The sequence below is a fragment of the Stenotrophomonas africana genome, from assembly GCF_013004645.1.
Classification (GTDB): Bacteria; Pseudomonadota; Gammaproteobacteria; order Xanthomonadales; family Xanthomonadaceae; genus Stenotrophomonas; species Stenotrophomonas africana.
Window position 1 is genome coordinate 112,644 of the sequence record NZ_JABEME010000005.1, and the last position, 111,768, is coordinate 224,411.

107 protein-coding genes and 1 tRNA gene (1 of these 108 cut by a window edge) are annotated in these 111,768 nt (G+C 66.3%); 66 read left to right on the forward strand and 42 right to left on the reverse strand.

Annotation, left to right across the window (positions count from 1 at the left end; translation table 11 throughout):
• The 3 genes from HLA98_RS10895 to HLA98_RS10905 form a co-directional block, all read right to left on the reverse strand.
• On the reverse strand, window positions 1-338 hold the 5' portion of the coding sequence (locus tag HLA98_RS10895) for a DUF494 family protein (protein ID WP_005411195.1). It extends 136 nt beyond the left edge of the window; the window shows 338 of its 474 coding nt (coding positions 1-338); the start codon lies at window positions 336-338; its stop codon lies off the left edge, out of view.
• 43 nt (window positions 339-381) lie between these two features.
• Window positions 382-1,509 carry a DNA-processing protein DprA gene (dprA, locus tag HLA98_RS10900; protein WP_057502025.1) on the reverse strand — a complete coding sequence of 376 codons (1,128 nt, stop codon included), beginning with the start codon at window positions 1,507-1,509 and terminating at the stop codon, window positions 382-384.
• Between the two features lie 139 nt (window positions 1,510-1,648).
• The gene (locus HLA98_RS10905; RefSeq protein ID WP_049449042.1) at window positions 1,649-2,782 is read right to left on the reverse strand and encodes a LysM peptidoglycan-binding domain-containing protein; all 1,134 of its coding nucleotides are present in this window, start codon (window positions 2,780-2,782) and stop codon (window positions 1,649-1,651) included.
• A 126-nt stretch (window positions 2,783-2,908) separates the two neighbouring features.
• On the opposite strand from HLA98_RS10905, the gene def reads away from it, so the two are divergent.
• The 5 genes from def (at window position 2,909) to HLA98_RS10930 (ending at window position 8,952) form a co-directional block, all read left to right on the forward strand.
• Window positions 2,909-3,421: a peptide deformylase gene (gene def, locus HLA98_RS10910; protein ID WP_057501611.1), complete on the forward strand. Its 513-nt coding sequence runs from the start codon at window positions 2,909-2,911 to the stop codon at window positions 3,419-3,421.
• A gap of 120 nt (window positions 3,422-3,541) precedes the next feature.
• Entirely contained in the window at window positions 3,542-4,465 is a 924-nt protein-coding gene (gene fmt / locus HLA98_RS10915) for a methionyl-tRNA formyltransferase (protein ID WP_057501612.1), read from the forward strand.
• A gap of 3 nt (window positions 4,466-4,468) precedes the next feature.
• The gene (gene rsmB, locus HLA98_RS10920) at window positions 4,469-5,800 is read left to right on the forward strand and encodes a 16S rRNA (cytosine(967)-C(5))-methyltransferase RsmB (RefSeq protein ID WP_057501613.1); all 1,332 of its coding nucleotides are present in this window, start codon (window positions 4,469-4,471) and stop codon (window positions 5,798-5,800) included.
• Between the two features lie 23 nt (window positions 5,801-5,823).
• Entirely contained in the window at window positions 5,824-7,545 is a 1,722-nt protein-coding gene (locus HLA98_RS10925; protein WP_057501614.1) for an ArnT family glycosyltransferase, read from the forward strand.
• Window positions 7,546-7,662: 117 nt separating this feature from the next.
• Entirely contained in the window at window positions 7,663-8,952 is a 1,290-nt protein-coding gene (locus tag HLA98_RS10930; protein WP_057501615.1) for an O-antigen ligase family protein, read from the forward strand.
• Here the strand turns inward: HLA98_RS10930 and HLA98_RS10935 are convergent.
• Together HLA98_RS10935 and HLA98_RS10940 are read right to left on the reverse strand one after the other, a co-directional pair.
• Entirely contained in the window at window positions 8,925-10,046 is a 1,122-nt protein-coding gene (locus tag HLA98_RS10935) for a glycosyltransferase family 4 protein (protein WP_057501616.1), read from the reverse strand. The two genes, HLA98_RS10930 and HLA98_RS10935, sit on opposite strands and share 28 nt — an antisense overlap.
• A gap of 43 nt (window positions 10,047-10,089) precedes the next feature.
• Window positions 10,090-10,908, reverse strand: a complete 819-nt coding sequence (locus tag HLA98_RS10940; RefSeq protein WP_057501617.1) for a glycosyltransferase family 2 protein — start codon at window positions 10,906-10,908, stop codon at window positions 10,090-10,092.
• Between HLA98_RS10940 and HLA98_RS10945 the strand changes: the two genes are divergently transcribed.
• On the forward strand, window positions 10,907-11,965 hold the full coding sequence (locus HLA98_RS10945) for a CDP-glycerol glycerophosphotransferase family protein (protein ID WP_057501635.1): 1,059 nt from the start codon (window positions 10,907-10,909) through the stop codon (window positions 11,963-11,965). The genes HLA98_RS10940 and HLA98_RS10945 overlap by 2 nt on opposite strands.
• Window positions 11,966-12,075: 110 nt before the next feature.
• On the opposite strand, the gene HLA98_RS10950 is transcribed toward HLA98_RS10945, so the two are convergent.
• The 4 genes from HLA98_RS10950 to HLA98_RS10965 form a co-directional block, all read right to left on the reverse strand.
• A complete protein-coding gene (locus HLA98_RS10950; RefSeq protein ID WP_057501618.1) occupies window positions 12,076-13,614 on the reverse strand; it encodes a PH domain-containing protein in 1,539 nt (512 codons plus the stop codon).
• Window positions 13,611-14,111 (reverse strand): PH domain-containing protein, encoded by a 501-nt coding sequence (locus HLA98_RS10955; RefSeq protein WP_057501619.1) that lies wholly within the window; start codon window positions 14,109-14,111, stop codon window positions 13,611-13,613. Before HLA98_RS10955 ends, HLA98_RS10950 begins: the two co-directional genes overlap by 4 nt.
• Window positions 14,112-14,186: 75 nt before the next feature.
• Window positions 14,187-15,323, reverse strand: coding sequence for a GTP cyclohydrolase II RibA (gene ribA, locus HLA98_RS10960; RefSeq protein WP_049449058.1), 1,137 nt, complete (start codon window positions 15,321-15,323; stop codon window positions 14,187-14,189).
• A 72-nt stretch (window positions 15,324-15,395) separates the two neighbouring features.
• Window positions 15,396-16,316, reverse strand: coding sequence for a lauroyl acyltransferase (locus HLA98_RS10965; protein ID WP_057501620.1), 921 nt, complete (start codon window positions 16,314-16,316; stop codon window positions 15,396-15,398).
• A 61-nt stretch (window positions 16,317-16,377) separates the two neighbouring features.
• Between HLA98_RS10965 and dtd the strand changes: the two genes are divergently transcribed.
• The 4 genes from dtd (at window position 16,378) to HLA98_RS10985 (ending at window position 19,697) form a co-directional block, all read left to right on the forward strand.
• The gene (gene dtd, locus HLA98_RS10970) at window positions 16,378-16,818 is read left to right on the forward strand and encodes a D-aminoacyl-tRNA deacylase (protein WP_057501621.1); all 441 of its coding nucleotides are present in this window, start codon (window positions 16,378-16,380) and stop codon (window positions 16,816-16,818) included.
• Between the two features lie 90 nt (window positions 16,819-16,908).
• Window positions 16,909-18,762 (forward strand): RNA polymerase sigma factor RpoD, encoded by a 1,854-nt coding sequence (gene rpoD, locus HLA98_RS10975; protein ID WP_049449065.1) that lies wholly within the window; start codon window positions 16,909-16,911, stop codon window positions 18,760-18,762.
• A 138-nt stretch (window positions 18,763-18,900) separates the two neighbouring features.
• Window positions 18,901-19,569, forward strand: coding sequence for a hypothetical protein (locus HLA98_RS10980; RefSeq protein ID WP_057501622.1), 669 nt, complete (start codon window positions 18,901-18,903; stop codon window positions 19,567-19,569).
• Between the two features lie 52 nt (window positions 19,570-19,621).
• Window positions 19,622-19,697: transfer RNA gene (locus HLA98_RS10985), tRNA-Ile, on the forward strand.
• 109 nt (window positions 19,698-19,806) lie between these two features.
• Here the strand turns inward: HLA98_RS10985 and HLA98_RS10990 are convergent.
• Together HLA98_RS10990 and HLA98_RS10995 are read right to left on the reverse strand one after the other, a co-directional pair.
• A complete protein-coding gene (locus HLA98_RS10990) occupies window positions 19,807-20,322 on the reverse strand; it encodes a hypothetical protein (RefSeq protein WP_065428149.1) in 516 nt (171 codons plus the stop codon).
• Complete coding sequence (locus HLA98_RS10995; RefSeq protein ID WP_049451464.1) at window positions 20,319-20,882, reverse strand: hypothetical protein; 564 nt, start codon at window positions 20,880-20,882, stop codon at window positions 20,319-20,321. The genes HLA98_RS10990 and HLA98_RS10995 overlap by 4 nt, the downstream gene beginning before the upstream one ends.
• 647 nt (window positions 20,883-21,529) lie before the next feature.
• Here HLA98_RS10995 and HLA98_RS11000 point away from each other — a divergent pair.
• Window positions 21,530-23,305 (forward strand): serine hydrolase domain-containing protein, encoded by a 1,776-nt coding sequence (locus tag HLA98_RS11000; protein WP_232015495.1) that lies wholly within the window; start codon window positions 21,530-21,532, stop codon window positions 23,303-23,305.
• Between the two features lie 18 nt (window positions 23,306-23,323).
• Here HLA98_RS11000 and HLA98_RS11005 read toward each other — a convergent pair whose 3' ends face one another.
• On the reverse strand, window positions 23,324-23,716 hold the full coding sequence (locus HLA98_RS11005) for a DoxX family protein (protein WP_057501623.1): 393 nt from the start codon (window positions 23,714-23,716) through the stop codon (window positions 23,324-23,326).
• 118 nt (window positions 23,717-23,834) lie between these two features.
• Between HLA98_RS11005 and HLA98_RS11010 the strand changes: the two genes are divergently transcribed.
• Both HLA98_RS11010 and HLA98_RS11015 read left to right on the forward strand, forming a co-directional pair.
• Entirely contained in the window at window positions 23,835-24,254 is a 420-nt protein-coding gene (locus HLA98_RS11010) for an H-NS histone family protein (RefSeq protein ID WP_057501624.1), read from the forward strand.
• Window positions 24,255-24,302: 48 nt separating this feature from the next.
• On the forward strand, window positions 24,303-24,710 hold the full coding sequence (locus HLA98_RS11015; RefSeq protein WP_057501625.1) for a hypothetical protein: 408 nt from the start codon (window positions 24,303-24,305) through the stop codon (window positions 24,708-24,710).
• Between the two features lie 24 nt (window positions 24,711-24,734).
• On the opposite strand, the gene HLA98_RS11020 is transcribed toward HLA98_RS11015, so the two are convergent.
• A complete protein-coding gene (locus tag HLA98_RS11020) occupies window positions 24,735-25,376 on the reverse strand; it encodes a glutathione S-transferase family protein (protein ID WP_057501626.1) in 642 nt (213 codons plus the stop codon).
• A gap of 465 nt (window positions 25,377-25,841) precedes the next feature.
• On the opposite strand from HLA98_RS11020, the gene HLA98_RS11025 reads away from it, so the two are divergent.
• Window positions 25,842-26,294: a PA2169 family four-helix-bundle protein gene (locus tag HLA98_RS11025; RefSeq protein WP_005419568.1), complete on the forward strand. Its 453-nt coding sequence runs from the start codon at window positions 25,842-25,844 to the stop codon at window positions 26,292-26,294.
• 220 nt (window positions 26,295-26,514) lie between these two features.
• On the forward strand, window positions 26,515-26,676 hold the full coding sequence (locus HLA98_RS11030) for a hypothetical protein (protein ID WP_232015496.1): 162 nt from the start codon (window positions 26,515-26,517) through the stop codon (window positions 26,674-26,676).
• Window positions 26,677-26,747: 71 nt separating this feature from the next.
• Here HLA98_RS11030 and HLA98_RS11035 read toward each other — a convergent pair whose 3' ends face one another.
• Window positions 26,748-30,134 (reverse strand): autotransporter domain-containing protein, encoded by a 3,387-nt coding sequence (locus HLA98_RS11035; protein WP_057501627.1) that lies wholly within the window; start codon window positions 30,132-30,134, stop codon window positions 26,748-26,750.
• 188 nt (window positions 30,135-30,322) lie between these two features.
• On the opposite strand from HLA98_RS11035, the gene HLA98_RS11040 reads away from it, so the two are divergent.
• Both HLA98_RS11040 and HLA98_RS11045 read left to right on the forward strand, forming a co-directional pair.
• A complete protein-coding gene (locus tag HLA98_RS11040; protein WP_049449083.1) occupies window positions 30,323-30,523 on the forward strand; it encodes a hypothetical protein in 201 nt (66 codons plus the stop codon).
• Window positions 30,524-30,645: 122 nt separating this feature from the next.
• Window positions 30,646-30,996 carry a VOC family protein gene (locus HLA98_RS11045; protein ID WP_057501628.1) on the forward strand — a complete coding sequence of 117 codons (351 nt, stop codon included), beginning with the start codon at window positions 30,646-30,648 and terminating at the stop codon, window positions 30,994-30,996.
• A gap of 15 nt (window positions 30,997-31,011) precedes the next feature.
• On the opposite strand, the gene HLA98_RS11050 is transcribed toward HLA98_RS11045, so the two are convergent.
• Window positions 31,012-31,632: a TetR/AcrR family transcriptional regulator gene (locus HLA98_RS11050; protein WP_057501629.1), complete on the reverse strand. Its 621-nt coding sequence runs from the start codon at window positions 31,630-31,632 to the stop codon at window positions 31,012-31,014.
• Between the two features lie 126 nt (window positions 31,633-31,758).
• On the opposite strand from HLA98_RS11050, the gene HLA98_RS11055 reads away from it, so the two are divergent.
• Window positions 31,759-33,231, forward strand: a complete 1,473-nt coding sequence (locus HLA98_RS11055) for an MFS transporter (protein WP_057501630.1) — start codon at window positions 31,759-31,761, stop codon at window positions 33,229-33,231.
• Window positions 33,232-33,241: 10 nt separating this feature from the next.
• Here HLA98_RS11055 and HLA98_RS11060 read toward each other — a convergent pair whose 3' ends face one another.
• Window positions 33,242-33,547, reverse strand: a complete 306-nt coding sequence (locus tag HLA98_RS11060; protein ID WP_049449091.1) for a KGG domain-containing protein — start codon at window positions 33,545-33,547, stop codon at window positions 33,242-33,244.
• Between the two features lie 244 nt (window positions 33,548-33,791).
• Between HLA98_RS11060 and HLA98_RS11065 the strand changes: the two genes are divergently transcribed.
• The gene (locus HLA98_RS11065; protein WP_057501631.1) at window positions 33,792-35,276 is read left to right on the forward strand and encodes a DUF4434 domain-containing protein; all 1,485 of its coding nucleotides are present in this window, start codon (window positions 33,792-33,794) and stop codon (window positions 35,274-35,276) included.
• A gap of 4 nt (window positions 35,277-35,280) precedes the next feature.
• On the opposite strand, the gene HLA98_RS11070 is transcribed toward HLA98_RS11065, so the two are convergent.
• Window positions 35,281-35,745, reverse strand: coding sequence for a MarR family winged helix-turn-helix transcriptional regulator (locus HLA98_RS11070; RefSeq protein ID WP_057501632.1), 465 nt, complete (start codon window positions 35,743-35,745; stop codon window positions 35,281-35,283).
• Between the two features lie 49 nt (window positions 35,746-35,794).
• On the opposite strand from HLA98_RS11070, the gene HLA98_RS11075 reads away from it, so the two are divergent.
• The 3 genes from HLA98_RS11075 to HLA98_RS21370 all read left to right on the forward strand — a co-directional run bounded on the left by HLA98_RS11075 (window position 35,795) and on the right by HLA98_RS21370 (window position 40,440).
• Window positions 35,795-36,706: a S41 family peptidase gene (locus HLA98_RS11075; RefSeq protein WP_057501633.1), complete on the forward strand. Its 912-nt coding sequence runs from the start codon at window positions 35,795-35,797 to the stop codon at window positions 36,704-36,706.
• Window positions 36,707-36,804: 98 nt separating this feature from the next.
• The gene (locus HLA98_RS11080) at window positions 36,805-37,698 is read left to right on the forward strand and encodes an NAD-dependent epimerase/dehydratase family protein (RefSeq protein WP_049449098.1); all 894 of its coding nucleotides are present in this window, start codon (window positions 36,805-36,807) and stop codon (window positions 37,696-37,698) included.
• 210 nt (window positions 37,699-37,908) lie between these two features.
• Complete coding sequence (locus HLA98_RS21370) at window positions 37,909-40,440, forward strand: methyl-accepting chemotaxis protein (protein WP_129550632.1); 2,532 nt, start codon at window positions 37,909-37,911, stop codon at window positions 40,438-40,440.
• Window positions 40,441-40,518: 78 nt separating this feature from the next.
• Here the strand turns inward: HLA98_RS21370 and HLA98_RS11090 are convergent, their stop codons facing one another.
• Entirely contained in the window at window positions 40,519-40,905 is a 387-nt protein-coding gene (locus HLA98_RS11090) for a DUF2628 domain-containing protein (protein WP_057499678.1), read from the reverse strand.
• Window positions 40,906-41,118: 213 nt separating this feature from the next.
• Between HLA98_RS11090 and HLA98_RS11095 the strand changes: the two genes are divergently transcribed.
• On the forward strand, window positions 41,119-41,289 hold the full coding sequence (locus HLA98_RS11095) for a hypothetical protein (RefSeq protein WP_162838397.1): 171 nt from the start codon (window positions 41,119-41,121) through the stop codon (window positions 41,287-41,289).
• 60 nt (window positions 41,290-41,349) lie between these two features.
• Here HLA98_RS11095 and HLA98_RS11100 read toward each other — a convergent pair whose 3' ends face one another.
• A complete protein-coding gene (locus HLA98_RS11100; RefSeq protein ID WP_057499679.1) occupies window positions 41,350-43,395 on the reverse strand; it encodes a TonB-dependent receptor domain-containing protein in 2,046 nt (681 codons plus the stop codon).
• 490 nt (window positions 43,396-43,885) lie between these two features.
• Between HLA98_RS11100 and mdoH the strand changes: the two genes are divergently transcribed.
• The 6 genes from mdoH to hemC all read left to right on the forward strand — a co-directional run bounded on the left by mdoH (window position 43,886) and on the right by hemC (window position 49,671).
• On the forward strand, window positions 43,886-45,811 hold the full coding sequence (gene mdoH / locus HLA98_RS11105) for a glucans biosynthesis glucosyltransferase MdoH (protein WP_057499680.1): 1,926 nt from the start codon (window positions 43,886-43,888) through the stop codon (window positions 45,809-45,811).
• Between the two features lie 50 nt (window positions 45,812-45,861).
• Entirely contained in the window at window positions 45,862-46,521 is a 660-nt protein-coding gene (locus tag HLA98_RS11110) for an alpha/beta hydrolase (protein WP_080392828.1), read from the forward strand.
• Between the two features lie 3 nt (window positions 46,522-46,524).
• Complete coding sequence (locus tag HLA98_RS11115) at window positions 46,525-47,568, forward strand: sensor histidine kinase (RefSeq protein ID WP_170272471.1); 1,044 nt, start codon at window positions 46,525-46,527, stop codon at window positions 47,566-47,568.
• 10 nt (window positions 47,569-47,578) lie between these two features.
• Complete coding sequence (locus HLA98_RS11120; protein ID WP_057499682.1) at window positions 47,579-48,310, forward strand: LytR/AlgR family response regulator transcription factor; 732 nt, start codon at window positions 47,579-47,581, stop codon at window positions 48,308-48,310.
• Window positions 48,307-48,450: a hypothetical protein gene (locus HLA98_RS11125; RefSeq protein WP_160320742.1), complete on the forward strand. Its 144-nt coding sequence runs from the start codon at window positions 48,307-48,309 to the stop codon at window positions 48,448-48,450. Before HLA98_RS11120 ends, HLA98_RS11125 begins: the two co-directional genes overlap by 4 nt.
• Window positions 48,451-48,759: 309 nt before the next feature.
• Complete coding sequence (hemC, locus tag HLA98_RS11130) at window positions 48,760-49,671, forward strand: hydroxymethylbilane synthase (protein WP_057500502.1); 912 nt, start codon at window positions 48,760-48,762, stop codon at window positions 49,669-49,671.
• A 128-nt stretch (window positions 49,672-49,799) separates the two neighbouring features.
• Here the strand turns inward: hemC and HLA98_RS11135 are convergent, their stop codons facing one another.
• Complete coding sequence (locus HLA98_RS11135) at window positions 49,800-50,576, reverse strand: DUF481 domain-containing protein (RefSeq protein WP_057500503.1); 777 nt, start codon at window positions 50,574-50,576, stop codon at window positions 49,800-49,802.
• Window positions 50,577-50,682: 106 nt separating this feature from the next.
• Window positions 50,683-51,285, reverse strand: coding sequence for a LolA-like protein (locus HLA98_RS11140; RefSeq protein WP_057500504.1), 603 nt, complete (start codon window positions 51,283-51,285; stop codon window positions 50,683-50,685).
• A gap of 81 nt (window positions 51,286-51,366) precedes the next feature.
• Between HLA98_RS11140 and HLA98_RS11145 the strand changes: the two genes are divergently transcribed.
• Entirely contained in the window at window positions 51,367-52,338 is a 972-nt protein-coding gene (locus HLA98_RS11145; RefSeq protein ID WP_057500505.1) for a helix-turn-helix transcriptional regulator, read from the forward strand.
• Window positions 52,339-52,364: 26 nt separating this feature from the next.
• Complete coding sequence (locus HLA98_RS11150; protein WP_057500506.1) at window positions 52,365-53,159, forward strand: MetQ/NlpA family ABC transporter substrate-binding protein; 795 nt, start codon at window positions 52,365-52,367, stop codon at window positions 53,157-53,159.
• A gap of 135 nt (window positions 53,160-53,294) precedes the next feature.
• Here HLA98_RS11150 and glpK read toward each other — a convergent pair whose 3' ends face one another.
• The 3 genes from glpK to HLA98_RS11165 all read right to left on the reverse strand — a co-directional run bounded on the left by glpK (window position 53,295) and on the right by HLA98_RS11165 (window position 57,145).
• Window positions 53,295-54,794, reverse strand: coding sequence for a glycerol kinase GlpK (gene glpK / locus HLA98_RS11155; RefSeq protein ID WP_049447996.1), 1,500 nt, complete (start codon window positions 54,792-54,794; stop codon window positions 53,295-53,297).
• Between the two features lie 79 nt (window positions 54,795-54,873).
• On the reverse strand, window positions 54,874-56,352 hold the full coding sequence (glpD, locus tag HLA98_RS11160) for a glycerol-3-phosphate dehydrogenase (RefSeq protein ID WP_057500507.1): 1,479 nt from the start codon (window positions 56,350-56,352) through the stop codon (window positions 54,874-54,876).
• Between the two features lie 157 nt (window positions 56,353-56,509).
• Window positions 56,510-57,145, reverse strand: coding sequence for an OmpW/AlkL family protein (locus tag HLA98_RS11165; protein WP_057500508.1), 636 nt, complete (start codon window positions 57,143-57,145; stop codon window positions 56,510-56,512).
• Window positions 57,146-57,331: 186 nt separating this feature from the next.
• On the opposite strand from HLA98_RS11165, the gene HLA98_RS11170 reads away from it, so the two are divergent.
• From HLA98_RS11170 to lpdA, 3 genes are all read left to right on the forward strand, one after another.
• Window positions 57,332-57,847 carry a DNA-deoxyinosine glycosylase gene (locus tag HLA98_RS11170; RefSeq protein WP_080354816.1) on the forward strand — a complete coding sequence of 172 codons (516 nt, stop codon included), beginning with the start codon at window positions 57,332-57,334 and terminating at the stop codon, window positions 57,845-57,847.
• Window positions 57,848-58,014: 167 nt separating this feature from the next.
• Entirely contained in the window at window positions 58,015-59,727 is a 1,713-nt protein-coding gene (gene aceF, locus HLA98_RS11175; RefSeq protein WP_057500509.1) for a dihydrolipoyllysine-residue acetyltransferase, read from the forward strand.
• A gap of 107 nt (window positions 59,728-59,834) precedes the next feature.
• Window positions 59,835-61,643, forward strand: coding sequence for a dihydrolipoyl dehydrogenase (lpdA, locus tag HLA98_RS11180; RefSeq protein WP_057500510.1), 1,809 nt, complete (start codon window positions 59,835-59,837; stop codon window positions 61,641-61,643).
• Window positions 61,644-62,100: 457 nt separating this feature from the next.
• On the opposite strand, the gene HLA98_RS11185 is transcribed toward lpdA, so the two are convergent.
• Entirely contained in the window at window positions 62,101-62,919 is an 819-nt protein-coding gene (locus tag HLA98_RS11185) for a hypothetical protein (RefSeq protein WP_049445053.1), read from the reverse strand.
• 458 nt (window positions 62,920-63,377) lie between these two features.
• Here HLA98_RS11185 and HLA98_RS11190 point away from each other — a divergent pair, with 458 nt between their 5' ends.
• The 9 genes from HLA98_RS11190 to HLA98_RS11230 all read left to right on the forward strand — a co-directional run bounded on the left by HLA98_RS11190 (window position 63,378) and on the right by HLA98_RS11230 (window position 70,594).
• Complete coding sequence (locus HLA98_RS11190) at window positions 63,378-63,743, forward strand: hypothetical protein (RefSeq protein WP_006394654.1); 366 nt, start codon at window positions 63,378-63,380, stop codon at window positions 63,741-63,743.
• A 30-nt stretch (window positions 63,744-63,773) separates the two neighbouring features.
• Entirely contained in the window at window positions 63,774-64,574 is an 801-nt protein-coding gene (atpB, locus tag HLA98_RS11195) for a F0F1 ATP synthase subunit A (protein ID WP_057500511.1), read from the forward strand.
• Window positions 64,575-64,647: 73 nt separating this feature from the next.
• Window positions 64,648-64,953 carry a F0F1 ATP synthase subunit C gene (gene atpE, locus HLA98_RS11200; protein WP_005411133.1) on the forward strand — a complete coding sequence of 102 codons (306 nt, stop codon included), beginning with the start codon at window positions 64,648-64,650 and terminating at the stop codon, window positions 64,951-64,953.
• A gap of 106 nt (window positions 64,954-65,059) precedes the next feature.
• Window positions 65,060-65,530, forward strand: a complete 471-nt coding sequence (locus HLA98_RS11205) for a F0F1 ATP synthase subunit B (RefSeq protein WP_005419512.1) — start codon at window positions 65,060-65,062, stop codon at window positions 65,528-65,530.
• Window positions 65,531-65,532: 2 nt separating this feature from the next.
• Window positions 65,533-66,060, forward strand: a complete 528-nt coding sequence (locus tag HLA98_RS11210; protein WP_049445057.1) for a F0F1 ATP synthase subunit delta — start codon at window positions 65,533-65,535, stop codon at window positions 66,058-66,060.
• Between the two features lie 44 nt (window positions 66,061-66,104).
• A complete protein-coding gene (gene atpA / locus HLA98_RS11215) occupies window positions 66,105-67,652 on the forward strand; it encodes a F0F1 ATP synthase subunit alpha (RefSeq protein ID WP_014038567.1) in 1,548 nt (515 codons plus the stop codon).
• Between the two features lie 97 nt (window positions 67,653-67,749).
• Window positions 67,750-68,613: a F0F1 ATP synthase subunit gamma gene (gene atpG / locus HLA98_RS11220; RefSeq protein WP_049445058.1), complete on the forward strand. Its 864-nt coding sequence runs from the start codon at window positions 67,750-67,752 to the stop codon at window positions 68,611-68,613.
• Between the two features lie 38 nt (window positions 68,614-68,651).
• Window positions 68,652-70,058: a F0F1 ATP synthase subunit beta gene (gene atpD, locus HLA98_RS11225; RefSeq protein WP_010481327.1), complete on the forward strand. Its 1,407-nt coding sequence runs from the start codon at window positions 68,652-68,654 to the stop codon at window positions 70,056-70,058.
• Window positions 70,059-70,171: 113 nt separating this feature from the next.
• Window positions 70,172-70,594, forward strand: coding sequence for a F0F1 ATP synthase subunit epsilon (locus tag HLA98_RS11230; RefSeq protein WP_005419509.1), 423 nt, complete (start codon window positions 70,172-70,174; stop codon window positions 70,592-70,594).
• A 211-nt stretch (window positions 70,595-70,805) separates the two neighbouring features.
• Here HLA98_RS11230 and HLA98_RS11235 read toward each other — a convergent pair whose 3' ends face one another.
• On the reverse strand, window positions 70,806-71,189 hold the full coding sequence (locus HLA98_RS11235) for a GtrA family protein (RefSeq protein ID WP_049445060.1): 384 nt from the start codon (window positions 71,187-71,189) through the stop codon (window positions 70,806-70,808).
• A gap of 83 nt (window positions 71,190-71,272) precedes the next feature.
• Between HLA98_RS11235 and glmU the strand changes: the two genes are divergently transcribed.
• The gene (gene glmU, locus HLA98_RS11240) at window positions 71,273-72,640 is read left to right on the forward strand and encodes a bifunctional UDP-N-acetylglucosamine diphosphorylase/glucosamine-1-phosphate N-acetyltransferase GlmU (protein ID WP_049445062.1); all 1,368 of its coding nucleotides are present in this window, start codon (window positions 71,273-71,275) and stop codon (window positions 72,638-72,640) included.
• A complete protein-coding gene (locus tag HLA98_RS11245) occupies window positions 72,609-73,142 on the forward strand; it encodes a GNAT family N-acetyltransferase (protein ID WP_057500512.1) in 534 nt (177 codons plus the stop codon). Before glmU ends, HLA98_RS11245 begins: the two co-directional genes overlap by 32 nt.
• Before the next feature lie 56 nt (window positions 73,143-73,198).
• Here HLA98_RS11245 and HLA98_RS11250 read toward each other — a convergent pair whose 3' ends face one another.
• The 7 genes from HLA98_RS11250 to HLA98_RS11280 all read right to left on the reverse strand — a co-directional run bounded on the left by HLA98_RS11250 (window position 73,199) and on the right by HLA98_RS11280 (window position 80,968).
• Complete coding sequence (locus tag HLA98_RS11250) at window positions 73,199-74,551, reverse strand: sensor histidine kinase (RefSeq protein WP_049445065.1); 1,353 nt, start codon at window positions 74,549-74,551, stop codon at window positions 73,199-73,201.
• A complete protein-coding gene (locus tag HLA98_RS11255) occupies window positions 74,548-75,894 on the reverse strand; it encodes a sigma-54-dependent transcriptional regulator (protein ID WP_057500521.1) in 1,347 nt (448 codons plus the stop codon). Before HLA98_RS11255 ends, HLA98_RS11250 begins: the two co-directional genes overlap by 4 nt.
• A gap of 123 nt (window positions 75,895-76,017) precedes the next feature.
• Window positions 76,018-76,389: a PDZ domain-containing protein gene (locus HLA98_RS11260; RefSeq protein WP_057500513.1), complete on the reverse strand. Its 372-nt coding sequence runs from the start codon at window positions 76,387-76,389 to the stop codon at window positions 76,018-76,020.
• 1 nt (window position 76,390) lies between these two features.
• Window positions 76,391-77,593: an ABC transporter permease gene (locus HLA98_RS11265; protein WP_057495084.1), complete on the reverse strand. Its 1,203-nt coding sequence runs from the start codon at window positions 77,591-77,593 to the stop codon at window positions 76,391-76,393.
• 21 nt (window positions 77,594-77,614) lie between these two features.
• Window positions 77,615-78,919 carry an ABC transporter permease gene (locus HLA98_RS11270; protein ID WP_049443921.1) on the reverse strand — a complete coding sequence of 435 codons (1,305 nt, stop codon included), beginning with the start codon at window positions 78,917-78,919 and terminating at the stop codon, window positions 77,615-77,617.
• Window positions 78,920-78,929: 10 nt separating this feature from the next.
• Window positions 78,930-79,655: an ABC transporter ATP-binding protein gene (locus HLA98_RS11275; RefSeq protein WP_032129038.1), complete on the reverse strand. Its 726-nt coding sequence runs from the start codon at window positions 79,653-79,655 to the stop codon at window positions 78,930-78,932.
• A gap of 35 nt (window positions 79,656-79,690) precedes the next feature.
• The gene (locus HLA98_RS11280) at window positions 79,691-80,968 is read right to left on the reverse strand and encodes an efflux RND transporter periplasmic adaptor subunit (protein WP_049443924.1); all 1,278 of its coding nucleotides are present in this window, start codon (window positions 80,966-80,968) and stop codon (window positions 79,691-79,693) included.
• A gap of 203 nt (window positions 80,969-81,171) precedes the next feature.
• Between HLA98_RS11280 and glmS the strand changes: the two genes are divergently transcribed.
• A complete protein-coding gene (gene glmS / locus HLA98_RS11285) occupies window positions 81,172-83,010 on the forward strand; it encodes a glutamine--fructose-6-phosphate transaminase (isomerizing) (protein ID WP_057500514.1) in 1,839 nt (612 codons plus the stop codon).
• A 148-nt stretch (window positions 83,011-83,158) separates the two neighbouring features.
• Here glmS and HLA98_RS11290 read toward each other — a convergent pair whose 3' ends face one another.
• Window positions 83,159-83,854, reverse strand: a complete 696-nt coding sequence (locus tag HLA98_RS11290; protein ID WP_129550633.1) for a lysozyme inhibitor LprI family protein — start codon at window positions 83,852-83,854, stop codon at window positions 83,159-83,161.
• A 1,346-nt stretch (window positions 83,855-85,200) separates the two neighbouring features.
• On the opposite strand from HLA98_RS11290, the gene HLA98_RS11295 reads away from it, so the two are divergent.
• Window positions 85,201-85,632, forward strand: a complete 432-nt coding sequence (locus tag HLA98_RS11295) for a CBS domain-containing protein (RefSeq protein ID WP_010481344.1) — start codon at window positions 85,201-85,203, stop codon at window positions 85,630-85,632.
• Between the two features lie 67 nt (window positions 85,633-85,699).
• Here HLA98_RS11295 and HLA98_RS11300 read toward each other — a convergent pair whose 3' ends face one another.
• Both HLA98_RS11300 and gloA read right to left on the reverse strand, forming a co-directional pair.
• Complete coding sequence (locus HLA98_RS11300; protein ID WP_057500516.1) at window positions 85,700-86,128, reverse strand: VOC family protein; 429 nt, start codon at window positions 86,126-86,128, stop codon at window positions 85,700-85,702.
• Window positions 86,129-86,218: 90 nt separating this feature from the next.
• The gene (gloA, locus tag HLA98_RS11305) at window positions 86,219-86,734 is read right to left on the reverse strand and encodes a lactoylglutathione lyase (protein WP_057500517.1); all 516 of its coding nucleotides are present in this window, start codon (window positions 86,732-86,734) and stop codon (window positions 86,219-86,221) included.
• Between the two features lie 122 nt (window positions 86,735-86,856).
• Between gloA and HLA98_RS11310 the strand changes: the two genes are divergently transcribed.
• Window positions 86,857-87,969: a PLP-dependent cysteine synthase family protein gene (locus HLA98_RS11310; protein WP_057500518.1), complete on the forward strand. Its 1,113-nt coding sequence runs from the start codon at window positions 86,857-86,859 to the stop codon at window positions 87,967-87,969.
• 138 nt (window positions 87,970-88,107) lie between these two features.
• Here HLA98_RS11310 and HLA98_RS11315 read toward each other — a convergent pair whose 3' ends face one another.
• A complete protein-coding gene (locus HLA98_RS11315) occupies window positions 88,108-88,512 on the reverse strand; it encodes a hypothetical protein (RefSeq protein WP_057500519.1) in 405 nt (134 codons plus the stop codon).
• Window positions 88,513-88,682: 170 nt separating this feature from the next.
• Between HLA98_RS11315 and HLA98_RS11320 the strand changes: the two genes are divergently transcribed.
• Complete coding sequence (locus HLA98_RS11320; RefSeq protein ID WP_057500520.1) at window positions 88,683-90,713, forward strand: M3 family metallopeptidase; 2,031 nt, start codon at window positions 88,683-88,685, stop codon at window positions 90,711-90,713.
• 482 nt (window positions 90,714-91,195) lie between these two features.
• On the opposite strand, the gene HLA98_RS11325 is transcribed toward HLA98_RS11320, so the two are convergent.
• Together HLA98_RS11325 and HLA98_RS11330 are read right to left on the reverse strand one after the other, a co-directional pair.
• A complete protein-coding gene (locus HLA98_RS11325) occupies window positions 91,196-91,999 on the reverse strand; it encodes an SDR family oxidoreductase (RefSeq protein ID WP_057501091.1) in 804 nt (267 codons plus the stop codon).
• The gene (locus tag HLA98_RS11330; RefSeq protein ID WP_057501090.1) at window positions 91,996-92,562 is read right to left on the reverse strand and encodes a DUF1415 domain-containing protein; all 567 of its coding nucleotides are present in this window, start codon (window positions 92,560-92,562) and stop codon (window positions 91,996-91,998) included. Before HLA98_RS11330 ends, HLA98_RS11325 begins: the two co-directional genes overlap by 4 nt.
• Before the next feature lie 193 nt (window positions 92,563-92,755).
• On the opposite strand from HLA98_RS11330, the gene HLA98_RS11335 reads away from it, so the two are divergent.
• The 3 genes from HLA98_RS11335 to HLA98_RS11345 all read left to right on the forward strand — a co-directional run bounded on the left by HLA98_RS11335 (window position 92,756) and on the right by HLA98_RS11345 (window position 96,625).
• A complete protein-coding gene (locus HLA98_RS11335; protein WP_057501089.1) occupies window positions 92,756-94,222 on the forward strand; it encodes a benzaldehyde dehydrogenase in 1,467 nt (488 codons plus the stop codon).
• A gap of 17 nt (window positions 94,223-94,239) precedes the next feature.
• Window positions 94,240-95,367, forward strand: a complete 1,128-nt coding sequence (locus HLA98_RS11340; RefSeq protein ID WP_057501088.1) for an NAD(P)-dependent alcohol dehydrogenase — start codon at window positions 94,240-94,242, stop codon at window positions 95,365-95,367.
• Between the two features lie 163 nt (window positions 95,368-95,530).
• Window positions 95,531-96,625 (forward strand): helix-turn-helix domain-containing protein, encoded by a 1,095-nt coding sequence (locus HLA98_RS11345; RefSeq protein WP_236495810.1) that lies wholly within the window; start codon window positions 95,531-95,533, stop codon window positions 96,623-96,625.
• Window positions 96,626-96,661: 36 nt separating this feature from the next.
• On the opposite strand, the gene HLA98_RS11350 is transcribed toward HLA98_RS11345, so the two are convergent.
• Complete coding sequence (locus HLA98_RS11350) at window positions 96,662-97,144, reverse strand: YajQ family cyclic di-GMP-binding protein (RefSeq protein WP_006471121.1); 483 nt, start codon at window positions 97,142-97,144, stop codon at window positions 96,662-96,664.
• A gap of 119 nt (window positions 97,145-97,263) precedes the next feature.
• Here HLA98_RS11350 and HLA98_RS11355 point away from each other — a divergent pair, with 119 nt between their 5' ends.
• From HLA98_RS11355 to HLA98_RS11375, 5 genes are all read left to right on the forward strand, one after another.
• Entirely contained in the window at window positions 97,264-98,160 is an 897-nt protein-coding gene (locus HLA98_RS11355) for a DMT family transporter (protein WP_049443945.1), read from the forward strand.
• Window positions 98,161-98,359: 199 nt separating this feature from the next.
• Window positions 98,360-99,367 (forward strand): methionine ABC transporter ATP-binding protein, encoded by a 1,008-nt coding sequence (locus tag HLA98_RS11360; RefSeq protein ID WP_057501086.1) that lies wholly within the window; start codon window positions 98,360-98,362, stop codon window positions 99,365-99,367.
• Window positions 99,364-100,053: a methionine ABC transporter permease gene (locus HLA98_RS11365; protein ID WP_057501085.1), complete on the forward strand. Its 690-nt coding sequence runs from the start codon at window positions 99,364-99,366 to the stop codon at window positions 100,051-100,053. Before HLA98_RS11360 ends, HLA98_RS11365 begins: the two co-directional genes overlap by 4 nt.
• 236 nt (window positions 100,054-100,289) lie before the next feature.
• Window positions 100,290-100,568 carry a type II toxin-antitoxin system RelE/ParE family toxin gene (locus HLA98_RS11370; RefSeq protein ID WP_080354792.1) on the forward strand — a complete coding sequence of 93 codons (279 nt, stop codon included), beginning with the start codon at window positions 100,290-100,292 and terminating at the stop codon, window positions 100,566-100,568.
• Window positions 100,569-100,577: 9 nt separating this feature from the next.
• Window positions 100,578-100,877, forward strand: coding sequence for a HigA family addiction module antitoxin (locus HLA98_RS11375; protein ID WP_049443949.1), 300 nt, complete (start codon window positions 100,578-100,580; stop codon window positions 100,875-100,877).
• Between the two features lie 40 nt (window positions 100,878-100,917).
• On the opposite strand, the gene HLA98_RS11380 is transcribed toward HLA98_RS11375, so the two are convergent.
• A complete protein-coding gene (locus HLA98_RS11380) occupies window positions 100,918-101,520 on the reverse strand; it encodes a lipocalin family protein (protein WP_049443951.1) in 603 nt (200 codons plus the stop codon).
• A 128-nt stretch (window positions 101,521-101,648) separates the two neighbouring features.
• Between HLA98_RS11380 and HLA98_RS11385 the strand changes: the two genes are divergently transcribed.
• Window positions 101,649-101,975 (forward strand): hypothetical protein, encoded by a 327-nt coding sequence (locus HLA98_RS11385; RefSeq protein ID WP_057501084.1) that lies wholly within the window; start codon window positions 101,649-101,651, stop codon window positions 101,973-101,975.
• A gap of 69 nt (window positions 101,976-102,044) precedes the next feature.
• Entirely contained in the window at window positions 102,045-104,141 is a 2,097-nt protein-coding gene (locus HLA98_RS11390) for a prolyl oligopeptidase family serine peptidase (RefSeq protein WP_057501083.1), read from the forward strand.
• A 166-nt stretch (window positions 104,142-104,307) separates the two neighbouring features.
• Here the strand turns inward: HLA98_RS11390 and HLA98_RS11395 are convergent, their stop codons facing one another.
• Window positions 104,308-105,495 carry a pyridoxal phosphate-dependent aminotransferase gene (locus HLA98_RS11395; RefSeq protein WP_057501082.1) on the reverse strand — a complete coding sequence of 396 codons (1,188 nt, stop codon included), beginning with the start codon at window positions 105,493-105,495 and terminating at the stop codon, window positions 104,308-104,310.
• 144 nt (window positions 105,496-105,639) lie between these two features.
• Between HLA98_RS11395 and HLA98_RS11400 the strand changes: the two genes are divergently transcribed.
• The 7 genes from HLA98_RS11400 (at window position 105,640) to hslV (ending at window position 111,714) form a co-directional block, all read left to right on the forward strand.
• The gene (locus tag HLA98_RS11400) at window positions 105,640-107,751 is read left to right on the forward strand and encodes a S9 family peptidase (protein WP_057501081.1); all 2,112 of its coding nucleotides are present in this window, start codon (window positions 105,640-105,642) and stop codon (window positions 107,749-107,751) included.
• Between the two features lie 54 nt (window positions 107,752-107,805).
• On the forward strand, window positions 107,806-108,231 hold the full coding sequence (locus HLA98_RS11405) for a YbaN family protein (protein ID WP_049443960.1): 426 nt from the start codon (window positions 107,806-107,808) through the stop codon (window positions 108,229-108,231).
• 148 nt (window positions 108,232-108,379) lie between these two features.
• On the forward strand, window positions 108,380-108,652 hold the full coding sequence (gene lptM / locus HLA98_RS11410) for an LPS translocon maturation chaperone LptM (RefSeq protein ID WP_057501080.1): 273 nt from the start codon (window positions 108,380-108,382) through the stop codon (window positions 108,650-108,652).
• Window positions 108,645-109,496 carry a diaminopimelate epimerase gene (gene dapF / locus HLA98_RS11415; RefSeq protein WP_057501079.1) on the forward strand — a complete coding sequence of 284 codons (852 nt, stop codon included), beginning with the start codon at window positions 108,645-108,647 and terminating at the stop codon, window positions 109,494-109,496. Before lptM ends, dapF begins: the two co-directional genes overlap by 8 nt.
• Window positions 109,493-110,167, forward strand: a complete 675-nt coding sequence (locus tag HLA98_RS11420) for a DUF484 family protein (protein WP_049443965.1) — start codon at window positions 109,493-109,495, stop codon at window positions 110,165-110,167. The genes dapF and HLA98_RS11420 overlap by 4 nt, the downstream gene beginning before the upstream one ends.
• Window positions 110,168-110,180: 13 nt before the next feature.
• A complete protein-coding gene (xerC, locus tag HLA98_RS11425; RefSeq protein WP_057501078.1) occupies window positions 110,181-111,077 on the forward strand; it encodes a tyrosine recombinase XerC in 897 nt (298 codons plus the stop codon).
• A gap of 85 nt (window positions 111,078-111,162) precedes the next feature.
• Window positions 111,163-111,714: an ATP-dependent protease subunit HslV gene (gene hslV, locus HLA98_RS11430; protein WP_005411093.1), complete on the forward strand. Its 552-nt coding sequence runs from the start codon at window positions 111,163-111,165 to the stop codon at window positions 111,712-111,714.
• Window positions 111,715-111,768: the final 54 nt, after the last annotated feature.

Genomic DNA, 111,768 nt, shown 5'->3' on the forward strand with positions numbered 1-111,768 from the left:
AGGGCCATTGCCCGGTCCAGCACCAGCTCACGCTGGTCGGCGTCGAGGATGCCGTGCTGTTCCAGGTACAGCAGGAAACCGCGGCATTCCACGTCCAGCTTGTCCAGCTCGGGGCCGTGGTAGACGCGCACGGGGCCATCGACCCGCGCCTGGGCCACGCTCGGCCGCTGCGCGGCCAGGGCATCGAGCCAGTCGAATGCCTTGTTGATCTCGGTTGGGCTGAAACCGGCCTGGATCAGGCCGTTCTGGAGCGAATCGCGGTCACGGATCAGGTCCGCATCTTCGCTGAAATAGTGTTCAAACAGGTACAGCAGTACATCCAGGATGCTCTCTTTCATTGCCCCTCGGCCTGCGTCGCGCGACGCTGTGGAGGTGAAGAAACTAGGGAGTTCGACAGTAGCGGCCGTGTACGCACACCACGATTCCCGCCAGTTCCATGGCCAGCAGCATGGAGGACACCTGGGGCGCCGTCAATCCACAGCGCGTGATCAGTGAATCCATACCGCTTGGGTTGTGGTCCAGGGCCCGCCACAAGCACTGGTAGTCAGGGTCGTCGGCCCAGCGCGCCGGCAGGAGTACCGGCGGTGCCTGTTCAGTGGGGGTGGCCAACCGTGATTGCAAGCCCGGCAGCTGCTGGCGAAGGGCGGGGGCCAGCAGTTCAAGGACCTCCTCCGGGCGCTCGACCAGTGCGGCACCCTCACGGATCAGCCGATGGCAGCCCGCCGCGCGTGGATTGAGTACCGAGCCGGGCAGGGCGCAGACCTCGCGGCCGGCCTCGGCAGCCAGGCGTGCGGTGATCAGGGCACCCGAGCGCTGGGCGGCCTCGACCACCACCGTCGCCAGCGCCAACCCGGCCACCAGCCGGTTGCGGGCGGGGAAGTGGCCGGGGCGTGCCGGCGTTCCGGGCAGGTACTCGCTGAGCACCGCGCCATCGGTGGCGATCCGGGCCTGCAGCCGTGCGTGGCCGTCCGGGTAGGCACGGTCCGGGCCGGTGCCGATGACCGCCACGGTGCAGCCACCGGCGTCCAGCGCGGCCTGATGCGCGGCCGCGTCGATGCCCGCCGCCAGGCCACTGGTCACCGCCAGCCCGGCTTCGACGAAGCAGCCGGCAAACCGGACTGCCAACGCGCGTCCGCCCGGTGTCGGCGAGCGGCTGCCGACCAGCGCCACCGACGGGCGCCAGGCCAGGCTGGGGTCGCCGGCGATGAACAGCGCCAGGGGTGGGTTGGGGACATCCTGCAGGGGCGGAGGGAATGCCGGATCGTTGAAGGCCAGCAGGTGATGGTTGTCGTCTTCCAGCCAGCGCCGTGCCACCGCCCAGGCCCGGGCATCCGGGCGTTCCAGTGCGGCGCACTGCTCTGGCGTACAGCCGTGCGCGCGCCAGTTCGCGGCGCCCTGCGCGATGGCGATCTCCGCGCTGCCTGCGGCCTGCAGCAGGGCCCGCCGGGGCGCCAGCGCGCCGCTTGCCATCAACAGGCGCAGCAGCGCCTCGTCAGCTTGGTTGGTCATCCCCCCACTATCGGGCGCATACAACAAAGGCGCCCTAGGGCGCCTTCGCATGCGGCTGTCAGACTTTGCCGGAGATGCCTGCCGGCCAGCGGCCGGCACGACCTGCGGTGGCCGGGGCAGCCCGGCAACCCGGCAACCGTTACTTCGCGTCCGGATGCAGTGCGTTGTAACCCACGCGCACCGGCTTCACGCCCTGCATCACCAGTGCGTAGCTGACGTTGTCGAAGGTACGGAACACCATCGCGTGCGCGGCGTACTCATCCGGCAGCGCAACCCGGCCCACGTTGCCGCTGAGGGCATCGTCCATGCGCGACGAGGTCGGGTACTTCATGCGGTCCGTCACATGGCGGCCCGGCCGCCACAGCGAGAACACGGTGCCGTTGTCCACGCCCTGGGTGCGCCCTGCCGAGATCGCGATCACGTCGCGCGGGCCACCGGCAGTGAACATGTCGGTCACCGCCAGCACGCGCACGTCGACGCCCTCGACGCTGGCCGCCGGTACATGCGGCACGAACTGCAGGTCGTACGGACGGGCCTCGACAGGCACCAGGCGGTCGCCGGCACGCACTTCACGGCCGCCCAGGTCCTTGTCCAGCGCCAGCGTGGAGGCCTCGACCTTGCCGCCAGCGACCCGGGTGATGGTGCCTGTGGCGACCTGGGCCAGCTCGTAGCCGAGCACGCCGCGGCGCGCGTTGGGCGCGTTGTAGGCTTTCCAGAGGTTGCCACTGCCCGGCGTGACATCGCCGTTGGCGGTCAGGTCTTCGGTCGGCTTGGGCTGGGCATAGCGCACGGTCGGGCGCACCACGGCCCAGCGCTGGCCCAGCTGGGCATCGGCCAGGCGCACATAGGCGGTGTTGCCGCCGGTAACGCGCAGGCGTTCCTCTTCCAGGCCGACAACGGCGGGCAGCTGCTCGATGCTGTCGACCACACTCAGCTGCTTCAGGAACGGCTCGACCTGGGCCAGCGGAATGGCGTCGATCGGGGCCTCCTGGCGCGGGCCGGGCTGGGCCGCCACGGTGACCCGGTCCAGATAGGCCAGGCTGAGCACGTCACCGGGATAGATCAGGTGCGGATTGGCGATCTGCGGATTGGCCTGCCAGATCTCCGGCCACAGCCACGGCTTCTGCAGGAAACGTGCGGCGATATCCCACAACGTATCCCCTTTTCGGACCACATAGGTGTCCGGGTGCCCGCCATTCACTTCCACGGCGGTAGCATAGGCAGCCACGGTCAGCATCGCCGCGGCGACGACCGTACGAAAACGAAGCAACATAGGTGTGAAGCCCTGATTCCCCAACAGGTCCGCGCACTATAGTCCAGAAACCGGGGCGCAAGGCAAGCGTTGGAGCTAGAATCTGCGACGTATGCCGGCGTGCCGGCCCCCTATCCGGAAACAGCCATGGCCCTTCTCCCCATTCTCGAGTTCCCCGATCCGCGCCTGCGTACCAAGGCTGCGTTGATCGAAGCTGCCGAAGTCACCACGCCGGCCTTCCAGGAACTGATCGACAACATGTTCCAGACCATGTACGACGCCCCGGGCATCGGCCTGGCCGCCACCCAGGTGGACGTGCACAAGCGCTTCATGGTCATCGACGTCAGCGAAGAAAAGAATGAACCGCATGTGTTCATCAACCCGGAAATCGTCGCCAGGGACGGGGGCCGGGTGTACCAGGAAGGCTGCCTGTCGGTTCCGGGCATCTTCGCCGACGTGACCCGCGCCGATACCATCACCGTGAAGTACCTGGACCGCAATGGCCAGGAACAGCAGCTGGAAGCCGGCGAAGTGCTGGCCACCTGCATCCAGCACGAGATGGATCACCTGGACGGCAAGCTGTTCATCGACTATCTGTCGCCGCTCAAGCGCGAGATGGTGCGCAAGAAGCTGGCCAAGCAGCGCAAGCACGTGGCGTGATCGCCAATCCGGGCCGCCCTTCGGGTGGCCCGCGCCTGCGCGGCACGCGCGGGCTGTACGGCGCCGGCCGACGGCGCCGTTTTCTTTCCTGCACGAATCCATCCTGCAAGTGGGGTAGCCATGAGGATTGTCTTTGCCGGTACGCCGGAATTCGCGGTGTCATCGCTGCGCGCGGCTGCGCGCCATCATGAGGTCGTGGCCGTCTACACCCAGCCTGATCGTCCGGCCGGGCGTGGCCGTGGCCTGGCGCCGTCGCCGGTCAAGCTGGAAGCGGTGGCCCGTGGCATTCCGGTCTACCAGCCCGAGTCGCTGAAGGACGAGGCGGCCCAGCAGCAGCTTCGCGACCTGCAGCCGGACCTGATGGTGGTGGTGGCCTACGGCCTGATCCTGCCCAAGGCGGTGCTGGCCATTCCGACCCATGGCTGCTGGAACGTGCATGCCTCGCTGCTGCCGCGCTGGCGCGGTGCCGCGCCGATCCAGCGTGCGATCCAGGCCGGCGATGCGAAGACCGGCGTCTGCCTCATGCAGATGGAGGCCGGCCTGGACACCGGCCCGGTGCTGCTGCACCAGGAACTGCCGATCGCTGCCACCGATACCGGTGGCCAGCTGCACGACAAGCTGGCGGAACTGGGCGCGCAGGTGCTGTCCGATGGTCTGGGCCTGCTGCGGGCCGGCATCAAGCCGATCGCGCGGCCGCAGCCGGAACAGGGCGTGACCTACGCGCACAAGCTGGACAAGGCCGAAGCGAAGCTGGACTGGGCGCAGGACGCGGGCGTGCTGGCGCGCACCGTGCGCGCGTTCAATCCGTGGCCGATCGCCGAGGCGACGCTGGCCGGCGAACGCGTGCGCATCCATGGCGCGGTGGCGCTGGAGGCGGACCACGGCCAGGCACCGGGTACGGTGCTGGCCGCCAGCCGCGATGGCATCGACATCGCCTGTGGCCAAGGCGCATTGCGCCTGCGCGTGCTGCAGCGTGAAGGCGGCAAGGCGATCACCGCCGCCGATTACCTCAACGCTCGCCGCGACCTGCGCGTGGGAGCGTAAGCGGTGTCGAAGCAGAACGATTTCTCCGTCGCCAAGGCGGCACCGGGCGCGGCCACACGCATGCTGGCCGCACGTGTACTGGCACAGGTGTTCACCCGTGGCCGTTCGTTGAAGGCTGAACTGGCCTGGGCGCTGCCGAAGCTGGCCGACAGCCGCGACCGCGCGCTGCTGGAAGCCCTGTGTTTTGCCGTCCTGCGCCGTCGCAGCACCTACGACGCCGCGTTGCAGTCGTGGATGCAGAAGCCGTTGTCGGCGCGTGACGCCGATCTGCGCACGCTGCTGATGGTCGGCTTCGCGCAGCTGGACGTGCTGGAGCTGCCGGCGCATGCGGCGTTGTCGGCCACGGTCGATGCGGCGCGCGCGCTGGGTCGTGAGCGCCAGGCAGGCCTGGTCAACGCGATCCTGCGCCGTGCGCAGCGCGAAGGTTTCCCCGAGCAGCCCGCACGCGACGCCTTCCCGGAATGGCTGGCCGATGCGATTGAGCGCGATTGGCCGGCGCAGGCCGAGGCGATCTTCAACGCCAGCCTTCAGCCGGCACCGTTGTGGCTGCGTGCGAACCGCCAGCACGGTGGCCGCGACAAGGCACTGGCCGCGCTGGCCGAGGCGGGCATTGCCGCCGAAGCCAGTGCGCTCTGCGCCGATGCGTTGCGCCTGGCGGCTCCCGTTGCCGTGAACCAGCTGCCCGGCTTTGCCGACGGTGCGCTGTCGGTGCAGGACCTCTCGGCGCAATGCGCGGCCGATGCGCTGGCACCGGTGGCCGGTGCACGCGTGCTGGATGCCTGTGCGGCACCTGGCGGCAAGTCGGCGCACCTGCTTGAGCGTGACCCCAGCCTGCGTTTGCTGGCGCTGGATATCGACGCGCGACGGCTGGCCCGTGCACGCGACACCTACACGCGTACCGGGGTGGGGGAGCATGCACAGACGCTGGTTGCTGATGCCAGTGACCCCGGGTCATGGTGGGATGGCGTGCCGTTCGACGCGATCCTGCTGGATGCACCTTGTTCAGCCACCGGTGTGATCCGTCGTCAGCCGGATGTGATGTTCCACCGCCGTGCCGAAGACATCGATGCGCTGGTCGGTGTGCAGGCGCGCCTGCTGGAAGCCTGCTGGTCGATGCTGCGCCCAGGCGGCGTGCTGCTGTATGCGACCTGCTCGATCCTGCGTGCCGAGAACATCGATCAGGTGCGCGCGTTCCTGAAGTGGCATCCGGACGCCGTGGCGCAGCCGTTGGGCGACGCATTCGGCGTGGATTGCGAAGGTGTGGCACGCCAGCGACTGCCGGGCGACAACGATGCTGACGGTTTCTTCTATGCGCGTCTGATAAAAGCAGCCTGACCCCTGCTGCCGTTTCGAGTCCCATGCTGAAAACCCACGCGTCGCGCCAGACGTGGTTGTTCGTGGTGATGGCCCTGCTGGTGCTGGGGGCCGGTCTGGGCCTCCGTGATCCATGGCCTTCGGACGAGCCGCGTTTCGCGCTGGTGGCCAAGCAGATGGTCGACAGCGGTTACTGGTTGTTCCCGCATCGCGGCACCGAGCTGTATTCGGACAAGCCGCCGATGCTGATGTGGTGGCAGGCCACGCTGTACGGCGTGATCGGCCACTGGCGGGTGGCCTTCCTGCTGCCGTCGCTGCTGGCGGCGCTGGGTACGCTGTGGTGCGTGGTCGATCTCGGCCGCCGGTTGTGGACGCGGCAGGTAGGGCTGTACGCGGGATGGGCGCTGCTGTTCGCGTTGCAGTTCACTTTCCAGGCGAAGAAGGCGCAGATCGACCCGCTGCTGGTGCTGTTCATCACCCTGGCCAACTATGGCCTGCTGCGCCACCTGCTGCTTGGGCCAGCCTGGCGCTGGTGGTGGCTGGGTTGGTTCTTCGCCGGAATCGGGGTGATCACCAAGGGTGTGGGCATGCTCGCCCTGCTGATGATCGTGCCGGCGGCCATCGCCTCGGCCCTGCACTGGCCGCGTGTGTCCCTGCATGCGCGCGATGGGCGTTTCTGGCTGGCGCCACTGGCGTTCCTGCTGGCGGTATCGTTGTGGCTGGTACCGATGCTGCTGGCCGGACTGGGCACCGGCTCGGACGAGTACCGTGCCTACATCAGCGACATCCTGTTCCGGCAGACGGCGCGCCGCTATACGCATTCCTGGGATCATCACCAGCCGTGGTGGTACTTCTTCGGCGTAATGCCGTCGATGTGGATCCCGGCGTTCCTGGCCTTGCCGTGGGCTATTCCAGCTTGGCGCAGGCGCCTGCGCCGACGTGACCCACGCTACCTGCTGCCGCTGGCCTGGTGTTTGCTGCTCGTGCTGTTCTTCTCCGTTCCCGATGGCAAGCGCGACGTCTACATCCTGCCAGCGTTGCCGATGTTCTGCCTGGCACTGGCGCCCCTGTTGCCCGGATTGATGAAGCGGCGCGACGTGCAGGGCCTGCTGTGGGGTTTCACCGCGGTGCTGGCGTCGGCCCTGACCCTGATCGGGGCGCTTGCGCTGCTGGGTGATCCGCACTTCGAAGTGAATCTCACCCGTGGTCGTGGATTGCCACCTGGCGCGACCGACGCGCTGGCCTGGGCGATCCTGGCGATGGGACTCTGGGGTGGGCTGGGCCTGATGGTGGCAGGACGCTGTCGCAGCCACCTGGCGTTGGTCTCGACCCTGACCGCAGCCTGGGTGTTGTACGGCCTGGTCGGCTACCCGCTGCTGAATGATTCAAGCTCCGCGCGTGGATTGATGCGCGACGTCGGCGCACGCCTCGCGCCGGATGCGGAGCTGGGGCTGGTGGCCTGGAAGGAGCAGAACCTGCTGATGGCCGACAGGCCGGCGGCCACGTTTGGATTCGAGAACCGCTGGCATGAGCAGCTGCAGGCGGCCGTGCGCTGGCAGCGGCTGGACCCCGGACGGCGTTGGCTGCTGGTGAACAACGATGCCATGCAGGGCTGCATTGATCGTTCACGGGCGGAGATGGCAGGCATTTCCAACCGGCGGCGCTGGTGGCTGGTTCCTGCGGCGGTCGTAAGGGGCACCTGCGCGCCCACGGTGGCGGAACTGGAACGCGAGTACCTGCTGCAGGGGCCACCGGATGAGGACTGAACGAATGAGCGACGAACATGACGGCGCTGCGACAATCGAAGGCTCGCTCTGCCCTAGAATGAGCGCCGCTCCCGGCACCGTGCCGGTCTCCCGCCACCGACCCGCCGACCGCACCACGTGATCCCGCTTTCTCCGTCTACTTCCCGCACGTCGGGCTTCCTGGCCGGCGCCTATACGGTGGCGCTGGGGGCATTGCCGACGCTGTTGATGCTCACCATGGAAGGCGGCAGCGCGGGCTTCTATCTGGTGATCCTGTTGTCGCTGATCCTGCTGCTGATGCCCTCGGCATCGCCGGCCCTGCTGCCGGGCGCCGTTCGTCGCTATGCGTGGATGGGCATCGGCATGGGCGTGATGCTGGTGGGTGTTCTGGTCAGCCTTGGTGTGCATGGCATCTGGAAAGGGTCGGAGGTCGAAAAAGCGGCGCGCCTGCTGTCGATGCTGTTGATCCTGTTCGCGGCGCTGCGGGTGCCACGCAGGATCCTTGGGCGCGCCCTGTTGGGAACCCTGCCCGCAGTGTGGTCGGCAGCGGTGGTCATTGGCTGGCTGGCGCTGGAAACCGGCGCGCGGCCTGCCACCCAGCAGTTCAACGCGGTGACCTACGGTGACCTGACCCTGTTGTTTGGTGTGTTGAGCCTGGTGTCACTGGGTCTGCCGGTGACCCGCTTTACCCGCATCGAGGCGACGCTGAAGCTGCTGACCGGCATCCTGGGCCTGGTTGCCTTCCTGTGGACGCAGACCCGCGGTGGCCTGCTGGCGATTCCCTGTTTCCTGCTGATCGGCCTGCTGGTGATGGGGCGTCGGCTTGGCCGCATGAAGATCCTGCTGGGCCTGGTACTTGCAGCGGGCGTAGGCATTGTCGCCACCCATGATGGCGCGCTGCGCGACCGCATCGATGCCGGCGTGAACGAGTATGGTGATTGCAGTGCCGACCATCTGGCCGATACGTCGGTCTGCATCCGCCTGCAGTTGTGGAGCGCGGCGGGCTACATGATCCGTGAGCAACCCGTGTTCGGCGTCGGCGGCGGCAACCGCTTCCGCCAGGAACTGGAAGGGCTTGCCGAACAGGGCAAGGTCTCGACGATGGTCGCGCGTGATTTCGGCGAGACCCACAACGACCTGCTGTACTTCCTGGCCACCTACGGTGTGCTGGGCGGGCTGGGGCTGGTGCTGGTGTACCTGGCGCCCGCGCTGGTGTTCCTGCCACGCCTGTGGCGTGGCGACGAGCGATCGCGGTTGCATGCCGCTGCAGGGTTGAGCATCTGCGTGGCCTTCGCCGTCTTCGGCGTTACCGAAATGATGCTGCGTGACATGCGCACCGCGTCGTTCTATGCCGCCTGGGTCGCGCTGCTGCTGGCGCTGTCCGAGCCTCGCCGCCCTGATCAGCGCGAGCCCAGCGCCGCTTCGTAGCTGGCCAGGGTCGCATCGGCGAAGGTCTGCAGGCCGAACGCGGCTTCTGCATGGCGGCGGGCGGCCATGCCCATTGCCGCCAGGCCCTGGCGCTGTTCGTACATCACCTGCAACTGCGCCGCGATGGCGGCCACGTCACGGGTGGGTACGACCCAGCCGTCGACGCCCTGCTGGATGTTCTCCGGAAGACCGGCATAGTCGCTGACCAGCATCGGCCTGGCGCTGGCCATCATTTCGCGGCAGGCGAAGGAGATCGTTTCAACGTCGTTGGACAGCACGAAGCCGACGTCGCCGGCGGCGATCAGCAGGCGCGTATCGGCCAGCAGGCCGGTGAAGTGCACCTGCGCTGCGACCTCGCCGAGCGCCTGCACCCGTTCGCGCTGCTGTGCGTTGGGCAGGTGGCCGGCCACCGCCATGTGCACGTGTGGGCGGATGGCATCGGGCAGCAGGGCGATGGCCTGCGCCAGGTCGATCCAGCCCTTGTAGTCGTCAGTGCCGGCATTGCTGACCAGCACCAGGTCATCCGGATCCTGGGTCCATTGCTGCCGCATGGCCTGCCCCGCGTCGGCGGCCATCGGTGCAAAACGGGCCAGGTCGACGCCGTTGCGGACCACGTCGATCGGACAGCGGCGGTATGGGCCCTGCTCCAGCAGCCGCCCGGTATGGGCCGATACCGCGATCACGCGATCGGTGGCCCAGCGCGCACGGAAGGCATTGCCCAGGGTGTTGGTCGGCTTGCTGTTGTGCTTGGTGAGGATGATCGGCGGCCGGCGCATGCCGAGCAGGCTCTGCATCACGAAGCGGTGATCGCGTGCGCCGTTGACGTGGACCAGGTCGATGCCCTCGTCCCGCACCAGGCGGCGCAACGCGCGCTGTTCGGCCAGCTGCTGCGGCAAGGTCGGCAGGCCACTGCCGAAGGCCATCGGCAGGGCGGTCGCGATGCCCTCTTCGGCAACGGTGCGCAGCAGGCGGCTGTCGGCGGGGGCAGCGACATGGAGCGTGTGCTGGCCATGCAGGGCCCGCGCCAGGGACACGATGTACGTGGTGTGGCCGCCACCGTCGCCGTAGTGGAAGTTGGTGTACAGGATTTTCATGGGGGATCTTCGGGCAACGCGTGGTCAGTGTGACACAGCCGGCTCAGGACCGTTCCGCAGGTGCGACCGGGTCGGCCACTGCCTGGCCGTTGCCCAGCATCCACAGCATGATGGTCTTCTGCCGCACGTAGTTGGCGCGCACATAGGCGTAGACCAGGCCGTGCCAGCCATCGCGGAAGCCGCCGCGGAACAGGAAGCCGCGCCAGAACCGCCAGGCCGGGGCCAGCACCAGCTTGCCCAGCGTGGCCCGCTTGCCGCGCGCGAACTCGTGCTCGGCCATCATCCGCGCGTACTTCTCGGTCTTGGCCAGCTGCTGCTGCAATGACCGGTACGGGTAATGGATCAGGTCGCCGCGCAGGGTGCCCACACTGCCGTCGACACTGGCCGCCTCGTGGATCTCGCGCTTGCCGCGCCAGCCGCCCTGGCGGCGGTCGAACAGGCGCATTACCCGGTCCGGGTAGGCATTGCCGTGGCGCAGGAACCTGCCGAAATACTCCGACAGGCGGGCGAAGCGGAAGCCAGCGTGGCCGCTGAAGCCGCCGTCACGGGCCTGTTCGATGGCCGTGCGCAGCTCCGGGCTGATGCGCTCGTCGGCATCCAGGCACAGCACCCAATCGTGGCTGGCCTGCTCGACGCAGAATGCCTTCTGGCTGCGGAAACCCTCGAACGCGCGCTGGAGCACCCGGGCGCCGGCGGACTCGGCGATGGCCACCGTGGCATCGGTGGAATACGAGTCCACCACCACGATCTCATCGCAGAAAGCCAGCGAGGCCAGGCAGTCGCCGATGCGCCCAGCCTCGTTGAACGCGATAATGCACGCCGAGATGCGAGGCCGTTCGATGGGAGCGGTCGTGGAGGACATGATGGCCGGGTACCTGTTGTTTGCGACGGAGCGCTATGCGCTGCCTATTCTCGCCCCGTTGGCGCAGGCCTTGCACGCCTCCGGGCAGGTCGTCGCTGCCTGGTTCGAGGATGGCGCGGCCGGCAGCAGCCTGCCGGGGGTGCCCAACGTCGGCCTGAAGCAGGCCCTGGCGATGCGCCCGCGGGCCGTGTTCAGCGCCGCCAACTGGGTGCCGACCTTCCTGTCCGGGGCCAAGGTGCAGCTGTTCCATGGCTTCAACGTGGAGAAGCGGGACAGTGCGCGCGGCCACTTCCGGGTGCGTGGCATGTTCGACCTGTACTGCACGCAGGGGCCGGCCACGACCGCACCATTCCGCGAGATCGCTGCCCTGCAGGGCCATTTCGCGGTGGCCGAGACCGGCTGGCCGAAGCTGGACCCGCTGTTCCGCGACGATGGCGGCGAGAGCGCCGCGCTGCGAGCGGCGGCAGGTGGGCGTCCGGTGATCCTGTTTGGCTCGACCTTCACCGAGCGGCTCAGCGCCGCTCCGCACCTGCATGCGCAGATCGCCGCCGATATCGCCGCAGGTGGCCACTACTGGCTGCTGACCCTGCACCCCAAGTGCCCGCCCGAACTGTTCGAGCGCTACCGCGCGCTGGCCGGTGCCAATGCCCGTTTCATCGAGCCGGAACAGGTCATGGCCGCGCAGCGTGCCGCCGACGTGCTGGTCTCGGATACCTCATCGATCGTCTCGGAGTTCATCGTCCAGCACAAGCCGGTGGTGACCTTCCGCAACCGCGTGCCGAAGGCGCACATGATCGACTTCGACGACCCGGCGCAGCTGCCGGCGATGCTGCAGCGCGCGTTGCATCTGGACGCCGCGCTGCAGGCGGAGATCGTGCGCTATGCCGATGCCATCCATCCGTATCGCGATGGCCGTTCCAGCGAACGGGTGATCGCCGCGACCGAGGATTTCCTGTCCGGTGAAATGGGCGCGCTGCGGCGCAAGCCGTTCGGCAGCTGGGTGCGCGATCTGCAGATCCGCAAGGACCTGGGCTACTGGGGGCCGTCGCAGCGGTGACGTAGGTCCTGTAGAGCCGAGCCCATGCTCGGCTGCGGCAAGCCGAGCATGGGCTCGGCTCTACGGTAGATCCACGCCATGCGTGGATGGCGGTTCAATGATCGGCCGCGCTACCAGCGCAGCGTGCGCCGTGCCAGCGCTGCGGCCAGCTGCTCCATCACCTGCTGGGCCTGTGCCTGCGGCAGATGGTGCAGGGTCAGTGCCACATCGCCATGCGCGCCTGCGGTATCCAGCTGCAGGCTGCTGGTGCCGAGCAGCTTGTCCAGCGGTGAGCGCTGCAGGCGCAGGCCCTGCACCTTGTCCAGCTCGGCCCAGCGCCACCAACGCTTCCACCAGCCGCCGCGCACCGCCACGTAGTGGTCGTCCAGGTACCAGCCCATGCGTGCCATCTGCCGGCGCGCGACCAGCAACGCTACCGGCAACCAGGCCAATACCACCAACCCCCACGTTCCCCAGCGCCAGTACGCGGCTGCCGCCAACAGCGGTACCACCACCAGCGCGCCCAGGCACAGCCGCCACCAGCCGCGCTGCGGAATGGACTGCCACTGCGCCGGTGGCCATTGCAACTGTGGCAGCAGGTGCCGCACCAGCTGCTCGCAACGCGTACTTGACGCCAGGGGTGCCAGTTCGCGCAGGGCACGGTCCTCATCGCGCGAGGGCCCGCCAGCGGCACTGTCGATGCGGAGCTGGCGCAGCCCGAACCAGCGCTGCAAAGTACCTTCGCGCAGCGTCCAGGCCTGGATGCGGCGGCGCGCCACGCTGCTGCGGGTGCGGCTGAGCAGACCGGCCGACACGGTCAGGCGACGATCCTGCTCGCTGAGGGTGAAGCCGTGGTAGCGCAGCAGGGTCAGCACCACCGACAGCATGCGCAGTGCCAGCCAGCCCAGCAGCAGTGCGGCAGCCAGCAGCAGGAAGGCGCCGGCCATGCCGGGGTGCAGATGGCTGGCGTAGCCGAAGGCTTCTCGGCCACCACGCTGGATGGCATCGTCCATCACCGGCCGTGGCACGGTCTGGAACAGCACGCCGAATGCGGCCACCGCCAGCGCCCAACCGCGGTTGGAGAGCAGGCCCATGCGCACCACATCCCAACCGGACAGGCGCAGCAGCACGCGTTCGCGGTCGGCGTTGGCAATGGGCAGCGCATCAACGGCGTCGGCGGCCTGTGGCGCCTGCCCGCGCTGGCGCACCAGCCGCTCCAGCGCCAGCGCCTGGTCCAGCTTCAGCACGCGCATCTCGGCTTCCGGACGCACGCCGCCGGCCGATTCCAGGCGCAGCTCGGCCACGCCGAACAGGCGGTGCAGCGGGTTCTGCCGTACTTCCACGTTGTGGATGCGGGCGAACGGGATCTCGCGGCGGTTGCGTGCCAGCAGGCCACTGCGCACGGTGATCGCATCGCTGCCGATGCGGTAGCGGTAGCTGAGGTACTGCAGCACCGATACCAGTACCAGTGCTGCGATCGCCGACAGTGGGATCAGCTGCGCCCACATCGGGTCGCGGTCGCCACGCTGGCCGAACACCAGCAGCGCAACCAGCGGCAGGAAGTAGTGGCGCAGCTGCATCAGCAGCACGAACAGCCATGACCAGGGGTGCAGGCGGTGATCCTCGCCACCGGCGGGCAGCGATGCGGGCAGGGGCGGCGGCAGGCTCACAGGGCGTCGGCGTCCTGATCGAGCTGATGGGACAGGGTGTCGCGCAGGCGCTCGGCATCGGCCTCGTCCAGGCCACTCACGGTCACCGCGCTCATGCGGGTACCGGCGGTGTGCACGATCAGTGTGGCCAGGCCAGCGCGGCGCTCCAGCGGCCCCCGGCGCAGGTCCAGGTGCTGCACTCGCGAAATCGGAATGCGCGTTTCCAGTTGCCACATCAGGTCGCGGCGCAGGCCAAGGCCCTGTGCGTCCAGCCGCCAGCGGGTGCGGGTCAGGCGCCGGCGGCCCAGCCACACACCGAAAACGATGCCGATCAGCAGCCCAAGGGCGGCAGTCCACAGGCCGCCGGGCAGATCGAAGAACCATGCGGCCGCGGCCAGTGGCAGCCCCGGCACGAACAGACCACCGAAAGCGCCTTCCAGTGCAGCGAGACGGGCGGCGCGTTGCGGCAGCGGCTGCCAGGCATCGGTGGGCGGGGAGGTCAGGGAAACGTCGGTCACGCGGGCTCCGTCAGGCGGCAGGGCAGGCGATGGCGGCCGTGACCGCACCGCGCAGACGGTAGCAGGTCGGCTGCGCTACTGGGCAGCCTGGATCAGCGCGTCCACATCCAGCATGTGGCCTGCGCGATCAGCCTTGGTGCGCAGGTAGTGTTCGTTCTCGGCGGTGATCTCGCCGGTGACCGGAATGCAGTCCAGTACCTCGATGCCGGCATTGCGCAGGCGCTGTGCCTTGGTCGGGTTGTTGCTGAGCAGGGCCACGCGCGAAATGCCCAGGCCATGCAGCATCGCCACCGCGCTGCCGTAGCGGCGCTCGTCGGCGCCGAAGCCCAGCTGTGCGTCGGCGTCGATGGTGTCCAGGCCGTCATGCTGATAGCCATAGGCGCGCATCTTTGCGGCAATGCCGGTGCCGCGGCCTTCCTGGTCCAGGTACAGCAGCACGCCGCCGCCCAGTTCCTTCAGCTTGCGCAGGCCACGCCGCAGCTGGTCGCCGCAGTCGCACTTGAGCGAGCCGAACAGGTCACCGGTCAGGCACGAGGAGTGCACGCGCACCGGCACCACGGCCGACAGGTCCGGCTCACCGACGATGATCGCCACCTGGTCGCGCTGGGCCACGCCACCGCGGAACACCGCGAAGGTGGTCATGCCGACATCGCGCAGCGGTACCGGCGAACGTGCCACCAGTTCGTAATCGTGGGCTGCATGGGCCGCGCCTTCGGCGAGGTCGCACAGGGCCACTTCGGCAGCACCGTCGAAGGTGCGGTCATCGGCGTCCAGGCGCACCGCCACCATGGCCGGCAGCAACAGGCCGAGGCGTGCCAGTTCCACGGCGCCGGCATCGAAGGCGTCACCGGCGCTCCAGCCGTCCGGCATCGGGCCGGGCTCGCGCAGGTAGCCCAGCGAGGGCAGGGCATCGAAGGCAACGCCGGCCAGCGGCAGGCGCGCGCCCTCAGGTGCCTCCACGCCGAGTACGCGGGCGCGGGTGGCGGTCAGGAACAGGTAGTGGCGTTCGCACGCGGCGCTGGCGAAGGCGGCGAAGCTGCTGGCGGTGGCGCTGTCCAGCGCGATTACCGCCAGGCGCTGGCCCTGGCCATCGTGGAGCAGGACCGGGCGACCGGCGCGCAGTTCGGCAACCGCGCGTTCGCAGCGGATCGCGGCCGGATCGCCGAACAGGGAAGAAGCAGCAGGCATGGCAGGACCGGGGGAGGCGGACATCGCAGTCTCTATGGGGGCGCCGGCGTCGTATTCAACGTGCTGCGGCCGCCGGTCGCAGGGACCCGGCGGGCGTCAGTGCGGGTGTTCCTCAGTCGCGTATGGGTCTTCCTCGCCGCTGCCCGGTGGCCGCAGCGTATAGCGCTTGTAGGTCCACTGGTACTGCGCCGGATCACGGCGGGCGATGCGCTCGATGCCGGCATTGAGGGCGGTGGCGGCTACCTGCGGGTCCGGGTCGGCCACGGCCGGGTCGGTCGGCTCGATGTGCAGGGCGAATTCCATGTCCGGCCCGATGCGCTCGCACCAGCCATACAGCACGGTGGCGCCGGTGCGCTCGGCCAGCCGGTTGACCAGGGTCATGGTCAGCGCCTGCACGCCGAAGAACGGCACGAACACGCCGTCGCCGGCCTTGGGCTGCTGGTCGGGCAGGATGCCGGTGGCACCGCCGTCCTTGAGCACCTTGAACAGCTGGCGCACGGCCGGACCTTCGGCGCGCACCTGCTGCACGTTCTGGCCGCCCCGCACCAGCTGCAGGAAGGCATCGCTGGCCTCGTCCTCCGGCGGTTTGTAGACGATGGCGATCTGCCCGCGCGAGGCCAGCCACTGGTTCAGCAGCTCCCAGTTGCCGAAATGCGGCGCGGCCACGATCACGCCCTTGCCGCTGGCCAGGGCTGCGTCGTACAGGGCCTCGCCGTGGCGCTGCTTCAGATGCAGGCGCAGGTTGTCGGCCGGCCTCTGGCTCCACAGGCGCAGGGTCTCGATGGCCTGCAACGCGGTGGAGCGCAGCAGATCGCGGTGCAGGCGGTCGCGTGCAGCGCCGTCCAGCTCTGGGTAGGCCAGTTCCAGGTTGCGCCGGGTGACGCGGCTCTCACGGGCGTTGAGATTGATCCACGCCCACGCCAGGGTGCGCGCGAACCCCCGCAGCAGTGGCCAGGGCAGGCGAGCGAACAGGGTGGTGGCGCGATAGACCAGCCGGGCTTTGCGTTGCGGATTCATCGGCGCCAGTTTAGCCAAGGGCGCTGCTATCGTGGCCGGCCCCGTTCATTGGAAGCCCACGATGCTCGTCCTGATCCAGCGTGTCAGCCAGGCTGCCGTCCATGTCGATGACGAGGCGGTAGGGCAGATCGGCCCGGGCCTGCTGGCGCTGGTGGGCATGGAGCCGGGCGATACCGAGGCCCAGCTGCGCCGCATGGCCGAGCGCCTGCTGGGCTACCGGGTGTTCGCCGACCAGGCCGGAAAAATGAACCGGTCGCTGCGCGACACCGGCGGTGGGCTGCTGCTGGTCAGCCAGTTCACCCTGGCGGCCGACACCCGATCGGGCATGCGGCCCAGCTTCACCAGCGCCGCGCCGCCGGACGAGGCTGAACGCGGGTTCAATCGTTTTGTCGAGATCTGTCGTGAAAATCACGCGCCAGGGGTGGAAACGGGTCGATTTGGTGCCCATATGGTCGTCAGCCTGGTCAATGACGGTCCCGTGACCTTCCTTCTCAGGCCCTAGGCCGCCGGGACCACCGCCCGGCAGGCCGGGCCCCGGGCTGGTATAATGCTACGTTCCCTATTTCTCCCTAGCCGGTGGCGCGAGCACTACATGGCCAACGAACGTCCTGCCCAATCCGAAATCAAGCAACTGATCAGCAAGGGCCTGGAACAGGGCTACCTGACCTACGCCGAAGTCAATGACCATCTGCCGGACGACATGGTCGACCCGGAACAGATCGAAGACATCATCGGCATGATCAACGGCATGGGCATTGATGTCCATGAAGTTGCGCCGGATGTGGAAACCCTGCTTCTCAACGACGGCAACACCGGTAACCGCGAAGTCGATGACACCGCGGCCGAAGAAGCCGCCGCCGCGCTGAGCGCGCTCGACACCGAAGGTGGCCGTACCACCGACCCGGTGCGCATGTACATGCGCGAAATGGGCACCGTCGAGCTGCTGACCCGCGAAGGCGAAATCGCCATCGCCAAGCGCATCGAGGAAGGCCTTTCGCAGGTCCAGGCTGCCCTGGGCCAGTTCCCGGTCTCGGTCGAGTCGCTGCTGACCGACTACGAAGCCCACAAGGAAGGCAAGAAGCGCCTGGCCGAAGTGATCGTCGGCTTCAACGACCTGGCCGACGAAGTGCCTGCGCCCGCCGCTGTCGTTTCCGATGATGGCGATGATGCCGACGCCGAAGCCGACGAGGACGAGGACGATGATGTCGAGGGTGGCGAGGAAGAAGCCGCACCGACCGGTCCGGACCCGGAGGAAGTCGCTGCGCGCATGCAGGCGCTGAGCGATGCCTTCAATGCCTTCAAGAAGGCGGCGACCAAGGGCGACAAGAAGAACCTGCCGCGCCTGCGCGAAGAGATGTCGGCGGTGTTCGTCACCCTGAAGCTGCCGCTGCCGCTGACCGATGTGCTGACCAAGCAGCTGCGCGACACCATGGCGTCGATCAAGGCCCATGAGCGCCGCGTGCTGAACCTGGCCACCGTCACTGCCCGCATGCCGCGCAAGGACTTCATCCGTTCCTGGGAAGGCAACCAGACCAACCTGGAGTGGGTGGAAGACGCGCTGAAGCGCAAGCAGAAGTGGTCTTCGGCCCTGCGCGAAGTGAAGGACCAGATCATCGCCGAACAGCAGGCGACGATCGACATCGAAAAGCTGACCCAGCTGGACCTGGAAGAGCTGAAGGAAATCAGCCGTGCCATGGCCTACGGTGAAGCCAAGGCGCGCAAGGCCAAGAAGGAAATGGTCGAGGCCAACCTGCGCCTGGTGATCTCGATCGCCAAGAAGTACACCAACCGCGGCCTGCAGTTCCTCGACCTGATCCAGGAAGGCAACATCGGCCTGATGAAGGCCGTGGACAAGTTCGAGTACCGCCGCGGTTACAAGTTCTCGACCTACGCCACCTGGTGGATCCGCCAGGCGATCACCCGCTCGATTGCCGACCAGGCACGCACCATCCGTATTCCGGTGCACATGATCGAGACGATCAACAAGTTGAACCGCATTTCCCGCCAGATGCTCCAGCAGTACGGCCGCGAGGCTACGCCGGAGGAGCTGGCCAAGGAAATGGACATGCCGGAAGACAAGATCCGCAAGGTGATGAAGATCGCCAAGGAGCCGATCTCGATGGAAACCCCGATCGGCGACGACGAGGATTCCCATCTGGGCGACTTCATCGAGGACACCAACGTGGAGTCCCCGATCGAGAACACCACCAACATCAACTTGTCTGAAACCGTGCGCGACGTGCTGGCCGGCCTCACCCCGAGGGAGGCCAAGGTGCTGCGCATGCGCTTCGGCATCGACATGAACACCGACCACACGCTGGAAGAGGTCGGCAAGCAGTTCGACGTGACCCGCGAGCGCATCCGCCAGATCGAAGCGAAGGCCCTGCGCAAGCTGCGTCACCCGAGCCGCTCGGAGCAGCTGCGCAGCTTCCTGGATATCGATTGACGGGTATCCGCCGCATATGAAGCATCCGACAGACCCCGTGGAAGCGGGGTCTGTTTTTTTTTGCCTGCGGTCTCGTCCGCGTTGCGCGCGACGGGATAGGATGCGTGTCCTGTTTTCGCACTGGTCAATGGAATGCCGATGAAACTGCCGATCTTGCTGCTCTCGCTGTCACCGCTGGTTGCCTGGGCGGATACTCCACAACCACCGGCATGCAATGCCGAGAGTTTCTTCAGCAGCCAGTTCGACTATGCCGTGGGTCGCGTGGTCGACGCCGGGCAGGTGCTGCTGTTGGGCGAGGCAGAAGGCTGCCTGGACGAGGAACGGGAGGGGTGCCGCAGTGGCGAGGAGATGGAACCGGGGACCGGCCTGGTGATCGGCGACAGCTGGAACAACTACTACTGCGTGAAAGCACGTTCGCCGAGCAAGGAAGTGGTGGGCTGGGCGCCGGAGTCGCGCGTGATGGAAACGAGCAACTACTACGAGACCAGCTTGACCAGCTGGGTCGCCCATTGGGAACGCAGTGACGGAAATGCCATCGACATCGCGGCCAAGGGGGACGCATTCGAGCTGAGCACGCAGGAGGGCGGCGAGGGGGCGGCACCGCGGGTCCTGGGCCGCGCTGCACCGGAGGAGGACGAAGACGTACTGCATCTGCGCCAGGGTGACTGCACGACACGCGTACTGCTGCGCGGCGCCGACCTGGTGGTGGCTGACAACGGACAGTGTGGCGAGCACGAGCGCCGCCTGCGCGGTGAGTACCACAACCGTGCGCCGTTGGATCGGTTGATGCAGCGCCTGGGGCAGTAGTGGCGCGCAGTGGAAACCCTTTGCCGGCCTCACTACACTGTGAGGCTGCGCCGGGCCTATAGCTCAACGGTTAGAGCAGGGGACTCATAATCCCTTGGTTTCAGGTTCGAATCCTGATGGGCCCACCACATCGCTGTCCAACGAAGTCCAGTGACGAAGCCCCGGTGGCGTCTGGCTGGTGCATCAGGGGGCGCCAGGGGCAGCACCTTGCGGCGATGCCCCTTCATTGAAGGGCCCTCAGGATCGCGGCAGATTCTCGATGGGACCAACGCGACCGGGCGGGGGCGGCTGACAGTTGCCGAAGCACCCGCCACCACCGGGGAACCAGCCGCCGATCCCGCCACCACCGCCAGTGCCACCTCCGCCACCGCCACCGCCAGACGGCGGTGTCGAGGCGAAGCTGTCTTCAGTGCCGCCTGACTCTTCTGCCGACTTCCCGCACGGCTTGCTGACGGTGATCATGCTTGAGCCGGTCATCATCATGATTTTCGTCTTGTACATGACGTTGCCGACGAAGGACGTGTTGCGCCATGCATCGGCACCGAAGGTCCTTTCAGCGGTCTCATCCAGTTTCTTCAGGAATGCCCGGTTGGGTGCCTCTGCGGACGAGGCACCGGCTTGCTTGGCCGCCGCAATATCCTTCAGGTCGACCGATATCGAGAACGGGAGCATTGGAAGAACGGTGCAGGCCAGAGCAACACCGGTAATGGTGAAAGCTGCGGTGGCCAGGGCGAATTTACTTACAGGTTTCATTGCCATCCTTGCGAGTTGTCAACGGGGAACGGGCGGTAATCGGGAACGAACGGGTTGCCCGTTCTTCCCTGGTAGAGCTGGTTGAAGGTAGCGTTCAGGCGAAGCGCTTCGGCCTCCCCCTGCATCCGCTCCTCGATGGTGAGTGGCGCAGAGAACATGATTTCCCTGCCAAGCGCAGCGGAAGGGTCTGCGCGCATCTCCAGGACACGCGAAACCGCGTATGCGTTGATGTTTCCCGCTCGACCGGTGGATGCGAAATGTGTCGCAAGCAACTGCAACGCAAAGTAGTTGCCGTCCACGGCGGACGACATCATCTGGTCCAGGGCCGCTCGATCGGGGAGCCTTCTCGAGTCCAGGATCGTGCGGGCAAGCTTGTCGCCGTTATTGGCGGCCTGTTCCAGCAACGCGTCGGGCGCGCTGGAGTAGGAAGCCCACTGCGCGGTGTTCGGATAGCCGTGTTCGTCCAGCCAGCGTTGCTCCTCGCGGCTACGCCCATCAAAGGGATCATCGTCCTTGGGCTCCATGGCATCGCGATTCTGCGGAACACCGGGAAACAGCATGCTCGTGCTGTTGGCAGGCCGTAACGCGGGTGACGCCGCCGAAGGTGTCGGCGCGGCGGGATTCTCGCGCGGTCCTCCCGCCTGTCCAACCTTCGGTGCTGCTTGCGAGGCCTGTGGCGTGGGGCGAAGGAGGAGAAAGGCGGCTACTGCTCCCGTGGCGAGTACGGCAACGATGAGTGCTGCAGCGAATTTCTGCGATGAACTTCTGTATTCCATGAGGGTGGTGCAGTTTCCTTGCGATGAACACTGAGTCTGGTACGCGACGCAACAACGTTGGAGTTGCTCGCGCAACTGAAACGGAGTGCACGCAGGCCGCCGGTGATGGACTCGATCCCGTATGCACATCTGCATCGCCCGTATAGAACGGAAAAGTGGTGCGGCCTCCCCCAGCCCTCTGTGGTCTGTATTCAGTTCTTGTTTACGTTCTGGTCCGGCACACGCTTCGGTCCCGGTGCCGGGCGACCCGTTGCACATCAACGACTACGGGTCACGAACAGTGCTTCGGGAACCGCCACAAGCCTATTGGAGGGAGTCCCGCGCCTTTGTATCGGCGCAGGGAATCCGCTTGCTGGAACCTCCCGGCTGAGGCCCGCTCAGCCGCAGGCAGCGCAACACCATCGATCGCCGCCCCCTGTGTCGAATGACACATGCCCGACCATTTCTGCTGGCGGGAAGATGACGGCATCCCGAAGTGGAGTGATCTGATGCCTGGTACGCTCAGTCGTCGCACCTTCCTGGCCAGTGCCGCTGCCGTTCCAGCGGCCGCGCTCATGCCGGCGGGCATTGCTGCCGGGAAGACGTATGCAGTCCTCACTGAGAGCTTGATCGAGACGGAACGGGATGCAATCCGCTCCGCCATGAAAGGCAGCGACATCGGTGCCGCTGCCGTCTGCCTGGTCGAAGACGGGCAGGTGCGCTGGGCCGAGGGCTTCGGGTACGCATCGGGCGACGGTAGTGCAGCAGTAGACGCCAGTACGATGTTCAGCATCCAGTCCACCTCGAAGAATTTCGCGGCGGTGGCGGTGCTGTTGGCCGTGCAGGACGGCATCCTTGAGCTGGACGCGCCCATTACCCACCATCTGCCGTCGTTCACGGTGCGCAGCCGCTTTGAGCATTCACCGCAGGAGCACATCACGCTGCGCCTGCTGCTCGCCAACCGTGCTGGATTCACGCACGAGGCGCCGCTGGGCAACAACTACGAACCGGCGTCACCGGGCTTTGATGCGCATGTCCGCAGCATCTCCCAGACATGGTTGCGCTTTCCGGTAGGTACGCGCTACCGCTATTCCAACCTGGGCTTCGACCTTGCAGGCCATGTCCTTGAACAGGCCGCGGGTGTCGATTACCCGCAGTGGCTGCGGCGTCGGATCTTCGAGCCGCTGGGAATGCACGACAGTACGGCGGATGCGTCGGTCTATCTGGCAAGCAAGGGCCGCGCATTGGGAACCCAGGAAGGCTTCGTGCAGGTACCGCCGGTGACGCCACTGGTGGTGTCCGGTGGCGTCTGGACCAGTGCTGCCGACATGGCGAAGTATCTTGGCTTCATGCTTGCTGGCGGTAAGGCAGGCACGCAGCAACTGCTCGCACCTCATCTCTGGGACGAGATGCATGGCTTCGGCCTGGGTGGCGACTACGGGCTAGGTGTGATGCGCAGCGAGCGCCGCTACGGCAGCACACCGGTACGGCTGCTGCACCACCGCGGTGGCGGCTTCGGATTCGGTTGCGTTTTCACGTACTGCCCGCAGGCGCAGGTGGGTTTCGCTGCAATGTTCAACCGTGCGACGTCCGCAGGGTACGGCTTCGGCGAGCGTCTGCTCGATCAACTGTTGTCGGCGCGTTTCGGACCACGGCAGCCCCGCGTGCCGGTATCGTCGCTGGCGCCGATCCGATTGAACCAGAGCCAGCTGCAGCGGATGGCGGGAAACTGGATTGGTCGCAGCGCCAAAGCGAAGATTGTGGCTGCCGAAAATGGTGAATTGCTGCTGCGTCGAGAGGCCAGTGAAGCGGGTACCCGGCTTGCGGCCATCGACGGCGATCAACTGTTTACCGAAGGCGCCGATGGAGAGGTTGCGACGTACCGTTACCATGCGGCAGCGGACATGCTGCCTGCGCATCTGGAATGTACGAACGGGGAAGATGGCCTGGACCAGAACGACACCATGGAGATGCCTGCCGGGCCGAATACCCTCCATTGGCACCCCTGGTTGGGTCGCTATCGCATCGACCAATGGGGCAAGCCGTCAATGTCCGTTGAGCTGGAGCAACGACAGGGCTGGCTGTACATCGATGGCATCCGCCTGGTTGCTGAGGTGGAGCCTGGCCTGTTGTTCACCAGCGATGGCGAAGCCGTGGACTTCCGTGGTCCCCAGCCGACGTGGCGCAACCTGCGCTTGCAGCGCGTCCGCAATGCGGACGCTGGCTGATGCCTGCGTGGCGTTGGGTCAGGCGCGCCGCCCCCGGCCGTCAATGCTGTAGCGCCCGGCGCCTGTGCAGGCCAGCAGCAGGAAGCCACCGGCCAGCCCAAGGTTCTTCAGGAACATGATCTGCTGGGTCTGGTCGGCGAAGTTGTGGTGGAAGATGAAGGCGGTGACCAGGCTGAAACCCACCAGCACGACCGACACCAGCCGGGTCTGGAAGCCGAGCAGGATGCACAGTCCGCTGCCGATCTCGAAGGCGATGGTGGGCCAGAGCAGGAGGCCGGGCACGCCCATGGCTTCCATGTAGCCCTGGGTGCCGCTGAGATCACCGAGCTTGCCCAGGCCGGAGACCAGGAACAGCGCCATCAGCAGGATGCGTGCAAGCAGGTAAGCGAGCGAGTGGGAAGCGTGGCTCACGTCGGTGTCCTCGGAGATGGCCGTCGAGGGTGATCGGAGCCCACCGGCGGTGAAGCCTGTGTCTACGCGAGGCGCAAGGCGCCTTGACAGCTGGCGGTTCGCAGGAGACCTTTCTCCCATGACGATTGATATTGAATCGCTCAGCCTTCGGGAGCTGGGCGCCTTGGTGGTTGCCGCTGAACAGCGGAAACACCTCATTTCCAGCCGCCGTCCGGCCAGTGCGGTGCGACGGATGCTGAAAGCCGCCGCGGCCGAAGCCGGCTACACCCTCGAAGAACTCTTCGGTGGCGAAGCCTCGGAAACACCTGCGCCCGCCCGCAAATCCGCCCGCCGTAAATCCGGCAAAGTCGCGCCCAAGTATCGCGACCCGGAATACAAGCGCCTGACCTGGACCGGTCGCGGGCGCATGCCGCGCTGGTTGGCGTCCAAGGTGTCGATGGGCCACAAGGCCACCGATTTCCTGATTCCTGGCTTGGCCAGGCCGACCGCTGGCAAGACCAGCACCATCGGCAAGCGGACCGTCATCAAGAAGGGATGAGGCTGCGGCACTGCTACCCTGCCGGGTCTTTCAACCGAGGAGCACGGGATGGCACACGAGGGTGGCATGACGATCACGCTGAAAGTCCTGTACACAGCCGCAGGCGCGGCCGTGCTGGTCAGCCTGCTGGCCTGGGCGGTGGAATGGAGCGGAATGGCCTATGTCTGCCCATACTGCCGCGTGCAGCGCACGGTCATCGGCGTGCTGGGTGTGCTGACGCTGTTCGCGCGACCGGGCGGGCTCATCGTGCCGTGGTTGTCGTACACCGCGGGCGGCTTCGCGTTCGTGGTCGCGGCAATGCAGCACTTCAACGGCTGGAAGCGTATTTCCGCCGGAGATTTCAGCTTCAACGCGCAGTGGTACATCGATCCATGGCTGCTGTCAGGCTGCGCGATGCTGATCCTGGTGGCACAGCTGATGCTGGTGCAGGCTGCGTGTCGGCGCAGTCTGCGCTGATGCCTCTGCCCACGGGGCGTAGCCTCAGGCGTTCTGGAATACCGCCAGCTGCGCGGCGAACGCGCGCTGGTACGCCGGTCGTTGCGTTGCGCGTGCCACATAGGCGACCACCTGCGGGTGCTCGTCGAGGAGGCCGCTGCTTTTCAGGCGTAGCAGCACCGAGACCATCATCAGGTCGCCGGCGCTGAATTCGCCCTCCAGCCACGACGACGAGCCCAACCAGGCGGACAGTTGTGACAACCGCGTACGCACGCGCTCTTCAAGCATCGGCAGACGCTGCGCATACCAGGGCTGCTCGCGCTCCAGCACCCAGGCCATGGAACGTTCGACGATGGGCGGCTCCACCGTGTTCAGCGCGGCAAACATCCACATGATCGCGCGCATGCGTGCAGCCGGATCGGCTGGCAGCAGGCCGGGGTGTTGCTCGGCCAGGTGCAGCACGATCGCGCCGGATTCGAACAGGAGCCGGTCGCCGTCCTGCCAGGTGGGAATCTGCCCGAAGGGATTGCGCGCCAGGTGCGCGGGCTGCTTCATCTCGGTGAAGCTGAGCAGCTGCACGTCATAGGGCACAGCCAGTTCCTCCAGCGCCCAGCGTACGCGCATGTCGCGGGCCAGGCCTTGGCCACGGTCGGGGGAGGCGGCGAAGGCGGTGAGGATGGGAGGCATGGGAACAGTCCGCGCGGTCAAGGAAGGTTTGATGATCTGACGAGCGAGTGTGCCGAAAATCGACAGGGGCGGTGCCCTGCACGTCGCCTGCACGTGATCTGCACGCAGGCACTGTCCTGGATCCATCAGTCTGCCGGGGTCATCCGCAGAGACAGGTAGCAGGAATGAATACCCCCGGAAAACCGAAGCCTAGTTGGCGCCAGAGAAACGTGCTGATGGGAGTGCTCGCCGCAGTCCTGGTGATCGTGGTGATCATCCTCTTCATACCTTGGTGAGTTGCCCAGGATCGCTCGATGTGATCCACGCGCCACTGTGACGTGAAGCAGTCAGTGCGGGTTGGGTGAAGTGATGTGCGTATCAATCGTTGCTCACCTGCGAACTACACGAGCATGTCCAGAGTGGATCCGCAGGCAGCGCAGTCGAGGCTGCTTTTCTCCCCCGAAACGACGATACAGGAGCAACGCCATGAGCACCCAGTCCACCATCGAACATCGCCTCAACGACCTGATCGAGATCGCCCGTGACGGCAAGTCGTTCTATGAAGAAGCCGCGACCAAGGTGAAGGACGCCGAGCTTTCGGCCCTGTTCACTCGCATTGCCGGCGTCAAGGGCCGCATCGTGGCCGCATTGAGTGGCTCGGTTGCAGCCAGCGGTGGCAAGCCTGCCGAGCACGGCACCGTGGTCGGCTCGATGCAGCAGTTCTACGGCAAGGTGCGCGCCGCGTTCGGCGATACCAACTACGGCTATGTGGCCGAGTTGGAGGAATCCGAAGATCGCCTGCTGGGTGCGTTCAAGGACGTGCTGAAGGACAACGAGCTGCCGCCGGCGGTGCGCCAGGAAGTGACCCAGCTGCTGCCGGAAGTGCAGGAATGCCACAACGTGATGCGCGCGCGCAAGCATGCGATGAAGGCGGCTTGATGATCATCGGCGGCCCATTCCCCGGGGTCGCCGCGGCCGGGGCGGCATCGCTGCCCGGTCACCCTGAACCGGTCGCTGCTACACGCTGACCGGTTCCGCACGGCCAACGATGGACACCGTGAACAACGGGAACGGTCCGCAGACAGTTCGCTGAGCCGCAACAACGACGCAGACGTACCATGGCGCGTCGCGTGATTTCGCCGACGCGTCGGGTACGGCGGTGGCGCTTTACTACGCCGTACAGAGCGTGATCGTGGCCGGCTTCGGGACACTGGCTACCGTGTTGTTGCCGGGGGACACGATGTGGCCGCTGGTGGCCTATGGCCTGCTGTTGTCCCTGGCCAGCCTGATCGCTGTGGTGGCGTTGCGGTGCCGCACATAGCCTTGGGCAGTGAATAAAAATGGGGCGGCCAAAAGGCCGCCCCAACCCGTCAATCGATCATGTGCGTGGCGTTAGAAGCGCACCGACCAGCGCACGTTCGCACTGTGGTCGCGGCTCTCGCTGCCGTACTGGCCGCTGTAGCCCAGCTCCAGCTGCTGACGCGGTGTCAGCCACGCGGACAGGCCCAGTTCGGCCACCACGGCGTTGTCGGCAATCGGAGCACCCTCGACCACGAAGGTGGTGTTGCTGTTGGCGAAGGCCAGGTTGGCCACCTGGTTGCGATCACCCGAGGCACGGCGGTAGCCGACACCGCCACGCAGGTGCAACCAGCTGTCCTGCTGGAACGATGCCTTCAGGCCCTTGTCGAAGCGCAGGCCAGCGGTGGCGACCGTGGTGCCGGTGTCGTCCACCTCGCCGTGCAGGGCCGCCGCACCGCCGCGCTCGTTGATCTGCTTCAGATCCACCTCCACGCGGGCGACCTGCAGGTACGGCTCCAGCCCGGCTTCCGGGCCACCGAAACGGTAGCCGGCTTCGATGAAGGCCTGGCGGGTGCGGGCGTCGTAGCGTGCGCTCAGGCTGTCGCTGAAGCCCGCGAAGGCCACATCGCGTGTGCTCTTCACCTCGTGCTTGCTCCAGGCCACGCCGCCGCGCAGGCCGAAGCCGCCCCAGGTGTGGCTGGCGTAGGCGCCGAAGTGCGTGTTGTCGATCTTCGACTTGGCGCGGCGGTCCTGCTGCTTCACGTCGGTACGGCCGGTGCCGGCCAGCACGCCAACCTGCCAGCCGGAGAACTCGCGGTCGATGCCGACCAGCAGGCCGTTGCTGTTGGCTTCGGTGCGGGCGGTGTTGGCGTTGCCATCCAGCTTGCTGTTGCCGCCCAGGGCCTGCACCCATGCGCCCGTGGCGTCGCCCGCATCGGCACCGGGTGCGGTGGCACCGGCACGACGTGACAGTGCGGCATCGCGCACATAGCGGCTGCCCTCGACCAGGGCCAATGCCGTGGCCGGATGCAGCTCGCCGCTGAGGCCATCGAGCACGCCACCGACCTGTTGCGGGAACAGCTGCGTCAGCGGCTTGGGCAGGCCCTGGTTGATCGCCAGCACGTCAGCGGCGCCGGCCACCGCGCGTTGATTCGGCGTGATGGCGGCACTGGCCAGCGAGGCGCCGCGGGCCACGTCGATACGGGTGCCATTGGCACCGTAGGCGAGGCTGAACTGCAGGAACGGCGAGAACGCACTGAAGTCGGTTTTGGCGAACTGGCCGCTGACGCCGCCATCGGCGCGGATGAAATTGAACTGCTCGCCGAGGTAGTAGGTGCCCGGCTCCGGCAGTGCGACCAGAGTGCCGCCGAGGGTGGCGGTGCCGGTCACGTGCAGCTGGTCACTGCGCCCGCCCGGAGCGAGTTCGGCCGCGTAGACACCGGTTGCGCCCTGCACGTAGTCGCCATTGATGGTCAATGTGCCGATGGAGTTGCCGGGCGCGATGATGCCGTCCACGCGGGTGTTGCCCAGCGTACCGACACCCTTCAGCAGGCCGTTGGCACCGACCGTGGTGGTGCCGCCGGTCTGCGTGCCGTTGAAGGACACCACGCCACCGTTGACGGTCAGGTTGCCGTCCTTCAGCAGGCCGCTTGCGCTGACCGTGCTCACGCCCCCGGTGGTGTTCAGCGCGGTGGAGACCAGGCTGCCGTTGAGCAGGAACTGGCCACCCTGGACCTCGACCGCAGACGTGAGCGTGTTGGCACCGTTCAATTCCAGCGTGCCGTCCTGCAATACCGCGCCGTTGAAGGTGTTGTCGCCGCTCAGGCGCAGCCAGCCGATGCCGGACTTGGTCAGCTTGCCGGGGCCACCGATGTCGTTGGTCCAGTCATCCCAGGCATCGCCCTCCCACACCTTCAGGCCGCCGGCCTTCTGGTTCATCACCACGTTGGTATCCACGCGCAGCGAGCCATAGCCTTCGATGGCCTTGCGCAGGTCCATCAGGCCCCAGCCGTAGATCTCGTCGATGCCCGGTGCGCCCAGATCGCGCGCGGTGGTCAGCAGCACGTCGCGGACCTGTGCGCTGTCCAGATAGGGGAAGCGTTCGAACAACAGTCCCAGCGCACCGGTGACGTGCGGTGCGGCCATCGAGGTGCCGCTGAGCAACCCATAGCCGTAGGTGGGCACACGCTGGGTGACGTCAAGCGACAGATTGCCGTTGGCATCCACGCCCAGCGCCGCCGCCACTGCGGAATCATCGCCATAGACTGTGGAGTTGATGCCTGAGCCGGGAGCGGCCAGGCACCAGTTGGCGCTGAGGCCGCACTTGTTGGAGGTCAGGCTGAGCGTGAAATCCTGGCCGACGTTGACGACACTGAGCCAGTACTTCTCGATGTCAGCGAAGGCACGCGGCAGGGTGGCATACATGCCGGCGATCGGGCTGGCCGATACGGGAGCCGCAACATCGCGTGCAGGCGAATTTCCCGCTGCCCAAACCTGGATCATGCCATTGGCGCGGGATCCGTCGGCATAGGTTGCGAGGTAATCGCGATCATCCGGATCGTTGTAGATCTGATCCATCAGTACCGCATTGGGCTCATTACTCAGACCCCAGCTATGGTTGACCGCGCGCACGCCCTGGGCGTTCATCTGGGCGTACATGTCGACCACGGCGGACGAATCGGGGCCAACGCTACCCAGTGAGACCACCGAATAGCCGGTTGCCGTACGCTGCCATTCGCTGGCGCTGTTGAAGAAGAGGCGGGCGACGCTGAGATCCGCCCCGAAGGCGACCCCATGCATACCATTGCCGTCGCGGTTGGCGGCGATGGTGCCGGCCACATGGGTGCCGTGTACTTCAAAGCCGATGCCGGGCTGAACATAGGGACCCGCCATGATCAGGTCGCGAATGTTCTGTGGGACGTTGGCGTTGAAGCCGACGTAGCTTACCTGCACGTCGTCGCCATCGCTGGAGAAGCAGGCGCCGGGACCCGTGAGCTGTGTGGTGTTGGTGCAGTGCGAACCGTCGGCCAGCAAGTCGGCAATGTGGATGCTGCGATGGTTCTTCCCGGCGAACTCTGGATGGTCCAGGCCGGTGCCGCTGTCGAACACACCCAGGCGGATGCCGGTACCGGTCAGGCCCCGCGCATAGGCGTGGTCTGCGTTGGTCGCGGCCAGGCCCCAGTCGGCGTTGAATTCGTTCGTGCGCCAGCTGGCCGGATCACCTGGCTTACCGGGAATCGACGTGGCGCTGGCTGCTGCTACGGGTGTTGTGGCCGACAGGTTCGCGTCGGTCGATGAACTCGCCAGCGGTGTGGGCTGCGCCCACGCGGCCTGCAGTTGGCGCTGCTGCTGCCAGGCATCGAATGATTCGCTGGCCATGGCCGGGAGTGCGGTGGCCAGCAACAGCGAGCTGGCGACGGCAAGCGCCAGCGGGCGATGTGAGAGGGAGCGGGACGAACGGCCGTACAGCGGGTGATTCATCAGACAACTTCCTTGATTGACGGACATCAAAGGCCGTTAACCCCGCAGCGCGCCGATCACCCCCAGTGGCGTGAAGAAAATTTAATGAACAGGTTAAGATTGGGTGACATCGGCTTTCACTTCGTCTCCCTGCGGTCCCGCTACCGTGACCCAGCCTGGGCTCACCAGGCCTATCAGGGAGTGATGCAATGCGAGTTTTCAGGAAAGTGATCGCAGGGGCTGTGTTCGCGCTGGCATGTACTGGTTCGGTGGCGGTGGCAGGGCCGGTCGAGCCCTGCGACAAGCCGTGCTGGCGGGCTTACCAGATGTGCCTGGCCAGTGGCGCCGATGCCGGTGAATGCCAGCAGGCGTACAACACCTGCGTGGTCGACCTGTGCATGGGCGTGTGAGTCGCGCCGTTTGAGCGTTGCGTTCTATGGAGCCCCGTCATCGACGGGGCTCTTCTGTTTCAATCGAGGATGCCGGCATCGATACGGTAGTCTCGGCATGTCTTCATGGGCAGAGGAGTGCCATGGCCGTCAAACGTGTCGTCGCCAACATCGCCACGCCTGACCCTGCGCGTGCCGCAGCGTTCTATGGCGAACTGCTGGGCATGCCGGTGGTGATGGACCACGGTTGGATCGTCACCCATGGCGGTGAGGGCAGCGCGCTGGCGCAGATCAGCTTTGCCAGTGAAGGGGGTTCCGGCACCGCAGTGCCGGACCTGTCGATCGAAGTGGACAATCTGCAGCAGGTACTGGAACGGATACGCGCGGCCGACATCCCGCTGGAATATGGCCCGGCCGATGAACCCTGGGGCGTGCGCCGCTTCTTCGTCCGTGACCCCTTCGGGCGATTGTTGAACATCCTCGCCCACACCTGAGCGACAGACGGTTCGTCAGCGCCGCTTGGCACCGGCCGGTGGCACGCCGACCAGGCGCAGGCAATCGGCCTGCACGGCTTCGATGAACGCGTCGGCATCCTGTGCCGGTGTGGCGATCAGGTCGTCGGTAGCGCCGTGCACGCCGGCATAGATCAACGAGGCAGTAACCTGCGGCGCTGGAAGCTGCCATAGACCGGCGGCGTTACCCGCTTCGAGTATGCCCAGCAGGTGCTGCTGGATTGTGTTGCGTTCGGCGTTGCCGCGCTGATGGTGGTGATGGTTGGCGTACACCACGTCGTGCAGCGCGCAGGTGCGCACGTAGAGCTCGATGTTGGTGCGGATCCAGGCACGCAGGCGTGCTACGCCATCGCCGGCGGGGTGTTGCTGCACGGCCTGGTCGACCGCTTCCATGAACTGCCGCGTGTAGCGTTGTGCCAGCGCCTGCAGGATCTCGGTGCGCGAGGCGAAGTAGGTATAGAAGGTGCCCTTGGCCACATCAGCCGCGGCGACGATGTCGCTGATGGTGGTGGCGTCTACCCCCTTTGACAGGAACAGTGCCTGCGCGGCGTCCATCAGTTCTTCCTGACGGGTTTCCGCGGGCTTGGTGCGAGGCCTGGCGACAGCTGGGGTCTGCATGGTGGGCAAGGTTCGGGTGCGACGGTAGCCATTCTAGCCGTCCTTCAACATTGACTGACCGCCGGTCATTGACCGACGGTCAGTCAGTGGCTACGATGCGCGCACGTCCTCCCCCGGGATCCACACATGCAACGTTTCCAACGTCCGGCGCTGGTGTTGGCCGCCTACCTCGGCACGTTTCTCGCCTCGCTGGACATCAGCATCGTCAACGTCGCGCTACCCACCCTGCAGCAGGCGTTGAGCACTGACATGGCCGGGCTGCAATGGGTGATCAATGCGTATGCGATCGCGTTGTCGGCGCTGATGCTGTCGGCAGGGCCGCTCGGGGACCGTTACGGTCATCGGCGGATGTGGTTGATCAGCGTCGCCACCTTCACTCTTGGTTCGTTGCTCTGCGCCTGTGCCAACACTCTTGCGACCCTGGTGGCTGGACGCGCAGTGCAGGGCATCGCGGGCGCATTGTTGATTCCCAGCGCCATGCCGATCCTCAGCCACGCCTTCCCAGACGCGCGACTACGCGCACGCGCGATCGGCGGCTGGTCGGCGTTCAGTGCGTTGGCCCTGGTGCTGGGCCCGCTGCTGGGCGGCGTGCTGGTGCAGCGCGCCGGATGGCCCAGCATCTTCCTGATCAACCTGCCGCTGGGCCTGCTCGCGTTGGCACTGGGCGCCTGGGGAATTCCGGAACGGCGGCATCCGCAGCACGCTGCACTGGACCCTGCCGGGCAGCTGCTTAGCATCGTCGCGCTGGGTGCGCTGAGTTACGGGCTGATCGCGATCGGCGCGCATGGCCTGCTGGCCCCGGTGACGCTGCTGGCGTTGGGCGTCGCAGCCGCTGGACTGATCCTGTTCGGCATCGTCGAACGCCGCGTGGCACGCCCACTGCTGGCGCTGGACCTGTTTGCCGACCGCCGCTTCGGCATGTTCAACCTGGCATCGTTCGTGCTGGGCTTCACTGCCTATGCCAGCCTGTTCTTCCTGTCGCTGTTCTTCCAGCAGGCGCAGGGGCACAGCGCTGCGCAGGCCGGCGCCCAGTTGGCGCCGCAGTTCCTGTTGATGGGTGTCGTCTCGCTGTTGTTCGGTCGTCTGGTCGCTTACCTCGGGCTGCATGCCGCGCTGGCGCTGGGCTACGCCCTGGCCGGGACAGCGCTGTGCGCGATGGCTACGTTTGAACCGGCTACTTCACGTGCCTATGCCAGTGCTGTACTGGTGCTGCTTGGCGTTGGAATGGGGCTGGCAGTGCCGGCGACCGGCATGGCCGTCATGGCCAGCGCGCCGGTCGAGCGCGCGGGTATCGCTTCAGCCACGATGAACGCATTGCGCCAGGCAGGCATGAGCCTGGGCATCGCGCTGCTGGGCAGCCTGATGGGCCAGCGCGCCGTACAACAGTTCGCTACTTCCGCACAGGCGGCCGGGCAGCGGGGGCTGGTGGCACAGGCGCGCGAAATGATCCTGCAACCGAGCTCGATGCACGCCACGCCGCAGATGCTGGCGTGGTATCGCAGTGCGATGGCCAGTGGTTTCGGCTGGGCGATGGCGGTGGCCGGTGCGCTGGCCCTGCTTGTGGCGCTGGGTCTGTATCGGCAGCGCGCACCGGCCTGACGCGCGGCATTCAGCCCTGCTGGCGTTGCGGGCCCTCTGTCGTGCGTTCGGTCTCCTGTTGCTGCTGTTGCTGCTGGCGCGCATTGGCGTGGCGAGCGTGTCCACCTTCACGACCGATCGCGGCCATGTGCTGGCGGTTGCGGCTGATCGCCTCGCCGCCCTTGCGGCCTGCGACACGTGCTTCGGCCGGACTGAATTCGTGCGCGTTGCCGGAGGCGTGCGCGGCCCGCCCGCCCTTGGCAGCGATCGCGCGCTGCTTGTCCTGGTCCATTGATGCGAAGCCCCGGTTGGAGCTGCGCGGGTTCTGCTCAGTCATGTGAAATCTCCTGCAGTGTGGACGCCGCCTTCGTAGACGACAGCATCCATGCTTGGCCATCGCACGCTAAGTCCAGGTCGCCATCTTCGCCACAGCTTTCACGCGACCTGCGCACGGGGCTGATGGCGCAGCCATTCAGGCGGGTGGCGCAACCCGTAAGCGCTTTCGCTCAACCGAGGTCACCGCCGCTGTTGATAGCATGCGCAACAACGCCACTCGGCTGGCCACGACAGGGACGTAGAACATGAACAGGATTGGAGTGATCGTATTGCTGGCCTGTGCCGCCCCCGTCCATGCAGCCAGCCCCCTGTTGTCCGGCAGCTTTGTCCACGTCGGCTATTCGGCCACCGACGAACAACTGCCGGCATCGCAGTTGCCGCTGTTCCTGGATGAGCTGCAGGACCTGGGCAACGACACGATCATCCTCGGTCAGCTGCGTGCCACCCGTGCTGGCGTGGGATGCGCCAGCGGCGTGCAGGATTTCGAATGGATTGCCGGCTTTCCCGGCAAGCTCGGCACTGTGCTCGACGCGGCAGCCGCGCGCGGCATGAAGGTCGTGGTCGGCACCACCTACAGCTCGGGGCAGTGCGCCACCTTCTGGCAAGGCCAGAACGCAACGGCCGTGGCACAGGATGCGGCGCAGTCGCTGGCCCAGCTTGGCCAGCAGTACGGATCGCATCCGGCGTTCGCAGGCTGGTACATCACCGACGAACCGGCACAGGTGCCGGCTGATCGCGCGCCGTTCTACCGCGCGATCGTGGCGGCGCTCAAAGGCAGTACACCTTCGCGGCCGGTGATGGCGGCACCCTACCTTGCGTCATCCAGCGTTGATCCGGCCAGCGTGGGCCGGGCTGCTGTGCAGTTCCGTACGGCCACCGGCGTGGATGTGCAGATCTGGCAGGATGGCATCGGTGCCGCCTCGCATGCCCGATTGTTCCAGTGGGATCACGCCGGCCATTCCACCGAGGCGTATTACGAGGCGCTGTCGGCGGCGCTGGGTGCCAGCGGCCTGTGGGCCGACATCGAACTGTTCAACCATGGCAGTCCCTTGTTCCTGGACACCGGCAATGGACTGTCCGGCGCCTATCGTCCGGCCTCGGTACAGCGCATCAACCAGCAGTTGTGGAGTGCGCGCTCGGCCGGCAAGCGCGTTGCCTGGCTCAACCAGTACCACATGTCCGAGGTGGTCGACCCCGGCCAGGGCTATGGCGAATCGCCGCGGCTGATGAACACCTATCGCGGGTTGTATGGCCTCGGTGCGTCCTACAGTGTCGATCCGGTGCAGACCACCTACAGCTACAGCGTGGCGCCAGATGCGAACTATCCCGACAGCAGCGGCCACGAGCTGTTTGATCGCCGCGTGGGAGATCCGCGCAATCCGATGGATGCCGGCTGGGTGGGCGTGCATGGCAACGTCAGCATCACCATCGACCTGGGCCAACGCAGGCGGGTGGACTGGATCGGCCTGCATACGATGACCCGCCCGGCGTGGGGCATCGTCACGCCGACGTCGGTGGAGGTGATGTGTGCTGAGCCGGGAACTGCCGCAACCCGCATCGGCGTGCTGTCGGCACCATTCACCCAGGCCGGGCTGAGCGGTTCGACCGAAGAGGAATACGTGCTGGGCAATGCCGCGCCGCTGGCCGCGCAGTGCCGCACGCTTGAGCTGCGGTTGGCCAATGGCAGCTGGACCTTCCTCAGTGAAATCGAGATGGCAGCCGAGCAGTAGCGCCTCAGCGCTGGGGTGTGTCGCGCAGTCGCTGCGCGAACGGCCGCTGCTCAAGCGCCTGCAGTGCGTCGCGCAGCACCTGCTCCAACGGCTGTCCAAGATCGGCATCGAGGCTGCGCGCCGCGCGCGCCGTGGCTTGCCATTGCGCCTGCAGCGCCGGCAACGCCTGCAGCGCGCGCGGGCTCAACTGCAGGATGCGCTCGCGGCTGTCTTCACCGACCGCAGCGTGCAGCCAACCGTCGCGCACCATCGCTGAAACCGTCTGGCTGAGCGCCGAATGGCTGAGTCCGCAGGCCAGTGCCAGGTCCTTGATGCGGCAGGGGCCCTGCGCCATCAGCGTGCGCAGCACCGGGGTGTAGCGCGGCCGGTAGTCCAGCTTCAGGTCGCGGTAGGCCTGCTCGACCGCCGGGTCGAGCTGGTCGAGCAGGGCCCGCAGCAGCGTTCCCAAGGTGGCGTGTTGGAGATCCATGGTGGCGATGATATATAAGCACTTACATATCATCAACGGGGGTGCGGTCATGGCGGTTTCGTGGATGCTGGGCGCGCTGCTGGCGGCGTCCTGCCCGGCCCAGGACGCGGTGCTGCAGGCGGCGGCCACGGCGATACAGGCGCAGTACCTGGACGTGGCCGAGGGCGCGCGCATTGCCGAGGCGGTGCGCGGCTGGTCCAGCCAGCAGCGCTATGTGGACAGCTGCGCGGACCCGAAGGCGTTCAGCGCACGCCTGAACCAGGATCTGGACGTGTTCGATGGCCACTTCCATGTCGAGCGGGTGGATGTCAGCGGCGGCCAGGACGACTGGCTGATGGCCTGGCGCGCGGATGCGCGCAGCACGGGTGCGGGCGTGCGCGAGGTGCGGGTGCTGGAGGGCAATATCGGTTACCTGCGCCTGAGCACCTTCTATCCGCTCGATCTGGCCCGGCCGAAGCTGGCCGCAGCTTTCACCCTGCTGGCCGACACCGATGGCCTGGTGCTGGACCTGCGCCAGAACGGGGGGGGCGATGAAGGCAGTGCGGACCTGCTGGTGCGTACCCTGCTGGAGTTGGATGTCACCGCAGTGCAGGTGCTGGAGCAACGTGGACGGCGTACCCCCGCGCCACTGCCGCCAGCGAGCCTTTCGCCGTACCTGAAGCCGTTGGTGATCCTGACCGACCGCCGCACCGGATCGGCTGCTGAATTTGTCGCGTACTCGCTGCAGGCGCAGGGGCGGGCACGTGTCGTTGGTAGTCGGAGCGGGGGCGCGGCACATATGTTCGATGATCCTGTGCTGCTGCCGGATGGCTATCAGATCAGCATTCCCGACCGGCAGCCGATCAACCTGCGTACCGGTACCAACTGGGAACGTACTGGTGTCACGCCCGATGCAGCAGGCGGTGACGATCCGCTGTTCGTCGCGCGGCAGTTGCTGGCCCGATCCGCATTGCAGAAATGAACGCACAATTGCAACCGCGCCCTATCGCAGACGACATGCTGCATGCCTAGAATCGAAGCATCCCGGTAGTTCCCGGGCGCTTCGAGTGAATGGACTCAATGAAGATTCTGTTGACCGGCAGTTCCGGGCGGATCGGGCGTGCGATCTTCGGCGCGTTGGCGGCGGCCCATGAAGTGGTGGGGTTGGATCGCAGTCCGTTCGCCACTACGCGCATCATCGCCGATGTCACCGACCGTCATGCGGTCACGCGGGCGGTGCAGGGCGTCGACGCGGTCATCCATGCTGCGGCGCTGCACGCCCCGCACGTCGGGCTGGTGCCGGATGCGGTGTTCCAGCAGATCAATGTGGACGCCACCGCGCACCTGCTGCAGGCGGCACGCGAGGCCGGTGCACGGCGCTTCGTGCTGACCAGCACCACCGCGCTCTATGGTCACGCGGTGGTGGCCGGCGGCTGCCGCTGGATCGACGAGGACACCGAACCCCTGCCGCGCACCATCTACCATCGCAGCAAGCTGCAGGCAGAGGCGTTGGCTGAAGCTGCCGCCGCGCCGGGCTTCAGCGTGCGCGTGCTGCGCATGGCCCGCTGCTTCCCCGAGCCACCGGAGCGGATGGCGATGTTCCGCCTGCACCGTGGCATCGACGCGCGCGACGTGGCCAGCGCGCACGCCGCGCTGCTGCACGATGAGGGCGCGGCCTTCGCGCGCTACATTGCCTGCGCACCGACGCCGTTCCAGCGCGAGGACTGCCTGGAACTGGCGACCCAGCCGCGCAACGTGCTGGCCCGTCGCGCGCCACAGCTGCTGGCCGAGTTCGAGCGCCGCCGCTGGCCGTTGCCGCTCAGCATCGATCGCGTCTACGACAGCGCCCGTATGCGCAGGACGTTGGGCTGGCAGCCGCGCTTTGGCCCGGACGATGTCCTGCAGCAGTACGCCGCTGGCAGCATCGAAGTTCTGCCGCGGGCGCAATGGATCAAGGACCGCGTGGCCGAATAGGGCGGCAACGGGGCGGGTTCCTGACCCGACCCTGAGCAGGTTCAGGAATGTGCAGGCCCGCCGCCTCAACCTCGTTGGCAGGCGGCCGCTAACCCGGTGCGCTTCCAGTGCCGGGCACGACCCGGCGGCCGGTGGCCTGCGCGATGGATCGCGCGCCTGCGCGGTGCCTTCGCGGCGCCGGTCGTCCTGAACTGCCTTGCGGACCTTTCCATGCCTCCTTCCCGCTCCGCCGCTGCCCGCCGCCCGGGCAGCATTGCCCACAAGCTGATGCTGGGCACCGCTGTGATCGCACTGCTGTGCTTCGGCCTGACCGCATTCCTGATCTACCGACAGGCCAGCGCCAGTCTGATCAGCGCCTCGCGCCAGACCATGACCAGCGAGGCCAACGCCGAAGCGCGCCAGGTCTCGGCCGACCTGGGCACCGCCTTCGCCAGCAACGATGCCATGGTCGAGACCGTGCTCGCCCAGCGCGCGCGCGGTGACGTGCCCGATCGCGCCAGCCTGGCGGCAGTGCTTGGCGAACAGCTGCGTACCCACCCGGAGTGGCTGGGCAAGAGCACCATGTGGGAGGCCGATGCCTTCGACGGCAAGGATGCAGAGTTCGTCAACACCGAAGCGCACGATGCTACCGGTCGTTACATGAGCTACTGGGCCTGGCACGACGGCAAGCCGCAGCAGTCGACGATGACCGACTACACCGAGACCGCCAGCGGTTCGGGTGACTGGTACATGGTGCCCAGCCGCGACAAGCTGCCGAAGGTCAGCGAACCCTATGCCTATGACATCGCCGGGCAGCAGGTGCTGATGAGTACGCTGAGCACGCCGATCATCGAGAACGGCAGGTTCCTTGGCGTGTTCACCGTGGACTTTTCGCTGGCAGCGCTGCAGAAGCACCTGGCCACGTTGAAGCCGATGGGGGCCGGCCGCGTCGAACTACTGTCGCCGAAGGGCGTGGTGCTGGCTTCGGCCAATGCCGCCGAGATCGGCAAGCCGCGCAACGATGCATTGACCCGCAGCATGCTGGCCGACATCGCCGCCGATCGTCCGTTCGAGGCCTTCAGCCCCGATGCGGCCGGCAATGTGCGCGTGTATGTGCCGCTGCGCGTGGGCGACGCCCCTCAGCGCTTCGCGCTGGGCGTGGTGATGCCGCATGCGGTGATCGTGGCCGAGGCGCGCCAGCTTCTGTGGCTGACCCTGCTGGTTGGCGTGGTGGCCGCGCTGACGCTGAGTGCCGGTGTCTATGTGCTGCTGCGCCGGTTGGCGATCCGCCCGTTGGCCGAAGCCGTGCGTGTGGCCGGCGATGTCGCCGCGGGCAAGCTGGACAGCACCCTGCCGGCACGCAGCGACGATGAAGTGGGGCGTTTGCTGGAAGCGATGCAGGGCATGCGCGGCCAGCTGCAGGCGGTGATGGCTGCGCAGGCGGAGATGGCGCGCCGCCACGATGCCGGAGAGCTCAGCTACCGCATGGATGCCTCAGCGTTCCCCGGCGAATACGGTCGCATGGTGGCCGACAGCAACCAGTTGGTGGCGTCCAGCAATGCAGTCACCCAGCGCTTGGTTGAAGTGATGCAGCGCTACGCCGTGGGCGACCTCAGCGTGGACATGGAAGCGCTGCCGGGCGAGAAGGCGGTCTTCACCGCTGCAATGGCCACCACCAAGAGCAACCTGGCCGCGATCAATGAGCAGATCCAGCAGTTGGCCGCAGCCGCCGCCGCCGGTGATTTCGCGGTGCGCGGCGACACGCTGCGCTTCGACTACGACTTCCGCCGCATGGTGGAAACCCTCAACACCATGATGCAGGTCAGCGACCATAACCTGGCCGAGCTGTCGACGCTGCTGCGCGCGATCGCCGCAGGCGACCTCAGCGCGCGCATGCAGGGCGACTTCCACGGCGTGTTCGCGGTGATGCGCGACGACGCCAACAGCACCGTGCAGCAGCTGACCCAGATCGTCGGACAGATCCAGCAGTCGGCGGCCAGCATCCGGCTGGCGGCGGGTGAGATTGCCGCGGGCAACAGTGACCTGTCGCGCCGCACCGAGCAGCAGGCGGCAAACCTGGAAGAGACCGCGGCCTCGATGGAGGAGCTGACCTCCACGGTGCGCCAGAATGCAGACCATGCGCTGCAGGCCAATACCCTGGCCGGTTCCGCGGCCGGAGTGGCCAGCGAAGGCGGCCAAGTGGTCAGCCAGGTGGTGCAGACCATGGAGCAGATCGAAGCCTCTTCGCAGCGCATTGCCGAGATCATTTCGGTGATCGATGGCATCGCGTTCCAGACCAACATCCTGGCGTTGAACGCGGCGGTGGAAGCGGCGCGTGCCGGTGAGCAGGGCCGTGGCTTCGCCGTGGTCGCCAGCGAAGTGCGCGCGCTGGCACAGCGCTCGGCGGGCGCTGCGAAGGAAATCAAGGCGCTGATCGACGCCTCGGTGGCGCAGGTCGGTGCCGGTGCGCAGCTGGTGCACGGCGCGGGCCGCACCATGCAGGAGATCGTGGGTCAGGTCGGTCGGGTCAACGAGATCATGGCCGAGATCTCGGCCGCATCACGCGAGCAGTCGGCCGGCATCGAGCAGGTCAACCAGACCGTGGTGCAGATGGACGAAACCACCCAGCAGAACGCCGCGCTGGTGGAGGAAGCCAGTGCCGCCGCGCGGGCGATGGAAGAACAGGCCGAGCAGCTGGCGGTGGCGGTCTCGCGCTTCCGTCTGCACGCCGAACCGGCAGCCGTGGCACGCCGCGCGGCCTGACCCCGCAAACGAAGACGCCCGGCGGGAGCCGGGCGTCGATTGCATCCTTGCCGCGCATCCCTGCGCAGTTCTGAGGGCTCAGAACATGCCTTCAAACGGGTTCCAGCTGGCGCGTCCTTCCACCTTCTCCAGGTAATAGCTGTAGTTGGTGCTGGAGGCGACCAGCAGGTTCATGGCGATGAACAGCATCCGCCCCACGACGTCCGGAAGGAACATGGAGACGATGGCCAGCACGATGTTGATGCCGATCAGCACCAGTGCCTTGCGCCACATGCCCAGGATAAACAGGTAGATGGCGCCGAAGAACAACGCAAAGAAGTTCAGGTTGATCTTCAGGCGGTCACCGAAGGACAGCGCCTTCCAGGCCTGCTTGAAGCCGGGATTCTTGGGGGCGCCGTGCTGGCGGAAGAAGTTGAAGCGGAACTGCCACTTCGGGCTGAACTGGGACAGGTCAGTGGTATTCATGGGAAACATCCCTGTTGGAAAACGTTTTCATGATAGGGCAAGTCCTATTCAGGATCCAAGCTTCGGCGTCAAAAATGTGACGCCTGCCGTGTTCCACGTGGTGTGGTGGGGCGCCGCACCGTCACCCATCCGCCTTGTTTTTAGGATAGGGTGCGCAGTTCCGCCGCCGCCCCTGCTGGATCTGGGTGGCAGCGGGATGTCCATGGAGGTTGCATGACCACACCTGCTACACCGGAAAACGCACCGGGACCGGTGCTCCTGCCGACACCTGAAGTGGTGCAGGCACAACAACTGCTCGCTCGCCAGCAACTGGCGGTGGCGATGGACCGTGCGCGCACGGCCGCCACGCAGGATGCGGCACCGGCCGCGCTGCAAAGCGAGTAATCCACAACACGGCCGATCGCGCTGGCCAGCCGCCAGCGCGATCGCGGCGCGCGCCGGCGGTCAGAACCGCGCGGTCATGCTCAGGAAATAGCTGCGTCCGGCCACGAAGTAGTCGGTGGAGCCTTCGGCATACAGCTTCTTGTCGGCCAGGTTGCTGACGCCGCCGCGCAGGGTCAGCACCTCGTTGACGTTCCATGCCGCGGTCAGGTCATACAGGGTGTAGGCCTTGAGGAACGTCGTGGCGGTGCCGGTCTGCTTGCCGGTGTACTGCGCCGACAGGCTGCTGGAAAACACCGTGTTGGGCGCCCAGTCCAGCGACGAGTAGCCGGAGAATTCCGGCGTATCGATCAGATTCCTGCCGGTGGTCAGGTTCTTGGCCTCCTTCATCCAGGTGGCCGAAGTGCGCCAGCGCCAGTGCTCGCCGAAACGGAAGTTGAGGTTGCCTTCCATGCCGCTGGTACGGGCGCGCTGCACGTTGCTCATGCGCGTCCACCAGATGCCGTTGAACCGGCCCAGCGGCGCGTACTCGATCTTGTTCCTGAAGTCGGTATGGAAGTAGGTCAGGCCCGCATCGACCAGGTCGTTGTCGAAGCTGATGCCGATCTCGCGGTTGGTGCTGGTTTCCGGGTCAAGGTCCGGGTTGCCGGCCATGTAGCAGCCGCCGCGGGTATAGCCGAACGGGATCAGCGAAGTGCAGCCGCGGCCGCCGGACTGGGTGGCCGCGCTGGGCGAATTCTCGGTCAGGCTGGGCGCGCGGAAGCCTTTGGAAACGCCACCGCGGATCGTCCACTGCTCGGCCGGATGCCAGACCAGGTAGGCTCGCGGGCTGACGTGGCCGCCGAACGTCTCATGGTGGTCCAGGCGTGCGCCCAGCGTCAGCGCCAGGGTGCGGTGCAGCTTCAGTTCGTCCTCGACGAACAGCGCCCAGGTATCGACCTCCAGGTCCGAGCCACTGACCGCGTTGCCGGCGTAGTCGATCGGCGCGCGGCCGATGGTGTCGGTGTTGGTCAGCTCCTGACGCTTCCACTGGCCGCCCACGGCGAACTGGTGTTCAACGCCAAGGGTGAAGGGCGTGGTCAGGCTGCCTTCGATGATCGTATCGGTGGCCTCGGAACGGCCGGTGGCACCGATGTCGTTCCTGTACTCGGTCCAGTAGGCGCTGAGCTTCGAGTTGCCGAAACGCCACTTGCCATCGTGGCTGAGTGCCAGCGAGCTGCGCTTGAGTTCACTGGCACCCCAGGCGCCTTCGTCCTGCCTCTCCAGCGATGCATCGATGAAGGCCTGCTGCACGCCGTGGCCGGCTTCCAGCGACAGTCCCTGCGCATCGCTGAGCTTCCACTGCAGCAGCGCGTCGACATTGCGGTCCTTCTCGCCGGCGTAGGCGTTGCCGTAGACACCGCCGTTGGAGCGGTCCGAGTCGCGGCGCATGCTGTTGGCGCCGATGCGCAGCCCGAAGCGCTCGCCGAGCGGGCCGGAGAACGTCGCGCCGACCTGCTGGGTATCCCCGCGCTTGCCGTCGCCCGGGCGGGTGTAGCTGTGGGTGGCGCTGCCGTTCCAGTCATCGCCAATGCGCTTGGTGATGATGTTGATCACGCCGCCCATCGCGTCAGAGCCATACAGCGACGACATCGGGCCGCGCACCACCTCGATGCGTTCGATCTGGTCGGGAGAGATCCAGTTCAGGTCCTGGCGGCCCAGGTCGGGACGGTAGTTGGTGGAGGCAGAACTGCCCATGCGCTTGCCGTCCACCAGCACCAGCGTGTAATTGGAGGGCATGCCGCGCAGCTTGATCTTGGACTGTTCGCCTGCGGCGCTGAGGCCGCCGGTCACGCCCGGCACGCGGCTGAGCAGAGTGGCCAGGTCGTGCACCGGTTGGCGCTCGATGTCCTCGCGGCTGATCACGCTGATGCTGGCCGGCGCATCCTTGATCCATTGCTGGGTGCCCGAGGCGGTGACCACCACGGTATCCAGATCCTTGGTGGAGGCATCGGCGCTGGCCTCAGCGGCAGCCAGGCCGGGCAGGGCCAGCAGGCAGGCAGCGGCCAGGGCAGTGGCCAGGCGGGTACGCGGCAGGCGCGCGGAGCGGAGAGGGTACGGCAGGGACATGACGGCTTCCATGGGAGAGAGAAGGGACCCGGTGGAAGCAGCAGGTGCAGCGGACAGCAGGCAGCCCCTTCCCTGGGTCGTCGGCGCGCGGTGTGTACGGCGCAGCTGGGTGGGTCTGTGCCGTGCGGAAGACGGTGACCTGCCTGGTTAATGAAATGATAACCGTTCGCGTTTGTTACGATCCAGTACCCCCGGTGACGAAGTGACAACCTCCTGCGCCGCCACGGCACGCCTGCTGTTTGCTGAATGGGGATAAATCCCGGCGTAGACCTTCGCACGCGGCTTACATCCGGCGCCCTAGACTGGGCCGCATTTTCGATTCCGCCCCGTTGGAGATCGTGTGGGTTCCGGTAGTGACAGACATCGACTGTGTGGCCCAGCGCCGACACAGCCAGGACAAGTGCGGGCGCCGGGAAGGCGCGCCGGGAACCTTCGTGCATGCAGCCCGGCCGGGACGGCCGGCCGTGCCGATCGTGGGGAGTAAGCGGTGATGGGGGGGCAAACCATCCACGCAGGCGCGGAGGCACCCGGGCTCGACGCCGGGTGGGCGCTGTTGCCTGCCGAGTCGCCGCTGCAGATGCCCGAGCAGACCCTGCGCGCAGGCGAACTGAAGGTCCGCCGTCACCGCACCTCGCCGCGGCTGATCGGCCTGCGCCGGTTCTATATCTTCGGCGGCACGCTGGCGATGACCGCCATCGCCACCCGGATGATGTGGCGGGTGCTGTCGGCCAATGGCATCAGCGTGCTCGAAGCCTGCCTGCTGGTCCTGTTTGTCGGCCTGTTCGCCTGGATCGCGCTGTCTTTCGCCAGCGCCCTGGCCGGCTTCCTGACCGCCGTGTTCGATCGTGGCTACCGCCTCGGCATCGACCCGGACAAGCCGCTGCCAACCGTGCACAGCCGCACCGCGCTGCTGATGCCGACCTACAACGAAGACCCGCGTCGCCTGTTGGCCGGCCTGCAGGCCATCTACGAATCAGTGGCCGCCACCGGCCAGCTGGAGCGCTTCGACTTCTTCGTGCTCAGCGACACCCGCCGCGAGGACATCGCGCGCGCCGAGGAACAGGTGTTCGCCGAGCTGCGCGATCGCGTACCGGACGGCCGGGCGCGGCTGTTCTATCGCCGCCGTGGCGACAACAGCGGGCGCAAGGCCGGCAACATCGCCGACTGGGTCCGCCGCTTCGGTGGGGCCTACCCGCAGATGCTGATCCTCGACGCCGACAGCCTGATGACCGGCGACAGCATCGTGCGCCTGGTGGCCGGCATGGAACACAACGCCGATGTCGGCCTGATCCAGACGCTGCCGTCGGTGATTGGTGGCCGCACCCTGTTCGCCCGCATGCAGCAGTTCGGCGGCCGCGTGTACGGCCCGGTGATCGCCCGTGGCGTGGCCTGGTGGCATGGCGCCGAGAGCAACTACTGGGGCCACAACGCGATCATCCGCACCCGTGCCTTTGCCGACCACGCCGGCCTGCCGGCGCTGCCGGGGCGCAAGCCGTTCGGCGGCCACGTGCTCAGCCATGATTTCGTCGAAGCGGCACTGATGCGCCGCGGCGGCTGGGCCGCGCACATGGTGCCGTACCTCGGCGGCAGCTACGAGGAAGGGCCGCCGACCTTGACCGATCTGCTGGTGCGCGACCGCCGCTGGTGCCAGGGCAACCTGCAGCATGGCAAGGTGGTCGGCAGCCGTGGCCTGCACTGGATCAGCCGCACCCACATGCTGATCGGCATCGGCCATTACTTCACCGCGCCGATGTGGGCGATGCTGATGTTGATCGGCATCGCCATTCCGCTGTTCCAGGAGGGCATCGATTTCAATGCCCTGCTGCACCTGTCACCGAGCGTGTACTGGCGCGCCCAGGATGAGGAGCAGGTGGTGCGCCTGTTCGCGGCGACCATGGCGGTGCTGCTGCTGCCCAAGGTGCTGGGCTACCTGGCGATGCTGCTGGACCCGGTCGACCGTCGTGGCTGCGGTGGTGCGATCCGCGCGTTCGTCTCGATGCTGGTGGAAACCGTACTGGCCGCGCTGATGGCACCGGTGGTGATGTACGTGCAGTCGCGGGGTGTCGCAGAAGTATTGTCCGGCCGCGATTCCGGCTGGGATGCGCAGCAGCGTGACGACGGCGGCATTTCGTGGATGGCACTGATCCGTGGCTACGGCGGTCTGGGCGTGTTCGGTGCCTTCATGGGCGTGCTGGCCTGGGCGGTGTCGCCGTCGCTGGCAGCCTGGATGGCGCCGGTGGTGATCGGCATGGTGCTGGCGGTGCCGGTGGTGGCGCTGACCTCCTCGCGCGGTCCGGGTGCCTTCCTGCACCGTCTTGGGCTGCTCGATATCCCCGAGGAGAACATCCCGCCGCCGGTGCTGGTGCGTGCGGCACAACTGCGCCGGGAAGCCGCCGAGCAACCGCCGCTGTACTGATCCGCCTGCGCCAGCGGCATAATGCGGCTCGAACTTGAAGGAGCCGCATCATGCTGCAAACGGTGGAACAGGAAACCGGCGCCTCGCCGCAGTGGTCGGTGCTCTGGCTGCACGGCCTCGGTGCCGACGGCCATGACTTCGCGCCGATCGTGCCGGAACTGGTGCGCCCGCACTGGCCGGCGCTGCGCTTCGTGTTCCCGCATGCACCGGTGCGGCCGATCACGATCAACAACGGCGTGCCGATGCGTGGCTGGTACGACATCGTCGGCATGGATTTCCGTTCGCGTGCCGACATGGCCGGCGTGCAGGAGTCGGTGGTGCAGCTGGATGCACTGATCGCCCGCGAGATCGAGCGTGGCATCGCGCCGGAAAGGATCTTCCTGGCAGGTTTTTCGCAGGGCGGCGCGATCATCCTGACCGCCGCGCTGTCGCGCACTGCGCCGCTGGCCGGTCTGATTGCGTTGTCCACCTACCTGCCCGAAGCTGAAGGCGCCAAGCGCGTTGACGGTGCCGTGCAGGTGCCGGTATTCATGGCCCATGGCAGCAGCGACCCGGTGATTCCACAGGCGGTGGCCGTACACAGCGCGCAGGCGTTGCAGGCGCTGGGCCTGGATGTGGAATGGCACAGCTACCCGATGGCCCACCAGGTCTGCGCCGAAGAGATCCAGGCGCTGGGTGACTGGCTGCAGGAACGGCTGGGCGTCGCCTGAGCCATGCCCCCGGGCAGCACACCGCCGTGGATGCCGGAACTGTGCCGCCTGCCGCGGCTGGCGGCGATGCTCGGCCTGGCCGAGCTGGTGGTGGTAGTGCTGGCGCTGGCGCCCGATGGCAGCCGTCACTGGACCTTCGGCGAACTGTTGTCGGCCAGTGGCTTCGCGTTGTGGCTTGCGCTGGCAGTGACCGCCAGCCTGTGCCTGCTGCGGCAGGCGCTGTCGAGGCTGCCGCAGCTGCTGGGGGCCGTCACGGCGATCACGCTGGCGACCCTGATCGCGGTGATCTGCGCCGGCATCGTGCATGCGCTGTACGCGGTGCTGGGGGACAACTTTGCTCGGGGAATCAGCTTCTGGCGCTTCACGCTCGGCAGCGCGGCCACCACCGCGCTGATCACCGCGCTGGCCCTGCGCTATTTCTACGTGAGCGACCGCTGGGCCGCGCAGGTGCAGGCCAATGCCCGTGCCCAAGCCGACGCGCTGCAGGCGCGGATCCGTCCGCATTTCCTGTTCAACAGCATGAACCTGATCGCCAGTCTGCTGCATCGCGACCCGGCTGTGGCCGAACGTGCGGTGCTCGATCTGTCCGATCTGTTCCGTGCCGCGCTGGGTGCCGGCGAGGGCGATTCCACCCTGCGCGACGAATGCGAGCTGGCCGAGCGCTACCTGTCGATCGAATCGCTGCGCCTGGGCGAGCGCCTGCAGGTGCGCTGGCAGCGCGACGAGCCGCTGCCGTGGGACCTGCCATTGCCGCGGCTGGTGCTGCAGCCGCTGGTGGAGAACGCCGTGCTGCACGGCATCTCGCGCCTGCCCGAAGGCGGCACCATCGAGCTGCAGCTGGCGCGCGAGGGCAATGAGCTGCAGATCCGCGTGCGCAATCCGGCGCCAGACCCGCAGGCACCCGGGCTGGCCCTGGCGCGCGGTGCCGGCCATGCCCAGCACAGCATCGGCCATCGGCTGGCCTGGCGCTTCGGCAGCGCCGCCCGGATGACGGCTGGCTGGAGCGAGGGCTACTATGCCTGCCAGGTGACAGTGCCGATCCAGTGAGGGGACGATCGTGAGGGTAGTCATCGCCGATGACGAACCGCTGGCGCGTGAGCGCCTGCGCAGCCTGTTGGCCGCGCAGGACGGCGTGGATGTGGTGGCCGAGGCCGGCAATGGCGAGCAGGCCCTGCACGCGTGCGCGGAGCTGCAGCCGGACCTGGTCCTGCTGGATATCGCCATGCCTGGGCTGGATGGCCTGGAAGCCGCCCGTCACCTGGCCAGCTTCGAACCGCGCCCGGCGGTGGTGTTCTGCACTGCCTACGACGCGCATGCACTGTCGGCGTTCGAGGCCGCAGCGATCGACTACCTGATGAAGCCGGTGCGCGCCGAACGCCTGGCAGCGGCGATTGCGCGTGCACGCACGTTCCTGGCCGGCCGCGACGGCCACCCGCAGGAACACAGCGGGCAGCAGGCCCGCAGCATGCTGTGCGCGCGCCTGCGTGGCAGCCTGCGGCTGATTCCGCTGGACGACATCCATTACCTGCAGGCCGAAGAGAAGTACGTGGTAGTACACCACGCGCGCGGCGAGGACCTGATCGAGGAATCGCTGAAGTCGCTGGAAGAAGAGTTCGCCAGCCGCTTCATCCGCATCCATCGCAACTGTCTGGTGGCACGCCATGAGCTGGTGGAGCTGCGTCGTGGCACGGGCGGCCAGGTGCAGGCGATGCTGCGTCATGGCAAGCAACCGCTGGAAGTCAGCCGCCGCTGCGTGGCGACGCTGAAGCAGGAACTGCGGCATCTGTGAGTGTTCCGCGCGGCCTGCGGCCGCGACTGCTTGCGAGCAACATCGAAAGCAACAGCAACAGCAACAGCAACAGCGGGTTGGTCGGCTCTGTATTGCTGCGCGGATGGCGCAACGGTGTGGACATGCAGGGGACGCCGTGAACCCATCCATGGGGGCTTGGTCGCCGCATCCATGCGGCTCACACCCCTGCATGTCCACACCGTTCCGCCTTCGACAGATTTCAGCGTCGGACAGCAAAGGCATTGGTGTTATCGGAGGGGTAGAGAAATGTAGAGCCGAGCCACGCTCGGCTCCGAGCGAAGCGACCCGCTTCTGCTCTTTTCTTTTGATCTTCCGTGGCTGACGCACACGGAAACTGTCAGGGGCCGGGCTGTTGCTTGCACGACCACACCAGCCACGAGGGGCTCCGCCGTTGGCCGTATCCGCGCCGAAGGCGCGATAATGACCGGATGGAAACCGTCCGCATCGCCACCCGCAAGAGCCCGCTCGCCCTCTGGCAGAGCGAACACGTCGCCGACCGCCTGCGCCAGGCCCATCCCGGCCTGCATGTGGAACTGGTGCCGATGAGCACCCGCGGTGACGAGGTGCTCGACCGTTCGCTGGCCGCCATCGGTGGCAAGGGCCTGTTCCTGAAGGAACTGGAGCTGGCCATGCTGCGTGGCGAGGCCGACTGCGCCGTGCATTCGCTCAAGGACGTGCCGATGGAACTGGATACACCGTTCGCGTTGCCGGCCATGCTGACCCGCCACGATCCCGCCGATGGCTTCGTTTCCAATCTGTACGCCTCGCTGGACGCGCTGCCGATCGGCGCGCGGGTCGGGACCTCGTCGCTGCGTCGCCAGGCCCAGCTGCGCGCGCTGCGCCCGGACCTGGAGCTGCTGGACCTGCGCGGCAACGTCAACACCCGCCTGGCCAAGCTCGACAACGGCGGCTACGACGCCATCGTGCTGGCCGTGGCCGGCCTGGAGCGTCTGGGCCTGGGCGGGCGCATCGTCGCGCGCCTGCAGCCGCCGCAGTGGCTGCCGGCCCCGGCGCAGGGCGCGGTGGCAGTGGAGTGCGATGGCGGCAATGCGCGCCTGATGGCGTTGTTCGCCCCGCTTGATGACACGGCCACGCGTGCCTGCGTGGAAGCCGAGCGGGCGATGAACCGTGCGTTGCATGGCAGTTGCCATGTACCGGTTGCGGCCATCGCGCAGTGGCAGGGCGACGACCTGCACCTGCAGGGGCTGGTTGGCAGCGCCAGCGATGGCCGTGCGGTGCGTGCCGAGGCGGTGGGCCCGGCCAATGCCCCGGAAGCGCTGGGCCAGCGCGTGGCGAAGCTGCTGCTGGACGATGGCGCCGGCGAACTGCTGAACGCCTGAGCCCCGATGTCTGTAGAGCCGAGCCATGCTCGGCTGCTCTTCGCCGGGAAAATCCCGGGCTTCGCGCTCAAGTCGAGCATGGCTCGACTCTACAAAAACGAAACGGGCGCCCTCGGCGCCCGTTCTGCTTATTTGAACTTGTAGACCACGTTCATCGTGGTCAGCGTATCGGTCTTGCGCTTGTCCTCGGCCACGTCACTGTTGTAACGCGCCTGCCAGCCTGCCTTCAGCGCCAGATGCTCGTTCATGCTCACCGAAACCCCGAAGTCGTTCTGGCCGAAGGTGTTGTAGGAACCCGATTCGACCAGCAGGGTGTTGACCAGGTCGGTGTTGTCGGTCAGCGAGTACTTCATGTCGAACAGGCCGCGGCCGATCATGCCGGTGCGGGTGCGGTCGTCCTCGGCGCTGTGGGTGCGGCGCACACCAGGGCCGATCTGTGCGTCGAACGAGAAACGCTCGGTATTCCACAGGCGGGTGCCGTAACCCAGACCGAACGAGCTCTGGCGGTCGTAGGTGGCGAAGTCATCGCGCTCGGTACGCACCGTGGCCGTCAGCTGGCGGTGCTCGCCCAGCTGCAGCGCGCTGCCGGCACTGCCGGTGTAGCGGTTGGCGGTGGTGTTGTTGCGGCGGCTGGTGGAGCCGTCGTCGCGGGTCTCGATCACCTTGGAGCTGGAACGCAGGCCGGCCAGGTCCATGCTGTGCACCCAGTCGCCATCGGTGTAGCGCAGGCGCAGGCGGCCGTTGAAGCTCTCGGTGCTGCTGTTGCCGCGTGCCGAAGCGAAGCCGAGCTCGCCGCCACTGCCGCTCCACGGCGAGGACATCGCCGCCAGTTCGGAGGCATCCTGCGCATACGCAAGCGGTGCGCACAGCAGCAGGGGGATCAGCAGGGACACGCGCAGGGACATCGGGGCTTCTCCGAAGCGGTTGACAGCCGGTGATGATACTGGAAGCGTGATGGCGGTCCGAATCGATCCAATGCGCGCTTCAGCGAACGTTGCCGCGATCGCCTATTCAGGGCAGATCGACGCGCAATGCCGGGTCGTTGAAGCGCGAATAGCGCAGGCGCAGCTGGAAGCTGCGGCCATTGCTGCTGCCGCTGCGCACGATCTGCCGTGGCAGGCCCTGGGCATCCACCCAGTATTCCAGGCGTTCGCCGGGCTGGGCGCCACGCAGCCGGTAGTGACGGGTTTCGACGCCATCCAGCGACTGGCTTCCCAGGTCTTCGGCCTGCAGGTCGGCGGGCAGGGCATCGGCCGGCAGCGGATTGCGCCACTGCTCCAGCAGGCCCGGCGGGGTTGGCACCTGGCGGACCGCACCCTCGGCCTGCAGGAACATGGTGTCGCCGATGATGGTCTGCGGCCCGGCCGGGGTCTGCACCCGGAAACGGTCGGGGGCGACGAAGTCCATGGCGCTGCGCACCGGCTGCGGCGCACCCAACACCTCCAGTTCGGCGTGGAAGCTGCGCAGGGCCGAGAAGCGCTGGCTGGCGCCCAGCACTGCCTGCGCCGGCTCCGCAGCCGGCACGGGCGCTTCGGTGCTGGCCGGCGCGGGCGCGCGATCACAGGCGGCCAGCAGCAGGCAGGCCAGCAGGGACAGGGCAGGCAACCGGCGCATCGGGTGTTCCAGAGGGGTGGGGGCGACCACGATAGCCCAAACGTCCCACACAAGACCCGCGACTCGGACATAATCGGGGGTATGGACCGATACGAACGCATCACCGCCCTGCATCGTCTGCTCAAGTCCGCACGCTATCCGGTGACGGTGGCGACCCTGCAGGACAAGCTCGGTTGTTCCCGTGCCACCGTCTACCGCGACCTGGCCTTCCTGCGCGATGCGCTGATGGCACCGATCGAAGGCGACGGCGAGGCGGGCTTCCGCTACCAGGCCGACGAGAGCGACCGCTTCGAGCTGCCCGGCCTGTGGCTGAGCTCGGAGGAACTGCATGCCCTGCTGGCCTCGCAGCATCTGCTGGCGCGGACCGGCGGCGGTGTGCTGTCCTCGGTGCTGGCACCGCTGCAGCAGCGCATCGAGAGCCTGCTGGCCGCCCAGGCCGGCGTCTCCAGCTGGCCGGTGGACCGTGTGCGGGTGATTCCGCACCGCGGTCGCAAGTTCGATGAAGGCAGCTTCCGCAGCGTGGCTTCAGCCGTGCTGGAGCGCCGCCAGCTGGCGTTCGAGTACCGCGCCCGTTCCACCGACGAGCCGACCAAGCGCACCGTTTCGCCGCAGCGCCTGACCCACTATCGCGACAACTGGTACCTGGATGCCTGGGACCATGACCGCGAGGCGCTGCGCAGCTTTGCCGTGGATCGCATCCACAAGGCGCGGGTGATCGACAGCACCGCCCGCGATGTGGCCGACAGCGAGCTGGACGAGCAGCTGGGGGCCAGCTACGGCATCTTCTCCGGCGCGCCGAAGGGCTGGGCGACCATTCTGTTCAGCGCCAAGGCCGCGCGCTGGGTGGCCGACGAGCACTGGCATTCCAAGCAGCAGGGCCGCTTCCTGGCCGATGGCCGCTATGAACTGAAGGTGCCGTACAGCGTCTCGCGCGAGCTGCTGATGGACGTGCTGCACTACGGCTCGGATGCCGAGATCGTCGAGCCGGTGGTGCTGCGCGAGCAGGCCAAGGCGCTGCTTGAGCTCGCCCTGAGCAATTACGACAACTCCTGACCTCCCCCCCGAGAAGCCTTCCGCCCATGAAGAAGACCCTGTTGCTGCCCCTGCTTGCCGCTGCGCTGGCCCTGACTGCCTGCGGCAAGTCCGGCGAACCCTCGCAGAAGCTGGTGGTGGCCGCCACGGCCGTGCCGCATGCCGAGATCCTTGAAGTGGTCAAGCCGATCCTCAAGCAGGAAGGCGTGGACCTGGACGTGCGCGTGTTCAACGACTACGTGCAGCCCAACGATCAGCTGGTGCAGAAGCAGGTGGACGCCAACTACTTCCAGACCGAGCCGTACCTGGACGCCTACAACCGCGATCGCAAGACCGATCTGGTGAAGGTGATCGGTGTGCATATCGAACCGTTCGGTGCGTACTCGCGCAAGATCAAGTCGCTGGCCGAGCTGCGCGAAGGGGCCGACGTGGTGATCCCGAACGATCCGAGCAACAACAGCCGCGCGCTGATCCTGCTGCACAAGGCCGGCGTGATCGAGCTGAAGGATCCGACCAACGCGCTGTCGACCCTGCGTGACATCACCGCCAATGCGAAGAACCTGAAGTTCCGCGAGCTGGACTCGGCGATGCTGCCGCGCGTGCTGGACCAGGTCGACCTGGCCCTGATCAACACCAACTACGCGCTGGACGCCGGCCTCAACCCGACCAAGGATGCCTTGGCGATCGAGAGCAAGGACTCGCCGTATGTGAACTTCCTGGTCGCACGCCCGGACAACAAGGACGACGCCCGCGTGCAGAAGCTGGCCAAGGCGCTGACCAGCCCGCAGGTGAAGGCCTTCATCGAGACCAAGTACAAGGGCGCGGTGCTGCCGGCGTTCTGACGCCAGCGCCCATTCCCCTGTAGAGCCGAGCCTATGCTCGGCTCTGCTTTTTGCGGTATCCCGCCAGCGGCAGCCGAGCATGGCTCGGCTCTACAGTGTCACTCCACGTGCTGCAGCCGGGCGGGCATTGAAGTTTCAATCGACGTGGAAGGCGAGGGTGGCCGCCACGGCCTGCTGCCATCCTGCATACAGTTTTTCGCGCCGGGCCACGTCCATCTGTGGCTCGAAGCGCCGGTCCAGGCCCCACTGCGCGGCGATCTGTTCGCGGCTGGACCAGAACCCCACTGCCAGGCCGGCCAGGTAGGCCGCACCCAGCGCGGTGGTCTCGGTCAGTCGCGGCCGCAGCAGCGGCACACCGAGGATGTCGGCCTGGAACCCGGCCAGGAAGTCGTTGCCGATCGCACCGCCGTCGGCGCGCAGTTCGGTCAGCGCGATACCGGCATCGGACTGCATTGCATCGAGTACGTCGCGGGTCTGGTAGGCCATTGCTTCCAGCGCGGCGCGCACGAAGTGCGCCTTGCGCGTGCCACGGGTCAATCCGAACATCGCGCCACGCACATCACTGCGCCAATAGGGTGCACCGAGGCCGACAAACGCCGGCACCAGGTAAGCGCCGCCGCTGTCGGGCACCTGCGCGGCCAGTGCCTGGCTGTCGCTGGCGCGCTCGATCATGCGCAGCCCATCGCGCAGCCACTGCACCACCGAGCCGGCGATGAAGATCGAGCCTTCGAGTGCATATTCCACGCGCCCGTCCAGGCCCCAGGCGATGGTGGTCAGCAGTCCGTTGCGCGAACGCACCGCCTGCGTACCGGTGTGCATCAGCATGAAGCAGCCGGTGCCATAGGTGTTCTTGACCATGCCCGGCTGGAAGCAGGCCTGGCCGAACAGCGCCGCCTGCTGGTCACCGGCGATGCCGGCGATCGGGATCGGATGATCGAAGAAGAACTGCGGCCGCGTGTGTGCGTACACCGCGCTGGAGTCGCGCACCTGCGGCAGCATCGCGCGCGGGATGTCCAGCAGCGCCAGCAGGTCGTCATCCCAGTCCAGCGTGTGGATGTTGAACAGCAGTGTGCGCGCGGCGTTGCTGTAGTCGGTCACGTGCGCCTGGCCACCACTGAGGTTCCACACCAGCCAGCTGTCGATGGTGCCGAACAGCAGTTCGCCGCGCTCGGCGCGCTGCTGCGCGCCCTCCACGTGGTCAAGAATCCAGCGCACCTTGGTGGCGGAGAAATAGGCGTCGATCAGTAGACCGGTGCGCTCGCGGACCAGCGCCTCGTGCCCTTCGGATTTCAGCCGCTCACAGATGGCGTGGCTCTGCCGCGACTGCCAGACGATGGCATTGTGGATCGGCTGGCCGGTGGCACGGTCCCAGACCACGGTGGTTTCGCGCTGGTTGGTGATGCCCAGTGCGGCGATGTGGCGCGGGTCGACCTGGGCACGGCTGAACAGTTCGGTCAGCGTGGCATAGACGCTCGTGAGGATCTCGCGCGGGTCATGCTCGACCCAGCCGGGCTGCGGGAAGATCTGCGCGAACTCGCGCTGCGCACTGCCAACGATGTCGCCGGCACGGTCGAACAGGATCGCGCGCGAACTGGTGGTGCCCTGGTCGATGGCCAGCACGTAGCGGGGCGTCATGCAGCGTCTCCGGTGGCGATGGTGTTGGTAGAGTCGAGCTTGCTCGACTGCTTTTCATGTCAGTCGAGCAAGCTCAACTCTACCGTCTATCCATCCACGCCTGCAGCCGGGCCACCTGCGCAGCATCCAGCCGCAACCCCAGTTTGCTCCGCCGCCACAGCACGTCCCCGGCGTCCCAGGCCCATTCGTGGTCGCGCAGGAAAGCCACTTCGCGCGCATGCAGGCCGCCGCCAAAGTCCTCGCCAAGATCGCTCAGACCCTGCAGGCCATGCAGCAGCTCCGCACTACGGCTGCCGTAGGCGCCCGCCCAGCGTCGTGCCATATCCGCAGGGAGCCACGGTGCCAGTGCTCGCAGGCGAGCGCATGCCTGTGCAGCGTCACCCCAGTCGCTGCCAGGCAGGGGGTGTCCGCGTGCTGTCCAGGCCGGGCCCATCTGCGGCAGGGCCGGTCGCAGCAGGTCCAGCGCTTCCTCGGCCAGCACGCGGTAGGTGGTCAGCTTGCCGCCCAGCACATGCAGCGCCGGCGCCGGATCGGACTGCAGCTGAAGGCGGTAGTCGCGGCTCAGCTTCGCCGCACGTGGGTCCGGGTCGGCCAGTAGGGGACGTACACCGGCGAACTGCCAGACCACGTCCTGCGGAGTGATCGGCTCGCGCAGATAGCGGTTGGCGGATGCGCACAGGTAGCTCACCTCGGAAGGCAGTACGCTGCAGCGCGCCGGGTCACCGCGGTAGTCGGTGTCGGTGGTGCCGACCAGCAGGTGATCGTGGGCGAACGGGAGCAGGAACACCACGCGGCCATCGGGCTGCTGCAGCAGGCAGGCACTGTCATCGGGCCAGGAACGGCGCAGCACGATGTGGCTGCCCTGCACCAGCCGCAGCGCGGGGCCGCCGCTGCGTGCCTCCATCTGCTCCAGCAGGCCGCCGGCCCATGGGCCCGCCGCATTGGCGATGGCGCGCGCGGTCACATGCCGCTGGCCGTCGGTGGAATCCAGCACGGCCTGCCAACGGCCCTGCACAGAGCGCAGTTCGATGCAGCGGCTGCGCACGTGGATCTGCGCGCCGCGCTGCGCGGCGTCCAATGCGTTGAGCACTACCAGGCGCGCATCATCGACCTGCGCATCGGCGTAGCTGAAGGCCTGCCGCAGATCCGGGGCGAGCCAGGGGCCGAGCGGATCACGCTGAAGGTCCAGAGCGCGCGATGCGGGAAACGCCGGGCTGCGCTGGCCCAGGTGGTCGTACAGCCACAGTCCCACGCGCAGCATCCAGCGCGGGCGCAGGTGCGGTTCCCACGGCAGTACGAAGCGCAATGGATGGACCAGATGGGGCGCCTGCCGGCGGACCACCTCGCGTTCGCCCAGCGCCTTGCGCACCAGGCCCAGCTCGCCCTGTTCCAGGTAGCGCAGGCCGCCGTGGATCAGTTTGCTGCTCGCACTGGAGGTGTGCGCGGCCAGATCGTGCTGCTCGCACAGCAGCACGCGCAGCCCGCGGCCGCTGGCGTCACGGGCGATGCCAGCGCCGTTGATGCCGCCCCCGATCACCAGCAGGTCGACGTCGTACATCGTGCCTCCGCATCCTGTGTGTGCGTAGAGTCGACTGACAGTCGACTGCTCTTGCAAAAGTCGAGCAAGCTCGACTCTACAGAACGCGGGTGACGGAAACGACGACGGGCCCCGAAGGGCCCGTCGCGTTACATCAGTGAAGCAGGTGCAGCCTGGATCAGAAGCGGGCGCCGATGCCGAAGCCGACGGTCCACGGATCCATCTTGGCTTCGCCGATCTTCTCGCCGCCGACCTTGATGTCCGGGCGGGCGCGCATGTAGCGGGCGTCGGCACGGGCGAACCAGGTGGAGTTGATGTTCATGTCGACGCCGACGGTGCCGATAACGCCCTTGGCATCCTTGAAGCGGATGTCGGTGTCAGCGCCGTTGCCCAGCTTCTCGTTGCTGAAGGTCGACTGGTAGTAGCCCACGCCCACGAACGGACGGAACACGTTGTCGGCCTGGCCGAAGTGGTACTGGCCGCTCAGGGCGACCGGCTGCTGCTCGACCGAGCCAACGCGGGCGTTGTTCGGGCCCTTGAAGGTGTTGTCGAACTTGTCGGCAGCGCCCCACAGTTCAACGGCCCAGTTGTCGTTGATGTAGTAGCTGAAGCTGACGGTCGGCGCCGGGCCGCCATCGGTCTTCTTCACGCCGGTGATCGGGTCGTTCTTCGGTTCCAGCAGCGAGATGCCGCCAACAACGGCAAAATGCTTGCCCGAAGCGGTGTCGGTGCTGCTGCTGTCCTGGGCGAAAGCGGCCGGCGCGAAGGCGGCGGAGGTCAGCAGGGCGAGACTCAGGATACGGATGGAGCGCATGGGGGTATCTCCTAATGTTTCTTGTTTTGGGCCCCCGGTTGCGGGGCGAGCACACCGTAGTCGCCCCAACATGAATCGAATCCGACGCGCGTTAAAAAATAGTTGTCCTTGTTCAGCGATCAGCGCGAAAAGCCTGTATTGATGGGGTTTCCGGTCATCGGCGGCATTCATTCAGTTGGAGAAGATGTGAGCGCGGCAACGATGTGCATTGGCCTGCAAGCGCAGGTGAACGTGGATTGCAGGGTGCTGCTGCTGGGCTCGATGCCCGGCGTGGCGTCGCTGCAGGAGCAGCGTTACTACGCGCATCCGCGCAATCGTTTCTGGCCGCTGCTGGCGGATATCTGCGGATTCGACGCGGGTCTGCCCCATGCGCAGCGACTGCAGGCACTACAGGCGGCAGGTGTTGGCCTGTGGGACGTGATCGGCCGGTGCGAGCGGCGCGGCAGCCTCGATGCGGATATCGTGCGCGGCACGGAAGTGCCCAATGCGCTGCCGGCATTGATCGCTTCGCTTCCTGAGCTGGAGCTGATCGGCTGCAACGGCGCCGCATCGCTGAAGGCATTCCAGCGTTGGGTGCTGCCCTGCCTGGAGGCCCCGCCAAGGCTGCTGGCACTGCCGTCCACCAGCCCGGCCAATGCGGCCTGGTCGCTGCCACGGCTGCGCCAGGCCTGGCAGCCGGTAGCCGACGTACTGGCGACATGAAGCGGACATCGTCCGGACAATACGCTACCGACTGGATGCAGCCACAACCCATGGACAACAGCGTGTCCCGGCTGCGTGCGTACTGAAAACACCTGTAACGGTTGGCGCTGGCCCCCGCTGGCCGCACAATAGACGTTTCCCTACACCAGATTGCCGGAGTTATCCCCATGGCCGAAATCAAGGAAGCACTTGTCCCCGATATCGGTGACTACAGCGATATCCCGGTAATCGAGGTGCTTGTCGCCGTCGGCGACACGGTCAAGAAGGACCAGGGCCTGGTGACGCTGGAAAGCGACAAGGCGACCATGGAAGTGCCGTCTTCGGTGGCTGGCGTGGTCAAGGAACTCAAGGTCAAGGTGGGCGACAGCCTGTCCGAAGGCAAGGTCGTGGCCCTGATCGAAGTGGCCGAGGGCGAAGCCGCCAAGCCGGCGGCTGCTGCGCCGGCACCGGCCAAGGCCGCTGCCCCGGCTGCCGCCACCCAGAGCGCGCCGGCCCCGGCCGCAACTGCGCCGGCCGCTCCGGCTGCCAGCGGTGGTGCGGTGGAAGCGCTGGTGCCGGATATCGGCGACTACGCCGGCATTCCGGTCATCGAAGTGCTGGTCGCCGTCGGCGACACGGTCAAGAAGGACCAGGGCCTGGTCACGCTGGAAAGCGACAAGGCCACCATGGAAGTGCCGTCGTCGGTGGCCGGCGTGGTCAAGGAGATCAAGGTCAAGGTCGGCGACACGCTGTCTCAGGGCAATGTGGTCGCCATCATCGAAGCCGAGGGCGCTGCCGCGCCGGCGCCGACCAAGGCTGCCGCTGCGGCCGCTCCGGCTGCCGCCGAGACCGCCACCAAGGTCGAGCCGGTCGCTGTGCCGGCGCAGCCGGACAAGCTGGCGGCGCGCGAGATCGCCTCGGCCGGCACCCCGTCCAGCCCGCCGGTGCAGTTCAACGCCGATGGCGTGCTGCCGGCCAAGGTACCGTACGCCACCCCGGCGGTGCGCGTGTTCGCCCGCGAGCTGGGCGTGGACCTGCTGCAGATCAACGGCACCGAGAAGGGTGGCCGCATCACCAAGGGTGACGTGCAGAAATTCGTCAAGGCCGCACTCAGCAGTGGTGTGCCGGCGGCTGCCGGCGGCGCCGTGGCTGGCGGTGGTGGCCTGAACCTGCTGCCGTGGCCGAAGGTTGATTTCAGCAAGTTCGGCGAGACCGAAGTCCAGCCGCTGTCGCGCATCAAGAAGATCTCGGGTGCGAACCTGGCCCGCAACTGGGCCATGATCCCGCACGTCACCCAGTTCGAACAGGCCGACATCACCGACCTGGAAGGCCTGCGCGTGGCGCTGAACAAGGAGAACGAGAAGGCCGGCATCAAGCTGACCATGCTCGCCTTCCTGATCAAGGCCAGCGCCGCAGCGCTGAAGAAGTTCCCGGAATTCAACGCCTCGCTCGATGCCAGCGGTGAAAACCTGACCCTGAAGAAGTACTTCCACATCGGCTTCGCCGCCGACACGCCGAACGGTCTGGTCGTGCCGGTCATCCGCGACGTGGACAAGAAGGGCGTGGTGCAGATCGCGCAGGAAACCGGCGAACTGGCCAAGAAGGCGCGCGACGGCAAGCTGGGTCCGGCCGACATGAGCGGCGGCTGCTTCTCGATCAGCTCGCTGGGCGGCATCGGCGGCACCGCGTTCACCCCGATCGTCAATGCACCGGAAGTGGCCATCCTCGGCGTCTCCAAGTCGTCCATCCAGCCGGTCTGGAACGGCAAGGAATTCGCACCGAAGCTGATGCTGCCGCTGTCGCTGAGCTACGACCACCGCGTCATCGACGGCGCCCTGGCCGCACGCTTCACCACGTACCTGTCGCAGGTACTGGCCGACATGCGCCGCGTGCTGCTGTAAGGCACCGCTTCGCCCCCACCGTGCGGCCGCAGCCCTTGGCGCGGCCGCGTGAACAGATGCAGTGACAGCCCACCGGCCATGCCGGGCGGGCACAAGGAAAACCCACCATGGCCACGATTGAAGTCAAGGTTCCCGACATCGGCGATTACAGCGATGTGCCGGTGATCGAAGTGTTGGTCGCCGTCGGCGACACGGTGAAGAAGGACCAGGGCCTGGTGACCCTGGAGTCGGACAAGGCCACCCTGGAAGTGCCGTCCTCGGCTGCCGGCGTGGTCAAGGAAATCAAGGTCAAGCTGGGCGACACCCTGTCCGAAGGCGCCGTGGTCGTGGTGCTGGACGCCGAAGGCGCCGCCGAAGCCCCGGCCAAGGCCGCCGCGCCGGCCGCGGCTGCGGCCGCCCCGGCCAGCAAGCCGCCGGTGACCCCGTCGCACCGTGCCCCGGCTGAACCGGCCGCGCCGAAGCCGGCGCTGTCCAGCGGCAAGCCGGCCGACATCGAATGCGAAATGGTCGTGCTGGGCTCGGGCCCGGGCGGCTACACCGCCGCCTTCCGCGCTGCCGACGTCGGCCTGGATACGGTGCTGGTCGAGCGCTACGCCAGCCTCGGCGGCGTCTGCCTCAACGTCGGCTGCATTCCGTCCAAGGCGCTGCTGCACGCCGCAGCGGTCATCGACGAAGTGGCCCACGCCGGTGATTTCGGCGTCGAGTTCGGCAAGCCGACCATCACCCTGGACAAGCTGCGCCAGTACAAGGAAAAGGTCGTCAACCAGCTGACCAAGGGCCTGGCTGGCATGGCCAAGCAGCGCAAGGTCCGCAGCGTGCAGGGCGTCGGCAAATTCGTTTCGGCCAACGAGCTGGAGATCACTGCCGCTGACGGCAGCACCCAGCTGCTGCGCTTCCAGAAGTGCATCATCGCCGCCGGTTCGCAGGCAGTGAAGCTGCCGAACTTCCCGTGGGACGACAAGCGCGTGATGGATTCCACCGACGCGCTGGAGCTGGCCGAAGTGCCGGGCTCGCTGCTGGTCGTCGGCGGCGGCATCATCGGCCTGGAAATGGCCACCGTGTACAGCGCGCTGGGCAGCAAGGTCACCGTGGTCGAGTTCATGGACCAGCTGATGCCGGGCGCCGACAAGGACCTGGTCAAACCGCTGGCCGACCGCCTGAAGAAGCAGGGCATCGAAGTGCACCTGAAGACCAAGGCCTCGGGCGTCACCGCCGACGCCAAGGGCGTCACCGTGACCTTCGAAGCGGCCGAGGAAGGCCAGGCGCCTGCGCTGGCGCAGGGCACCTTCGACCGGGTGCTGGTGGCCGTGGGCCGCTCGCCGAACGGCAAGAAGATCGATGCCGAAAAGGCTGGCGTGCAGGTCACCGAGCGTGGTTTCATCCCGGTTGATCGCCAGATGCGCACCAACGTGCCGCACATCTTTGCCATCGGCGACATCGTCGGCAACCCGATGCTGGCGCACAAGGCCACGCACGAAGGCAAGCTGGCTGCTGAAGTGGCCGCTGGCCACAAGAAGGAGTGGGTGGCCCGCGTGATTCCGTCGGTGGCCTACACCAACCCGGAAATCGCCTGGGTCGGCGTCACCGAGACCGAAGCCAAGGCCAAGGGTCTGAAGGTCGGCGTGGCCAAGTTCCCGTGGGCCGCCAGTGGCCGCGCGATCGGCATCGGCCGTACCGAGGGCTTCACCAAGCTGATCTTCGACGAAGAGACCCACCGCATCATCGGTGGCGCCATCGTTGGCGTGCATGCCGGTGATCTGCTGGCCGAGATCGGCCTGGCGATCGAGATGGGTGCCGAAGCCGAAGACATCGGCCACACCATCCACGCCCACCCGACGCTGAGCGAATCGGTGGCGATGGCCTCGGAAATCTACGACGGCACGATCACCGATCTGTACATGCCGAAGAAGAAGTAAGGCGCCCGCGCCGCTCCGAACGAAAAACCCCGGCATTTGCCGGGGTTTTTTTGTTGAGCTTCGATCACTCTCGTTGCGAGCGTTCGGGCCGCTGCGCGGGTGGCAGGCGTTTGGACAAATGTCCCTCGTCGCCCGCCTGCGGCGGTCGCCTCCTCCTTTACTTTGTCCAAACGCCTGCCACCCGCACAGCGGCTCGGCTTGCGGACGGTCGAGCTGCAGAGCCACTGCAACAGGCGCATGGATGCCTGACACGCGGAGGGAGCGGGGGCTGTGTGCGAAGTAAAGGAGGAGGCGTCGGCCTCAGGCCGGCGCCGGGGGACATTCGCACACAGCCCCCGCTCCCTCGAGCGCTCGACCAACCCGCTTCTGCTCTTCTGACAGGAACCCACAAAAAAGCGCGGCCCCGATGTTCCGGAGGCCGCGCCAGGAGAGAGAGTGCCGTGGAAGGGGCAGGGGTTCAGAACACGAAGCTGATACCGGCCACCGGGCCCTTGAATTCCTGCTTCAGGCCGACAGTACCGTCGCTGCCCTTCTTGTCCACGTCCAGCTTGAACCAGTCGTAGCCGGCGAACACACCGAAGTTCTTGGTGAAGCGGTAATCGACGATGGCATTGGCGCGGCTCAGGTCGCCCTTGTAGTCATCGAAGCTGCCCCAGCGCGTGTTCAGGTACTGGCCCTGCAGCGTGATCATCCAGCGCTCGGACGGAGTGAAGGTCATGCGCGCACCCACCACAGGTGCCACGCCATCGGCCTTCTCGTTGAGGAACTGGCCTTCGTACACCGTGCCCAGGTCGGCATAGCCCTTGGTGCTGACCTTGGCGTACTCGCCACCGATCTGCAGACCCAGGTCAAAGGTGTCGGTATCGACGACCGAGTAGTCGTAGACCAGGCTGGCCACCTGATACTTCAGCTCGCCCTTCACGAAGCTGCCGGCCGGCACGTTCTCACCGCCGAAGGAAATGCCCTGGTCGAGCGTCTCGCGACGGTCCTTGTCGTACTTGAAGTAGTTGAACAGCAGGCGCTGACGGTTGCTGATGCGGAACATGCCGTCAATGCGCGGCTCCCATTCCTTGCCACCCAGCTTGAAGTCCTGGTTCAGGGAGATGTCCTGGCCGGCCACAGTGGTGCTGCCGCGGAGGGTGTTGTCCGAATCGATGTTCATCGCACCCAGACGGATGGCAAAGCGGTCGTCGCCTTCGGCGGCGTGGGCGGCATTGGCGAACGAGGCGCCGGCAGCGAGCAGGGAAAGGGCGAGCAGGGTGGGTACGGGGCGCATCGAAGAGTCCTTGCAGTGGTTCATCAGAATGAAGACCACTGTGCCGGACGCCGCCGTCCACCATCCGTGAACGTATGGTCCACGGAGTGTGCACGGTTCAGCGCTGTCGTGACGACGCAAAAAGATGGCCCCGGAGCCGGGCTTCGGGGCCATCGTGGGACCTGCGGGGCGGAGCGTCGACGAGGTTGCTGCAGGCAGGTCGAAAGATCGGACCGGCGCATTCGGCGAAAGTTCCGCGCCTGCGACCAAAGTTCAATACTGCGGTGCAGCATCACGCGGACGTCATTGTCCCCCGGGTGGCACGCAAAAATGTAACCGTTACCGCAACTTGCGGCTTCCAGGGATGAACAGGGAGCGGTTGTCTCGCAAATTGTCCCATTGCTATAATTTGGCGGCTCGATGAGGCCCCCCTGCTGTAGCCGCCTCAGCCCTCCACTTGCAACCACGCGGGACGTCCTGTGCTGAACTCCGTTGATGCGGGTCGGCGACTGATGCTGCGCGCCGCGGTCTACCCGCTGGCCGCGGTGGCTGTCCTGGCCCTGGCCTTCCTGCTGGTAGGTCCGAAGTATGCCCTCGGCGCGCTGGCGTCCGGTGTGGCCATTTCGGCCGGTGGCTGGGTGGCGGCGCGGATGGCACTGGGCGGTGGGGCACTGGCCGCAGGATCGGCGATGGCTCGCCTGATCATTGCGATCGTGGCCAAGTGGGTCGTGGTTTTCGGCGTCCTGCTGGTGGGGTTCCTGGTCTTCAAGCTGCCTGCGTTGGCGCTGTTGGCCGGTATCGCCGTCGGCTTGATGTTCCAGGTCCTGGCCATGGCCAGGCGTTGACAGAATTCAATTAACTAAGGTTCCGGACACATGGCGGGCGAGGCTCTAACCCCTACCAGCTACATCCAGCATCACTTGCAGAACCTGACCGCTCCGGTCGGCAAGGGCGAGGGTATGTTCTGGCATATCCACGTCGATACCTTCCTCACCGCGGTCCTGATGGGCCTGGTGATCGTGGTCGCCTTCTGGCTGGGCACCCGCAAGGCCACCGCCGGTGTGCCGGGCAAGTGGCAGGCCTTCGTGGAAATCTGCCTGGAGTTCGTTGACCGCCAGGCCAAGGACACCTACCACGGCAAGAGCAAGCTGGTCACGCCGATCGCCATCACCATCTTCTTCTGGATTCTGTTGATGAATCTGCTGAAGATGATCCCGGCCGATTTCATCGCCAAGCCGCTGGAATGGGCGGGCGTGCACTACTGGAAGCCGGTGCCTACCGCTGACGTCAATGCCACCCTGGGCATGGCCATCAGCGTGTTCTTCCTGATGCTGTTCTTCGCGCTCAAGTCCAAGGGCCTGGGCGGCTTCATCAAGGAATTCCTGACGGCGCCGTTCGGCAAGTGGATGATGCCGTTCAACCTGATCCTCAACATCGTCGAGTGGCTGAGCAAGCCGATCTCGCTGGCGATGCGACTGTTCGGCAACATGTTCGGCGGCGAAATCGTGTTCCTGCTGATCTGGGTGCTGGGTGGTGCCGGTTTCTTCGGTGCCATTGCCGGTGGTGTGTTCGGCCTCGGCTGGATGCTGTTCCACCTGCTGGTGATCCCGCTGCAGGCCTTCATCTTCATGATGCTGTCGATCGTGTACCTGAGCCTGTCGGAAGACGCTCACTGAGTTTCAAGCTTCAACGCGTTTCAACCTTCATCCGTTTCATCACCCTTAGCAACTTAAGTTCCTGGAGATAACCATGTACTTCGCCGTCCTGACCAACTTCGCGCAGATTCAGAGCTCCACCGCCCTTGCCGTCGGCATCATGATCGGCCTGGCCGCGCTGGGCGCCGGTCTGGGTCTGGCCATCATGGCTGGTAAGTTCCTGGAGTCGGCCGCCCGCCAGCCGGAACTGATCCCGGTCCTGCAGGTCCGCATGTTCATCACCGCCGGCCTGATCGACGCCGCGTTCATCATCTCGGTCGCTGTCGGCCTGCTGCTGGCCTTCGCCAACCCGCTGTCGGCTGCCTTTGCTGGCGCCGTCACCAAGGCTCTGGCCGGCTGATACAGCGGTTTGAGACGACCGGGTGCTGATGCACCCGGTTTCGGATGAAGGCCGGATGTGCCGCTTCGGCGGCACGTCCACCCCGAAACCAGCGATCGAGCTAACCATGAATATCAATTTCACCCTTCTTGCGCAGGCGCTCGCCTTCGCTGGTCTGATCTGGATCATCGCGACCAAGATCTGGCCGCCGCTGATGAACGCGATCGAAGAGCGCCAGCAGAAGATTGCTGAAGGCCTCGCTGCTGCCGACCGCAGCCAGAAAGATCTGGCCCAGGCGCAGGAGAAGGTCAACGAAGCGTTGAAGGAAGCACGCACCAAGGCCAACGAGATCATCGATCAGGCCCACGCGCGTGCCAACCAGATCGTCGATGCTGCACGCAACGAAGCGATCACCGAAGCCACCCGTCAGAAGGAACTGGCCCAGGCTGAAATCGACGCCGCCGCCAACCGTGCCCGTGAAGATCTGCGCAAGCAGGTGTCCGCGCTGGCCGTAACCGGTGCCGAAAAGCTGCTCAAGCGCGAAATCGACGCCAACGCCCACAAGGCGCTGCTCGACGAGCTGGCCTCGGAGATCTAAGGATGAGCCAGGCCCTCACGCTTGCCCGCCCGTACGCCCGCGCCGCGTTCGCGACCGCGCGCGACGAAGGCGCGTTCGCGCCGTGGTCGGACGCCCTGGCGTTCTCCGCCCACGTCGCCGCCGATCCGCGCGTGGCGGCCCTGCTCGCCAACCCGGAGCTGGGCCGTGACGACGCCGTCGCCCTGCTGGCGCCGGTGTCCCACGGCGAGACCTACTCGCGCTTCCTGGCCATCCTGGCCGAATCGCATCGTCTGCCGCTGCTGCCGGAAATCTCCGGCATGTTCGACGCCCTGCGCGCCGAAGCCGAGCACGTGGTCAAGGCCACGGTGACCTCGGCTTCCGAGTTGTCGGCCGGAGAGCTGGACGCGATCAAGGTTGCGCTTCGCAAGCGCTTCAACCGCGAGGTCGAAGTGACCACCGCGGTCGATGCTTCGCTGATCGGCGGCGCCGTGATCGACGCCGGCGACGTGGTCATCGATGGTTCGCTGAAGGGCAAGCTGGCCCGTCTGCAGACCGCGCTCGCTAACTGAATTCATTTAACGTCCGGCCCCGCTGCCGGCACTAGGACTTGACGATGGCAACCACGCTCAACCCCTCCGAAATCAGCGAACTGATCAAGAACCGCATCGAGAAGGTCAAGCTGGCCGCGGAATCGCGCAACGAAGGCACCGTGACCAGCGTGTCCGACGGCATCGTGCGCATCTTCGGTCTGGCCGACGTGATGCAGGGCGAAATGATCGAACTGCCGAACAACACCTTCGCCCTGGCCCTGAACCTGGAGCGCGACTCGGTCGGCGCCGTGGTCCTGGGTGACTACGAGAACCTGCGCGAAGGCGACGTCGCCAAGACCACCGGCCGCATCCTGGAAGTGCCGGTCGGTCCGGAACTGCTGGGCCGCGTCGTGAACGCACTGGGCGAGCCGATCGACGGCAAGGGCCCGCTGGGTACCGACCTGACCGCTCCGGTGGAGCGCGTTGCTCCGGGCGTGATCTGGCGCAAGTCGGTCGACCAGCCGGTGCAGACCGGTTACAAGTCGGTCGACTCGATGATCCCGATCGGCCGTGGCCAGCGCGAGCTGATCATCGGTGACCGCCAGACCGGCAAGACCGCGATGGCGATCGATGCGGTGATCAACCAGAAGGGCACCGGCATCAAGTGCGTGTACGTTGCGATCGGCCAGAAGGCTTCGACCATCGCCAACATCGTGCGCAAGCTGGAAGAGAACGGCGCGCTGGCCCACACCATCGTGGTGGCCGCGACCGCTTCCGAATCGGCTGCCATGCAGTACATCAGCGCCTACTCGGGCTGCACCATGGGTGAGTACTTCATGGACCGCGGCGAAGACGCGCTGATCGTGTACGACGATCTGTCCAAGCAGGCCGTTGCCTACCGCCAGATCTCGCTGCTGCTGAAGCGCCCGCCGGGCCGTGAAGCCTACCCGGGTGACGTGTTCTACCTGCACTCCCGTCTGCTCGAGCGCGCTGCCCGCGTGTCCGAGGAATACGTCGAGAAGTTCACCGAAGGCAAGGTCACCGGCAAGACCGGTTCGCTGACCGCGCTGCCGATCATCGAAACCCAGGCCGGCGACGTGTCCGCCTTCGTTCCGACCAACGTGATCTCGATCACCGACGGCCAGATCTTCCTGGAAACCGACCTGTTCAACGCCGGCATCCGCCCGGCCGTCAACGCCGGTATCTCGGTGTCGCGCGTCGGTGGCTCGGCCCAGACCAAGATCATCAAGAAGCTGTCGGGCGGCATCCGTATCTCGCTGGCCCAGTACCGCGAGCTGGCTGCGTTCGCGCAGTTCGCCTCGGACCTGGACGAAGCGACCCGCAAGCAGCTGGAGCGTGGCCAGCGCGTCACCGAGCTGATGAAGCAGAAGCAGTACGCGCCGATGTCGATCGCCAACCAGGCGCTGTCGATCTACGCCGTCAACGAGGGTTACCTCGACGACGTGCCGGTCAACAAGCTGCTGGCGTTCGAAGAAGGCCTGCACGCCCACTTCGCCAACACCCAGGGCGAGCTGATCAGCAAGGTCAACGCCACTGGCGGTTGGGACAACGACATCGAAGGTGCCTTCAAGAAGGGCATCGCCGAGTTCAAGACCACCGGCAGCTGGTAATCGCGGTCCTGTAGAGCGGAGCCGCTGGCTCCGCTGGACCAGATGACAAACGGTTGAACAACGCGGGGCATCAGCCCCGCGCCACGGGAAACAAGAGATGGCAAGCGGACGCGAAATCAAAACCAAGATCAAGAGCGTGCAGAACACCCGCAAGGTGACGCGCGCCCTGGAAATGGTCTCGGCCTCCAAGATCCGCAAGGCGCAGGATCGGATGAAGACCTCGCGTCCGTACGCGCAGGCGATGAAGCAGGTGATCGGTCACCTGGCCCAGGCCAGCACCGACTACCAGCATCCGTTCCTGGTCGAGCGTGAGCAGGTCAAGCGGGTCGGCTTCATCGTGATCTCCTCCGATCGCGGCCTGGCCGGCGGCCTGAACAACAACCTGTTCCGTCGGATGCTGGGCGAAGCCAAGACATGGCAGGACAAGGGTGCGGAAGTGGACCTGGTGACCATCGGCCAGAAGGCATCGACCTTCTTCCGCCGCGTGAAGGTCAACATGGTCGGCAGCGTGACCCACATCGGCGATGTGCCGAAGCTGGAATCGCTGATCGGTGTGATCAAGGTCATGCTCGACGCCTTCACCGAAGGCAAGGTCGACCGCGTGTACCTGGTCTACAACCGCTTCGTGAACACCATGACGCAGAAGGCCAGCTTCGATCAGCTGCTGCCGCTGCCGCCGGCTGAGAAGCAGGTCGCTCACCACGACTGGGATTACCTGTACGAACCCGATGCCGCGACCGTGCTCGAGCACGTGATGACGCGTTACATCGAGTCGCTGGTGTACCAGGCACTGTTGGAAAACGTCGCCTCCGAGCATGCCGCACGCATGGTCGCGATGAAGGCGGCGAGCGACAACGCCAACAAGCTGATCGGCGAACTGCAGCTCGTCTACAACAAGGCGCGCCAGGCAGCGATCACCCAGGAAATCTCCGAAATCGTCGGCGGCGCGGCAGCAGTCTGACCGCGTTCGTTCAAAGCACACATTTAGAGGATGCAGCAATGAGTCAGGGCAAGATCGTTCAGATCATCGGCGCGGTCGTCGACGTCGAATTCCCGCGTGAGTCGGTGCCGAAGGTGTACGACGCACTGAAGGTCGACAACACCGAAATCACCCTCGAAGTCCAGCAGCAGCTGGGTGACGGCGTGGTGCGTACCATCGCCCTCGGTTCCACCGACGGCCTGAAGCGCAACCTGGTTGCCACCAACACCAACCGCGGCATCTCCGTGCCGGTCGGCGCTGGCACCCTGGGCCGCATCATGGACGTGCTCGGCCGTCCGATCGACGAAGCCGGTCCGGTGGCCGCCAGCGACAGCTGGGAAATCCACCGTGCGGCCCCGTCGTACGAAGACCAGTCCCCGGCCACCGAGCTGCTGGAAACCGGCATCAAGGTCATCGACCTGATGTGCCCGTTCGCCAAGGGCGGCAAGGTCGGCCTGTTCGGCGGCGCCGGCGTCGGCAAGACCGTCAACATGATGGAACTGATCAACAACATCGCCAAGGCGCACAGCGGTCTGTCCGTGTTCGCCGGCGTGGGTGAGCGTACCCGTGAGGGCAACGACTTCTACCACGAAATGAAGGACTCCAACGTCCTCGACAAGGTGGCGATGGTGTACGGCCAGATGAACGAGCCGCCGGGCAACCGTCTGCGCGTCGCCCTGACCGGCCTGACCATGGCCGAGTACTTCCGCGACGAGAAGGACGAAAACGGCAAGGGTAAGGACGTCCTGCTGTTCGTCGACAACATCTACCGCTACACCCTGGCCGGTACCGAAGTGTCGGCACTGCTGGGCCGTATGCCGTCCGCCGTGGGTTACCAGCCGACCCTGGCCGAGGAAATGGGCGTCCTGCAGGAGCGCATCACCTCGACCAAGAACGGTTCGATCACCTCGATCCAGGCCGTCTACGTTCCCGCGGACGACCTGACCGACCCGTCGCCGGCGACCACCTTCGCCCACCTGGACTCGACCGTCACCCTGTCGCGTTCGATCGCCTCGCTGGGTATCTACCCGGCCGTCGACCCGCTGGACTCCACCAGCCGCCAGATGGACCCGCTGGTCATCGGCCACGAGCACTACGACACCGCCCAGCGCGTCCAGCAGACCCTGCAGAAGTACAAGGAACTGAAGGACATCATCGCGATCCTGGGCATGGACGAGCTGTCCGAAGAGGACAAGCAGGCCGTGTCGCGCGCCCGTAAGATCGAGCGCTTCTTCAGCCAGCCGTTCCACGTGGCTGAAGTGTTCACCGGTTCGCCGGGCAAGTACGTGCCGCTGAAGGACACCATCCGTGGCTTCAAGGCCATCGTCGATGGCGAGTACGACCACCTGCCGGAGCAGGCGTTCTACATGGTCGGCGGCATCGAAGAAGCGGTCGAGAAGGCCAAGAAGATGGCCGAGAAGGCCTGATCCGGGACGGGCGGGAGCGATCCTGCCCGACCTGACGCCGGTGCCGGGCAACTGCCCGCGCCGGTGGACTCCCACGGTGGCATTGCGCCGCCGCGAACAGCGAAGAGATTTGCATGAGCACGATCCGTTGCGACATCGTCAGCGCCGAGCAGGAAATCTTCCGTGGCGAAGCGACCCTGGTCGTGGCCACCGGTGAGCTGGGCGAACTGGGCATCGCGCCCAAGCACGCGCCGCTGATCACCCGCCTGAAGCCGGGCAAGGTGGTGGTGACCACGCCGAACGGCGAGCAGCTGGATTTCGCCATTTCCGGCGGCATCCTGGAAGTGCAGCCGCAGGTGGTGACCGTGCTGGCCGACACCGCGATCCGCGCGCAGGACATCGACGAAGCCTCGGTCCGCAAGGCCAAGGAAGAAGCCGAGCGCATCCTGGCCAACCGCGGCGAAGCGATGGAAGTGGCCGAAGCCCAGCAGAAGCTGGCCGAAGCCGTCGTCCAGCTGCAGGCGCTGGAGCGCCTGCGCAAGAACCTCAAGCACTGAGGTTCGCGCTGCACCCACGAGAACGCCGGCCCCGTGCCGGCGTTTTTGTTTGGATGGCTGGGTAGAGTCGACCGGGTAGAGTCGACTGTGTAGAGTCGACTGTTAGTCGACTAACGCGCGCAGCGCGGGATTTTCGCGGCCTGATGGAAGAGCAGTCGACTGACAGTCGACTCTACCGATCCCAATCCCCAATCCCGATCCTGGTGCCGTGTCAGCGATACACCACGTAGCGCATCAACAGGAACGACACGCAGGCCAGCCCGCCCTCCACCAGCGGCTTGGCCAGCCACGTGTACTGCAGGCCCAGCGCCTGGTCGACCAGACTGACCAGCAGCGTGCTCGCCGCGGTCAGCAGCAGCCACAGCCCGAAGAAGCGTGCAAAGCGCTTCCATCCCAGCTTGCGGGTGCCGGCCTCGGCAAAGGTGTAACGGCCGTTGAGCCAGAAGCCCAGCAGCATGCCGGCCAGGCGACCGGCGATGTTGGCCGGCGCTACCGGCATACCCAGCGCGGTGGCGACCACGAACACCAGCCAATCGACCAGCAGCTGCACGAGCCCGATCACGAGGTAGGCGCTTCCCTGGCGGACGAGGCTCATCGGCATGGTGAAAGAAGAGGGATGCCCATGTTAACGGCCCACACTCTAGAATCATCGGCAACGAACCACGGACTGCCGTTCCCATGACCCAAGCCCTGCACGTCATCATCCTCGCCGCCGGCGCTGGCAAGCGCATGAAGTCGGTGCTGCCGAAGGTGATGCAGCCGATTGCCGGCCAACCGATGCTCGCGCACGTGATCGATACGGCCCGCGAGCTGCAGCCGGCTGCTATCCACGTGGTCTACGGCCATGGTGGCGAGGTGGTGCGTCAGTACTTCGCCGACCAGCCCGATCTGCAATGGGCTGAACAGGCGCAGCAGCTCGGTACCGGCCATGCGGTGGCCCAGGCGATGCCGCAGGTGCCGGATGCCGCACAGGTACTGGTGCTGTACGGCGATGTGCCGCTGATCCGCGCGCAGACCCTGCGCGACCTGCTGGCGCAGCCGGGACGGTTGGCGGTGTTGGTCGCCGACGTCGATGACCCGACCGGCTACGGCCGCGTACTGCGCGATGCAGAGGGCAGGGTGGGTTCGATCGTCGAGCAGAAGGACGCCACCGACGACCAGCTGCGCGTGCGCACGATCAACACCGGCATCATCGCCGCCGAGTCGACCGCGCTGCGGCGCTGGCTGTCGCAGCTGTCCAACAGCAATGCACAGGGCGAGTACTACCTGACCGACGTGTTCGCGTTTGCCGCGCATGAGTACACTCCGGCCGAAATGGCGCTGGTGGCCGATGCGCAGGAGGCCGAGGGAGCGAATGATCCGTGGCAGCTGTCGCAGCTGGAGCGTGCCTGGCAGCGCCGGGCGGTGCGTGCGCTGTGCGCACAGGGCGCGCGCGTGCGCGACCCGGCACGGCTGGACATCCGCGGCATTGTCACCGTGGGCAGCGACGTGCTGATCGACGTCGACGTGGTGCTGGAAGGCAACGTCGTGCTGGGCGATGGCGTCACCGTAGGCCCATTCAACCGCCTGAAGGACGTCAATCTTGGTCCTGGCACCGAAGTGCGCGCGCACTGCGATCTGGAAGGCGTGGTCACCGAAGGCGCGGCGCAGATCGGCCCGTTCGCGCGGCTGCGCCCAGGTACCGTGCTCGCCGATGGCGTGCATGTCGGCAACTTCGTCGAAACCAAGAAGGTGACGCTGGGCGTGGGCAGCAAGGCCAATCACCTGACCTATCTCGGCGATGCCGTGATCGGCAGCAAGGTGAACATCGGTGCCGGCACCATTACCTGCAACTACGACGGTGTGAACAAGTCGACCACCACCATCGGCGACAACGCGTTCATCGGCTCCAACAGTTCGCTGGTTGCGCCGCTGACGATCGGCGAAGGTGCGACCATCGCCGCCGGCTCGGTCATCACCCGAACCGCACCGGACGGCAAGTTGACACTGGCTCGTGCACGACAGGAAACCATCGATGGCTGGAAGCGCCCGGTCAAGAAGTCCTGAGCCCCGTCTCCCGCGCGCCGACGAGCTCGGCGTGCTGCAGGCGGTCGAACAGCGTGCCGGTGAGCTGCTGAAGGGCCACGAAGCCTGCCCGGTGTTTGCCGGCCATGGCCTGGACCTGCCGACGCTGCAGGACGGCCTTCAGCGTGGCCAGTTGTGGGTGGTGGATGCGGCTGACGGTGGCATCGCCGGCTATCTGCTTGCCGGCGAACTGGCAGGTGAGTTCCACGTGCTGCAGATGGACGTGGATCCTGCACACGCGCGGCAAGGTCATGGGCGCACGTTGTTGCGCCATGCATTGGTACAGGCCCGGGCGGAAGGCTATCGCTCGGCTGTGCTGACCACGCTGTCCGACGTACCGTGGAATGCGGCCTTCTACGCCAGTGAAGGGTTCGAGGTAGTGCCCGAGGCACAGTGGAGCGATGGCCTGCGCGCGGTGATGGCCGAAGAGGCCGCGCTGGGATTTCCAATGCATCTGCGCGTGGCGATGCGGCAGGTTTGGTAGGTGCCGACCTTGGTCGGCACATCCACGCATGGCGTGGATCTATTCGCTGGGCCGGCTCAACCCACCGGCAGCAGGATCGACACGCACAATCCGCCATCGCCGCGGTTCTGCAACGACACCCGCCCACCGTGCGCTTCCACGATCTCGCGGGTCAGCGCCAAACCCAATCCAGTTCCATTGCGCTTGGTCGAATAGAACGGCATCAGTGCGTTCTGCAGCACCTGCTCGTTCATGCCCTTGCCGCGGTCAAGTACGTCCAGGCGCAGCCACTGCGGCAGCCGCGTGAGGTGCACCTGTACGTCATCGTTGGGCGGATCAGCGTCGGCGCAGGCTTCATGCGCATTCTTCAGAAGATTCAACAGCGCCTGCCCGAACTGCGCGATGTCGATGCGGCTGCTCAGCTCCTCGTCCGGTTCGCGATCCATGGTGAACGGAATCTGCTGGCGCAGGCTGGACAGGAACGGTGCCCAGTGCACGGTCTGCAGCTGCGGCTGCGGCAGCTTGGCAAAGCGCGCATAGCCGCGGATGAAGCCTTCCAGATGGCGCGCGCGGTCTTCAATGGTGGTGAATATCTCCGGCAGCCTGTCGAAGCGCTCGCGCTGCACCAGCACGCCACCGGAATGCGCCAGTGATGCGATCGGTGCCAGCGAATTGTTGAGCTCGTGGCTGATCACCCGGATCACCTTCTTCCAGGTCTGCACTTCCTGGCGGCGCAGTTCGGCGGTCAGCAGGCGCACCAGCAGCAGGTCGTGCGGGCGGCCATTGAGCTGGAACGCGCGGCGCGACAGGTGGTAGACCTGCTCGTCATCCTCATCGCCGTCTTCGCCTTCCGCATGCACCGCGAACAGGCTGTCACCGCCCCGGGCGATGGCATCGCGCAGTTCCACCGGCACCTGTTCCAGCACGTCTTCCAGGCGCTGGCCTTCCAGCTTCCAGCCGCCGTGCAGGAGCTTGCGCGCAGCCAGGTTGGAGAACACCACGCGGGCGATGCCATCACCGCCGGAGGCGATCAACAGCATCGCAACCGGCGTGTTCTGCACCATGGTGTCCAGCAGCAGCTCACGTTGCACCAGGCCCTGCCGCTGCTCACGCAGTACATCACCCAGTTCGCGGTGTGCCTGCACCAGGTCGCCGAGCTCGTCATTGCCGGGCCAGTGCACGCCGAAGTTGTATTCGCCGTCGCGATAGCTGCTGGTGGTGCCCGCCAGGGCCCGCATCAGTGACCGCACCGGGGCGGTAGCCCGACGCAGGGTCCACCACATCAGTGACAGCAGGATCAGCGCCGATACCGTGGTCACCACCCAACCATGGTCCATCCAGTAGGCCAGCAGCCACGGCAGTGCCGCAGCCAGTGCCAGCACCGGCAGCAGGCGCAGGAACAGGCGGAAAGTGAAGGAGCGCCGCTTCATTCGCGTGGAATACCGTGGCGGTCCATACGCCGGTACAGCGCCTGGCGGCTCAGGCCGAGCTCGGCGGCAGCCTGGGCGATGACGCCATGGTTGCGCGCCAGCACATCCTCGATGCGTGCGCGGTCGGGGTCATTGCCTGCGCTGGGTGCCGGTCGTGGTGCGACGGCTGCGCGCGGCAGGTTGAGATCGGCCACTTCGATGCGGTTGCCGGTGGCCAGCAGCTCGGCGCGCTGGATCACGTTGCGCAGCTCCCGCACGTTACCCGGCCAGGGGTGCCGTTGCAGGGCCGCGGTGGCGGCGCTGGACAGGGGCTTGCCCGCGGCCAGGAAGCGCTCGGCCAGCGGCACGATGTCACCCGGACGTTCGGCCAGCGGCGGCAGCACCAGTTCCACCGTGTTGAGGCGGTAATAGAGGTCTTCGCGGAAAGTGCCGTCGCGGATCATGGCCGGCAGGTCAGCGTTGGTCGCGCTGACCACGCGCACCTTGACCTGGCGCTCGCGGTTGGAACCCAGGCGCTCAAAGCGGCCGGTTTCCAACACGCGCAGCAGCTTCATCTGACCGCCGAGCGACAGGTTGCCGATCTCATCCAGGAACAGGGTGCCACCATCGGCGGCCTCGAACTTGCCTTCGCGCGCCTTGTTGGCGCCGGTGTACGCACCGGCCTCGGCACCGAACAGTTCGGCTTCGATCAGCTCCGACGGCAGTGCACCGCAGTTGACCGTGATGAACGGACCCTTTGCCACCAGCGAGTTGGCCTGGATGATCTGCGCGATTTTTTCCTTGCCGGCACCATTGGGGCCGGTGATCAGTACCGGCAGTTCCGAGCGTGCGACCTGGCAGGCGAGTGCGATCACGCGCTCGCTGGCGGGGTCGGCGAAAACCGCGCCGCACAGGTTGTACTTCTCTTCCAGCGCGTTGCGCTGGCGTAGTTCACGGCTGCGGCGCCGGTCCAGTTCGCGGCGCGCCTCGGACAGTTCCAGCAGGTTGTTGACCGTGGTCATCAGCTTGCGATCGTCCCACGGCTTGGCCAGGTAGTCAGCCGCGCCGGCCTTGACCAGATCCACCGCGCTGCTGAGGTGGGTCCAGGCTGTCAGCAGGATCACCGGCAGATCGGGATGGCGCGCGCGGATCTGCGCGAACAGGGCCTCGCCTTCCTCACCGGAGGTGGTGTCTTCGCTGAAGTTCATGTCCTGGATCACCAGGTCGACCGGCTGCGACTCGAGCAGGGCCAGCCCTTCGGACGGACTCTGCGCCTGCAGGGTGTCGATGTCGTGCAGGGAGAACAGCACGTCCAGTGCGGTGCCCACACTGGCGTTGTCGTCGATGATCAGGATTGCAGGCATCACATGGTTCTGCAGAAAGGGATGGGCGGCGCCGATGGAGCCGTTCGTGTCCACGTACCGGGAGAGCCCGGCGCCACCCATCAAGCATAGCCAAAGCCGTGGCCATGCAGGCGTTGCCGCTTCTCAGGGGCGGGGCGGAGGCGGCGGCGGAGCATCCAGCGCCTGGCGCCAGGCGTCCGCATCCACCGCCACGCTCACCAGCCGTCGCTCCCGCCGCAGCAGCAGGTAGGCCCGCGCGGCGGGGGAATCGATCAGGGCCTGGGACAGGTGGTCGATCTGGTACACGGGCGTGTCATCCACCCGCAGGATGCGGTCGCCACGGCGGACACCGAATCGGCCCTCCGGGCGCGCGGCCTCCACCTGGATCTGCCCTTCGGTCGAGTGCAGCGCCAGCCGGGCCTCGCCCTGCTGCCACTGCAGGCTGCTTGCGCTGCCACCGCCGGCAAGTGCCGGCAGTGGCAGGAGCATCAGCAGAGTCATCAGCCGTGTGCGCATCTCAGGCTCCGCGCGTGGCGACTGCGGGGGGGACCGCCGCAGCGCGGCGCGCCGGGCCGAACACCGCGACCTGGCCCAGCGTCCACAGCAGCAGGGCGCCCAGCGGCAGGTACAGCAGCGGCATGCGCGGCAGCTCGTACAGGTTCATCAGTGCCAGGTTGATCGCGTAGGCGGCCAGCATGCCCAGCACGATGCCCAGCGTGGCCAGCAGGAAGTTCTCGGTCTGGAAGTAGCGCAGGATCTGGCCACGGGTGGCACCGAGTGCGCGGCGGATGCCGATCTGCTTGCTGCGCTGCTGCACCCAGAAGCTGGCCAGCCCGACGATGCCGAGCGCAGTGACCACCAGCAGCGCCACGCAGACGGTGATCAGCAGGCCGACCATTGCACGGTCGTTCTTGAAGAAGTCCTCGCGCTGGTCGGTGAACGACTGCTTCTCGCGGATCAGGCGGTTGGGATCGTTGCGGTCCAGGGCGGACAGTGCGGCCTTGAGCACCTCATCGCGGCGCGCAGGATCGGTGCGCAGCATGTAGATGCCATCGCCGAAGACGCGGCGCACCGGCATGATCATGGTGTCATCCCAGTTGTTGCCCCAGCCATTGGGCGTGGCCAGCGTATCGACGATGCCGATCACGTTCACCGTCTGCTTGCCCATGTAGTACGTCTTGCCCAGCGCATTGCCGTCCGGCGCCATCTTGTGCGCGGCGGCCTGGCTGAGGATCACCGGCGTGCCGTTGGCCTTGCTCAGGTTGTCGAAGTCGAAGTACTCGGCCGGCTGGAAGTCGCGGCCGGCAACCAGGTTGAGGCCCAGCGTGCGCAACGCGTCTTCGGAGAACGTGTACATGCCGACGCTGGCCGTCGGCCGTTCCTGGTTCATTTCGCGCGAGATGCTGGTGTTGGACGAACTGTTGCGGAACGGCACCTGGTTGATCACGCTGACCGCGGTGACCCCGGGGATGGCGCGCAGCGATGCCAGGTCTTCGCGGGTGCGGGCGGCGGCATCGGTCTGCTTGCCGACGCCGGTCACGCGGACCAGGACCAGCTCGTTTTCGGCCATGCCGCTGGTCCGGCTGATGCGCTCCACGCGCTGGCTGACCAAGAACAGGGCATTGCAGACGATGGCGCAGGTCAGGGCGATTTCAAGCACGATCAGCGCGGCAGCGGTCTTATGCCGGCGCAGGGTGCTGAGGATGGGGCGGATGTCCATGGGAGGTCCTCGTTCTCGTGCTTACTGCGACTTGAGCTGGATGGCGGGAGTGACCTGCATCGCGCGCCAGGCGGGCAGGAAGCCGGCGGCGAGGCTGGCGAGCAGGGTCAGGCCCAGCGCAAGCAGCAGCATGCTGCCATCCAGGTGGGCCAGCTGTGCGTAGCTGACGGGCTGCTGGCGGACCGCGTACAGCCCCAGCAGGGCCAGTCCGATGCCGAGCACGCCGCCGACCACACCCACGGCACCGGCTTCGACCAGGCACTGCAGGAAGATCTGGCCGCGGCTGGCGCCCAGCGCGCGGCGCACACCGATCTCGCCGCTGCGGCGCAGGAACTTGGCCAGCAGCAGGCCGACCGTGTTGACCAGGCAGACCCCCAGGAAGCCCAGGGCCAGCCACAGCTGCAGCCGCACGTCGCTGGGTACCGCGCCCTTGAAGTCCAGCCACTCCATCACGTTGCGCAGGCGCACGTTGACCGGGCGTTCGAAGCGGCCGGCCTGGCGCTGCAGGCTGGAGTAGTTCTCCAGATAGCGCCGGTAGTCGCCGGCCTTGGACGGATCCATCTCTGCCCAGTACTGCAGGTAGGCGCAGGGCGCGTTGACGGAGTAACTGTTGGCGCCGTCGGGATTTTCGCCGAAGCAGTTCATGTTGCCATTGCTGCCCAGCTGGAGATCGAACGAGGTGGAGATCGGCGCCAGCAGATCCTCCTCCTTGCCGAACGCGCCGGTGGTGAGGTCGAAGAAGTGCGGCTCCGGGTTCCAGGCCTTCATGACGCCGACGATGCGCAGCGCATTGCCCTCAAGCCGGATTTCGCGACCGACGCTGTTCGCGCCCTGGAACAGCTTCTCGTTGAGCGCCTTGGAGATGACGGCCACGCGGGCCCGCCCGTTGTCGTCCTCGCGGGTCCACGGCCGCCCGTACTGCATGGGCACGTTGAACATCGGGAAGAAGTCGGCCGAGGTCCAGCGGGTGTCGATGGAGAACGGCTTGAGCGTACTGTTATCCGGTTCGATCGTTGCATCACCGGCCGTCATCATCACCTGGCGCTCGGCTTTCGCTTCGCGCAGCAGGGCTTCGGCGTCATAGCGCGTCATCTGCTCTTCCGGTTCCTCCTCAAGGCCGAAGCCGTTGCGGGGCCGTGGGTCGATCTGCGCGTAGAACAGGCGCTCGCTCTTGTCCGGAATGGGGTTGCCGGACAGGACGTGGAACACGGTCAGGGTGGTCATCGAGGCACCGATGCCGAGCGCGATGGCCACCACCATCAGCGCGGTCAGGACCTTGTTGCGGCGGAAGCTGCGCACCGCCAGTCGAGCGTAGTAGGCGAACATGGTCGTGCCCTCACTCGTTGACGGCGACGATGTGGCGCGGCGGGGTGGCCAGCACCGGCTCGCGCACCAGGTCGGTCACCTGGCCATCGACGATGTGCACGTTGCGCTGCGCGCGCGCGGCCAGTTCCGGGTCGTGGGTGACCATCACGATGGTGGTGCCGGCGGCGTTGATCTCCTCCAGCAGTTCCATCACGCCGCGGGCCATCTGCGTGTCCAGGTTGCCGGTCGGTTCGTCGGCCAGCAGCAGGCGCGGGCTGCCGGCCAGGGCACGCGCGATGGCCGCGCGCTGCTGCTGGCCACCGGACAGTTCATTCGGGTAATGCTTCATACGTGAGCCGAGGCCGACCTGACTCAGCGCCTTCTCGATACGTTCGCGGCGCTCGTTGGCGCTCATCTTCCGATAGCGCAGCGGCACGTCCACGTTGTCGAACAGGTTCAGGTCGGGGATCAGGTTGAAGCCCTGGAAGATGAAGCCGATCTTCTGGTTGCGCAGGCGGCTGCGGGCGTCGTCGCCCAGCGTGCTCACGTCCTGGCCGTCGAGCATGTAGGTGCCGCTGGTGAAGGTTTCCAGCAGGCCGGCGATGTTGAGGAAGGTGGTTTTGCCAGAGCCTGACGGGCCGGTGACGGCGACGAACTCACCTTCCTTGACCTGCAGTTCCAGCGAGCGCAGTGCGTGGGTTTCCACTTGTTCGGTGCGGAAGACTTTGGCGACCGAACGCATTTCGAGCATGTACATGGCGTGTCCTCTCTCCAGGATTCAGGTATCAGGTATCAGTTGACGGAGACGCGTTCGGCGTCCTTGAACAGGTCGCTGCCGGAGACCACGATGCGGTCGCCCGGCTGCACACCCGACTTGATTTCCACTTCGCCCAGGCTGCTGACGCCCAGTTCCACCGGACGCCGCACCGCGGTGCGGCCATCCATCACGTAGGCCACGCCATTGCCCTGTTCGACGAACGGGCCGCGCTCGACCTTCAGCACGTCCTTGCGGGTGTCGAGCAGCACGCGCACCGACATCCGCTGGCTCTGGCGCAGGCCTTCCGGCTGTGCGCTGGCGAAGCGCACGCGGGCATTGACCTCGCCGTTGACCACTTCCGGTGACACCGCGCTGATCTCGCCCGGGAAGGGCTTGCCGTTGCCGCCGGTCAGCTGCGCCGGCATGCCGATGGCCAGGTCGCGGGCGAAGCTTTCCGGCACCTTGATCTCGACTTCGAACTTGGACAGATCGACCACGCCCAGCACCGGCGCATTGGCGGCCAGGTTGGTGGACTGGACGGCCTGCACCTGGCCGACCTGGCCATCGAACGGTGCGCGCAGGGTCAGTGCATCGACCTGGCGCTGCACTTCAGCCACCACGGCCTTCTGGCGGTCGGCCAGCAGGCGCTTGTTGCGGGCATCCAGGTCAGCGCCCTGGCTCTGCAGGCGGGCATCGGTGGTGGCATTGGCCAGGGTGATGTCGGCCTTCTTCAGCGAGTCCTTGGCCTTGGCCAGATCGATCTGCGGTACTGCGCCGCCGTCGTAACCGCGCTGGTAGCGTTGCAGGTCGCGATCGGCGGCCTGCCGTTCGATGGTGGCCTGGTCGGTTTCCTTGCGCGACTTGGCGCGGGCCAGGGTGGCATCCAGCGCGGCGCGGCTGGCCTCTGCCTCCAGGCCGGCCAGGGTGGCCTGTTCCTGGGCCAGCTTGCTGCGCAGTTCCGGGCTGTCGATGATCGCCAGCTCCTGGCCTTTCTTGACCACGTCGCCGGCGACCACCTTCAGGTCCACGGTGCCGGCCGAGATGGCGTACAGGATTGGACTGTTGGCGGCGATCACGCGGCCGTCGGCGGCAATGTCGCGGACCAGGTCGCCGCGCTTCACTTCGGCGATGCGCACGCGGCTGCTGTCGAAGGAGCGGCTGGCATTGGACCAGGCGTGCACGGCCCAGCCGATGCCGGCCAGCAGCACGATGGCGCCCAGTGCCGGCCAGCGATAGCGCTGCCAGTTGGCGCGGGTGGTGCCGGCCGGGGCGGAGGAAACGATCTGGTCCTGTGCGGAAGTGTCGCGGATCATCGGGTGCGTGCCTGACGGTGGTAGCCAGTATCAAGCACGTAGCGTGCCAACTTTATTTCCTTTCAGGTCAATGGGTTGGGCGGCATGCTGAAGTGTCCGGGTGTCCGCGGACACCTTTCCGGACACTTTCATTAAGCGGACAGGAGGGGGAAGCCGGACACGCGGGCTAGAATGCGCCGATCGTCTTCAAGGAAACGCGTGACATGTGTGGAATCGTGGGTGCAATCGCCGATCGCGATGTGGTGCCGGTACTGATCGAGGGCCTGAAGCGGCTTGAGTACCGTGGTTACGACTCCTCGGGCATCGCGGTGATCGACCACGCCGCGCGTCCCGAAGTACGCCGTGTCCGTCGCACGGGTCGCGTGTCGGAAATGGCCACCGCGGCCGAGGCCGAGGGTTTCAATGCGGTGCTGGGCATCGGCCACACCCGCTGGGCCACCCATGGGGGCGTCACCGAGGCCAACGCGCATCCGCATATCAGCCACGGTGTCGCGCTGGTGCACAACGGCATCATCGAGAACCACGAAGAGCAGCGCGAGAAGCTGCGTGCGCTGGGCTACACCTTCGAGTCGCAGACCGATACCGAAGTGATCGCGCACCTGATCCACCATCACCTGAAGGACGGCGACGACCTGCTGGTGGCGTTGCAGCACACGGTGAAAGAGCTGACCGGTGCCTATGCGCTGGCCGTGGTCAGCCGCGCCGAGCCGGAGCGCTTCGTCTGCGCACGCATGGGCTGCCCGCTGCTGGTCGGCCTGGGGGAGGGCGAGAACTTCGTTGCCTCCGACGTTTCGGCGGTGATCTCGGCCACCCGCAAGGTCATCTTCCTGGAAGAGGGCGACACCGCCGAGATCCGCCGCGACGGCGTGCGCATCTTCGACGAGCATGACCAGCCGGTCGAACGCGATGTGCATCTGTCCGATGTGTCGCTGGCTTCGCTGGAGCTGGGTCCGTACCGCCACTTCATGCAGAAGGAAATCCACGAGCAGCCGCGCGCGCTGGGCGACACCATCGAGGCGGCGATCGACGCCGGTGGTTTCCCGGCCGAGCTGTTCGGCAAGAACGCCGAAGCGGTGCTGTCGGGCATCGAGGGCGTGCAGATCATTGCCTGCGGCACCAGCTACTACGCCGGCCTGACCGCGCGCTACTGGATCGAAGCCATCGCCGGCCTGCCGTGCAGCGTGGAGATCGCCAGCGAGTACCGTTATCGCGCCGCTTATGCGAACCCGAAGCACCTGGTCGTCACCATCTCCCAGTCCGGCGAAACGCTGGATACGATGGAGGCGCTGAAGTACGCCAAGTCGCTCGGCCACAAGCACACGCTGTCGATCTGCAACGTGCCGGAAAGCGCGATTCCGCGCGCCAGCGAGCTGGTCTGCTACACCCGGGCCGGCGCCGAGATCGGCGTGGCCTCGACCAAGGCCTTCACCACCCAGCTGGCCGCACTGTTCCAGCTGACCGTGGTGCTGGGCAAGCTGCAGGGCCGTATCGACGCAGCGCAGGAAGCGGATTACCTGGAGCAGTTGCGCTTCCTGCCAGGCAGCGTGCAGCACGCACTGAACCTGGAACCGCAGATCGCCGCCTGGGCCGAGCGCTTCGCGCGCAAGTCCAATGCGCTGTTCCTGGGGCGTGGCCTGCATTACCCGATCGCGCTGGAAGGCTCGCTCAAGCTCAAGGAAATCTCCTACATCCACGCCGAGGCCTACCCGGCAGGCGAGCTGAAGCATGGCCCCCTGGCGCTGGTGGACGAGGACATGCCGGTGGTGGTGATCGCGCCGAACGACAGCCTGCTGGAAAAGGTGAAGTCGAACATGCAGGAAGTGCGCGCGCGTGGCGGTGAACTGTTCGTGTTCGCCGACCAGGACAGCAACTTCAATGAGTCCGAAGGCGTGCACGTGATCCGCACGCCGCGCCACGCCGGGGTGCTGAGCCCGATCGTGCACACCATTCCGGTGCAGCTGCTGGCCTACCACACCGCGCTGGCACGCGGCACTGACGTGGACAAGCCGCGCAACCTGGCCAAGAGCGTGACGGTGGAGTAAGGCGTTACCGGAAACGGGCTGAGAGGTGAGGGACGAGGGCGTTTCTGCTCTCGTCCTTTCGCTATCCGGGTGTTGTGGAGGCCACGCTCAGGACGGCCTCAGGTACGGCATGTGACTTAGCTGAAGCTGTGGGAAGGCCTGGCCTCAACTATCTACGCATCTCGAAGACTCGAGACTTTGTCATTTTTGCGTGGCATTCGATGATGTCGATGCGATCAAAGATGTCTTCTGAATCATATGGTTCGAGATTGATCTCCCCGCATTTATCTGTTTTCGACTTGATCCAGCTCCGCTGGGAGTCACGTTCAGTCGCCTGCCGATACTTCGGCAAATTCTCCCAGATCAAGTTGAGGTTGGCGTCCTGAGTTCGATATTGCCTGAGTGCGTCCTCCAGCATCAGGTGCCGGCCATTGACGGCAAGTGTCGTGATGACGTGTAACGACCACGGCCCGTTGTAGTTCGAAACGTCTGCTGTGATTGAACCGCCATCAATCTCATGTGCTCTGAACTCGACGTTGTCGAAATGGACACTCCTGTCGCCAAATTTCCCCTTGGCATTATCCAGGACGCGCATCTTTTGGTACTGATTAAGCTTCATTACGTCCGCGACTGCGGCCGGTATTTCAATCCTGAGTTTTGCATTGCAAATCAGGGCATTTCTGCCAGATCCGTCGCTCATCTTCTTGATAGAGATTGTTTCAATTTCCTCCAGTGCGATAGGAATTGAGTCCTGCTTGTCCGAGTACGCAGCGAAGGGTTTGTTGTCGAGCTTTGAGGGCGCATATATATAATCGCTGTAGGTGTAGCCGCTGGCTCTGTGTCGAATGTCTTTGATCGCGGCCATGACTACATCATCGCGATTGCACTTGAATTCCTTCGGGGGACTGCCTGTCCCTGTGCACCCGGTGGAGAGGATTGAGCCTATGAGGCTGAACGATAGGAATAGTTCACGGATCTTCATGGTCTAAGTGTTGATCTTCTTCATACTTCATGCGGAATTACGGGCCATTCGCATCTGTTTCCGTGGACAGTGCTGAGCTCAAGGTGGCGCATCGTGCTGGAGTGCTTGTGCGGTTGGTCGCTTGTTGCAGTCTTTTCGAATGCCGAGTGCTGCACCTTGCGTCGTGTGGCGTGCTTTTGCCACATTCGGTGCAATTGAGGCACGACGCTGAGTAATGCTCCGGTGTTCAGGGGCTGGCTTAGCGTCGGGGCGAGTCAGTGACGTTGCGAGCGGCGACCAGTGGTCTTGGGGGCTGAAAGCGACAGAATGCGCGGCTCGTCGGTGCCATCCTCAGCGCAGCCGGGCAGCGAGGGATACAGGCGAAGCAATGGCTATGCCCAAGCATGAGGCCTGCCTCGCAGATCACGTGTGTGATCGAAAAATGAATTCTCGGGAAACGTGCTGTTATTTGATGCTCTGAGCTCTTCGCCTTGAGTTGCGAACGTTGGTGTTTGGTTGCCACGTCGATGACTTTAAGCCAGGGCAGGTTCTCGTCCCGGCGGGACGGTCGGGTTGAACTTGCTTGGCTGTATCTGCGCCCGGAAGCGGCCCTGGCAAGGCCCTGCTCCGCCGTACAGACAAGTAGTCTCGGATAGTCGAAGAAAAAAGAGCATGTCGAGCTGTTGACTGATCGCTGAGCTTTTCGGACAGCTGAACTTGCTGCAGGAGTGGCACGCATTTCCCTGACTTTGCGGATTCGGGCGGTTGCCCGCGCTTCGGCGATGGTTGTGCGAACTTGAGTGGCTTGAATCGGACTCTTGCGACGCTGCATGCGAAAGGGGCCGGCGTGGCCCCTTTCGTTTGCGTCGGTAGCGGTGGCAAGTGGGACAGCGGCTGGTCGTTCTGTCCGCCGTCGGCAGCAGGCAATCAATCTTTAATGCGCAACTGCGCTTGTATTCAGCGGCGGTTTCAGCCGCGGTGCCATTCTCTGGATCGTCAGCTGGTTCCCACGACGAACTGTCCTATTGATGCCGGTAGTGACCGATGGTCGCAGTCGTAGAATCGAGTTGACCGAGGTCCGGGTTGAGCCGTTGAGCCTACCTCGTTCGCGTTGCAGCACATCGTCTGCCGATCCATTCCAAGCGGCCGCCGGGTGCGCCAGACGTGCGCTGAAAGGTCTGTTCCCGGGGAGGGGGCGTATCGGAAGAGCACACTTTTTTGACTTCAGTGACCTGCACCAGGAAACAAGAATGAACGTCCGCGAACTCCTGCAATCCAAGAAAGAAGCTGTCATCACCATCGACGCCGAAGACACCATCGGTGCCGCCGCCCACAAGATGAGCGCGAATAAGATCGCTGCGCTGGTGGTGATGAAGGACGATGCCCCGGTCGGCATCATTTCCGAGAAGGACATCGTGCGTACCCTGGCCGACGACGGCCCGCAGGCCGGCCGCCGGGTGATCTCCAGCCTGCCGTCCACCGGCCTGGAAGGCATTGCGCCGGAAGCGACCCTGAAGCAGGCCATGTCGTTGATGACGTACTCGCGGCGCCGTCATCTGATGGTCACCGAAGGCACCCGACTGGTTGGCATCCTCAGCCTGGGCGACATCGTGAAGAACCTGCTGGGCGAGCTGGAACTGGAAAAGGCCGTGCTGCAGGACATCTACATGGCCGCCCACTGAGGGCTGGATCCCTGGATGCAGAGAAGCCGGGCATTGCCCGGCTTCTTCGTTCACGGCTTCGGTGATATCAGAAAGTGACCTTCACCGAATCGGCACTGTAGTTTGCCGGGCCGTGGTAGACCACCTCGATGTTGTTGCCATCCGGATCGAGCACGAAGGCGCCGTAGTAGCCCGGATGGTAGGGGCGTTCGCCCGGTGCACCGTTGTCGGTGCCGCCGGCGGCGATGGCTTCAGTGTGGAAGGCATCGACGGTAGCGCTGTCACGCGCCTGGAACGCCAGGTGGTGGCGGCCGGTCAGCTGGCCGGCGGCGGCCTCGCTGCTGGCGCTGGAAATGAACAGCTCATCTGCCCAGAAGTAATCATCGCCTTCGCCGGCGATCGGGATGCCGATCGTATCGAACACCGCCTGGTAGAAGCGGCGGCTGGCCGCCAGGTCACGCACCACCAGCTGGATGTGGTCGATCAGGCGGCCACGGTGCAGTTCCATCGTTTCCATACGAACCTCGCAAAAAAGGGGACGGAGGGGATTAAGTCGCTTCCGGCCAATAGTGCCAGAAACGACTTAATCCCCTCCGTCCCCTTTTTGTCAGTTGGAGATGATCTCGACCCAGTAGCCGTCCGGGTCCTTGATGAAGGCCAGGTTCTTCATGCGGCCGTCGGTCAGGCGCTTCTGGAAGGTCACGCCGAGGTCCTCGAAGCGCTGGCAGGCGGCCTCGATGTCCGGCACCGACACGCAGATGTGGCCAAAGCCGCGCGGGTCGCTGTTGCCGTCGTGGTAGACCGCGCCGTCCTGGGTTTCGGTGCCATGGTTGTGGGTCAGTTCCAGCACGCCCGGCAGGCCGGCCATCCACACGCGGCGCTGGGCGTCGTCTTCCGGCACCACCGCGCCGGCCGGTACGTAGGCCAGGAAGTACAGGCTGAACTGGGCCTCGGGGAAGTCGCGCTTGTCGATCAGCTGGTAGCCGAGCACGCGGGTGTAGAAGTCCAGCGAGGCGGTGATGTCCTTCACCCGCAGCATGGTGTGGTTGAACACGAAGCCGGTGGTTTCGGCAGGGGCCTGGGCGGCGACGCCGGGGACATCGCGCAGGGCAGGAATGGTCATGGGGGAGGTCCTTCAGACAGGGCCGTTGCTGGCCGGATGGGGTCATTCTACCGGCCGTCACCTGACGGCACCGCGACGTACAATGGCCGGATCGCACCGTTCCGTTCTGAGCATTGCCCGCCATGTCGCAGCGTGAATGGGTGGCCGCCGCCATCCGCAAGATCGAAGCCGATTTCAACCGTTCCGCCGATACCCATCTGATCCCGCTGGCGCTGCCCGGGTTCGAGGGCATTGATGTGTACCTGAAGGATGAGTCGAGCCATCCCACCGGCAGCCTCAAGCACCGGCTGGCACGCTCGCTGTTCCTGTACGCGTTGACCAACGGCTGGTTGCGCGAAGGACGGCCGGTGATCGAGGCGTCCAGTGGCTCGACCGCGGTGTCCGAAGCTTACTTCGCGCGCCTGCTCGGTCTGCCGTTCATTGCGGTGATCCCGGCCACGACCTCGCCGGAGAAGATTGCCGCCATCGAGTTCCACGGGGGCCGCTGCCACCTGGTCGAGCGCGCCTGCGAACTCAACGGTGAATCGGAGAAGCTGGCCCGCGAAACCGGTGGTCACTTCATGGACCAGTTCACCTATGCCGAGCGCGCCACCGACTGGCGTGCCAACAACAACATTGCCGAGTCCATCTTCAAGCAGATGGCCGAGGAGCCGAGCCCGGTTCCGGAATGGATCGTGTGCAGCCCCGGCACCGGCGGTACCGCGGCCACGCTGGGCCGCTATGTCAGCTACCGCCGGCACGACACCCGCATCCTGTGCGCGGACCCGGAAGTGTCGGTGTTCTTCGACGGTTACCAGGCCGCCGTGGCCGGTGAGCAGGACTGGCGGGGCCTGACCTGCAGCGGCGGCTCGCGTGTGGAAGGCATCGGCCGCCCGCGGGTGGAGCCGAGCTTCATTCCGACCAGCGTGGATGCGATGGTGAAGGTACCCGACGCGCTGAGCCTGGCCGCCATGCGCCATGTCAGCCGCCAGCTCGGCCGTCGTGTCGGCGGATCCACCGGCACCAATTTCATCGGCGTGCTGCAGGCCGCGCAGTGGATGCGCGAGGCCGGCCACCAGGGCAGCATCGTCAGCATCCTGTGCGACAGCGGCGAGCGCTATGCGCAGAGCTACTACGACCCGGCGTGGTACGCGCGCCAGGGCATCGATGTCGACGGTGCCGACGCACAGCTGGCCGCAGCGGTGGCCGGGCAGGGGCTGCCGGAACTGCCGTGGTGCAGCCTGGAAGCGCTGTAGCTCGGCAACGCACGGCCGGATGTGCATCGGCGGGGTAGAGTCGACTGTCAGTCGACTGCTCTACGTCCGGGTCGCGAAAATCCCCCGCTGCGCGCGAAAGTCGACTGACAGTCGACTCTACCCGGTCGGCGGGGCGGCTCAATATCCCGCTGCGGTGAACGCGTCCAGCACGGCATCGCGCAGCGCATCGGGCAATGCCTCGATGTCCATCGCGCGATCATCCAGATGCAGGCTCGGGTCCAGGATGCTGGTGCGTCCCTGGGCCAGCGCCTGCAGCCACAGCAGCACGCAGATCACGAACTCGCGCTCATGACCCAGCCGCAGCTGGCTGGCGCCGCGTTCGACCACTTCGAACGGATACCACTCCTGGGCATCGTTGAACGTGCCGCCCTGCTGTAGCACTGCCTGCAGCTGATGCAGGTGACGTGGGGCGTCGTCGCCGGCATCGCACAATGCGGCGATCCAGGTCAGTTCGGCCGGGCTGGCGGACAATGCCAGTGACCGGGCCGGTGAGGCGGATGCAACTGCAGCCAGACCTTCCATGTAGGGCCTCGTTTGGTGCGTATCGCTGCGGACTCCCCCGCAGCCAGAGCTTCGGTGCGCGACCGTAAGGCCGACGTGAATGCCGGGCCGTGCCCCCTTGTCAGTCCCGCCTGCCAGCGCCATATCCTGCATGCTGCCCGCCTGCCGGGCCCGTACCCTGGAGATCTGCCGTGACCGTTGCCAACCCCCTGCTCGATTTTTCCGGCCTGCCGCGCTTCGAGGCCATCCGCCCCGAGCACGTGGCGCCGGCGCTGGACGTGCTGCTGGCCGAGGCCGAGGCCGCCGTCAGCACGGCCGAGCAGGTGCAGCCGGTGCGCTGGCAGACCTTCGTGGCCCCGCTTGACGATGCCACCGAGCGCCTGTGGCGCGCCTGGGGGGTGGTCGGCCACCTGCAGGGCGTGGTCAACACCCCGGAACTGCGCGAGGCCTACAACAGCAACCTGCCGCGGGTGACCCGCTTTGCCAGCGCGCTGGGCCAGAACCTCGCGCTGTACCGTCAGTACCAGGCACTGGCTGCCAGCGCGGAGGCCGCGACGTTCGACGACGCCCAGCGCAAGGTGCTGGACAACACCCTGCGCGATTTCCGCCTCGGTGGTGCCGAGCTGGCGCCAGAGGCGCAGCAGCGCTTTGCGGCGATCAAGGAGGAGCTGTCGGCGCTGTCGGCGAAGTTCTCGCAGAACGTGCTCGACGCTACCGACGCGTGGTCGCTGATCATCGAGGACGAAGCGCGACTGAAGGGCGTGCCGGAAGACGTGAAGGCCGCTGCACATGCCGCAGCAGAAAAGGACGGCAAGGCCGGCTGGAAACTGACCCTGCAGATGCCGTGCTACCTGCCGGTGCAGACCTGGGGCGAGGACCGCGACCTGCGCGAGATCCTGTACCGCGCCAGTGCACAGCGTGCGTCCGAATTCGGCGACGACGCGCTGGACAACAGCGGCAACATCGACCGCATCCTGGCCCTGCGCGCGGAACTGGCGGCGCTGCTCGGCTTCGGTTCGTATGGCGATTATTCGGTGGCGACCAAGATGGCGCAGGACCCGGCCGAGGTGCTCGGTTTCCTGCGTGACCTGGCCTCGCGCGCCAAGCCGTTCGCCGCCAAGGATCGGGCCGAGCTGGAGCAGTTCGCACGCGAACAGCTCGGCATCGACAGCCTGCAGGCCTGGGACCTGGCGTTCGCCGCCGACCGCCTCAAGCAGGCGCGCTACAGCTATTCCGAGCAGGAAGTGAAGCAGTATTTCACCGAACCGAAGGTGCTGGGCGGCCTGTTCTCGGTGATCGAGCAGCTGTACGGCCTGCGCGTGCAGGAGGACAGCGCGCCGGTATGGCACGAGGATGTGCGCTTCTTCCGTCTGGTCGATGCGCAGGGCGCGCTGGTCGGCCAGTTCTATCTGGATCTGTATGCGCGCGAGGGCAAGCGTGGTGGTGCGTGGATGGACGATTGCCGCAACCGCCGCGAGCGTGCAGACGGCAGCGTGCAGACCCCGCTGGTCTACCTGGTGTGCAACTTCGGCCGCGGTGCCAACGGCAAGCCGGCCACCTTCAGTCACAACGAGGTGACCACCCTGTTCCATGAGATGGGCCACGGCCTGCACCAGCTGCTGACCCGCATCGGTGAGCTGGGCGTGGCTGGCATCAACGGCGTGGAGTGGGATGCGGTGGAGCTGCCCAGCCAGTTCATGGAGAACTTCTGCTGGGAATGGGACCACCTGCAGGGCATGACCGCGCACGTGGACAGTGGCGAGCCGCTGCCACGCGCGCTGTACGAGCGCATGCTGGCGGCACGCAACTTCCACAGCGGCATGGCGACCGTGCGCCAGCTGGAGTTCGGCCTGTTCGACATGCTGCTGCACAGCCAGTTCGAACCGGCGCAGGACAGCGTGCTGGCGCTGCTTGATCGGGTGCGCGCGGAGGTTGCGGTGAACCACCCGCCGGTCTGGAATCGCTTCCCGCACCAGTTCAGCCACATCTTCGCCGGCGGCTACGCGGCCGGTTACTACAGCTACAAGTGGGCTGAAGTGCTCAGTGCCGATGCATACGCCGCGTTCGAGGAAGCGCCGCAGGCACTGGCTGAAACCGGTGCACGCTTCCGCGATGAGATCCTGTCGCGCGGTGGCAGCCGTCCGGCCGCGGAAAACTTCAAGGCCTTCCGTGGGCGCGCACCGCAGATCGATGCGCTGCTGCGTCACTCGGGCATGGCGTAAACCGTTTGGTGGGTGCCAACCTTGGTTGGCACTTTCTGGTAATGGTGCGGACCAAGGTCCGCACCCACCGAAGAGCGGTGATGGGGCCAACCCGGCATGACCGCTGTGGTGGGTGCCAACCTTGGTTGGCACCTTCTGGCAATGGTGCGGACCAAGGTCCGCACCCACCGAAGAGCGGTGATGGGGCCAACCCGGCATGACCGCTGTGGTGGGTGCCAACCTTGGTTGGCACCTTCTGGCAATGGTGCGGACCAAGGTCCGCACCAACCAAAGAGCGCTGATGGGGCCAACCCGGCATGACCGCTGTGGTGGGTGCCAACCTTGGTTGGCACCTTCTGGCAATGGTGCGGACCAAGGTCCGCACCAACCAAAGAGCGCTGATGGGGCCAACCCGGCATGATCGCTGTGGTGGGTGCCAACCTTGGTTGGCACTTTCTGGTAATGGTGCGGACCAAGGTCCGCACCCACCGAAGAGCGGTGCGCTATTCGGCGTAGATCATCTTCCGGGTCATGCCGCCGTCCACGATGAAGTCCTGGCCGGTGGTGAAACTGGACAGCGATGACAGCAGATATACCGCCAGTGCACCGATATCTTCAGGGCGGCCGACCCGGCCGACCGGATGCTGGGCGTGGTCGGTGGCCGAGTAATCGGGCTCGTGGCGGCGCGAGGCTGCCTGCCACGCCGTGGTGCCGATCCAGCCGGGGCTGATGCTGTTCACCCGCACCGCCGGGCCGCTGCTGATCGCCAGCGCATGGGTGAAGGCCACCAGCCCACCCTTGGCCGCGGCATAGGCCTCGCTGTGCGCTTCGGATTGCCAGGCGCGGGTGGAGGCGATGTTGATGATCGTGCCCCCGGCGCTGGCGGTCAGCGCTGGCAACGCGTGCTTGCTGCACAGGAACGCACCATGCAGCGACGACAGACGACGCTGCCACTCGTCCCAGTCCATGTCGTGCAGCCGTGTGCCGTGTGGCCCGGCGATGCCGGCATTGTTGACCAGCCCGTCGATGCGGCCGAAGCGACGCAGCGCCTCGGCGATGAACGCGCGCACGCTGGCTTCGTCGGTGATGTCCAGGGGCTGGAACGCCGCATCGTCATCGCGCTGCCATTCGTCCAGGCAGGCCTGCCCGGCTTCCGTATCCAGATCGCCGATCAGCACGCGGCCACCGGCACCGAGCACGGCCTGGGCAATACCGCGACCGATGCCGTTGGCGCCGCCGGTGACCAACACCACTTTGCCCGACATCGGTGCGGCCGGCCATGCGGCAATCGGCGGCACGCGGCTCATGACAGGTCGTCCCCACGCAGGCGACGATGCCAGCCGTCCACACCGATGCGGTCCAGGGTCTGGATGTTGCGCTCGACGATCACGTCCGGGTCCGGATAGACATCCACCGCGCGCGCCACGCTGTCTTCGCGCAGCAGGTGCAGGGTGGGGAAGGGCGCGCGGTTGGTGTAGTTGCTGGCGTCGTCCGCGGCCACGCCGTCGAACTGGTAGTCCGGGTGGAAGCTGGCCACCTGCAGGATGCCCTGCAGGTCCAGCGCTTCGATGGCCGCGTCGGCGTTGTCGAGGAAGTCGTTGTAGTCGAGGAAGTCGGTCAGCACCTGCGGATGCACGATCAGCGAGGTGTCGATCTGCTCGGCCGGCGTATCGCGCAGCAGCACCAGCTCCTCGGCCAGCTGTTCAACCAGCGCTTCCGGCGTGGTCGCATCGCTGAGCACGATGCGGACCTGGTCCTTCACGTACACCGCCTTGGCGAACGGGCACAGGTTCAGGCCGATGACGATGCGCTCCAGCCACAGGCGGGTGGCGGCGATCGGGTCATCGGTGGGCAGGTGGGAATCGGTCATGGCGGGCACGTCGGCTGGCGGGGCCGCCATTGTAGGCAGTGTGCCGGTGCTGCGCTGTCCACTGTGCAGGAACTGGACAGTGGCGAAGCGGGAAACTCCTGACGATTCAATCCGTTGCGCGCTACCGATGGATGGCCGATTGCCAGCCCGGGGCGACAGGCGTGGAATGGATGCACGACACAGGAGGACACCCATGACTGCATCTTTCCCGTGGCTGCCGGACGCCCTCTGGGCCGGCGCCTTCTTTGATGGCCACTGGCAGGCTGCCCCACAACGGCACCCGGTGATTGAACCGGCCACCTGCCAGCAGCTCGGCGAGATCGGTCTGGCCGACCCGGCCCAGGTCGCGCGTTCGGCGGCCGCTGCTGCACAGGCGCAGCAGGCGTGGGCGGCGGCACCCTACGAACAGCGTGCCGAGGTGCTGCGCAAGGCCGCGCGTCTGGCCGAAGAAAACATCGAGACCCTGGTCGAGTGGCTGGTGCGCGAAAGCGGCTCGACCCGCCTGAAGGCGGGCTTCGAAGCCAAGGTGACCATCAAGGCACTGCATGAAGCTGCGGCGCTGCCGTCGCGCAGCACGGGTGAGATCCTGCCGTCCGAACCGGGCAGGCTGAACCTGGCGCGCCGACGTCCGCTGGGCGTGGTCGGGGTCATCTCGCCGTTCAATTTTCCGCTCTACCTGGCGATGCGCGCGGTGGCCCCGGCGATTGCCCTGGGCAACGCTGTGGTCCTCAAGCCGGACCCGCGTACGGCGGTATGTGGCGGCGCGGTGATCGCACGCGTGTTCGAGCAGGCGGGCCTGCCAGCAGGCGTGCTGCACATGCTGCCCGGCGATGGCGCGGCCGGGGCCGCACTGACCAGTGACCCGCACGTGGCGATGATCCAGTTCACCGGTTCCACCGCCGCTGGCCGCAAGGTCGGAGAGGCGGCCGGCCGGCATCTGAAGAAGGTCTCGCTGGAACTGGGCGGCAAGAATTCGTTGATCATCCTTGATGATGCAGACCTGGACCTGGCGGTGGCCAACACCGCGTGGGGCGTCTACCTGCACCAGGGCCAGATCTGCATGGCGACCGGCCGCGTGCTGGTGCACCGGAAGATCCACGACACGTTCCTGCAGAAACTGGTGGCCAAGGCCAACGCGCTGAAGGTGGGCGACCCGGCACGTGAGGACGTGGCCATCGGCCCGCTGATCAATGCCGGCCAGCGCGACCATGCCGCACGCGTGGTCGAGCAGGCCGTGCAGGCCGGTGCCACGCTGGAAGCGGGAGGCACGCATCGGGACCTGTTCTTCGCGCCCACCGTGCTCGGCAATGTTGCGGCCGACAATCCGGCCTTCAACGAGGAGATCTTCGCGCCGGTGGCGGTTGTGGTGCCGTTCGACGATGACGACGAGGCCGTGCGCCTGGCCAACGACAGCGAGTACGGGCTGTCGATGGCGATCGTGTCCAGCAATGTCGGCCGCGCGCTGAAGATCGGCGAGCGCCTGCGTACCGGCCTGCTGCACATCAACGACCAGACCGTGAATGACGAGGTGATCAACCCCTTCGGCGGCGTCGGCGCGTCCGGCAACGGCACCAGCATCGGTGGCCCGGCCAACGGCGAGGAGTTCACCCAGTGGCAGTGGTTGACCGTCAAGGGCGAAGCGCCCGCTTACCCGATCTGATCGAAGGAACCATCACGATGAACGACAACAACGCAACGCGTGAGATCACCGCCGCCGTGGTACGCGGCAAGGAGCAGCCCTTCGTCATCGAGCAGGCGACGCTGCGCGGCCCGCAGGACGATGAGGTGCGGGTGAAGGTGGTGGCCACCGGCCTGTGCCATACCGACCTGATCGTGCGCGATCAGTACTATCCGGTGCCCTTGCCCGCGGTGCTCGGCCACGAAGGTGCCGGCATCGTGGAAGCGGTTGGCCCCAACGTACGCGACCTCAAGGTGGGCGACCATGTGGTGCTGACCTATGGTGCCTGTGGCCACTGCAATCCGTGCCGGGGCGGGCACGGTGCCTATTGCAGGGATTTCTTCGCACTGAACTTCGGTGGCGATGATGGCCAAGGACATACCGCGATCACCGATGCGCAGGGCCAGCCGCTGCACGACCACTTCTTCGCGCAGTCTTCGTTTGCCACCTTCGCGCTGGCCCGCGAGATCAATGCGATCAAGGTACCTGACGACGCGCCGCTGGAACTGCTGGGCCCGCTGGGGTGCGGCATCCAGACCGGTGCCGGTGCGGTGCTCAACTCGCTGCAGGTGCGGTCGGGCAGCAGCTTTGCAAGCTATGGTGCCGGCGCGGTGGGCCTGAGTGCGGTGATGGCGGCCAAGGTGGCCGGCGCCACCACCATCATTGCCATCGACGTGGTGCCTTCGCGCCTGGAGCTTGCCCTGGAGCTGGGGGCTACCCACGTGGTCAACAGCCGGGAGACCGATGTGATCGAGGCGGTGCGCGCGATCACCGGTGGTGGTGCTGACTTCGCGCTGGAATCGACCGGTCGTCCCGACGTGTTGTCTGCCGGCATCGAGGCGCTGGGGGGGCTGGGCATGATGGGCGTGGTCGGTGCGCCGAAGCTGGGCACCACCGCCAGTTTCGATGTGAACAACCTGCTGCTCGGCGGACGTAGCATCCGCGGCATCGTCGAGGGTGACAGCGTGCCGCAGGTGTTCATTCCGCAGCTGGTGACCCTGTTCCAGCAGGGGCGCTTCCCGTTCGACAAACTGGTGAAGTTCTATCCGCTGGATCAGATCAACCAGGCAGCCGAAGACAGCACCCGTGGCATCACCCTGAAGCCGGTGCTGCGCATCGCAGCGTAACGACCACCGTCGGTAGCGTCGGCCGCTGGCGGCAGGGGGGGCGGATCCGCTTTCCAGCAGAAAGCGGCTCTGCCCCCTTGTTTGAACGCGTCTTGAAACGGAAACGCTCCGTTGTGGAGACGTAACATGGCGTTGCCGCTGGCGGGTGTACGCTGCGTCCATGATGGCCACGACAGTCGGGCAGCAACAACTGGTAGCGGCACGTGCCGCTTTCGCCGAGGGCGATGCGCGCTCATTGGACGTGTTGCCGCTGCCGCTGCAGCAGTCATGGCTGCGTTCGCGCGCGGCGGGCCTGCAACCGGGGCAGGAGCCGGACTATCGACCGCTGCTGGGGGGCGGACAGCGTCTCCCGCATCCCGACGACCGGCGCCTGGCACGTTGCGTGCAGCCGGAGCTGGAACAGCTCTGGGCGGCCTTCGGTGGGCGTGGCTGGACGATGTTCTGCGCCAACCGCGACGGCATGGTGATCGCGCAGCAGGCCCACGGCCTGGAAGATGCTCCCTTGCTGCGGCCGATCCAGGTCGGGCGACAGCTGGGCGAGACGGAGATCGGCACCACCGCGCCAGCGGTCAGTCTGGCCGACGATGTGCCGGCACTGGTGCGCGGCAACGAACATTACCTGCAGCGGTTCGCGCCGGTGTTCTGCCTGAGCGAGCCACTGCACGATCTCGACGGTCGGGTCTGCGGGGTGATCGACATCACCGGTCTTGGCGAGCGCGATCCGGCCCTGCTGCAGGGCTATTTCCGGCAGGCTGCGCTGGCCAGCGAAAATCGCTTGTTCCACAGTCTCACCGACGTGCACCTGCTGGCTGTGCAACATGATCCGCGCTGGCTGGCGTCACCGCTGCAGGGACTGCTGGCGGTGCAGGAGGATGGCCAGCTGCGTGCAGCCAACCGCGTTGCACGGCGCCTGCTGGGCCTGCCACGGCGGGGGCCGTTGCCGCTGCTGGATCTGGAGGCGCTGTTTGCTGGCGCCAGTGCGGCGCAACGGCGTCGCCTGCTGCAACCGGGCGCAGCGCATCGGGTCCGGTTGGGCGAGGGCAGCGCGGTCTACCTGCAGCGTCTGCAGGGGCCGCGGGGCGGGGCGCATCGGTCTGCTCAGCGGAGCACCCCGGCAGATCCGGTCGCGCCGCTGCTGCGTGACCAGCAGCGTGAGGCCGCGCGCCGCGCGGCCCAGGCCGCTGACGGCAACCTCAGCCTGGCCGCACGCCAGTTGGGGATCTCGCGCACCACGCTGTACAAGCTGCTGCGCGATTGACCGCGTAGTCCGCCGGGCATGGCCCGGCGGAATCCATCAGTCGCGGAAGTTGTTGAACTGCAGCGGCAGCTCGAACTTGCCGGCCTTGAGTACGGCGATGGCGTCCTGCAGGTCGTCGCGCTTCTTGCCCTGCACGCGCAGCTTGTCGCCGTTGATCTGGCTTTCCACCTTCAGCTTGGCGTCCTTCAGTGCCGCCGCGATCTTTTTGGCGATCTTCTGCTCGATGCCCTGCTTGACGGTGATCTTCTGCCGGGCCTGGGCCAGGTTGGTCTCGATGTCGCCGAACTCCAGGCTGAGCACGTCGATGCCGCGCGCGGCCAGGCGTGCACGCAGGATGTCGTTCATCTGCTTGAGCTGGAACTCGGTCGGCGCAGTCTGGTTGATGACATCGCCATCGCGCTCGAACTTGGCGTCCACGCCCTTGAAGTCGAAACGGGTGGCCAGTTCGCGGTTGGCCTGGTCGATGGCGTTGGTCAGCTCGTGGGTGTCGACTTCGGACACGACGTCGAAGGAAGGCATGGGCGAGGCTCCGCAGAATTCAGTGGTGGCCATTCTATCGCGCCGGCCCGCATGCCCGCTTTGCGTAGAGTCGAGCACGGCCCGACTCTACAATCCGGTGCGGTCGGCGATAATGGGCCATGAATCTGCAACGCTCCCCTTCGCGTGCGGTGGCCTGGATGGTCGCTGCGGTCGCCTGCTTCTCGCTGATGGACGCCGGCATGAAGCAGCTGTCGGCCAGCTATCCCACGCTGGAAGTGACCTTCCTGCGTGGTGCGGCCTCGTTGCCGTTCGTGCTGGTCTGGGTGCTGGTCAGTGCCGGGCCGCGTTCGCTGGTGCCGCGCCGCTGGGGCCTGCACCTGCTGCGTGGCGGGCTGGGCATGGCGATGATCGGCTGCTTCGTGTTCGCCCTGCGCGACCTGCCGCTGTCCACCGCCTACACCATCTATTTCGTTGCCCCGCTGCTGATCGCCGCGCTCTCGGTGCCGTTGCTGGGCGAGCGCGTCGGGCCGCGGCGCTGGGTCGCCATCGGCATCGGCCTGGTGGGCGTGCTGGTGGTGCTGCGGCCGGGTGTGGACGGCTTCATTTCGGTGCCCGGCCTGATGGTGCTGGCGGCGGCAACGGCCTATGCCGTGGCTGCGATCACGGTCAGCCTGCTGACCCGCACCGATACCTCGCAGTCGATGGTGGTCTGGTTCCTGGTCATCATGGCCATCGGCGCCGGCCTGCTGGCCATTCCCGGCTGGGTACCTCTGCAATTGGCGCATGCGCCACTTATCGCCGGCATGGGTCTGGCCGGGGCGCTGGGCCAGATCGCCCTGACCAAGGCCTTCCAGCTGGGCGAGGCCTCGATGATCGCACCGCTGGAGTACAGCGGCCTGGTCTGGGTGATCGGCTGGGATCTGGCGTTCTGGGGCCAGCTGCCCGACAGCTATACCTGGGTGGGTGCGGCGATCATCGTCGCCTCGGGCCTGTACCTGCTGCACCGTGAGCGGGTGAACCGGCAGGAACCGCCGAAGCCGCTGGACCATCCCTGAGCCGGGGGAGTGCGGGCTGCTGGCCGGCAACCCCTTGCGCCGGAGGGACCGCTGCAGGTGCAGGCCAGCGGTCAGCACTACCGGGGAAAGCGGCTTAGAACCAAAAGGAATAACATTCTGGCCCATGGCGCGGGCGCGCGACCGCCTGCGCTGGTAGGCTGCACGCCCCCTTCCGTCACCCAGCCGGTGAGCCACGCCCGTGATCGAGTTCCAGCGCCTGCACAAATCCTATGCCGTTGCCGGCCGCGCAGTCAGCGCGCTGCAACCGCTGGACCTGACCGTCGAGGCCGGTGAGGTATTCGGCATCATCGGCCATTCCGGTGCCGGCAAGTCGACCCTGATCCGCATGATCAACCGCCTGGAAGAACCCAGCGGTGGTCGCCTGCTGATCGGTGGCGAGGATGTCACCGCACTGGACGCGGACGGCCTGCGCGCACTGCGCCGGCGCATCGGCATGATTTTCCAGCACTTCAACCTGCTGTCGTCGCGCACGGTGGCCGGCAACGTCGCCTTCCCGCTGGAACTGGCTGGCATGCCGAAGGCGGAGATCGACGCGCGCGTGGCCGAGCTGCTGCAGACCGTGGGCCTGGAGGCGCATGCGCAGAAGTACCCGGCACAGCTGTCCGGTGGCCAGAAACAGCGCGTCGGCATCGCCCGCGCGCTGGCCACCCGCCCGCAGATCCTGCTGTGCGACGAGGCCACCAGTGCGCTCGACCCGCAGACCACCGCCTCGGTGCTGTCGCTGCTGTCGAAGATCAATCGCGAGCTCGGCCTGACGATTGTGCTGATCACCCACGAGATGGACGTGATCCGCCGCGTCTGCGACCGCGTCGCCGTCCTGGATGCTGGCCAGATGGTCGAGACCGGACCGGTCACCCGCGTGTTCCTGCACCCGCAGCACCCGACCACGCGCCGTTTCGTCAGTGAATCGGAGCAGGTGGACGAAGGTGCGCTGCACCGCGATTTCGATGCCGTCGGTGGCCGCATCGTGCGGCTGACCTTCCTTGGCGGAGACACCTACGAACCCCTGCTCGGCAGCGTCGCGCGGCAGACCGGGGTCGACTACAACATCCTGTCCGGCCGTATCGACCGGATCAAGGACACCCCGTATGGCCAGCTGGTGGTCGCCCTGGTGGGCGGTGACCAGTCCGCTGCGCAGGCCGCGTTCGTGGCCGCCGGCGTGCATGTTGAGGAACTACGTCGATGATCATCGCCACTGCCGGCGGCTTCTTCCGCCACCTGGATGCGGGCAAGTGGGCCGACATCGGCCAGGCCACCATCGACACCCTGCTGATGCTGCTCGGATCGCTGCCGCTGACGCTGGCCATCGGCCTGCCCCTGGGCGTGCTGCTGTACCTGTTCGGCGCACCGCAGATGAAGCGCCGGCCGTTCGCCTATGGCGTGCTGGCACTGGTGGTAAACCTGCTGCGCTCGGTGCCTTTCATCATCCTGATGATCGTGCTGATCCCGGTCACGCTGTTCCTGATGGGGACGTCGCTGGGTGTGCGCGGCGCGATCGTGCCGCTGGTGATCGGTGCCGCGCCGTTCTACGCGCGCCTGGTCGAGACCGCGCTGCGCGAAGTGGACCGTGGCGTGATCGAAGCGACCCAGTCGATGGGTGCCACCACCTGGCAGCTGGTCACCCGCGTGCTGCTGCCGGAGGCGCGTCCGGGCCTGATCGCTGGCGCAACGGTCACCACCGTGGCGCTGATCGGCTTCACCGCGATGGGCGGTGCGATTGGTTCCGGTGGCCTTGGCGACCTGGCCTTCCGCGATGGCTACCAGCGCTCGCACACCGACGTGGCCCTGGTCACCGTGGTCCTGCTGCTGGTCCTGGTGCAGCTGCTGCAGATGCTCGGCGACCGCCTGGTCGCGCATTACAGCCGCAGATGACGAGGCGCCCCGGGCGCATCACGTAGGGCCGGCCCATGGCCGGCAGACTCGCGATGCGCCCGGATGTGGTGGGTTTGCCGGCCAGCGGCCGGCACCATCGGGATGTTCACCCGGCGGCCCTATAGCGTTCGCCTTTGGAACCGCTCAGGCCGATCAGGAATCAATATCGCCAGACTGGGACTGGCAGCACGTCTCATTACTTGGTATGTTCCGTTTAGCGTAATACGCTGAGCGGAATGATTCGTTCATTCCGCTGCAAGCAGACCCGTGCCCTGTTTGAAGGAACCTGCGCTCGCGCCTGGCGCCCGATACGACGCGCTGCCGAACGAAAACTCCAACTGCTCGACTCGGCGCAGACGTTGGCGTTCCTGCGCAGCCCGCCCGGAAACCGGCTCGAAGCACTGTCAGGTGACCGGAAGGGGCAGTACAGCCTTCGAATCAACGATCAGTGGCGACTCTGCTTTACCTGGACCGACAACGGCGCCGATGCCGTGGAAATTGTTGACTACCACTGAGGTGCCGCCATGAAGCATCCCCACAACGGCATGCGCGCCATTCATCCTGGTGAGATCCTGCGCGAAGAGTTCCTGCTGCCGCTTGCGTTGAGCGTGAACGCGCTTGCAAGGGCCTTGGACGTCCCCGCAACGCGGCTGCACGCCATCGTGCATGGCGAACGCGGCATCTCGGCGGACACGGCCGCGCGGCTGGCGCGGCATTTCGGTGGGGATGCCGCATCCTGGCTTGCGATGCAGGCGGCTTACGATCTCAAGACGTTACCAACGCGCAACGAGATCGAGCGACGAGTGCAGCCGCGGGCAGCGTGAACACCGGCCGTGTGGATCCAATCGGCGCGCGCAGGCCCAGTCAACGCACGTTCGGTACTTCGTAGCCCAGCTTGCCGACCTGCTCAGGGTGCTGCGGCACGCGCTTGAGCTTGTCGGTGTTCACCCCGTACTCGTCACGCAGGCGCTCGGCCAACTCCTTGTACAGGGCTTTGTCCATGTCCGGCGTACGCGAGAAGATCCAGGCCATTTCGCGGCCCGGGTAGCCGATCAGCGCCCACGAGTAGTCCGGCGCCACTTCCAGCACCCTCGAATGCGTAGGCACGACGCGGTAGAACCAGGTGCGCCAGCCGTGGTTGCCGCTGTCCGGATCGACGCTGGCGCGCGCGCGGACTTCCTGCAGCGGTTCGCCGAAGCCATCGCGATAGCGGTAGGTGATGCCGACCTTGTGCTCGTCGCGGAGTTCGTACTCGTTGACGCTGGCTACATGGCCACGTTCGATGAAATTCGGCACGCGGCCGATCACATACCAGGTACCCATGAAACGCTTCAGGTCGATCGGCGCGTCCGGATCGGCCGCGCGCAGGGCGCTGGCACGGGGCGATGGCGGCTCACTGGCGGCCACGGCGGGGGCCGCCAGGGACAGGGCCAACAGCACGGCGCAGAGCGGGCGGATCGAAGTCATGCGGGAGCGGGCTCAGGAGGGCTTTGCCTGAGCATGGTCGACTGAGCGTGCGCGATCCGTCAATGGTGTCGCAACCTGTGAGAAGGGCCTTGTCCAAGCTGCGTTGCATTGTCCACCGGAGAAGCCCCATGAACATACGTTCCGTCCGTCGCCCTGCAGCTGAACGCGTCAGCGTCGAACGTGCCCACCCGCACCTGCTGCGCACCGTGCAGCAGCTGGCCCTGGCCGGTGTGGCGCTGGTCCTGGTCTGGCCAGCCGCGCGCGGCAGCAACGCCTGGCTGGGCTGGTTGCCGATGTGGCTGGTGGGCATGCCGCTGGTGGCCTGGTGGGCGCTGCTGCGCTTCCCGTTGCCGCGCCTGTCGTGGCTGCGACTGGCGCATCGCACCGGTGGACAGGCCCGCCGCCGCAGCGGTGGGGCGGTGCGTGGCCGTCGCGGCTCGCCCACCACGGCCTGACCTTCGACACGGGGGCGGCCGCAGCGATCCATGCTAGCGTTCCACGGCTTATGACTGCCTGGAGCTGCAATGTCACGACTCGCTTCCGCCTGCCTGCTGGCTGGCATGATGACCGCTGCCTCGGTGGGGACCGCCGTGGCCGCTGAAGACACCGACCGTTATGCCTGGCTCGAAGAGGTCACCGGCGACAAGCCGCTGACCTGGGTCAAGGAACAGAACGCCAAGTCCGAGGCTCGCCTGGCGCAGAGCCCGGCCTTCAAGCAGATGGAGGCCAGCATCCGCGAGGTGCTCGACTCCGATGCCAAGATTCCCGCCGTGCAGAAGATCGGCGACTACTACTACAACTTCTGGAAGGACCAGCAGCACGAGCGCGGCCTGTGGCGGCGCACCACGCTGGCCGAGTACCGCAAGGCCTCGCCGCAGTGGGAGACCGTGCTCGATCTGGATGCGTTGAACAAGGCCGAGGGTGAGAACTGGGTCTGGCACGGTGCCGACTGCCTGCGCCCGGACTACAGCCGCTGCCTGATCGCGCTGTCGCGTGGCGGTGCGGATGCCGACGTCACCCGCGAGTTCGACCTGGCCAACAAGACTTGGATCAAGGATGGCTTCTTCCGTCCCGAGTCCAAGGGCGGCCTGAACTGGGTCGACCGCGACACCGTGTTTGTCTACACCGACTTCGGTGCCGGCTCGATGACCACGTCGGGCTACCCGCGCGTGGCCAAGCTGTGGAAGCGTGGCACGCCGATGACCTCGGCCACCCTGGTGTACGAAGGCAAGCCGGAAGACATGTACATCGCGGCGATGCACGATGACACCCCGGGTTTCGAGCGCAACCTGGTCAGCCGCACCCTGGCCTTCTACAACAACGAGATCTACCTGCGTGGCGACGATGGCACGCTGACCAAGATCGATGCGCCGAACTCGGCCGAGAAGGGCCTGCACAAGCAGTGGCTGACCCTGGAGCTGCGCGACCCGTGGACCGTGGGCGGCAAGACCTATGCCTCCGGTTCGCTGCTGGCCACCAAGCTGGATGATTTCCTGGCCGGCAAGCGCGACTTCGAGGTGCTGTTCACCCCGACCGCGACCACCTCGCTGGCCAGCGCCACCTGGACCAAGAGCCATCTGGTGCTGAACGTGCTGGACGACGTCAAGAACCGGCTGTCGGTGCTGACCCCGGGTGCCGATGGCTGGCAGACCAGCCGCTTCGTCGGCGCGCCTGCCTTCGGCACGCTGGGCGTGGCCGCAGTGGACAGCAACGACAGCGACGCGGTGTGGCTGACCGCCACCGACTACCTGACCCCGACCACGCTGGCACTGGCCGAAATCGGCCAGGCGCCGGAAACGCTGAAGACCATGCCGGCCTTCTTCGATGCCAAGGGCAAGGTGATCGAGCAGCACTTCGCCACCAGCAAGGACGGTACCCGCGTGCCGTACTTCGTGGTGCACGACAAGGCGATGAAGCTGGACGGCTCCAATCCGACCCTGCTGTACGGCTACGGTGGTTTCGAGATCTCGCTGACGCCGAACTATTCCGGTGGCATGGGCCGCGCCTGGCTGGAGAAGGGCGGTGTGTACGTCGTTGCCAACATCCGTGGTGGCGGCGAGTACGGCCCGCGCTGGCACCAGGCGGCGCTGAAGCAGAACCGTCACAAGGCCTATGAAGACATGGCCGCAGTGGCACGCGATCTGGTCAAGCGCAAGATCACCACCGCCAAGCACCTGGGCGTGCAGGGCGGCAGCAACGGTGGCCTGCTGACCGGCAACATGCTGACCCAGTACCCGGAACTGTTCGGCGCAGTGGTCGTGCAGGTGCCGCTGCTGGACATGAAGCGCTACAGCCACCTGCTGGCCGGTGCTTCGTGGATGGCCGAGTACGGCAACCCGGACACCAGTGACTGGGACTTCATCAAGACCTTCTCGCCGTACCACCTGTTCGACGCGAAGAAGAACTACCCGCCGGTGCTGTTCACCACCTCCACCCGCGATGACCGCGTGCATCCGGGCCATGCCCGCAAGATGGCGGCGAAGATGATCGACGCCGGCAAGGACGTGACCTACTACGAGAACATCGAAGGTGGCCACGGCGGCGCAGCCAACAACGCGCAGGCCGCGCACATGTCGGCGCTGGCCTACAGCTTCCTGTGGGAGCGGTTGGGCGGCAAGTAAGCAGAACGGAAAACGCCGCCTCAGGGCGGCGTTTTTCTTTGGGTTCCACCTATCCACGCATGGCGTGGATCTACCCATGAACGCCACGCATGGCGTGGATCTACCCATGTATCGTGCGCTGGACCAGTAGATCCACGCCATGCGTGGATGCCGTTCGCGCGGACGATCAGCCGTTCCAGCGCTTCAATCCCCGCGCGATCCGCGCCACCGCCTCCTGCAGCCGAGGCACTTCTTGCGTGTACGCCAGCCGCACATGCTGGTTGGCGCGATGGAAGCCGAAATCCAGCCCGGGGGTGAATGCCACGTGCTCGGTTTCCAGGAAGTGCGCGCAGAACGCCTGCGCGTCGTCGGTGAATGCGCTGACATCGGCGTACAGGTAGAACGCACCCTGCGGCTCGATTTCGATGCGGAAACCCAGCTCGCGCAGCGCAGGCAACAGGAAGTCGCGGCGCTGGCGGAACGCTTCGCGGCGTTGCTCGAAGATCGCCATGGACGCCTCGCTGAAACACGCCAGGGCCGCGTGCTGGGCGATGCTTGACGCGCTGATGTACAGGTTCTGCGCCAGCTTCTCCAGGTCGGGCACGGCCGCCGGCGGTGCCACCAGCCAGCCGAGGCGCCAGCCGGTCATGCCGAAGTACTTGGAGAAGCTGTTCAGCACGAAGGCGCTGTCATCCACCTGCAGGACGCTGGGCGCATCCAGGCCATAGGTCAGGCCGTGGTAGATCTCGTCCACCACCAGGTGGCCGCCGCGGGCGTGCAGCGTCTTGGACAGCGCCGCCAGTTCGTCGGCCGACAGCACGGTGCCGGTCGGATTGGCCGGTGATGCCACCAGCGCGCCGACGCTGTCGGCGTTCCAGTGCTGCTGCACCAGCGAGGGGTTGAGCTGATAGGCCGTGTCAGGCCCCACCGGCACCAGCTGCGCGCCGCCTTCCACCAGGCGCAGGAAGTGGCGGTTGCAGGGATAGCCGGGGTCGGCCAGCAGCCAGTGGCGGCCCGGGTCGACCAGCAGGCTGCTGGCCAGCAGCAGCGCACCGGAGCCACCGGGGGTGACCAGGATGCGTTCGGGGTCGATGTCCAGCCCATAGTGGCTGCGATAGAAGCCGCTGATCGCCTGGCGCAGGGCTGGCAGGCCACGTGCGGCGGTGTAGCGGGTATGGCCGGCGGCCAATGCGGCCTGGCCGGCACGCACGACCGGTTCTGCCGTGGTGAAGTCCGGTTCACCGATTTCCAGGTGGATCACATCATGGCCGGCCTGTTCCAGCGCCTGCGCGCGGGCCAGCAGGGACATCACGTGGAACGGAGCGATTTCATGGCTGCGCCGGCTGTAGCCCGGCGTGTGGGGCAGGGTACTCATGTGCCCATGGTACGCCGGGCAGCAAGGGTGCGCCGCAGCGGTGGTAGAGTCGAGCTTCTCGACTGCAGTTGCGGTCAGTCGAGCAAGCTCGACTCTACCTACGCCACGGACGCCATTGCGTAACCGCACCAGGACCCTTATCTCATGAAATCCACCCTCTGCCTGTTGCTCGCGAGCCTGATGACCAGCACCGTTACCGCCGCCATCCCGCCCGTTCCGCCGGATGCCGCCAAGCACCCGCACGTGGTCAAGGCGCCGTTCGGCGCCACCCGCAACGACGACTATTACTGGCTGCGCGACGACAAGCGCGAGAACAAGGACATGCTGGCCTACCTGCAGGCCGAGAATGCCTATGCCGACCAGCTGCTGGCGCCGCTCAAGCCGCTGGAAGACACCCTGTACAAGGAGATCGTCGGCCGCATCAAGCAGGACGATTCCAGCGTGCCGGCGCGCGAGCGCGGCTACTGGTACTACAGCCGCTTCGAGACCGGCCAGGACTACCCGATCCACGCGCGCCGCAAGGGCAGCATGGACGCGGCCGAAGAGATCCTGCTGGACGTCAACACGATGGCTGCCGGCAAGGGCTACTTCAGCGTCGGCTCGATGGAAGTGAGCCAGGACAACCAGCTGCTGGCCTGGGCCGATGATGATGTAGGCCGCCGCCAGTACACGATCCGCTTCAAGGACCTGCGCACCGGCCAGGTGCTGCCCGACGTGATCACCGGCAGCTCCGGCGACCTGGTCTGGGCTGACGACAACCGCACGGTGCTGTACGTCGAGAACGATCCGGAAACGCTGCTGACCGTGCGCGTGAAGAAGCACGTGCTGGGCACCCCGGCCAGCGCCGACACCGTCGTCTACGAAGAGAAGGACGACAGCTTCTACATGGGCATCGGCCGCACCCGCGACGATCGCTTCATCACCATCGGCGTGCACAGCACCGTGTCCTCGGAAGAGCGTTACGCGCCGGCCAGCGACCCGACCACGTTCACCGTGCTGGCGCCGCGCCAGCGCGATGTGGAGTACGATGCCGACCACTACGATGGCCGCTGGGTGATCCGCACCAACGACGGTGCGAAGAACTTCAAGCTGGTCACCGCACCGACCGATGCCACCTCGCGTGCGCAGTGGAAGGACTGGATCGCGCACGACGATGCGGTGTTCATCGAAGGCTTCGAGCTGTTCGATGCGTACACCGCCATTGCCGAACGTTCCGAAGGCCTGGAGCGCATCCGCCTGCTGTTCAAGGACGGGCGCAGCGACTACGTGAAGGCCGACGAGCCGGCCTATTCGATGGGCCTGGGCGATAACACCGAGGCCGATACGCCGTGGCTGCGCTACGTCTACACCTCGATGACGACCCCGACCACCGTGTTCGAGCTGAACACCGCCACCGGCGAGCGTCGCCAGCTGAAGGTGCAGCCGGTGATCGGCTATGACGCCTCGAAGTACGAGACCGACCGCGTCTGGATCACCGCGCGCGATGGCGTGAAGGTGCCGGTGTCGCTGGTCTACCGCAAGGGCTACCAGAAGGACGGCAAGGGCGCGCTGTTCCAGTACGCGTATGGCAGCTACGGCATGTCGATGGATCCGTACTTCAACCAGACCGCGGTGAGCCTGCTCGACCGAGGCGTGGTGTATGCCATCGCCCACATCCGTGGTGGCCAGGAGATGGGCCGCGACTGGTACGAGAACGGCAAACTGCTGCACAAGCAGAACACTTTCAACGACTTCATCGACGTCACCCGTGGCCTGGTGGCGCAGGGCTGGGCGGCGAAGGATCGCGTGGCCGCCTCCGGCGGCAGCGCCGGTGGCCTGCTGATGGGCGCGGTGGCCAACCAGGCGCCGCAGGACTACCGCGTGATGGTGGCGCAGGTGCCGTTCGTCGATGTGGTCACCACCATGCTCGACCCGACCATCCCGTTGACCACCAACGAGTACGACGAGTGGGGCAATCCGGAGCAGAAGCCGTACTACGACTACATGCTGTCCTACTCGCCCTACGACAACGTCAGCAGGCAGGCCTACCCGGCGCTGTTCGTGGGCACCGGCCTGTGGGATTCGCAGGTGCAGTACTGGGAGCCGGCCAAGTGGGTGGCCAAGCTGCGTGACGACAACACCGGCCACTACCCGATCCTGTTCCGCACCAACATGGAAGCCGGCCACGGCGGCAAGTCCGGGCGCTTCCAGCGCTACCGCGAGCTGTCCGAGTCGTACGCGTTCGTGCTGCAGCAGCTGGGCATCGCCCAGCCGTAATGGCACAGGGGTGCCGGGCGTAGCCTGGCACCCCGAACCGGTATCCTTGCGGCCATGAGCCTGCCCGAACCATCTGCACCGCGCGATAGCGCCACCCCACCGCGCGTGGTGCGTTTCCGCTGGGCATGGTGGCTGCTGGCGTATGCCAGCCTCGGCACCGGCATCGTCGGCATCTTCGTGCCGGGTCTGCCGACCACCGTATTCATCCTGATTTCGGCCTGGGCCGCCTCGCGCGGTTCCGAGCGCCTGCACACCTGGCTGCTGCAGCACCCGCGCTTCGGCCCGGCCATCGCCAACTGGCAGGCGCACGGTGCTGTCAGCCGCTACGGCAAGTGGATGGCCACGATCACCATGGCGGCATGCGCTGGCATCATGCTGTGGTGCGTGCCGATTGCCTGGGTGAAGTGGTTCTCGATCGGCAGCATGACCGTGGTGGCGATCTGGCTGTGGACCCGTCCGTTGCCACCGCCGGAAGGCTGAACATGGCCCGCCCTGGGCGGCCCGTGGGGGCGGTCAGGGGGTAGCGCCGACTGTTACTCGACTGCTCTTCCAACGGCCGCGAAACCCCGCGCTGCGCGCGGTAGTCGACTCTACCAACCGCTCAGCCGCCAATGGCTATACTCGGGGCATGAACATCCCCCATCGAAACACCCTCCTGATTCCGCTGGCAGCGGCCTCGCTGCTGCTCCTCGCCGCCTGCGGCAACAAGGGCCCGCTGGTACTGCCGCAGAAGCCGGTACCGGTGGAAGAAACCGTCGAGCCCGCTGCCGAGCCCGCCACCGAGGCGACCCCGGCGGAGACCCAGGGCAGCGGCACCCCGGCCACGACCGTGGAGCCGGCCGCACCGACCACCCAGCCGGCGCCTGCGCCGGCAAAGAAGGTGGGCGGCGGGAATGAGTAAGGCCGGTTCCAAGGCCCTGCGCTTCAGCAAGATGCACGGCGCGGGCAATGATTTCGTAGTGATCGACCTGCGTGGCGGTACGTTGCCGCCCACGCCTGAACTGGCCGCGCGCCTGGCCGACCGCCACACCGGCGTCGGCTGCGATCAGATCCTGACCATCGAAGCGCCGCGCGCGGAAGGCTCGGTGGCGTCGTACCGCATCTGGAATGCCGATGGTTCCAACTCCGAGCAGTGCGGCAACGGCGCGCGCTGCATCGCTGCCTGGCTGGTGCGCGAAGGCAGTGCGCAGGGCGACCGTTTCGTCATCGACAGTCCGTTGGCAAGCCATGACGTGGAAGTGCTGGGCGATGGCCAGTTCGCGGTGACCATGGGCGTGCCCGCGTTCGAGCCGGCCAACGTGCCGCTGGTGGGTTTTGCCCACGCGCGCGAGGAATACCTTCTGCCACTGCAGGGCGAGAGTGTTCGCTTCGCCGCGGTGTCGATGGGCAACCCGCATGCGGTGATCGAAGTGGGCCTGATCGATGCTGCACCGGTCGAGCGCGTGGGTTCGCTGCTGCAGCAGCACGCGTCGTTCCCGCGCTCGGTGAACGTGGGCTTCGCCCAGGTGATGGGCCCGGCGCATGCGCGCCTGCGCGTGTTCGAGCGCGGTGTCGGTGAAACCCTGGCCTGCGGCAGCGGTGCCTGTGCCGCTGCGGTGACCCTGATGCAGCGTGGCCGCCTGCAGCGCGATGCGCGCATCAGCCTGCCCGGGGGGGACCTGCGCATCCAGTGGCCGGGCGATGGCCAGCCAGTGGTGATGGCCGGCCCGACCGCATTCGTTTTCGAAGGGGAGTGGATGGCATGACCGAAACCGTCGACAAGCTCGGGGCCCATGAAGTCGCTGCCTGGTTGCGGCGCCATCCGGGCTTCCTCAAGCAGTTCCCGGACCTGGCCCTGACCCTGGTGGTGCCGCGTGATGACGGCCCGACCGCGTCGCTGGCCAGCTACCAGCTGGAAGTGCTGCGCGAGAAGAACCGCGAGCTGGCACGACGGTTGGCCGATCTGGGCGCCACCGCCCAGGTCAATGAACGCCTGGCGGTGCGCACGCACCAGCTGACCCTGGCGCTGATGAAGCAGGACAATGCCGCCGACACCCTGCGCGCGATGGCCGCATCGCTGCAGGAAGATTTCGCCGGCGACCTGGTACGGTTGGTGGTGCACACGCCGGTGGCCGGGTTGGAACAGGCCGACTGGCTGCAGGTGATCGCCGCCGATGACCCTCAGCTGGGCCCGTTCCGCGACTGCCTGAAGGACGGCGAGCCGATCTGCGGCCGCCTGCAGCCGGAAAAGAATGCCGTGCTGTATGGCGTGCGCAGCGAGGAAGTGCAGACCACCGCACTGCTGCCGTTGCCGGGCGTGGGCCTGATTGCGGTCGGCAGCCACGATCCGAACCGCTTCTATCCGGGCATGGGGACGTTGTTCCTGCGCATGATGGGCGAGGCGTTGGTCGCCGGCCTGAAGCGCTTCCCGGGCTGAGCAGGACACGACGATGAGCGCGGTACAGGCCTTCCTGCAGCACCTGCAGGTAGAGCGGCGGATGTCGGCGCATACGCTCGATGCCTACCGCCGCGACCTGGACGCGCTGTCGGTCTGGACGGAGCCACGTGGTGTAGCGGTGGAGGCGCTTGATGCTGATGCGGTGCGCCAGTTCGTCGCCGATGAGCATCGCCGCGGCCTGTCGGCCAAGAGCCTGCAGCGCCGCTTGTCCGCCTGCCGCAGCTTCTATGCCTGGCTGCTCAAGCACGGGCGCATCGAGGTCAGTCCGGCGGCGACGCTGAAGGCGCCGCGTGCGCCGCGCCGGTTGCCGCAGGTGCTTGACGCCGACGAAGCCGTGCAGCTGGTCGAGCTGGAACCGGAAGGCGAGCTTGGCCGCCGTGACCGCGCGCTGCTGGAACTGTTCTATTCCTCCGGCCTGCGCCTGAGCGAAGTCTGCGCACTGACCTGGCGTGACCTGGATTTCGCCAGCGGCCTGGTCAACGTACTGGGCAAGGGCAATCGCCAGCGCCGCGTGCCGTTCGGCAGGCCAGCGCGCGAAGCACTGCAGGCGTGGCGCGCGGAAAGTGGTGGTGGACCGGCCTCGCCGGTATTTCCCGGCCGCAACGGGCCGATCAGCCAACGCGCGGTGCAGATCCGCATCCGCCAGCTGGCGCAGCGCCAGGGCCTGTTCAAGCACGTACACCCGCACATGCTGCGGCACAGTTTCGCCAGCCATATCCTGGAATCGTCCGGTGATCTGCGTGGCGTGCAGGAGCTGCTGGGCCATGCCGACATCGCTACCACGCAGATCTATACCCACCTGGATTTCCAGCACCTGGCCAAGGTCTACGACGCCGCGCATCCGCGCGCGAAGCGTCGAAGCGGCAACAAGGGCAGCGGAGAAAGCTGAACGTTGCCCCTGCGGCAGCCGGTCGCGGGTGTCTTGAAGGGCGCAGGGCAGTCCCCACCTCTGGTTCTGTCACCCCGGAGGCATCATGGACCCCAGTCAGAACCCCAACGTTTTCCACGCCACCACCATCGTCTGCGTCCGTCGCGGCGAGCACGTGGCCATTGCCGGCGACGGCCAGGTCACGCTGGGCCACACCGTGATGAAGGGCAATGCGCGCAAGGTGCGCCGCCTTGGCCGTGATGGCCAGGTGCTGGCCGGCTTCGCCGGTGCCGCCGCCGATGCGTTCACCCTGTTCGAGCTGTTCGAGGCCAAGCTGGAAAAGCACGGCCAGCTGCAACGTGCGGCGGTCGAGCTGGCCAAGGACTGGCGCACCGAGCGTCGCCTCGGCAAGCTTGAGGCCCTGTTGGCGGTGGCCGACAAGGAAACCTCGCTGATCATCAGTGGCACCGGTGATGTGATCGAACCGGAGGACGGCATCATCGCCATCGGCTCCGGTGGTTCCTATGCACTGTCGGCCGCACGCGCGCTGATGGCGCACACCGAACTGGATGCGCGCACCATTGCCAGCGAAGCGATCGGCATCGCCGGCGACATCTGCATCTACACCAACCGCAACGTGGTGGTCGAGGAGCTGTGATCGCTCTTCTGTAGTGCCGAGCCATGCTCGGCAGGGCTGCCCGTCAGCCGAGCA

Bases quoted from the DNA above. Each gene is read 5' to 3' on its own strand.
- dprA (WP_057502025.1), bottom strand. From the start codon at position 1,509: ATGACCAACCAAGCTGACGAGGCGCTGCTGCGCCTGTTGATGGCAAGC.
- HLA98_RS10905 (WP_049449042.1), bottom strand. From the start codon at position 2,782: ATGTTGCTTCGTTTTCGTACGGTCGTCGCCGCGGCGATGCTGACCGTG.
- def (WP_057501611.1), top strand. From the start codon at position 2,909: ATGGCCCTTCTCCCCATTCTCGAGTTCCCCGATCCGCGCCTGCGTACC.
- fmt (WP_057501612.1), top strand. From the start codon at position 3,542: ATGAGGATTGTCTTTGCCGGTACGCCGGAATTCGCGGTGTCATCGCTG.
- HLA98_RS10925 (WP_057501614.1), top strand. From the start codon at position 5,824: ATGCTGAAAACCCACGCGTCGCGCCAGACGTGGTTGTTCGTGGTGATG.
- HLA98_RS10935 (WP_057501616.1), bottom strand. From the start codon at position 10,046: ATGAAAATCCTGTACACCAACTTCCACTACGGCGACGGTGGCGGCCAC.
- HLA98_RS10945 (WP_057501635.1), top strand. From the start codon at position 10,907: ATGATGGCCGGGTACCTGTTGTTTGCGACGGAGCGCTATGCGCTGCCT.
- HLA98_RS10940 (WP_057501617.1), bottom strand. From the start codon at position 10,908: ATGTCCTCCACGACCGCTCCCATCGAACGGCCTCGCATCTCGGCGTGC.
- ribA (WP_049449058.1), bottom strand. From the start codon at position 15,323: ATGTCCGCCTCCCCCGGTCCTGCCATGCCTGCTGCTTCTTCCCTGTTC.
- HLA98_RS10965 (WP_057501620.1), bottom strand. From the start codon at position 16,316: ATGAATCCGCAACGCAAAGCCCGGCTGGTCTATCGCGCCACCACCCTG.
- dtd (WP_057501621.1), top strand. From the start codon at position 16,378: ATGCTCGTCCTGATCCAGCGTGTCAGCCAGGCTGCCGTCCATGTCGAT.
- rpoD (WP_049449065.1), top strand. From the start codon at position 16,909: ATGGCCAACGAACGTCCTGCCCAATCCGAAATCAAGCAACTGATCAGC.
- HLA98_RS10980 (WP_057501622.1), top strand. From the start codon at position 18,901: ATGAAACTGCCGATCTTGCTGCTCTCGCTGTCACCGCTGGTTGCCTGG.
- HLA98_RS10990 (WP_065428149.1), bottom strand. From the start codon at position 20,322: ATGAAACCTGTAAGTAAATTCGCCCTGGCCACCGCAGCTTTCACCATT.
- HLA98_RS10995 (WP_049451464.1), bottom strand. From the start codon at position 20,882: ATGCTGTTTCCCGGTGTTCCGCAGAATCGCGATGCCATGGAGCCCAAG.
- HLA98_RS11000 (WP_232015495.1), top strand. From the start codon at position 21,530: ATGCCCGACCATTTCTGCTGGCGGGAAGATGACGGCATCCCGAAGTGG.
- HLA98_RS11010 (WP_057501624.1), top strand. From the start codon at position 23,835: ATGACGATTGATATTGAATCGCTCAGCCTTCGGGAGCTGGGCGCCTTG.
- HLA98_RS11015 (WP_057501625.1), top strand. From the start codon at position 24,303: ATGGCACACGAGGGTGGCATGACGATCACGCTGAAAGTCCTGTACACA.
- HLA98_RS11020 (WP_057501626.1), bottom strand. From the start codon at position 25,376: ATGCCTCCCATCCTCACCGCCTTCGCCGCCTCCCCCGACCGTGGCCAA.
- HLA98_RS11025 (WP_005419568.1), top strand. From the start codon at position 25,842: ATGAGCACCCAGTCCACCATCGAACATCGCCTCAACGACCTGATCGAG.
- HLA98_RS11035 (WP_057501627.1), bottom strand. From the start codon at position 30,134: ATGAATCACCCGCTGTACGGCCGTTCGTCCCGCTCCCTCTCACATCGC.
- HLA98_RS11040 (WP_049449083.1), top strand. From the start codon at position 30,323: ATGCGAGTTTTCAGGAAAGTGATCGCAGGGGCTGTGTTCGCGCTGGCA.
- HLA98_RS11045 (WP_057501628.1), top strand. From the start codon at position 30,646: ATGGCCGTCAAACGTGTCGTCGCCAACATCGCCACGCCTGACCCTGCG.
- HLA98_RS11050 (WP_057501629.1), bottom strand. From the start codon at position 31,632: ATGCAGACCCCAGCTGTCGCCAGGCCTCGCACCAAGCCCGCGGAAACC.
- HLA98_RS11055 (WP_057501630.1), top strand. From the start codon at position 31,759: ATGCAACGTTTCCAACGTCCGGCGCTGGTGTTGGCCGCCTACCTCGGC.
- HLA98_RS11060 (WP_049449091.1), bottom strand. From the start codon at position 33,547: ATGACTGAGCAGAACCCGCGCAGCTCCAACCGGGGCTTCGCATCAATG.
- HLA98_RS11065 (WP_057501631.1), top strand. From the start codon at position 33,792: ATGAACAGGATTGGAGTGATCGTATTGCTGGCCTGTGCCGCCCCCGTC.
- HLA98_RS11070 (WP_057501632.1), bottom strand. From the start codon at position 35,745: ATGGATCTCCAACACGCCACCTTGGGAACGCTGCTGCGGGCCCTGCTC.
- HLA98_RS11075 (WP_057501633.1), top strand. From the start codon at position 35,795: ATGGCGGTTTCGTGGATGCTGGGCGCGCTGCTGGCGGCGTCCTGCCCG.
- HLA98_RS11080 (WP_049449098.1), top strand. From the start codon at position 36,805: ATGAAGATTCTGTTGACCGGCAGTTCCGGGCGGATCGGGCGTGCGATC.
- HLA98_RS21370 (WP_129550632.1), top strand. From the start codon at position 37,909: ATGCCTCCTTCCCGCTCCGCCGCTGCCCGCCGCCCGGGCAGCATTGCC.
- HLA98_RS11090 (WP_057499678.1), bottom strand. From the start codon at position 40,905: ATGAATACCACTGACCTGTCCCAGTTCAGCCCGAAGTGGCAGTTCCGC.
- HLA98_RS11095 (WP_162838397.1), top strand. From the start codon at position 41,119: ATGACCACACCTGCTACACCGGAAAACGCACCGGGACCGGTGCTCCTG.
- HLA98_RS11100 (WP_057499679.1), bottom strand. From the start codon at position 43,395: ATGTCCCTGCCGTACCCTCTCCGCTCCGCGCGCCTGCCGCGTACCCGC.
- mdoH (WP_057499680.1), top strand. From the start codon at position 43,886: ATGGGGGGGCAAACCATCCACGCAGGCGCGGAGGCACCCGGGCTCGAC.
- HLA98_RS11110 (WP_080392828.1), top strand. From the start codon at position 45,862: ATGCTGCAAACGGTGGAACAGGAAACCGGCGCCTCGCCGCAGTGGTCG.
- HLA98_RS11115 (WP_170272471.1), top strand. From the start codon at position 46,525: ATGCCCCCGGGCAGCACACCGCCGTGGATGCCGGAACTGTGCCGCCTG.
- hemC (WP_057500502.1), top strand. From the start codon at position 48,760: ATGGAAACCGTCCGCATCGCCACCCGCAAGAGCCCGCTCGCCCTCTGG.
- HLA98_RS11135 (WP_057500503.1), bottom strand. From the start codon at position 50,576: ATGTCCCTGCGCGTGTCCCTGCTGATCCCCCTGCTGCTGTGCGCACCG.
- HLA98_RS11140 (WP_057500504.1), bottom strand. From the start codon at position 51,285: ATGCGCCGGTTGCCTGCCCTGTCCCTGCTGGCCTGCCTGCTGCTGGCC.
- HLA98_RS11145 (WP_057500505.1), top strand. From the start codon at position 51,367: ATGGACCGATACGAACGCATCACCGCCCTGCATCGTCTGCTCAAGTCC.
- HLA98_RS11150 (WP_057500506.1), top strand. From the start codon at position 52,365: ATGAAGAAGACCCTGTTGCTGCCCCTGCTTGCCGCTGCGCTGGCCCTG.
- glpK (WP_049447996.1), bottom strand. From the start codon at position 54,794: ATGACGCCCCGCTACGTGCTGGCCATCGACCAGGGCACCACCAGTTCG.
- glpD (WP_057500507.1), bottom strand. From the start codon at position 56,352: ATGTACGACGTCGACCTGCTGGTGATCGGGGGCGGCATCAACGGCGCT.
- HLA98_RS11165 (WP_057500508.1), bottom strand. From the start codon at position 57,145: ATGCGCTCCATCCGTATCCTGAGTCTCGCCCTGCTGACCTCCGCCGCC.
- aceF (WP_057500509.1), top strand. From the start codon at position 58,015: ATGGCCGAAATCAAGGAAGCACTTGTCCCCGATATCGGTGACTACAGC.
- lpdA (WP_057500510.1), top strand. From the start codon at position 59,835: ATGGCCACGATTGAAGTCAAGGTTCCCGACATCGGCGATTACAGCGAT.
- HLA98_RS11185 (WP_049445053.1), bottom strand. From the start codon at position 62,919: ATGCGCCCCGTACCCACCCTGCTCGCCCTTTCCCTGCTCGCTGCCGGC.
- atpB (WP_057500511.1), top strand. From the start codon at position 63,774: ATGGCGGGCGAGGCTCTAACCCCTACCAGCTACATCCAGCATCACTTG.
- atpE (WP_005411133.1), top strand. From the start codon at position 64,648: ATGTACTTCGCCGTCCTGACCAACTTCGCGCAGATTCAGAGCTCCACC.
- HLA98_RS11205 (WP_005419512.1), top strand. From the start codon at position 65,060: ATGAATATCAATTTCACCCTTCTTGCGCAGGCGCTCGCCTTCGCTGGT.
- HLA98_RS11210 (WP_049445057.1), top strand. From the start codon at position 65,533: ATGAGCCAGGCCCTCACGCTTGCCCGCCCGTACGCCCGCGCCGCGTTC.
- atpA (WP_014038567.1), top strand. From the start codon at position 66,105: ATGGCAACCACGCTCAACCCCTCCGAAATCAGCGAACTGATCAAGAAC.
- atpG (WP_049445058.1), top strand. From the start codon at position 67,750: ATGGCAAGCGGACGCGAAATCAAAACCAAGATCAAGAGCGTGCAGAAC.
- atpD (WP_010481327.1), top strand. From the start codon at position 68,652: ATGAGTCAGGGCAAGATCGTTCAGATCATCGGCGCGGTCGTCGACGTC.
- HLA98_RS11230 (WP_005419509.1), top strand. From the start codon at position 70,172: ATGAGCACGATCCGTTGCGACATCGTCAGCGCCGAGCAGGAAATCTTC.
- HLA98_RS11235 (WP_049445060.1), bottom strand. From the start codon at position 71,189: ATGAGCCTCGTCCGCCAGGGAAGCGCCTACCTCGTGATCGGGCTCGTG.
- glmU (WP_049445062.1), top strand. From the start codon at position 71,273: ATGACCCAAGCCCTGCACGTCATCATCCTCGCCGCCGGCGCTGGCAAG.
- HLA98_RS11245 (WP_057500512.1), top strand. From the start codon at position 72,609: ATGGCTGGAAGCGCCCGGTCAAGAAGTCCTGAGCCCCGTCTCCCGCGC.
- HLA98_RS11250 (WP_049445065.1), bottom strand. From the start codon at position 74,551: ATGAAGCGGCGCTCCTTCACTTTCCGCCTGTTCCTGCGCCTGCTGCCG.
- HLA98_RS11255 (WP_057500521.1), bottom strand. From the start codon at position 75,894: ATGCCTGCAATCCTGATCATCGACGACAACGCCAGTGTGGGCACCGCA.
- HLA98_RS11260 (WP_057500513.1), bottom strand. From the start codon at position 76,389: ATGCGCACACGGCTGATGACTCTGCTGATGCTCCTGCCACTGCCGGCA.
- HLA98_RS11265 (WP_057495084.1), bottom strand. From the start codon at position 77,593: ATGGACATCCGCCCCATCCTCAGCACCCTGCGCCGGCATAAGACCGCT.
- HLA98_RS11270 (WP_049443921.1), bottom strand. From the start codon at position 78,919: ATGTTCGCCTACTACGCTCGACTGGCGGTGCGCAGCTTCCGCCGCAAC.
- HLA98_RS11275 (WP_032129038.1), bottom strand. From the start codon at position 79,655: ATGTACATGCTCGAAATGCGTTCGGTCGCCAAAGTCTTCCGCACCGAA.
- HLA98_RS11280 (WP_049443924.1), bottom strand. From the start codon at position 80,968: ATGATCCGCGACACTTCCGCACAGGACCAGATCGTTTCCTCCGCCCCG.
- glmS (WP_057500514.1), top strand. From the start codon at position 81,172: ATGTGTGGAATCGTGGGTGCAATCGCCGATCGCGATGTGGTGCCGGTA.
- HLA98_RS11290 (WP_129550633.1), bottom strand. From the start codon at position 83,854: ATGGCCGCGATCAAAGACATTCGACACAGAGCCAGCGGCTACACCTAC.
- HLA98_RS11295 (WP_010481344.1), top strand. From the start codon at position 85,201: ATGAACGTCCGCGAACTCCTGCAATCCAAGAAAGAAGCTGTCATCACC.
- HLA98_RS11300 (WP_057500516.1), bottom strand. From the start codon at position 86,128: ATGGAAACGATGGAACTGCACCGTGGCCGCCTGATCGACCACATCCAG.
- gloA (WP_057500517.1), bottom strand. From the start codon at position 86,734: ATGACCATTCCTGCCCTGCGCGATGTCCCCGGCGTCGCCGCCCAGGCC.
- HLA98_RS11310 (WP_057500518.1), top strand. From the start codon at position 86,857: ATGTCGCAGCGTGAATGGGTGGCCGCCGCCATCCGCAAGATCGAAGCC.
- HLA98_RS11315 (WP_057500519.1), bottom strand. From the start codon at position 88,512: ATGGAAGGTCTGGCTGCAGTTGCATCCGCCTCACCGGCCCGGTCACTG.
- HLA98_RS11325 (WP_057501091.1), bottom strand. From the start codon at position 91,999: ATGAGCCGCGTGCCGCCGATTGCCGCATGGCCGGCCGCACCGATGTCG.
- HLA98_RS11330 (WP_057501090.1), bottom strand. From the start codon at position 92,562: ATGACCGATTCCCACCTGCCCACCGATGACCCGATCGCCGCCACCCGC.
- HLA98_RS11335 (WP_057501089.1), top strand. From the start codon at position 92,756: ATGACTGCATCTTTCCCGTGGCTGCCGGACGCCCTCTGGGCCGGCGCC.
- HLA98_RS11340 (WP_057501088.1), top strand. From the start codon at position 94,240: ATGAACGACAACAACGCAACGCGTGAGATCACCGCCGCCGTGGTACGC.
- HLA98_RS11345 (WP_236495810.1), top strand. From the start codon at position 95,531: ATGGCCACGACAGTCGGGCAGCAACAACTGGTAGCGGCACGTGCCGCT.
- HLA98_RS11350 (WP_006471121.1), bottom strand. From the start codon at position 97,144: ATGCCTTCCTTCGACGTCGTGTCCGAAGTCGACACCCACGAGCTGACC.
- HLA98_RS11355 (WP_049443945.1), top strand. From the start codon at position 97,264: ATGAATCTGCAACGCTCCCCTTCGCGTGCGGTGGCCTGGATGGTCGCT.
- HLA98_RS11365 (WP_057501085.1), top strand. From the start codon at position 99,364: ATGATCATCGCCACTGCCGGCGGCTTCTTCCGCCACCTGGATGCGGGC.
- HLA98_RS11370 (WP_080354792.1), top strand. From the start codon at position 100,290: ATGATTCGTTCATTCCGCTGCAAGCAGACCCGTGCCCTGTTTGAAGGA.
- HLA98_RS11375 (WP_049443949.1), top strand. From the start codon at position 100,578: ATGAAGCATCCCCACAACGGCATGCGCGCCATTCATCCTGGTGAGATC.
- HLA98_RS11380 (WP_049443951.1), bottom strand. From the start codon at position 101,520: ATGACTTCGATCCGCCCGCTCTGCGCCGTGCTGTTGGCCCTGTCCCTG.
- HLA98_RS11385 (WP_057501084.1), top strand. From the start codon at position 101,649: ATGAACATACGTTCCGTCCGTCGCCCTGCAGCTGAACGCGTCAGCGTC.
- HLA98_RS11390 (WP_057501083.1), top strand. From the start codon at position 102,045: ATGTCACGACTCGCTTCCGCCTGCCTGCTGGCTGGCATGATGACCGCT.
- HLA98_RS11395 (WP_057501082.1), bottom strand. From the start codon at position 105,495: ATGAGTACCCTGCCCCACACGCCGGGCTACAGCCGGCGCAGCCATGAA.
- HLA98_RS11400 (WP_057501081.1), top strand. From the start codon at position 105,640: ATGAAATCCACCCTCTGCCTGTTGCTCGCGAGCCTGATGACCAGCACC.
- HLA98_RS11405 (WP_049443960.1), top strand. From the start codon at position 107,806: ATGAGCCTGCCCGAACCATCTGCACCGCGCGATAGCGCCACCCCACCG.
- lptM (WP_057501080.1), top strand. From the start codon at position 108,380: ATGAACATCCCCCATCGAAACACCCTCCTGATTCCGCTGGCAGCGGCC.
- dapF (WP_057501079.1), top strand. From the start codon at position 108,645: ATGAGTAAGGCCGGTTCCAAGGCCCTGCGCTTCAGCAAGATGCACGGC.
- HLA98_RS11420 (WP_049443965.1), top strand. From the start codon at position 109,493: ATGACCGAAACCGTCGACAAGCTCGGGGCCCATGAAGTCGCTGCCTGG.
- xerC (WP_057501078.1), top strand. From the start codon at position 110,181: ATGAGCGCGGTACAGGCCTTCCTGCAGCACCTGCAGGTAGAGCGGCGG.
- hslV (WP_005411093.1), top strand. From the start codon at position 111,163: ATGGACCCCAGTCAGAACCCCAACGTTTTCCACGCCACCACCATCGTC.